The sequence below is a fragment of the Paenibacillus lupini genome, from assembly GCF_011761355.1.
In the GTDB taxonomy this organism is placed as follows: domain Bacteria; phylum Bacillota; class Bacilli; order Paenibacillales; family Paenibacillaceae; genus Pristimantibacillus; species Pristimantibacillus lupini.
Map to the genome: position 1 here is coordinate 563,873 of NZ_JAASRW010000003.1, position 115,343 is coordinate 679,215.

The following is a 115,343-nucleotide window of genomic DNA, read 5'->3' on the forward strand; positions in this document are numbered from 1 at the left end:
CATTATGGCGAGATGTATGGCCTTGAGATTGAGAGCAAGTGGGGAGAAGGCACAACTGTCTATTTAAAACTACCTAGAAGGCAAGGTGACTAGCGATGCTTAGCATTATGATTATTGATGATGAAGATTTGATTCGCCGTGGACTGGAGAAGATTATTTCCAAGCTGAATGAGGATTACCTTGTCGTGGGCAGCTTCTCGAATGGTTTCGAGGCTTCCCAAGAGCTAGATCGTCTGGCGCCGGATGTGGTGATTACCGATATTAAAATGCCCTATATGGACGGGCTGCAGTTTATAGAGGAGCTTAGACGCCGTCTGCCGGATACAAGATGTCTGATCTTAAGCGGCTACAATGATTTCGATTATGCACGGACAGCTTTGCAATATGGGGTAAAGGATTATTTGATCAAGCCCGTCGATAAGGAAGAATTACTTGCCAACTTGTCTCACATTCATGAGGAGCTGAAGGCTGCCAAGCAGGAAAAGGAGAAGGAACAGCTGCTGAGCAAAAAAGCTCAAATTAGCGATCTGCTGTTGAAAGAGCAGCAGCTGCGCAAGCTGTTTGGCGGTGATCTCGAAGCCCCGTTTGCTGGTGAGGCGGGCGGCTTTTCCATGTCCGCTGTGCTGGAGCAGTCTTATGCGGTGCTGACCATCCGTGCATCCAGTCAAGGGATGAAGGAGCAGCTGTTGGAATGGGGAAGAACGATGGTATCTGTTGGTCTAGAGTGTGCAGTAATGGAAGCGCAGATTGTTGCTTTGCTTGTTCCCTGCCAGAAGGAAGAGGATACCGGAAGATTAGCCCATAAAACAGCACTTCGCCTTATTAATGAGCTGCAATTTGCCGCCAAAGGGAAATTTGTGATCGGAATTAGCAGCAGTTATAAGGGGAGCGCATCGGCAGCAACAGCCTATAACGAAGCACTGGTATTATCCTATGCTGGTATTTACAAGCGTGAGCCATTTGCAATTGTGACGGTAAAAGAAGGAGCCAATGCCTCGGTTGACCCTGCCTTTTTCACTGGACTGATGGAAGGGGAATTTACGAAAGCTCTAGAACGGCTGGATGTAGACGGGATCGGAGCAGCTGTTCATGATTTATTTGTGGAAATAGAAAGGGTAAAACCACCTTACGCGGATATTGTTCAATTCATGGCGAATCTGCTGTATACGGCTGTGCAGAAGGTTGATGGACTGCTGGATGAGCTTGTGAAGCTGACGCCGCCGGGTATTGGAGTGTACCAGTCGGTTGCGGACTTTTTCAATTTTGCCGAGCTGAAGGAGCGGATTCTGCATCTGCTTGAGCTGTCATTGTACCGGCTGGCTTCTGTACGCAAAGAAGGCGGCAACCGGGTAATCGAGACGGTAAAGCAGCTTATTCAACAGGATTATGATAAGGATGTGGAGCTGACAGAGCTGTCGGAGAGGGTATTCCTTAATCCAAGCTATCTCAGTACGTTATTCAAGCAGGAGATGGGGCAGACGATTACGCAATACGTGCTGCAGCTTCGGATGATGAAGGCGAAGGAGCTTCTGAAGAAGCGTCTGGACCTGAAGGTGTATGAGGTAGGCGAGCAGGTCGGCTATCCGGACTCTATCTATTTCAATAAGGTGTTCAAGAAGATGGTTGGCGTAACGCCGAAGGAGTATCGGAATAAATAAAACTTTTCTGTGAAAGTACTTTCGGAAGCTTTTCAAATTATCCAAAAAAAAGACCATAAATATAAGCTTACGACATTAAATTATGAAAGCGCATTCCCTATAATTGCTCTTGTAGGTAAGCGCATTCAACACATATTCGAGGGGGCGTCGAGTTTGAAGAAAAAGCAATTGCTTTCCACAGTAGCAGTACTAGGCCTTGCAATGTCAATGGCAGCAGGGTGCGGTTCGAACAATGGTAACAACGAAGGTACACCAGCAAGTAACAACAAGGCGGACAATGCTGCCGCAACAAACACAGCAGACAACGCAGCAGCAACGAATACAGCTACAGAAGAGCCAGCTGCACCGAAGATTGCCGGCAAGGTTGTATTCACAACAAACCGGACTGACCTCGTAGATACAGAGCTTAAAACTTACGCAGATAAATTCCACGAGAAATATCCGGATGCAACAGTTGAGATTGAAGCGATTAAGGATTATGACCAAACGACAAAAATCCGTATGGCGTCCAACGAGCTGGCCGATATTAGCTTGATCCCGGGCACGGTGAAAAACTCGGATCTTCCGAACTTCTACCTGCCGGTTGATGATCTGGGACTGAACGACCGCATTTACTTCAAAGACAATCGCAGCCAAGACGGTAAACTATACGGTATTTCCTCCGGCAGCGCAGCGATGGGCGTAACGTACAACAAAAAAGCATTTGCTGCAGCTGGCATTACAGCTGTACCAAAAACGCTTGATGAGTTTTATGCTGATGCAGAAAAGCTGAAAGCAGCTGGCATTACACCACTCGCGACAAACTTTAAAGACAAATGGCCGCTGTATGGCTGGGATCAAGAGGCGTTTATTTATGCCGGTGACCCAATGCTGCATAACACAATGGCTACACAGGACGAGCCATTCGCCGTTGACGGTCCTCACTGGCAGGCGTTCTCGATCCTGAAGAAAATGGTAGACAGCGGTTATGTGGAGAAGGACCTGATGTCGACGAACTGGGAAGGTTCGAAGAAAGACGTTGCTTCCGGTAAAATTGCGATGTTCCTGCTTGGCAACTGGGTAGTACCGCAAGTTGTAGATAACGGCGCTGCTGCTGAAGATGTAGGCTTCTTCCCATTGCCGCTCGACAACAGTGGTGAAGCGAAGGTTATCCTGGCTTCCGACTACTACTACGGCATTGATAAGAACAGCGAAAATCCGGATACAGCAAAAGCATTCTTGAAGTTCCTAATCGAAGAATCCGGTTATGACGACTATGCTGGCTTCATTCCAGTATTGAAAGACAAACAGCCTAAGCTTGCTCAACTGAACGAGTTTATGGCGACTAATCCAAAAGTAATTGAGATGGCTGCTGAGAACGATGACTACCTGGCGATCGCGAACAAAATGCAATTCGACACAAGCGCATTTGCACAAGACGCTATTATGGGCAAAGACATGAAAGAAGTGTTTGCTTCTTACAACAAGAAGTGGAAAGACGCTAAGGCTGCATTAGTTAAATAAGTACGTCATTGGAAGAGAAGATGATTATCGGTATTCTTCGATAACGTTTTCTCTTCCTCCTTATCACGAAGTAAAGAAGGGCTGCCGATGTTTGCAATGAGTTACAAGGTACAGCGTTATGTCATCTTATTTTCATTCCTGACGGTTCCGCTGCTGCTGCTTGCGGTATTTTCCTTCTATCCAGCAATATATCTGGCTTGGCTGAGCTTTACCTCATGGGACGGCTACAGCCCGGAGAAGGCTTGGGTAGGCTTTAACAACTACAAGGAAATTTTCACGAATGCGGATATTTTTAGTGTATTCTCCCATAACGTTGTTTACTTCATGGGCGGGATTGTCCAGAACATTCTTGCTTTGTTCTTCGCGGTGCTGCTTAATTCACGGTTAAGAGGACGCAATACGTTCCGTGTGCTGCTCTTCCTGCCGTATATTCTGAACAGTGTTGCGATCGCTTATATGTTCACTTATGTCTACGACGCACAGAACGGCTCGCTTAATGCGCTGCTTACTTCCATCGGGTTGGAATCCTGGATTAAGAGCTGGCTCGGAGACGCTGGAATCGTCAACTACTCACTAGCTTTCATCTCGATGTGGAAGTTCATGGGCTTTAATATGGTTATTTATTTAGGTGCTTTACAATCCATTCCGGGTGACCTGTATGAAGCGGCGAAGATTGATGGAGCAGGGCCATTCAAGTCCTTCCTCTACATTACTTGGCCGAGCATTATCAAGATTGTGGAACTAAGCATGCTGCTTACGGTCAGCGGAGCACTTGAAGTATTCGATCTGCCGTTTGTAATGACCAAAGGTGGTCCAGCTGGTGCAAGCCAAACCTTCGTTACGAAAAGCGTAGAGACAGCTTTCAACTTCAGCAACTATGGTCTCGCTTCGGCGATGGGGATGGTGCTGCTGTGTATCGTGGTGTTGGTTATTTTCGTACAGCGGAAGCTGATCTTACGGGGGGAGGAATAAAAAATGTCCCGTACGATTGCTAATGTACTGAAGTACGCGGTGCTGCTGGTGGCTGTATTTGTTATCTTGTTCCCTCCTTATGTCGTCATCTTGAATGCATTCAAGGGCAATGAGGAGTATGCCAAATCCAGTGTTTTTGATTTTCCTAAGTCGTTTGCTTATCTCGAAAACTTCTCGACCGTGTTTCACCGCGGGGATATGCTTCAGGCTTTCTCGAATACAGGTGTAATTCTGGTCCTGTCTGTCCTTGGCAACGTGCTGATGGGTACGATGGTGGCATTTGCGCTGGGTCGCTTTAATTTTAAGCTGAAGTCCTGGATCCTTGGCGCTTATGTAGCGGCTACTCTTATCCCTTCCGTTACAACACAGGTGGCCACCTTCGGCATCATTAAAGAGCTTGGTCTGTTTAATTCCTTGTACGGTCCGGTGCTGCTCTATCTTGGCACGGACGTGGTTCAAATCTACTTGTATCTGCAATTCATACGCCATATTCCTTACGATCTTGATGAGAATGCCATGATTGAAGGTGCTTCTTTATTCCGAATCTATCGCTCGATTATTTTCCCGCTGCTTGCACCGGCGACAGCGACTGCGATTATTCTGAAAAGCATCTCGATCTACAACGATATGTATATCCCTTATTTGTATATGCCATCGCAAAAGCTTCGTGTTGTCTCCACAGGGCTTATGAACTTTGTTGGCGTCAACAGCGCGCAGTGGAACGTGGTGTGTGCGGCATTGCTTATCATTCTTATTCCGACGACTATTCTATATCTCATCATGCAGCGTTTCATCTTCTCGGGAATCGTCAGCGGTTCGGTTAAATAACTTAAAGTCACCATTTCATATGAAGGAGTGGACTTATGTTTATACGCAAGAAGATGCTCTCATTAAGTCTCGCGGTGCTTGTAGCCGCATCTATCTGTATGCCGGGTCTCCAAGGGACGAAGGTATACGCGGAAGAAGAAGTAGTACCTACAGCTTCATCACCTTTTATCACACGCAGCGGCGATAAACTGATGGATGGCGATCAGGAGTTCCGGTTCATCTCAGCGAACGTTCCAACCTTGTCTATGGTAGAGGATATTTATTGGCGGACGCCATCCGAGTGGGAGCAGGCGGACGCATTCCAGACGCTTGTCCAAATGGGCGGTACGGTAACAAGGCCGTATGTTCTGTCCGTGAAGAAAGCGGATGATGCGGCAGATACGGTTCGCCACATTATGGGCGTTGGTTCGGACGGCAAGCTGATCTTTAATGAAGAAGCGTTTGTTGCCTACGATAAAATGATCCAGCTCGCTGGTGAGTACGGTATACACCTCATTCTGCCGTTTGTTGACCAATATCAATGGCAGGGCGGGATAAGTGAATATGCCTCCTTCCGCGGTAAAAACAAAGAAGCTTTCTGGACCGACCCGCAGTTGATCGCGGACTTCAAATCGGTCATTGCATACACGCTTAACCGCGTGAATACGTTCACCCATGTTGCTTATAAGGATGACCCGACGATTCTCGCCTGGGAGACCGGCAATGAGCTGGTACCAGCGACGACAATATGGACGCATGATATCGCTACTTATATTAAGAGCCTGGACAGCAACCATCTCGTTCTGGACGGTAAATACGGGATCGACGATGCTTCTCTTAATGATAATGCGATCGACATCGTATCGAATCACTACTACCCGGATCATTACCCAATTTATGCTTCCCAGGTGAATGTCGACAGGAATAAAGCTTTAGGCAAAAAGCCGTTTATCGTTGGGGAGTTTGGGTTCAAGCCAACGAATGAGGTTACCTCCTTCTTGAATAATGCGATCGAAAATGGTACATCCGGCGCCATGATCTGGAGCCTGCGTTATCACAGCAGAGATGGCGGCTTCTACCCGCATACCGAATCAACGTTTAACGGTGTATTTTACGGCGCATACCGCTATCCGGGCTTCCCGTCCGGCGATGGCTTTGACGAGACAAATATGCTGGAAACGCTGAGGGACAAAGCGTTCGAGATCCGCGGGATTAGTGATCCGCCTGCGATTGAGAAGCCAGCGCCTGCGGTTATGCTGCCTGTTGATTCCGTATCGACAATCAGCTGGCTTGGCTCTGCTGGAGCTTCATCCTACCGGCTTGAACGTTCCGAGCAGCCGGATAGCGGGTGGACAACGATTGGCGAAGACGTCTATGATGCCGTTCCAACGGAATCACAGCTATTCGACGATATGACCGCAGTAACAGGACAGTCTTATTACTACCGTGTCACAGCAAAGAACAGTGCAGGGGAATCCATTTCTTCGGCAGCGGTAGGGCCTGTTGTTGCCAAGCATGTGATTTTAGATGAAATACGAAATTTCAGCAATATGTACAGCTATACATCGGATCTGGAATATGAAAGCCATGACCCAAGCTCGTTTGGCGGGGATGTATCCCGAATGAAAGCATTAGCGGCAGACAATCAGAGCGTGCAATATGCGATTCCGCTTCGTGCAGATGGCACACCAGTGAAGGTGCTGTCGGTGAAGGTGGAAGGTTATGTTGCAGCGGGCCAAAGCGATCAGAACTTCAGCTTGTCAGCCTCCAGCGATGGAACCGAATTTACAGCGGTTGAAGCGGATGTGACGGAGTCGGGCAGTGCTTGGAAGAAGCGTGTCTATACAACCGGAGAAATTGCAGATGGTGTTAAGCTGCTAAAGATTGACTACCCGGCCACTTCTACGGCAGGACAACTCGGCAAGGTAACCATTGAGTATGAGCACGATGGAACTGCTCTGACCTTCCCGGATTCCGTTCAGCAAGGCAGTATTAAGAACGGGATTTTAACAGATGACCTGAACAACTTCCTGAAGATGGATTCGAAGTCAGCGAATCTTACTATTTCATCGGATTCGACGGAATTCTACGGCGGGGATACGAAACGTTTGGCTCGTACGTCTAATGAGCATGAGTGGTTCGCCTATAAGGCGGACGGCGATATGAATTATTTCAAGTTCTTAGAGTATGCTCGTCAGAATCCAGCCGAGTTTGTCTTGCCGGATTTTAAGTTCTACACCTCGGCGAATGGAACAGATTATACCGAGTTTATGAATGTTGTGAAGTCGAGCACGATGGGCGAAGGCTATTGGGCGAGAACCGAATATATCGCTTATCAGCTTCCGGCTGGTACACGTTATGTGAAGTTTGAGTTCCCGGTTCTGCCAAAGGATTTTGCGAGCCAGACCTGGAATCCTGCGGTCAGCAGCCTGCAGATTGGTGTGGGCAGTGCGAAGCTGGATCCTCCGGCGGAGATAACTAAATCAGCGGTTATCGATGATTTTGAAGGCTACACAGGATCAAACAATGTGCTGCGAGCAGCGTACAAAGTGAACCAAGATGGTGGTTCGCCAGTTACATTGACGCTTGATGCAGCAGGCAAAGTTAGCGGCACATACGCGATGAAGCTGTCGACTGATCTCAGCAAAGGCTGGGGTGGGATGGAGAAGGATCTGGCAGGCGCAGATTGGTCAGGCAACAGCGGTATTCAGCTGTGGGTGAACCCAGGTGGCAGGGATGTTGGTCTGACTCTGCAGTTGACCGAAGGGATGACTACGCAGAGCGAAGTGTGGAAATCGGATACACGCATCAGCGGTAACGAGCCAGTACTTGTACAGCTCCCATTCCGCAACTTCTATATACCAGACTGGTGGAAGAAAGACCATGTTGGTCAGGGTAATGGTGTCGTTGATTTAAGCGATGCCGCTTCGTTTGGCTTATATTTCGATGGGACGGCTGGCGATACGAATTTAATTATTGATGATATTAAGCTTTATCGTTTGCCAACGGTTGATAACTTCGAAAGCTACGATGGCGATAATGCCAAGCTGGCAGGAAGCTACACCGTACACCCGGACGGCGGCCCAGTTACGATTTCTCTGGACGCTGGACATAAGAGCGAAGGCGAGCAAGGAATGAAGCTGGCTTATGATTTGACGGCAAAAGGATTTGCTGGTGTGATCAAATCACTTGGCGGAATTGACTGGACTGGTAATACTGGTCTTCAGCTGTGGCTGGAGCCGGATGGTCAGAACAGAGGAGTTACCGTTCAGGTGAAGGAAACAAGCGGCGAGTATTGGGAGGCCAAAGTGGCAACTTCCGGGACGGCTCCGCAGACGGTCAGTCTACCTTTCCATTTGTTCACTATGCCAAGCTTTAGCAGTAAAGATAACGAGAAGCTCGATATTAACTCGATTGCAGAGTTCTCGGTATATGTAGACCGCGGTGCAGGAGAAGCGGGTACCGGTGCTATTTATCTGGATGATATGAAGGCAGCTAAGCTGAAGGATATTGATACATTTGAGTATTATCAAGGGTCCTCCTCGCTTGCAGGTGCTGCGTATAATCGAGATACAAAAGGTGGTGATATCGCTGCCTCTCTTAATTCTACTTGGAAGAAGAGCGGCCGTTATGCTCTTAAGCTAGATTACACGTTAACTGATACTGTTGGTTACGCCGGTGTGAATAAGGCGCTTGGTGCGATGGATTGGTCAGAAGGCGGTAATGCGGTTCAGTTCTGGATGCTGCCTAATGGAGCAAATCAAGGACTGACGTTCCAGTTCAAAGAGACAGACGGCGATATTTGGGAAGCACAGATTATGATGGCAGGCACAGAAGAACAGCTGGTCACCATTCCTCTAGCAGGCTTTAGCCGTACCCGTTGGTCTACGGGGGATGGCGTTCTGGATGTGTCGAGTGTAGCGGAGTATTCATTCTATGTGAATAAAGGAAGCGGTTCAGCAGGAACGTATTCTGTAAGTCTGGACGATGTTACACTGACGACGATTCCGGTCATCGACAACTTCGATTACTACGACGGTTCAGAGCTTATCGGGCAGAAGGCTTATACTCGTAACTCTTGGGGCGGCGAACTGACGATGACGCCTGATGCGGATCATAAGGAAAGCGGCCGCTACGGAGTGAAATATGCCTACAAGTATCCAGATGCGGTAACCTTTGCCGGAGCTACCAAGCTGTTGGGATCAGCAGATTGGAACGGTCAGGATGGTATCCGGTTCTGGTACACGCCGGACGGTACGGGCAACAAACTGGTTGTACAGTTCATAGAATCTGACGGCGAGGCTTGGGAGTATTACGTCACCCTTAACGGTACAGAGCCTAAAGTATTAAAAATGCCGTTTGACCAGTTCGTTCATGCACCTTGGAATACGGCAGGCAACGGGAAGATAGATCTGGATGCAATCTCCCAGTTCTCCTTGTATGTCAATCAAGGAGAAAGTAAGTTAAATGAAGGTGTCTTGTACTTTGACTCCATTGGTCTTTATCAAGAAGAGACGGGGCCATCTCATCCAGGTACGCCTCAAGATAAGACGATCCTTGAGGTATCGGCAGGGCAGCTTAAGCCAACTGGCCAAGGTCCGGTTGAACTGAAGGCGCCAGCAGGTGTAACCACACTCAAGCTGCCTCTGCAGGCAGGAGAGCTGCTTGGACAAAGTGATCTTCACATTTCGTTTGGTGACGTAGTCCTTACGGTTGACGCAGAAGCGCTGAAGGCTACTTCTCAACTGCTCGCTCTAAGCGGACAAAGCGGGACAGCAAGCTTATATATTTCCTTAACTTCTTCGAATGGAACGGTAACCGTTCCTCAAGCAGCAGGTGAGGAATGGAAGGCAGCCGGAACAGTATACGATATCCAGGTCGGCGTCTGGCCTGCAGCTGGCAGCAAGCAAGCCTTAAAAAATTGGGCGTATCCGATTTCGATTCAGCTCCCAGTAGGTGGAAGCGTTAATCCGAAGCTAGCTGGCATCTATATGAGCGGTGCTAATGGCGGGTGGACTTATGCTGGCGGCCGTACCGATGCGAAGGGAACTGTAATCCGTGCGTTCATCACGCAATCCGGAAGCTATGCTGTACTCACAAGAGCGAAGCATTTTGCAGATATCCCGGCAGATTCATGGGCAAGTGACGCGGTGCAGCAGCTTGCAGCTCTGCAAATTATTAAGGGCATTGATGCGGAGCATTTTGCACCAAACCGCTCTATTACAAGAGGTGAATTTGCAGTCATTCTGGCGAAAGTGCTGCAGCTGCCTGCGGCCGAGAAGCTGACGTTCACGGATGTGAAGGCAGAAGCTTATTATGCAGCTTCGATTGCAGCAGCTGCACAGGCCGGTTTAATTAATGGCCGCGATGCAGATACTTTTGCGCCAAATGATAATATCAGTCGTGAAGAAATGGCTGCTCTTATTATCCGCGCTTATGAGTTGAAGCATGGGGTAGTTAACGCTGATGAACATCAATATCACGACATCGCTAATATTTCCAGCTGGGCACTCGAAGCGATTAACAAGGCTTTTGCCTCCGGTCTGATGAATGGTGTCGGTGGCGACAACTTCGCGCCAGGCAAAGAGGTTACACGTGCAGAAGCTGCTGTTGGGCTAGCACGTCTGCTCGATAGACTGCTGTCATAAAGTATTATAAAAAGGCGCCGAAGTATGGCGCCTTTTTATAATAGAGACAGAAGGATGTCTCTTGTATAATGAATCTAGTAACTAACTGGAACTTATAGGATGGAGCTGATTTATTTGCTGAAAGGGTTAACTCGTGCAGGACTTGGAGCAATCGGCGATGACAAAGCTTTTATAGAATTAGCGGCACAGTATGGTTTTCAATCGGTCGATTTAGATCCAGTAAGCTTGATTCAAACGTACGGAGTAGATGGGGCAAAGGATTTGCTTGCTGCCAACAACATATCTATTGGTTCCTTTGGACTTCCAGTAGAATGGCGCGGCTCGGATGAAGCATTCCGGGACGGTCTGCCGCAGCTTGAGGAGCTTGCCAAAGCAGCTTCCGTGCTGGGTTGCACAGCATGCTGTACTTATATTTTGCCGGCTACCGATCTATCACCTGGAACGTTCACGATTAAAGCCGTTCTGCGCTTAAGAGAATGCGCAAACGTGTTAAATACTTACGGCATTAAGCTTGGACTCGAATTTGTTGGTCCGCATCATTTGCGTACGGCATGGAAATATCCGTTTATTTATTCTATGGAGGATACGCTGGCCTTTGCTGATGCAATCGGCACTCCAAACGTTGGCCTTCTGTTGGATGCTTACCACTGGTATACGAATGGGCTTACAACAGAGGATCTCGATCAGCTCACTCCAGAGCAGATTGTCCATGTTCATATTAACGACGCGAAGGATATTCCAGTAGAAGATGTGCTGGATAACGATCGCTTGTATCCGGGCGAAGGCGTCATCGATCTGGCAGGCTTCTTAACCAGCTTGAAACGTATCGGCTATACTGGTGCAGTTACACAGGAAATTCTGACACCGGGCGACAGCGTTACGCCATCTGTAGAAGAGGCGCTCCAGCGCTCGAAAGCCGGCTACGATAAGGTGTTTGCTAATATTTAATAGGGTTTCATCGTGAAAAAGGCTCTCCCGATAGATAGGGAGAGCCTTTTTACGTTTGGATGAAGATTACGACTGATTAAGCGGCTTCGTGAGCAGGCAGTGTGACGTAACTTAGCACCTCGAGTGGTGAACCAAGCGCCGCACAAGCCGCACGAAAAAGTAACTAATCGACTGATCTCTGCTGCCTTATGCAGCTCAATATGAGCCGCAGCAGCTCCTAGTCGTCCAACGTAATGCAAATGTGTAGGTTATTGTGCACGTAACTCATAAACTAGCACATCCTGCTGTAAAAGTGCAGGCCATTTGAGTAAATCGGGCTAGTTATCGGGTACAACGAATAAATGAACTGCACATTTGCATGATGATGGTCCGTCGTGCCGCTGTGGATCAATTTTACCTGTACTTTAGCAGGTTGTTGCAAACTGCCCGCCAATAGAACTCATTCCTGCCATCTTCAAACTAACTATTTCATTATGAACCGCAGCGGCTCATGCGAGTCTAAACATAATGCTAAAATACATGTGATTGAGTACGTAACTCTAAAACTAGCTGAATCCTGCTGTAAAAGTGCAGGTCATTTAAGTGAATTGGGCTAGTTTTGGGGTACATTGAGTAAATGACCTGCACATTTGCATGATGATGGTCCGTCGTGCCGCTGTGTATCAAATTTACCTGTACATTAACAGGTTGTTGCAAACTGCCCGCTAATAGAGCTCATTCCTGCCATCTTCAAGCTAACTACTTAACGTCTCATCAGAGGCTTAACGATGCAACGCATCGTTAAGCCTCCCAAAAAGCAACTCTACCAGCAGCTTAACGATGTCGGATATCGTTAAGCTATCCTTTTCCCGGACGCCTGCTCTGCCCCCTAAGGAAACACCAGCTCCACAGGCACAACGATATGCTGTGGATCATACGTGTGCTTGATCTGATCAGACATTAGCATAACAGCCGAACGGGCGAGCGCCTGCTCGTCCTGTTGGACGTAAGGGACATGCGGGATGTCGGGATTATCGAAGGAGAAGAGCTCGACTTCCGTACGTCGTTCAATTAATTGAAGAGCCTGCCAGGTTAAGCCGGCGATTTCTTCCGTTAGGGTGAAGGCAGCTGTAACTGTTGGGTGCGTCTGCAGGAAATCAGTTATATAGTCGAGCGCCCGCTCGCTCCGCAGTACTTCAAGCGGAACATGGCACCAGAGGCTTTTATCAATGGATTCACCTTGATCGATATAAGCTTTCTCAAAGCCTATCGTCCGGTCTTCAATAGCAGTATTGGAATTCTCAGGAGAGATGAGTGCGATCTGGCGATGTCCCTTGGATAGTAGATGGGTCACCGTCCGGTAGGCCCCGCCGTCATTATCCGATGTAATCGTATAAGTCTCGATATTACGTAAGAAACGGTCTATGAATACAAAAGGGAACTTGTCGAGCGATAAACGGAGCAGAGACTCGTTATATTTCTCATCCTCGGTAGGAAATACAATAAGCCCCTGAACACCCGCCTCTACCAACGTGCTGATCGCACGTGATTCTTCGGCGGCATGCTCACGGGTGATGCTGAGAATCATCTGGTAGCCAGCTTCTTTTAAGTAGAATTCCATATAATCGACGAGCTTCTGTATGACGGTCGTCTTCATAGTAGGAATAATGAAGCCGATGAAAGGTACTTTTGGCGGCTCGGGAGCAGGTGGTTTGACCTCAACAGGCTTGAGATCCGCTGCGACAAATGTTCCTTTACCTTGAATACGAGTAACCAGTCCCTCGTCAGCCAGCTCGGTCAGTGCATTCTTGACGGTAATCTTACTTACCTTGAATTCATCCATTAATTCCTGCTCAGAAGGGATACGATCAAGCGGCCGAAGCTGCCCCGAAGCAATCCTTTCTTTAATCTCAAGTTGGATCTGTTTATACAAAGCTGTCTTTTTCACTATTACACCTACTCTCAATAAATAAATATGCTTTTATAACCAATTGGGTATATAAATAATACTTTACGCCTATTATAATCTAATTGTGAAGCGCTTACAATGACTCAAGCAAGAAAAAAGCTTAACCAATATGTGAGGGGGAATCGTCAAATGAAAAAAGGGATTACGTTAACAGCAACCTTAGCATTGGCACTCATGTTGGTCTTATCCGCTTGCAGCTCCGATAATTCTTCGGGGAAAGCAACAAAGGTGGTCTTCTGGACCTTTAATGAACTGCATCAGAAATTTTTCGAAAGTATGGCGGACAAATGGAATGAAGCTAACCCAGATGAACAAATCAAATTGGTAGCGACAACATTCCCTTATGATGACAACCACAACAAGCTGCAGGTTGCTCTGCAATCCGGCAAAGGCGCTCCTGACATGGCAGACATTGAGATCAGTAAGATCGGTAACTTCCTGAAAGGCGAGCCGCAGCTCGTACCGCTCAACGATATCGTAGAGCCGAATAAAGACAATCTGGTTATGTCCCGCCTCGACAACTATGCGAAAGATGGCCAATACTACGGCATCGACTACCATGTAGGCGCCCAAGTGATTTACTACAATAAAGAGATTCTTGATCAAGCTGGCGTAGATGCGGATAAAATCATCACTTGGGATGACTTTGAAGCAGCCGGCAAGCAAGTACTTGAGAAAACAGGCAAGCCAATGACAACAGTTGAGACAACTGACCAATGGTCGTACTGGCCGCTTGTTGTTGAGCATGGTTCCGACTTCTTGGATAAAGACGGCAATGTTACGTTGAACGATCAAGTGAATGTTGACGTATTGACGTACCTACAAAAACTCGTTAACGAAAAAGTGGCGGTTGTTGCTCCAGGCGGCTTCCATCACTCTGAAGAATACTACGGATTTATGAACGGCGGCGGAGCAGCTTCGGTCTGGATGCCTATGTGGTACATGGGCCGCTTCACGGATTACATGGCTGATTTGAAAGGCAAAATCATCATTAAGCCATTGCCTGTCTTCAAACAAGGTGAAATGCGTTCTTCGGGTATGGGCGGTACAGGTACCGTTATTACGAACCAGTCCAAGAACCAAGAGCTTGTGAAGAAGTTCCTTGAATTCGCTAAAGTATCGAAAGAAGGCAACATTGAGATTTGGAAACAGCTTGGCTTTGATCCAATCCGTACGGATGCTTGGACGGATCCAGCTATGAACGAGTCGAACAAATACACGGATTACTTCGGCAAAGATATTTTTACATTCCTGAGCAGCCTGAAAGACGAAATCGCTCCAACAAACATTAAAGAGAAAACACCTGCAGTATCTGATGTGCTCAAAACAAAAACCATGTTCCAAGCGCTTAATGATCTGAAAGATCCGAAGCAAGTATTGGATGATTCAGCTGCAAGCATCAAGTAATGAGTTCGTTTAGCCAAGTTAAAGGGTAAAAAAATTAAGCTTCACCGCTTTGCTGGAGGGCTCGCAAGCCAGCCCTTCAGCAAAGTTATCCTTATCTGGAGAGGAGCGAGCAAGCGCCTTATGAAGAAACTTTTATACAATCAGCGAATCGCCCCTTATGTCTTCGTGCTGCCGTTCGTGCTTTCATTAGCTATCTTTTTCGTATATCCAGTTTTTTCGACCTTCATTATGAGTTTTCAGGAAGTGCTGCCTGGACAGACCCATTTCATCGGCTTAGACAATTACAGGAATCTATGGGACGATTCCTTTTATACCGCGCTTTGGAACAGCTCGAAATATACGTTCTGGACCATCCTAGTTCTTATTCCGTTGCCGTTAGTGCTGGCGGTGTTCCTTAACTCCAAGCTTATGAGATGGAGCGCGTTCTTCCGTTCGACCCTGTTCTTACCGGCTTTGACCTCAGTGGTAGTGGCGGGGATTGTCTTCCGGCTCGTGTTTGGCTCGCTTGATAATTCCGTCATGAACACATTCCGTCATGCATTTGGTCTTGAAACGATTAATTGGCTTGGCAGCAGTACGACAGGCATGCTTGTACTGGTAATCTTGGCGACATGGCGTTATGCAGGCATTAACATCATTTACTTTATGTCGGCGCTGCAAGCTATCCCAAGTGAGCTTTATGAGTCGGCGAGTATTGACGGTGCGAATACCTGGAACAAATTCTGGCGTATTACGCTTCCGTTGCTCAAACCGATTGCGATCTATGTCATTACAATCAGCATTTATGGCGGCTATTCGATGTTCACGGAAAGCTTCATTCTATGGAGCGGCAACCATTCGCCAAATGACATTGGTCTGACGATGATCGGACTGTTATACCGTAATGGGATTGAGAAAAATGAGCTTGGGCTTGGTTCTGCAATTGGTATGATCCTGCTGATGCTCACGATGATTCTCAATGTTGTACAACTTCGTTTATTCGGTTTGTTTAAGAAGGAGGATTAAACATGAGCGCCAAATGGAATCGTCCTCAAACGTGGCTTTTACTCGCCTTATTCGTTCTATTTGCAGCCTTGTCGGTCTTTCCTTTCTACAGCTTGCTGTTAGCATCCTTTAAGCCGTCAAAGGAACTGTTACGCTTCGGGCTAAACATTAGTCTGCAGCCGGACTTATTATCCTTCCATAACTATTCGTTCATCTTCTCAAGTGGAGCAGAGAAATACCTGATCTGGTATAAGAACAGCTTAGTCATCACCGTTGTTTATACCATCTTCTGTATGCTGCTCTCCTCGATGGTTGGTTATGGATTAGCGATGTACCGCTTCAAAGGCCGTAATATTATCTTCTTGTTCGTCCTTCTGGTCATGATGGTACCGGTAGAGATCATTATGCTGCCACTGTACAAGCAGATGATTGCTATGAACCTGATTAATACGTTCAGCGGTGTCATCTTACCGTTTGTCGTATCGCCGCTGCCTATCTTCTTCTTCAGGCAGTACGCAGCAGGTCTTCCGAAAGACTTCCTCGATGCTGGAAGAATCGATGGCTGCTCGGAGTACGGGATTTTCTTCCGAATCTTCGTGCCGCTCATGACACCGGCCTTCGGGGCGATGATTATCGTACAGGCGCTTGCCAGCTGGAACAGCTTCGTATGGCCGTTAATCGTCCTGAACTCGGGTGAAAAGCTAACACTGCCAATTGGTCTATCGAGTCTCGTGACCCCGTATGGTAACAACTACGATATTCTCATTGCCGGATCAGTGCTCGCCATTGTACCAATTATGATCGTCTTTATCTTTTTCCAACGCTATTTCGTCTCCGGCCTAACCGTGGGTGGCGTTAAAGGCTAAAAGACCAATACTAAAGAAGCAGGTGACAGGATGGGAGTCCACCAATCAGAAATTAACGGAGTTAAACCACTTATTGAGCAAAGAGCGGATCCTTTCATCTATAGACATACGGATGGCTGCTACTACTTTGTTGCTTCTGTTCCAGAGTATGACCGTATTGAAATTCGCAAGGCGAGTACGATACAAGGGCTTTCAGAGGCAGTGCCTGCAGTTGTATGGCGAAAGCATGAAACGGGAATGCTCAGTGCGAACATCTGGGCGCCGGAGCTGCATTTTATCGATGGAAAATGGTACGTTTACTTCGCGGCGGCACATACATCAGAAACAAATGAAGGCTTGTTTGATCACCGGATGTACGCATTGGAATGTGGAGATGCTGACCCGCTGGAAGGCGAGTGGGTAGAGAAGGGGCAGGTCCGTACAGCCTGGGAGAGCTTCGCACTGGATGCGACAACCTTTGAACATAATGGCGATCGTTATTATGTCTGGGCGCAGAAGGATCCTGACATCGAAGGAAACTCCAATCTTTATATCTCCAAAATGAGCAACCCATGGACACTGACCGGCAAACAAACGATGATCGCCATGCCAGATCTGGACTGGGAGAGAATCGGCTTTAAGGTTAATGAAGGTGCAGCGTTTATCCGCAGAGGAGATCGTGTCTTTATTGCCTACTCAGCAAGCGCGACTGACTTCAACTACTGTATGGGGCTGCTCGAAGCATCCGCAGATGCAGATCTGCTTGATGCAGCGTCATGGGACAAATCACCGGTACCGGTACTGACGACTGATGAGCTTCTTGGTATGTATGGTCCCGGCCATAACAACTTTACCGTAGCTGAAGATGGGGAAACCGCTTTATTCGTCTTCCACGCAAGAACGTACAAAGAGATTGTTGGTGATCCGCTGTACGATCCTAACCGTCATACCTTTGTAACGGAACTGTTGTGGACCGAGGACGGAAGACCCGATTTCCGGGCATCCGTAGCGGGATTGCAGCTTCCTCATGAGGAAGCGTCCTCGTAGATAGAGGAGCCTAACAAACAAAATGGCTGTCCTAAAAGTCCATTATAAGACTTTCGGGACAGCCATTTAGCGTAAAAACTGACTTCTCATTGTAGCAAGCTGCACTGGATTTGTTGCAGGATAACGGAGTGCTTTTAACAGACAACTTACTCTACATTGGAGTCTGTGCAGTATAATCAGTCTAATTTGTACGATAGTGGTTCATTGTGGACCTTTGTATTGGAGTGAATCCAACGTAAATTAGTAAACCATCGTTTCACCATGATTTTATTGGACTAAATCCAGTGCGCGCTGAGAAGGAAACGAGGCTGTTCCAAAAGTCGTTTGAAATTGACTTTTGGGACAGCCTCATTCGTATGCCTATCAGGATTGCGTTTGTGATACCGACTTGAACCAGTCGTTAACTTCCTGCGTGATTTGATCGCCTCCGTTGGCTTTCCAACTGGAGATGAAGGTATCAAATGCGTCGATCGGAAGCTTGTTGTAAATGATTTTGTTGAACGTCTCCAGCTCGGATTGACGGAGGAGGTTCCACTTGGAGATCATCGTTGGTGTTGCTGCACCTGTGAAGTAGTTCTGTTTGCGGATGTCGATCTGCGACATAACGACCTTTGCAGCGTACCAGTTCTCCGGCTTACGGAATTCAAACAGTTGTTTCTCATACGGTGTTTCCGGCTGTTTGCCTTCGGCTAGCTTGACAAGCGACTTCATGTACAAGTCCGGGATACGGGCAGGGCCAGTGATGAACTGGAAGTCGTTGTTGAATTCCTTGATTTTAGACTCGTCACTCGTTGGTTCTCCATCGACGACATCCCAGTCGTAGCCTTTGGCAAAGCCATACTCATACTCGCTGCCAACGGCCGGGTTCGCAAGGTTATCCAGCAAGTAGTTGTAGTAGAGAATGATAGCTTCTGGATGCTCAGCATTTTTGTTAATCATGAAGCTGCTGTTGACACCGGAGTTTTGCCACTTCGTGCCGATCTTGCCATCTGGACCTGCTGGAACCGGATAGGCTTTATATTTCGCGCCATTAACGTTCTTAAGCAGGTCAGGTGCCGGCCAGTCCGGAACCCAGTTCGCGCCAGGCAGGACGCCTGCGTTGCCCTTTGTCCAGATTTCGGCAGACTTGCCTTCATCCCAAAGGGCAGCGTCTGCAGCGGACACTCCGCGCATCGCAGATTTTATCGGTGCTCTGCCGATTCTAATTGTATATCCGTTTCTTCAGCGCTTTTTGTCAAGGGTGTTGTCATTGGTGCTGTAAAGGAATAACAATAAAACCCACCTGTCTCTAACGCGGTCGCTCATCTTTGAGAGACCGCGTTAGAGGTTTTTTATTTCTAAAGGAATAGGGTATAATTAATTGTTGACTTTGATAATGAGAATTGTTATCATCACCTTAGTCAAAAAACGAGATTACAACATAATAGTTTGTAGGGGGATGTTTTCGTGTTCGGTAAGAGTAAAAAACTAATTGTAGTTCTTCTAAGTGTAATGGCACTTTCACTTATCCTCGCAGCATGCGGAGGGAATAAAGAGAATAACGCAAATAATACGAATAATGGAGCAGCGGAAAGTGCATCACCTTCGGCAGATGCGACTGAGAATGCAGCAGCACCAACGGAACAAAAGCTGACTGACGGCCTTGGTAACGAAGTTACGATTCCGGCTAATCCGCAAAAAATTATTGCTTCTTACCTGGAAGATTACCTGGTTGCTCTTGGCGTGAAGCCAGTTGCACAATGGAGTGTTCCAAACGGAATTCAAGACTACCTGCAAACGGATCTGAAAGATATCCCAACAATTTCGTATGACCTTCCATTCGAAGCTGTGACAAGCTTTGCTCCTGATCTTCTGATCCTTGGTTCAAACAGCACAGTTGATGGCGGCAAATACGAGCAATATAATAAAATCGCTCCAACCTTCGTACTTGGTGATGAAGTGAACAGCGACTGGCGAAAAGCCCTGCTGAAGATCGGTGAAGTTTTGCAGAAGAGCGACAAGGCTCAAGAAGTGCTGAGCGCTTACGAGACGAAAGCAACTGACGCGAAAGCTAAGCTTCAAGCAGCTATTCCAGACCAATCTGTTGCAGCACTGTGGCTTGTAGGAAACAAATTCTTTGTTGTTAGCGATAAGCTGTCAAGCGGCGCAGTTCTCTATAATGACCTTGGTTTGAAAGTTCCCGCTGTTGTGCAAGAGATCTCCGCTGCTGGAAAAGGCAGCTGGAATGAAATTTCCCTTGAGAAGCTTGCTGATCTGGACGCTGACCATCTGATTCTGATCAATAGCGACAAAGCTACTGGCTCTGAAGCGCTGAAGGATCCGATCTGGCAATCCATTCCGGCCGTTAAGAACAACCATGTCTATGAATACGATGGTGAAGGTTCATCCAGCTGGTTATACTACGGACCAGTAGCTAGCTCCCAAATGATCGATAATGTATTAAAAGATATTGTGAAACAATAAGAAGTAGGAAAGGAGGGAGCTGCTGCTCCCTTTTTTTCCGTTGAATATACCAATCAGGTGGAGTGGAGTTATGGCAGATCATTCTCATATTCAATCTGAATCCGCTTCGGCCGGCTCAGAGGTTGAACGAATTTATTCAAGGCCCGTTACAGCGATTTTTATTATCTTTGGCGGTCTTATTGCGCTAGTGTTCAGTTTGGCATTATCCGTATCCTTTGGTGCGATGGATATTAAATTTACGATGGTATGGGAAGCTATTTTTAATTTCAATCCGGATCTGAAAGAGCATCAGGTTATTTGGGAGCTTCGTTTGCCTAGGGTACTCGGCTGCATGCTCGTCGGCAGTGCTTTTGCCGTTGCAGGTACGGTTATGCAGGGGATGACACGTAACCCGCTTGCCGACTCAGGGCTGCTGGGTCTCAATTCCGGCGCAGGATTTGCGCTTGCTTTATGTTTTGCTTTTGCACCGGGACTTCCTTACCCTTATATTATTTTATTCTCTTTCCTTGGAGCCGCAGTCAGCACTATTGTTGTCGTCGGCTTAAGTGCATCGGTTCGGGGCGGGCTTACCCCAACCCGAATGGTTCTGGCTGGGGTTACTTTATCGGCATTGCTAACTGCGCTTAGTGAAGGGATTGCACTCTACTTCCGTATTGGTCAGGAATTAGCCTTCTGGTATGCGGGCGGCGTGGCCGGCATTCGGTGGGAGCAGCTAAAAATCATGTTCCCTTGGGTGATAGTTGCTCTTATTGGGGCGATGGTATTATCTCGTTCGATTACGATGCTTAGCCTTGGTGAAGAGGTATCAAAAGGGCTTGGTCTTCGAACGGGACCTGTTAAGCTGGCTGGTGTCATTATTGTTATTATGCTGGCAGGGGCGGCCGTGTCTGTAGCGGGTGCTGTATCCTTCATCGGACTGCTTGTCCCGCATTTTGCCCGTAAGCTTGTTGGTGTCGACTACAAATGGATTATTCCAACATCGGCAGTACTTGGTGCTCTGCTCGTTGTATTAGCCGATCTGGCTGCTAGAATGGTCAATCCTCCTTTCGAGACACCGATTGGGACAATGATCGCAGTTATTGGCGTTCCGTTCTTCCTCTATCTTGCAAACAAAGAAAAGAGGGAGCTGTAACAGATGAATAATAGTCTAATTTCCTCCGTGGAACAGAAGAGACGTCGTCGCGCCATTCTCGTTATGTCCGTGTTGTTCGTTGGGATCATTATCGCTTTCCTCATTAGTATGAATACCGGTGTAATCCGGCTTACTCCTCTTGATGTATTAAAAACCTTGTTTGGCTTTGGAACGGCCCAACAGCATATGGTGTTATTCGATTTCCGATTGCCGCGCATTATCATTTCCATTCTGATTGGGATGGGACTTGCCATATCCGGTGCTGTACTTCAAGCCTTGTCCCGTAATGCACTAGCTGATCCTGGCATTATCGGGATTAACTCTGGGGCAGGGATGGTTATCCTGCTGTATGTCGCGTTTTATACAACGCCTGCTGCGGCTCCGGTATACTTACTTCCTATTCTTGCTTGGTTAGGTGGAGGCATTGCGGCATTTCTTGTCTTTGTTATTTCTTATCGCAGGCAAAAGGGATTATCGCCTAATCGACTGATTTTGAATGGGGTAGCGATAAGCTCAGGCTTCTCAGCGGTTACGATTCTGGTCTCTTTGCGCATTAATCCGGAGCAGTATCAATTCGTAGCGACATGGTTAGCGGGAAGTATCTGGAGTAAGGATTGGAATTACGTATATGCCTTGCTGCCGTTTATTATCATTCTGATGCCTTACGTGTTCTTCAAAGCGCAGACCATTAATGTGTTAAACCTTGGTGCGCCAATGGCAACGGGACTTGGAGCGGCTGTTGCAAGACAGCAGATATGGCTCTTGGCAGCTGCGGTTGGTCTAGCCAGCTCCTGTGTTGCCGTCAGCGGCAGTATCGGTTTTGTTGGACTTGTAGCGCCTCACTTGGCCCGCCGGTTAGTAGGCAATCGCTATCAAGTCGTGCTGCCTGCAACGGCGCTTGCAGGAGGATTCCTTGTGCTTGTAGCGGACACACTTGGCAGATGGTTGCTGCAGCCTGCGGAAATACCGACAGGTATTGTTGTCGCTGTGATCGGTGCACCTTACTTCTTATACTTAATGTTCCGGACTAAAGGTTAACCTAATGAACATTGCAGGCCGGTTAGACCTCTGCCGAGGGATGACCGGCTTTACTGTTTTCTCATGAAATCTCATGAATTCGAAGGAGCGTGATCAGATGGCTTTTCCGCATGAAGAGTTGGCGCAAGCATTCGTGAAGATCCCTGTTGAAGTGCATGGTGTGTATCGGACAGAGCTGGAGCCTGGTGTCATTTACGATGGCCATGTGGATCGCCCGACGACAAAGTGTGCCGTTCTTATAAGCCTTCGCGGTCAAGCTGAATTTATCTATAACGAGACGGAACGCTACTTGCTTGAACCGGGGAAAATATTGCTTGGCGGGATGCAGAAGAGGCTAGAGATTCATACAAGCGAGCAAGGATTCGAATATGGGCTTGTTCATTATGTACCTGTTCGTACAATGATGGATGATGCAAAGCAATTAATAGATGTGAATATGCTTCATGCACCGCAAAGCCCAGAGCTGCTGCAGCTGCTGGGTCGAATGCTGCAGGCTTCATCCTCACCAGACAGCATGCTGCTGCTGGAGAAGAAATCGTTATTTTACCATCTGATTAATAAGGTGCTGCAATCGGAACGCACACAACAGAATAAAACGAGTTATCCGCTGATCGAAGAAGCAACCGTGTATATTCATGATCATTTTAACGAACCAATTACCTTGTATCAGCTGGCTGACAGATTTGGGCTCAAGCCTAAATACTTCTCGTCATTATTCCAACGTTACACGGGCATCGGACCTATCGATTATTTGATTCAGTATCGGATCAACAAGGCGTATGAGCTGCTTATGACCGGGCAATTCGAAGTTCTAATCGGATCTGGCAGCCGCCAAAGAAAAACTGGCTGATCTGGACGGCAATGTAGCCTTCGTACAGGTTCGTGAAAATGAAGTCTACCTGCAAGGAACAGCATACTTGAAGCCTTATTACGAAGGTATGGGACTGAAAGCCCCAACTTCTGACGCGATGTCAGAAGGGGAGAAGCTCAGCCTGGAAGGGCTTAGCGCATTGGATCCTGACTATCTGTTCCTTGGCTACTTTAACTACAGTGACAAGACACTTCCTGCTGCAACAGATCAATGGGAAAACAGCGAAGTGTGGAAGAAGCTGAAGGCGGTATCGAATAACCATGTGTACAGCATTAACGGCGAGCTGGCACTAGGTTATGGTCCAATCGGCAACAACTACGGGGTAAAAGCCATTCTTGATTCGCTTCAAAAGTAATAGACGGAGAAAAAAATAGGGCAGTTTCAAAAACCGTTTGGATTTGAAACTGCTCTATTCTCGTCTAAGCTAACGAACCGTCATATTCTTATTTGGCCAATTTCGGCCGTTAGTCATAGCTAACGAATCCTGCCGGAAATAAGCTTTCTACGTTTCGTTAGAAGGAGTCTGGATGTGGAGGAGGCGTTGTTCTGCCTGTAATTTCATCGTAGAAATGAGCTTGTGTTACTTGGAAGTAAGGATAAAGCCACAAAAATCCGATGCCAATGGTAAGGATAGCAAGGATGCCCCAGCCAATAAATGTTAGATGCAGGACAAACAGTTTCCACTTGCGGCCTTTCATTAGTTCTTTACTGCTGCGGATAGCATCAAGAGCACCGATATCTGGGTTGTCTTGCAGAATAAAATAAGCTTGAGAATAGCGATAGATGGCGATAAAGCCCGGAATAATAAGAAGCAATGTCCACAAGAGTGTGAAGAGCATCATTAAAAAATAAAGCCGGAATGCTTTAAGAAAATGAGAGAAACCGTTAAACATTTCGCTGATCGGCGGGCCTTCTTTTCTAGCGATGCCAACAAAGAAGATAATAACTCCTAAAGTAAGCGCCCCGGAAAACAAGAAATTCACAATTGGACCTAAAAAGGGTATTTTGTCGATCAGGTTGAGAGCCAGGCCCAGTGCTGCATAGATGGCAGTAACACCAACTGCTATGCCCCAGTTGCCTTGCAGGCTCTCTCTTGCTCTTGCGCGTAGTTCCGAGTACGTTGCATTCATAATTGTAAAAAACACTCTCCTATTTTTTTGTATAACTTCCATTTCGGTATAAACCAACAGTAAGTTTAGACTAAATACCTAATTAACGTCAATAATTATTCGTAAAGAAAGGCCGGCAGCCCCGATGGGTGGGAGTGCCGGCCTAATCTTGTTATTTCACATTGTCTTCTATTGCCTTAACGAAATGCTCGTTGCCATCCGAAGTGCGAGTTGCCTCGTGGCTTCTTGTTGCTTCTTCAACTTGACCGAAGGCCCAGTTGCTCTTCGCGACATCCGGGAACGATGGTTCAACATCAGTCAGCGGACCTCTGTACAAGAGGCGGTTGATGAGGGTCACCGCTTCAAGACGAACGATGTCTTTGCCCGGTTGGAAAGTACCATCCGGATAACCCGTTGTCAGGCCGTTACGGAACAATGCCTCGATTGCAGAGGAGGACCAGCGTCCTTCGCTGTCACCGAATTGTGGTGTAATCGGCATGGAGGTTTCAATCTGCAAGTAGCGGACCATCACCGTAGCCAATTCCTCACGAGTAACAGGTTGGTTCGGCCGGAAAGTGCCGTCTGCAAAGCCTTTGAAGATACCGCTGTCCGTTACGATACGAATATAACCACTTGCCCATTGCGTGGATGGTACATCCTTGTAATCGGCTTTCAGCGTTGTTGAGCCGCCGTTAAGCAGGCGTGCGATAATCGCTGCGAGCTCACCGCGGGTCAGCTTCTGGCTTGGTTTGAATTTGCCGTCAGGGAAGCCAAGAATGTAGCGCTGGTGCTCAACAGTCTCATCTCCGGTCTTGAACAGCAATACTTTCACAGAAGCTTTTGCTGCCTCTGGGTTAAGAAGCGCTTGGCTTGCCTTACCTTCCACGGAGATCGTCACAAGAAGCTCAGTCTTATCAATCGATGGATACTTCACTTCTACATTACGAGTACCTTTATCTCCGATGTTGAGGTCTAAGGCATTCCAGGTTACTTTATTGCCTTCTACCTTGCCACCGTCGGCATTGGTTACCGTTGTGCCTTCTGGCAGAGTGAGTGTAACAGTAGCGCCGGCTGCTAGTTTAGTACCATTGTTCAGATACTCCACTTTAACCTTGCCCGCTGTTCCTTCTTCCTGTCTATCCTTGTCTACCGATACGTTAACAACGACATTAGGCTTGCCAGTAGAAACGCTTGCCTTGGACATTTGAATATCATGGCGGACAATTGCAAACTCAACAGGGATCGTTGGGCTCGTATAAGTGATATAGCCCGGAGCCGTTGCAACGATGTAGTAATCGGTTGTTGGGTAAACCATGTACGCGTATTTGCCGCCGTCTTTACTTGTCTGCGGGTTCGCGTTGTCGTTTGGAGCAAAGCCAGCGATAGCCGGAAGGGTAACTTCCGTGTCAGGAGTATTGCCGTTTGTAATATTGCGCACTGTGTTAGCGTAATACAGTTTTACGGTTGCTCCGTCAATGGCAGCATGGGTATTGATGTCGGTAATGTCGCCGTACGGGTCAATGAGTTCGTTAAGAATGTTCATTTCGCCGTCGGCTGCCAGCTTGATTGTTGGGAGTGTACCGTTGTTGTCTAATGCGTTAATAATAATGTCTTTGAAGCCGCCGTGTTCTGCATCCGGAACTTTGAAGATAATTGCAATCTGATACTCCGTATCCAGTTCAAGGCCCGGAATATTAAATACGCCATCTTTCAAAGGTGCTGTGTATTCATGATGATCCGGTGCCGGACCAATCAGCTTCACAGTCACTTGGTTCATGAAATCTTCTTCAAGCATGTCATTCTGACCGGTTGGAAGCTTTTGTGTAAGGAGGCCGGTAATCGTTTTAGTTGATTCAAAAACCTCTCCAGCATTTCCGCTAACTGCACCAACCTCAACGGTTTGCTTGAAGGAAACCTCTTTGGTCTCATTGCCTACTTGAACCGTCTTGATTACTTCAATATTGTAGCTTTCGTCACCGCGAGGAACGGCGATGCTGTACTTGCCGTCTGCGTCGGTAATCGCTTCAGCTGCGAAGTCGATGATGCCGTCGCCGTCAAAGTCTTTTGTAATTTTCACAACTGCGCCAGCAACGATTGTGCGTGCGCCGTTATCCGTTGTTGCTACAACACCTGTTACAGAGGCAGGCTCAAACGTAATGATGATCTGCTCCTGCGCATAAATGCTGCGTTCTACGTCATTAGCAGTAGCCGTTACCGGTACGCTTTGCGATAAAATACCCTCGATCTTGGACGATTGGTATTCAATTGTTGCTTTACCCGCTGCATCCGTCACCGCGTTCGGGGAACCTCCAAGGAATGTTCCAAGGGATGCGGAGAAGGTAATATTGACGTCCTTAAGCGGGTTGCCATCAATGTCAGTCAGAATAGCCGTCAATTTCGAAATCGTATGGCCGTCACCTACGATGGAGCTAGGATTAGCGCTTAGCTTCAAGATATATTTCACCAGCGCAAAGTCTTGATGAATAGTAGTCTCAGCTGCTTGTCCAGGTAAGGCGTTAATCACTTGATTACGTGTTGCGTAGCCTTGCTTCTCTACAACTACCAGGTAATGTTCGGTACGTACATTCGGGAAGCTGTAGTAACCGGAAGTGTTTGTTGTTGTGTCTGCTACTTTATTGGTTCCTGTCGGGTCATACAGGGTTACATTTGCCCCTTCAATAGAGGCTTGGGTATTACGGTCTTTAACCGTTCCGTCAATGGAGACAGTACGGATTACCGTAAAGTTATTATTTTGCAGCTTGGAAGCAGGTTCTGCCGGTAATGTTGTTTCACCCTTCGAAGAGGTGAAGGTTACCGCATGTGCGCCGCTTGCAGCTTCTGCTGGAAGACGGTATTGCACATTTTCCCATTTCTTGAATCCGTCTGTTTGGTAGGTCTCGCTGTTAGCCAAAGTCAGAGTAACCGAATCATTCTCTGTTCCGTTGTCCGGACCATCGAAGTCAAAGGTTGCTTTGACTGCAGTTGCGGTTACTTCTGTAATAGCAGAAATCTTAAGCGGTTTGTTAGGCGCTACCGTCCACTCGGATATATCCGTAACGGCACGGTCGCCAACCCAGCCGTCAAGAAGACGAACGGTCAAAGTGATTGCAGCTGTTTTGGAGTCAAGTTCTCCGTCATTAGCTTTGAAGGTAAAGCTGTCTGTGCTGCCATAGCCATCGTCTGGTGTATACGTGTAAGTGCCATCGTTGTTAATAACAACCGTACCATGCGACGGCGGGGTCACAACCGAGATGGTGAGGGTATCGCCATCAACGTCTTGAGCATTAAAGCTGTCCGTCACACTGGAGCCGGAATCAACAACCGCGGAGTCGTCAGATACTGTCGGGGCATCATTCACGGCAGTAACCGTAATGTCCACAGTTGCTGGCGCAGAATCCGCAGTGCCGTCATTAGCTTTGAATGTGAAGCTGTCCGGGCCGTTGTAGTTAGGATCCGGTGTGTACGTATAAGTGCCGTTTGGATTCAATACTACTGTGCCATGCTCAGGCTCCGTCACAAGAACGTAGGTTGGCGTTGTGCCATCCACATCACCGCCGGTTACAGTACCTGTTACCGGTTGATCCTCAAGCGTTGTGTTGGTTCCTGCATTTGCTGTTGGAGCGTCATTAACTGGTGTTACGGTAATGCTGACGGTAGCTTCTGGAGAATCAGCTTGTCCGTCATTGGCTTTAAAAGTGAAGCTGTCCGGACCGTTATAATTCGGGTCAGGTGTATAAGTGAAAGTGCCGTCTTCGTTGAAAGTAAGTGTGCCGTGCTCAGGCTCATTCACAAGCGTATAGGTCAATGAATCTCCATCCACATCGCTTGCTTTCACTTTGTCACTAACCGGCTTATCCTCTGCAGTGCTAACGGTACTGTTCTCCGAACCAGGTGCATCATTCACTGGAGTGACCGTGATGTCGACCTTAGCAGGAGCAGAATCCTTTGTACCGTCGTTTGCTTTAAACGTAAAGCTGTCCGAACCGTTGAAGTTTGGATCCGGCGTATACGTATAAGTACCGTTCGGATTTAAGGTCAACGTACCATGTTCAGGTTCAGTTACTACCGTATACGTCAGTGTATTGCTTTCGACGTCTTGGCCAGTAACCGTACCGTCTACCGGTGTATCTTCGGTTGTTGTTTGATCATCTGCATGAGCAACTGGTGCGTCATTTACTGGATTTACAGTAATCGTAACGGTGCCGGTGGACTTGCCGTTATGGCCGTCATTCGCTTCAAAGGTGAAGGTATCCTCGCCGTTAAAGTTTGGACCTGGTGTGTACGTATAAGTACCGTCTGGATTTAGGGTCAACGTGCCATGTTCAGGTTCAGTTACTACCGTATAAGTAATGGTGTCTTTATCCACGTCGTTAGCGGATACCGAATCCTGAACTGGTGTATCTTCGTTTGTTGTAACACCGCTGTTTACCGCGAAAGGTGCGTCATTCACCGGCGTAACGGTGATTGTCACGGTTGCCGGAACGGAGTTAAGTGACCCGTCATTGGCTTTAAACGTAAAGCTGTCGGAACCATTGAAATCCGAATCAGGTGTATACGTATAAGTGCCGTCCGGATTGAACACGAGCGTACCATGCTCAGGTTCAGTGACAAGAGCATAAGTCAGCGAACTGCTGTCAATATCCTGGCCAGTTACGCTGCCGCTTACCTCAGTATCTTCAGCAGTTGTCTTGCTGGAAGCATCAGCGGTTGGGGCATCGTTCACCGGTGTTACAGTAATACTTACGGATGCCGTATTCGAGTCTTTCGAGCCGTCATTGGCTTTGAACGTAAAGCTGTCCGGACCATTGTAGTCAGCATCAGGCGTGTAGGTGAACGTACCGTTTGTGTTCATGGATACATCACCATGGGAAGGCTGGCCAACTACCGAATATTGCAGGTTATCGCCGTCATTGTCTGTTGCATGAACGCTGCCATCAAGAGGTCTGTCTTCCTCGGTTTGCAGGGTGTCGTTCTGTGCAGCAGGAGCTTCGTTTACTTCATTAATGGTGATGCTTACAGTAGCGGGATCGGAGTCTAGTGCCCCGTCATTAGCTACAAAAGTAAAGCTGTCAGATCCGGAGTAATTCCGATTTGGTGTGTACGTATAATTGCCGTCACTGTTCAAGACGACTGTACCATTAATAGGAGCTGTATCAAGACTATAAGTAAGCGAGTTGCTATCAATATCCTGTCCAGTCACAGTTCCACTTACCGGCTGGTTCTCGTCTGTTGTCTTGCTCGAATTGTTTGCAGTAGGCGCGTCATTGACTGCATTAATCGTCAGACTAACGGTTGCTACATTGGAGTCAGCTTTGCCGTCATTTGCTTTATAGGTAAAGCTGTCCACTCCGTTGAAGTTAGCATTTGGCGTATACGTAAAGGTACCGTCTTGGTTCAGTGTTACTGTGCCGCTAACCGACGATGTAACAACGGAATAAGTCAATGGATTGTTATCGCCATCTGTTGCGGTTACCGAACCGTTAACTGGAGTATCTTCATTTGTGCTTTCACTGCCATCCTGTGCCACTGGTGCAGCATTAGGTGCTTCCGTTACAGTGATGGTGACGGTAGCCGTGTTAGACTCGTCAGTGCCATCGTTGGCTGTGAAGGTAAAGCTGTCTGTTCCGATAAAACCGTCGTCAGGCGTGTAGGTGTATGTGCCTAGCACCTCATCGAATTTAACTGTGCCGTGTTGCGATTCATCAGCTTTTTCGAAATATAATAAATCGCCATCTAGATCCGTACCCGTTACCGTACCATCTACTGGGGTACTTTCCATCGTACTTGTACTGGAATCATTGGCAACAGGTACATCATTAACTGAATTAACCGTAAGGTCTACCGTAGCTATACCTGAGTCAAGCGAACCGTCGTTCACTTTGTAAGTGAAGCTGTCCGGACCGTTGTAATTCGCACTTGGTGTGTATGTAAAAGATCCATTCGGATTCAGGGTCAAAGTGCCATGCGATGTTCCCGAGACAAGAGTATAGGTGATCGAATCACCGTTAATGTCGCTGCCTTTATCGCTCAGGGATTTATTGAAGGTCGTATCTTCATCACCTTCAAAAGTAGCACTCGCCGCGGTTGGCGCCGTATTTACTTTATTTGTTGTATCCGTTGCCGTCTTGGCCGGATTGCCCTGGGCATTGACGATATCTGCGGCTACGGTGATCGTACCGTACTTAAGAGCAGAGAAGTCAAGCTGGACGGAATAGGTTCCGCCTGCCACAACGGTTGTTGCATAGTTCCGCTCAGTGTTCGAGGAATCCTTCACCGTCAGGGTGACAGGCTGTCCAACACCTGCAGTTGTAGATCCAGAAATTTTAACCGAGCCCATATTATCTTGGCCAGCTGTCAGTTTGCCGTCACCGCCGTCATCAATGGTAACGTCGATGGTTGGGGCAGAGCTGTTGTCATGTTGTACCGGATTAGTAAACGTTCCACCCGCAGCACCAAAGTTGATGGAGAATTGCCGTTGATTCAGGCTGGCGGTATTGCCGATTACTAGATCCAGTGCGCTAATAGGCGCGGTATAGTTAACAATAGCTGATGCCGTGTTGTCGAAGGTAGTTCCATTTAGGGAAGAGTCTCTTCCTGCAAACTGAGTTCTGCCATTCGTTCCATTGCCAATAGCAAGCTGTGTAGGATTATTCACAGAATAGCTTGCAAAGCCGGACATTTCGATAAATTCCTTAGCTGAAGCGCTGCTGCCGTCAATATCGATTAGCGTCACAAAGAAGTTCTTGATGGAAACCGGGTTGCCGGTTGCCTGGTCAATAAAATCAAAGTGGAAAGTCAGATAACCGCTTCCGGAGGTAGTTGTTACCCATGGATTAAAGCGGCTATCGAAGCCTGTTCCGGGATTGTCCAGAACATTGCTTGCAAGTGAGGCTCCGCTCGTTAATTCCTTGATGGTAACTTTGGCATCAATCGTAACACCGTCTCTAGTAATGACGTTCGTATACTTGTAGACGGCGTCTTTTTTTCCGGCAGTGCCGGTAAGTAGGGTAGGGGTACCCAAATTCATCGCGTTACTCTTAATGTCCACGACATTCACGGCTGCTTTAGTGGCAGTTGGATGCGTGACAGCGAGCATGACGCCTAGTACAAGAAGCAACAAAGCAATTCTTGTAAAGACAGATGATCGAGCCAACATAGACTCACATCCTTTCTTCATTTATAGTAGGTTCTCGATGTGTCAAATTTTAGGTTAATAGTCCCTACTATTCGACACCAATCTAGTACTAAATAACTATAAATGACGGAAGATGACAGCGTCAACAAGAGTTTTGCTAATTATATCCAATTTTTCGACAGGGATGTTTAATCCATAATTTGGAATTATGTGAGAGTTGGAGAGATTAAAAAGAATAGTACAACCTCTGATGGAATTATAAGGTATAACTGATTTTGAGAGTTTTTGGTAAAGCTCGTTAATGGTAAAGGCCATCGAATATTTAGATTAGAAATAATCTATTAAATGGTGTATTTAATCGTTATATTTCAAGTCAATAATTCTATAAAAATATTATAGAAGAACTGCAGGACCACAGACTACTTATCGTTTGAAAAGGGGCGGTCACTTTTTTTAATTGGATGTATTTACAATTTCAGGATATCGGCATATTATATAAATAAACGTTTATATATTTAATGGCAGGGAGGTTGCTCTACGAATGGCTAGAACCGTCAATGCTCAGGCAAGACAAGAGAAAAGGGATCTTATCATACAAACAGCTGTCACTGTATTCCCGGAGCATGGCTTTTCTGGAACGACATTTGCTTTGTTAGCGAAAAAGATAGGGATCAGTCCGGCAACCATTCTGCTCTACTTCGAGAGCAAAGAGGAGTTGTTCCGTTGTACCGTCATCGAGCCGCTGGAACGATTCAGGGAGCCATTCCTTGCTTTCTCCACTTATGAAGGGACGCCTCTGGAGAAAATTCTGGCGATGATCGATTGGCATGTTCAGATGGTGGCGAGCACCTCATCTTATTTGCGCTTGGTTCAGTATGTATTAGGTCAGCATCAACGTTTTCCACAAGAAGCCGAAGCGCTATACCATTTCGCTGAAGAAAGCATGAATAGACTGACTTCCGTCATTGAAGACGGTCAGGCTGCTGGGCAGCTTCAGAAGCTGGATGCACGAGAGGTGGCATGGGGCTACATCTGCTTTATTCAAGGTGTGGGGCTAGTGAACACCGATGAAGCTACCTCACCAATCTGGGACTCCATGCGCAGAGTAGGCATTCATATGTTTGCACCTGTACCTGTAACGAATCCATAATCTTGAGAGCCAAGAGGTGAGGTTTCAGTGGAATTGATCGAGATTGACCAGGTGAACAAGGTGTATAAGAAAGGGAAAAAGCAGGCGAATATCGATATCAGCTTTTCGATCAGAGAGGGTGAAATTCTAGGTCTGCTTGGTCCTAATGGCGCGGGTAAAAGCACTTTGATAAAGCAGATCGTTGGGCTGCTTGCTCCAACCTCCGGTGAAGTCCGGTACAAAGGGACTAATGTGCTGAAGCAGGCGAAAAAGGTGGCTTCCGAGTTTGGTTACTATGCGCAGGAGCCTCATGCTCTAGGCGCACTGACTGCTAAGGAAGCTCTATTATTCACAGGGATACTACGAGGGCTCGCTAAGAAGGAAGCAGAGAAGCAAACGATGGGGCTGCTCGAGCGGTTCAGTATGGCTGATTTGGCAGGACGACCACTTAAGAAGCTTTCCGGCGGGCAAAAACGGATGATTGGCATTGGCACAACGATTATTGGAGATTCCCGAGTGCTTGTCCTTGATGAGCCTACGAATGAACTCGATCCTCTAAACCGGCGGCTGGTATGGGATATTATCGTGGAGCAGAACCGAAAAGGTGCGACGATTATTCTCGTTACGCATAATGTGCTGGAAGCGGAGCGGGTTGTCGACCGTGTTGCTTTTATTAATCACGCCCGGCTGCTGGAAATTGACAGCGTTCCTCACCTGAAGCAGCGGGTGGATGGCCGGCTGAAGCTGGAATTGACGGCTGTTGAAGGAGAAGCGGGTTATTTAATGAGGCGCTTTGAAGAATGGGGCGATATCCAGCAGACAGGCGAGAACCGGCTGCGGCTGCTTATAGACAAGAACCGGGCGAGCAGTCTGCTTGACTGGATGGTGCATACCAGTGATCTGCCTATTGATGAGTATGCCATGCTTCCTCCAAATCTCGAGGATGTCTATCTCTATATAGATGGCCAGAAAGAGAAGTTTGCGGAAGAGCGAGCGGCGAATGCAATAGAAGATGCGGAGAAGGTAGGGAGTTACGTTGGATAATGCGCTGGCTTTTGTAAAAGGCAGGATGTGGACGGAGCTTTACATTCTATTCCGGATTCAAGTCGCCATTGTACGTGAGCAGTGGATGTGGATTTTCGTTATGGCAACAATCTTCCCGCTGACGACACTGCTATCGATGAAGTTTATGTATGGCGTGACATCCGAACAGATCATGGTGAATGTCATTGTCGGCAACATCGTATTTGCAATTATTATGATGGGATTTAATGCACTAGGCACGGAAATCTCGTGGCAGAAGCATGCCGGCTATTTTACTTTCTACTCCTCTCTTCCGATCTCGAAAGCGGTCTTTGTTGTTACTCAGCTCGCACGAGGGCTTATGACCACACTTCCTTCGGTGATTATTATGGCGTTTATCGGGCAGTTCGCTTATGGCATCCATCTTCATTACGAATGGGGACTTATTCCGGTGTTCCTTCTGGCTGTTCTTAGTATGGTTGGGGTCGGGGCGGGGATTGGCTTCTGGTCTCCGGATCATCAAATGACCAATATGCTCGTGCAGGGACTGATGATGTTCGTAGGGTTTCTGTCGCCAGTAATGATGGAAGCGAGTCAGCTTCCGCCGGTTCTAAGATATATCGGTTATATATTCCCAACCACTTATTCGGCTTCTGCTCTAAGAGAGTTGTTGACCAAAGGGTGGACGGAAGCGGTGACGATTGATGTGATAATATTGATCGCTTTTCTCATCTTTTCGTTTGCGGTCATCTCCAGAATGATCAGCTGGCGGGCGGCGGAGTAGGAATGAAAGGCCGGATCTTGCTCTATGTAGGATTCGGCTTTTTGCATGTGGGAATGTTACAATAGGCTATTGTAAAAGGGAACTAGGAGGATTCAGCAGCATGTCAACGATTGTAATAAGAGAAGCACGTTTAACGGATTTAGATGATTTAGTCACGCTCTTCGAGGAACTGATGGAGGTTCCTTCTAATAAGGAAGCTATGAGCCGGCAGCTTGCGAAAATCACAAGCGACAGTCATTATTTTCTCGCCGCGGCATGTGATGGGGATAAAGTGATTGGAACAGCAATGGGCATTGAATGTTATGACCTCGTAGGAAACTGTTATCCATTCCTGGTCATCGAGAATGTTATTGTCAGCTCAGACTATAGAGGACAAGGCGTGGGCAAACAGTTGATGCTCCACCTTGAGCAAGTTGCAAGTGAACGCGACTGCAGCTATATTATCTTCGTATCAAGCGGGTATCGGGAGAGTGCTCATCAATTTTATCGTGCGCTTGGCTATTCGAGTGATAATCAAGGGTTTAAGAAAACATTACGGGAACTGGTTTAAAAGGATAACTAAAAAGTGGATGTCAATTTAATTTGACAGTCACTTTCATTTTATATAGACTCTCACTATGAACATTATTCAAGGGAGGGTCATCTTTGACACGCACTAATAACAAAGCGTTAATCGTCACAGGCCTTATTATCGGACTTGTATTTTCTGAGCTCGATGAAACGGTAGTCAACACGGCTTTGCCGACCATTATCCGGGATTTGAATGGATTGTCCTTATACGGCTGGGTAGCCGGTATCTATATGCTGACGATGACAGCCTTCATGCCGATTCTCGGTAAGCTGGCCGATCTATACGGACGCAAGAAAATTTATATTCTCAGCATGAGCTTGTTTGTTGCTGGGTCAATCATCAGCGGATTTGCTGATACGATGCAGGTACTGCTTCTCGGACGCGGCCTGCAAGGGGTTGGCGCTGGTGGATTAATGCCACTTGCCATGGTTATCTTCGGGGATATCTTCACCGTAGAGCAGCGCGCCAAGACGCAAGGTATCTTCGGAGCTATTATGTTTGTTCCGCAACTGCTTGGGCCACTGATCGGAGGATATTTTACACAGCATATTTCATGGCATTGGATCTTCTGGGTGAACATTCCTGTTGGTGTCTTAGCGGCTATCGTCTTGTCTGCGGGACTGCGTGAATCGAAAGGCAATAAGAACGTAAGTATCGACTGGGCTGGAGCATTATTGCTTGTAGGTGCGATTATTTCGCTGCTTATCACGCCGGTGCTTCACGAAACGGAAAGCTACGCCTGGAGCTCGCCGGTATTGATCAGCTTGTGGGTGCTTGGCGCCGTGCTTCTTGTAGCCTTCGTGCTTGTTGAACGAAAGGTGAAAGAGCCGATTCTGCCGATGCATCTATTCAAAAATCGCACGTTTGTCGTCATTTCGTTAATCATCTTTGTAATGGCGATTGGTTTGATGGGCTCATTCTCATCCTTCCCTTTCTTCGCTCAAAACGTGCTTGGCATGACACCAATCGCATCCGGCTACATCACCTTGCCGCTAATGGTCGGGGCTATTCTGTCCAGCATTATTTCTGGTAGAATGATGACAAAGCTTCCTTACCGGAATATTTTTATCGTTTCAATGGTGTTGCCTGCGATCGCTTTCTACCTGATGACAAGCTTAACGATGCATTCCAGCCTGATTGAGATCATTGTCTTCTTCCTTATTCTTGGTCTTGGCTTCGGGGTTATATTCAATAACAATCTGATTGTGCAGGAGTCTGTTGACAAGGAAAATAGCGGGATTGCGATTACGTCCGTCAGCTTGTTCCAATCCTTTGGATTTACTATTGGCGTCAGTGTATTTGGCAGCTTGCTTGCTTCCAGCATTACTTCGGGAATGGGCAAGCTTGCTGGCTCGGTGCCGGCTGACAGTCTCGAAGAGCTGAGTCATGCCGCTCAAGGTGGTATTCCGAAGGGGCTTGATGCCGGTCTTGTTGAACAGATTAAAGGGGTCTTCTCAGACGCCTTCCAGCATCTTTATTGGATATCCTTCTTCTTCATACTAATCGTTATCGTCATCTGCTTCTTCTTGAAGAAAGAAGTACTGACTATATCTGAGAATAAAGAAAGTAACCCTTCTGAAGAGGGTGCAGCAACAGTTGAAGCTTAATTTTGCTAGAGATAAGGAGCTACTGCCATGTCCCCGGGTCATTCAGAATCAGAACCGGTGAAAATCGGACTTCGCGAGAAGAAAAAACAAAAGACGCGTTTGACGCTGCAGCAGCAGGCTTTGCGCTTGTTCCGCGAGCAAGGCTATCAGGCGACGACAATTGAGCAGATTGCGGAGGCATGTGAGATTTCGCCAAGTACCTTCTTCCGGTATTTCCCGACGAAAGAAGCGCTTGTGCTTGAGGATGATTATGATCCGATCCTCATTCGTGCTTTTCAGAATCAGCCTCCTGAACTAACCTTAATTCAAGCGTTTCGAGCGGCTTTGCGTGACGGGTTTGAAGAGATTCCAGCAGATGACAGGGAGGCCATGCAGGGACGGATGAGGTTGATGGTATCCGTTCCTGAGCTGCGTGCGGCTTCACTGCTTCAAATGAATGATACGCTGATGTTGTTAGCGACGATTGCGTCTGAACGAACGGGACGTTCCAAAGATGATTTCGAGGTTCTTACATTCTCCGGTGCAATAATGGGAGCGGTGATGTCCGTTCAAATGTATTGCCTCGAACATGAGGAAGCCGATTTTATGGTCAAGGTTGACGAGGCATTGGCACATTTGGAGGCGGGATTATCGCTGGGTAATAAATAATATTTGATAAAAAAGAAGAACTGGCTGCTGCTGCAACCGGTTCTTTCTGTTTTCGTAGTAAAAACGTATGATTTTTACCAAATTCGGCATTCTAGATGAATCACGGATAACAGAACATTCCTATAATGAGAAGATGGCTGTAATCCCGCTGGGAGGTGTTGATGGTTGCCTGCGTACCGCAAGTGGGTGCCTACGGTGCTAAAGATCGCTGTACTCGCCGTTGTTGTTGTATTTATTGCCCGTAACATTCCACTTAAGCTGGAGGACATTACTTCGTTTATGGTGAATGCGAACGGCCGATTCTATTTGTCACTGATCTTATTTGCGATTTTTCTGATGCTTCAAGCTGGAATCTGGGTGCTTATCGTTAATGCCTCCTTATCCGATTCCGGCAGGCTGGCGGGTGGAACAACAGGGCTGCCTATGCTGCAAGGGCTTCGTATATTTATTGAGACACAATTCGGCAAATACATACCCGGAGGCTTCTGGAACGTGGCAGGCCGGATCGTTATGGCGACCAAAGCAGGGATACCGCTTGATGCACAATTTGCGGCTATCATATACGAGAATATTTTGCTTATTGCGGCGGCACTTGTATATGCGATGATGCTGATTGTTAGTCTGCATATCGTACCGTTGTGGGTAGGCCTGCTGCTGGTTGTTATATTTGTGGTCATTTACTTGTTCTATACCCCGCTGACAGCGCTCTTCAAAAACTTGTTTGTCCGTGCTTCACGCTGGAGATTTCTGCAGCGGATGATCGGGAAGATGACGAAGTCGTTCGGCGGCGTGGAGATGACTGGTTCGGAGGTAAGCCTCACTCGCAATCAGTTTTTCGTTTACTTGAGCTGCTTTCTTGGCAGCCATTTTATAATGGGGATTGCTTTCTGGATGCTGACGAACAGCTTTGATAAAGGGAAAGTAGGCTTGTTTTATGCCGCAGGGACGTTCGCAACCTCTTGGCTTCTTGGTCTTGTTAGTCCACTGCCGGGCGGGCTTGGGGTACGCGAAGGCTTTCTCGTCTATTTCTTGTCTCTCAAGCTTGGAACGGAAACAGCGCTTCAAATTTCAGTGATTGCAAGGCTGTGGAACATTATGGCTGAGGTACTGTTCTGGGTGATTATTCGGGCTGTCAGCATGCTGATTAGGAGGGAGAAGGTTTATGAAACGTAGGAAGATCGTGCTCGTTGCGGGGGTTTTTCCGCCAGGTGTCGGAGGTATGCAGAATTATTATTATAATCTGTCCAAACATACGAAGCATGATCTGACCGTTATCGCTCCGGAATATCCAGGCAGCGAAGCATTCGACGAGGGGCAGCCGTACCGGATTGTTAGAGGCTCCTTCATGCGTGGGGAAAAAGTAGATGTAACGAGCTGGGGGAGACTGTTCCGTCAGGTAAAGAAAACACTCCGCAAGGAAGAACCGGATGTAACCGTATATGGTTATGTCCTAATTGGCTTTATAGGTTTGTTATTTAAAATAGTTGGCCGGCGTCGCTATATGATCTCGGTTCATGGTATGGATATGCTCATGTTCCGCAGATTTATAGGCCTTAATCAACTCGTAAAGCTGATCCTGCGCAAGGCTGATGGCGTGCTTGCAAACAGCGAGTTTACACGAAGATTGGTAGAGGAATATGGCGTTGATGCTGGGAGGATCGGGATTGTTCACCCTGGCGTAGAAAGCTTATTCGAGCAAAAGCCAATGGATGAAGAGTTAAGAAGGCAGCATGATCTGGAGGGCAAGTATGTTCTGTTATCCGTAGGGCGGCTTGTTACCCGAAAGGGACATGATCGAGTTATTGAAGCACTGCCAGCTATTATTCGTCATATTCCTAACGCAGTCTATGTGATCGTTGGAGATGGACCGGAGCTTGGCCGGCTGGAGAAGCTGGCGGAGACGGTTGGTGTTACGAGCAAGGTTCGTTTCGTAGGAGGAGTCAGCGGCTCGGAGCGGCTGAATGATTATTATAATCTGACGAATCAGTTCATTATGGTTAGCCGACAGCTTGAGAAAGGGGATGCGGAAGGTTTCGGTATCGTCTATCTTGAGGCGGCATCCGCCCGTGTGCCCGTTATTGCAGGACGTTCCGGAGGAGCCTCGGAGGCGGTGCTGGACGGTGTGACGGGACTGCTTGTAGAACCCGAATCGCTTCTTGGCATTACGGATGCCATTGTGCGTCTTGCCAGCGATACACCGCTGAGGGAGAGACTGGTACGCGAAGGTTATAAACGCGCCAAGCTGCAATTCCAGCATGAGGTGCTGGTGGAGGTGTTTGATCAATACGCCGGGCGTATATGCTCCCGTCCATCCGCGAGTTATAAGCGGGCTGAGAAAAGCGCGTTCGAGCGGATGCGCCCGTAAATATAAGAAGCGCTGAATAGCCGGGAGGGCTATTCAGCGCTTTTTTTAATACGGCAGGTTAATTTTTTATACGATGAATTAGCCATACGGAGAAGCTGAGTAATCCAACGATTCCACCCGCAAAGCACACTCCAGTCCAGCCCGCTATATGCCAGGCATAACTTCCGACGGAGGAGCCGATCGCTCCACCAAGGAAGGTGGTTACCATCTGGACCGTATTCAGACGGCTTCGAGCTGGAGGCTCAAGCGCATATATGCGGGTTTGGTTGGCGACTTGTGTGCCCTGCACTCCAAGGTCTAATAATATGACGCCTAGAATGAGCGCCCATAACATGCTTCCAAACAGGCCAAACAGTAGATAAGCGATAATGTTGAGCGAGATTAAGGCACCGATCATCCACTTGGTAGGGATACGGTCAGCCATTCTTCCGACGAATGGAGCGCCTAATGCTCCGGCAGCACCAATGAGGCCAAATAATCCGGCGATTTGGCTGCTGTAGTGATAAGGTTCACCCTCCACGTAAAATGATAAAGCAGTCCAAAAGATGCTGAAGGCCGCAAAATTAGCAGCTCCAATTAATGCGGATTCCCGCAATGTCGCATATCGTTTTACAAGCTGTCCCATGGAGGAGAGCAGCTGTCCATATTTGAGGCTAGCAGCGGCTCGGCTGACGGGCAGCTTCATTCGGAGCAGAATAAGCAGGGCGAGCATCGCTGCAGCGGCAAGTCCATACATAAAGCGCCAGCCCCAGGTTCCACCGATTAGACCGGACACCGTTCGTGTGAGCAGGATGCCAAGCAGCAGTCCGCTTGTGACAGTACCAACGGCTTTTCCCTGCTGGCCTGGGGAAGCTAGTGTCGCCGCGAGCGGAATAAGAATTTGCGGCACGATTGTCGTTATGCCAATGGCGAAGCTGGCGATATACAGCCAGGCAAGACTTTGTGCGGCGGCTGCCCCAACAAGGGAGAGACAGACAAGAGATAGCAGGACAGTAATAAGTCCTTTGCGTTCCTTAATGTCGCCAAGCGGAACGAAGAGGAACATCCCAAGCGCGTAACCAATCTGGGTGCAGGTTGAGACAAGGCCAATCTCATCGGGTTGTACCCCAAATGAGCGCCCAATATCTGCAAGCAGCGGTTGGTTGTAATACAAATTGGCAACGGACATACCAGCGGCAAATGCCATCAGGAGCAGCAGTCCCTTGGATAAAGAGGCATTCGTTGCTGGTGCCGCCGGGGTGTGAAGGGTATGAGAAGATGACATGGAGACGAGTTCCTTTCGCTGCTTCGGCTGTTTCGGTCCTTGCGGTTTGTTTCTTGATCAATTGAATAATGGTTGAAACAAACGCGCAAAAGCCACACTCGACTCGAGACAACCTTCGCTAACATTAAAGTATATAAGACAGCTCCTATTATATCATGGTACTATTTGGGTACAACTGGAAAAGGTAATGAGTGATAGGAGGCAGTAAATATGATGTATTTTGGTTTCACCGCAATGGCTTTTACGTTTCTACTGCTTATCTTCCGGCTCATCAAGTATAAACTAACCAAGTACAATAGAGAGCATTTCGGATTAAGTGCTATTTTTATCTGGCTTAATATATCATTTCACAGAGAGTTTGATTATTCTACTCTTTTCTTCGGCTTGATTTTAGCCGTGGGTCTAATCCTCCTGCTCCTATTTATATACGGTTTGTACTTAAACAAAAGATATTCAAATAATAGACCAAGTCGTCATTAGTCATCCTGCACAGCCCAAGTTGCGAATCCTTAGCGCTGTGGCACATCGTATAGAAGCCTCTAGCGTGACTTTTTAACGACCTTAACGATGCCGCACATCGTTAAGGTTGTTCCTTTTGCGTGAATTCGTCCAAAAATGGGAGTTTGGAGGTGTCTTAACGATGTGGCACATCGTATAGAGGCCTCTAGTGCGACTTTTTAACGACCTTAACGATGCTGCGCATCGTTAAGGGTGGCTGGACTCACAGCAGGCGAAGCATAAAAAGACAGTTCCGATGCCATAGCATTGGGACTGCTCTTTTTCGGTTACGCGTTGTAGTGGGTAACCCGATTTCTCCCGTTATTTTTCGAGAGATATAGGGCTTGGTCTGCTTGCTGGAGTAAGGATTGATCGGTTTCCTCTGGTGAATAGGTCGCAGCGCCAATGCTGATGGTAATATGCAAATCACCAAGTAGTGTAGACTCCGTGGCGAAGCGGTACTTTTCTGCAGCCAGCAGTGCTTGCTCCTGCTCAAGCTCCGGCAGCAAAATAACGAACTCCTCGCCGCCGAACCGGGCAACGACGGAATCCGCCGCCGACTGCTCCTGCAGCAGTTCCGCCAGTTGGGAGAGTACGAGATCGCCAACAGGGTGACCGTATGTATCGTTAATGGATTTGAATCGGTCAATATCAATGATGCAAAGGGAGAAGGCTTCCCCGGTTTCTTGAGACGTAGCCATACATTTCTGTAATTGTTCCTGGAAGAACCTGCGGTTCTTGAGGCCAGTTAATGGATCTGTTGAGGCTAACGTCTCCAGCTTTTCGTTTAATTCCAGTAATTCCTGCTGCTTCTTCTCGTATTGGGTATGCAGCAGTTCTAGTCTTTGATTCGCTTCATTCGTTTCCTGGTACAAAGCTTCGAGCCGCTGCTTCGTCTGCATGATATCCTTCTCGTGCTCGATCCGCTTGCGCATTTGGAGAGCGACACAGTCGATAACGGTTACGCCGTCACGCTCCCTGCGAATCCCATTTAGTAGAACGGGCATCTCTTTACCATCCTTGGTTCGGAATGAAAAATACATCTCATTGACCTGGCCATAAAGCTGGATATAGGGTTAGAAGTAGGTGTGGAAAAACATTTTATTCGTCACCGACATGGTTGACTCAATATGCCGTTCCAGCAGCTCCTCACGTTCATATCCAAGCATCGTTAACAGTGTCTGATTGACCGCTTGAACTTGTCCCTTCGCCGTAATGGAGAAATAACCGCAAGGGGCTTCATTTAATAAGGAATCCATTCAAATAACTGCCTTTCATCACAGATTAGGAGATCGCCAAATAGTCTTTGATGTATTTCGTTGTCTCTTCCGGATGACTGAGATGCGGATAATGACCTGTTGCTTGCATCTGCCTTAAGGTGCTGTTCCTCAGATGAGTATGCAAGTAATCTCCGACCTCTGGTGGAGAAATGCTGTCATCCGTGCATTGCAGAATAAGTGTAGGAATAGACGAGTACTCAAGCTCTTCCCGGCAGTCGGATAAGAAGGTTACTTCGGCAAATTGCCTTGCAATATGCGGATCTCTGGAGCAGAAGCTTTTCTCAAGCTCGGTAGACAGCTCCTTACGGTCCTCGTTCTGCATGACAATTGGAGCAAGATAGCTTGCCCAGCCAATAAAGTTCATTTGCATCATTTGCAGCAATTCATTAATCTCATCACGGTTAAAGCCGCCATAATAGTCAGGCAGATCGTTTACATAACGTGGGGAAGCCCCAAGCATGATGATCCGCTCAAAATATTTGGATTCCCGGATTGAAGCAAGCATGCCGATCATACCGCTTACGGAGTGTCCTACGAAGATGGCATCTTCCATTTGCAGCGTAGCCATAATATCAAGCACATCTTCGGCATAGCCTTCCAGACGGTTATATTTATCTGAGTTGTAATAGTTGATTTGCGAGGATCCTGAACCGACGTAATCAAACAAGACGACTCGGTAGTCCTTTTCGAAAAAGGGAACCATGTAACGCCACATATCTTGGTCACAGCCAAATCCATGGGCGAATACGATGGACTGTTTGCCCTGGCCAAATATTTTAACATTATTGCGGGTGAGTATATCTGTATTCATAGATACTACTCTCCTCTCACAGAGAAGTCAGACGCTATGAACATTATATCGGATAATAATGGATTAGGGATGATTATTTGTAGATATCTGTCGATTTCCCGGGGAATTAGGAGGGCGATTTTTGATATTTTCGCAACTGAATTGGCGTGAGTTGACTGAAGGATTTGAACTCTTTCATGAAATGAGATTGATCAAAGTAGCTGCCTTCCATGGCCACATCGGTAAGGGTGGAGCCTCCACGGACAATGGCGCCAAGCGTGCGTTGAAATCGAATAATATGGCCGTACAGCTTAGGGGAAATACCCAGTGATTGTTCGAATTTGGTGCGGATATAACGTTCGGAATGAATGGGAAGCAATAATACGATGAATAGCGGCGGGCTCCACTCTATGAGAGTGGGGTTTGCTGTGTTTCTAGTTCATTGGCTAAAATAAGAGAAAAGACAGCATAAGCAGAAATGGAGAGAGTGGGATGAAACGGACAATTGAGCAAGTGCAGCATGACAATGTACATTTACATGAGCTGATCCGCAAGCTGGATGAGGACTTGGGACAGCGATATTCGTCGCCTGATGAGATTTTCACAGTCGACTTTAATGATCCGGCTGTAATGGCGATGACTTTTATCGTAGCCTATGTGGACGGTGAGCCGGCTGGATGTGGTGGTATTAAGCCGCATGGAAGCGAATTTGTAGAGCTGAAACGGTTCTACGTGGACCCGGCTTTTCGCAGACTTGGGCTTGCAGCCGAGGTGCTTGGACAGCTGGAGAATCGGGCGAAGGAGCTTGGCTATTCGGTCATCCGATTAGAAGCAGGTGCTCCTCAGCCGGAGGCGCTTGCTTTTTATAGAAAACACGGGTATTACGCGATCGATCGTTTTGATGAGTATGTGGATTGTGAGTCTAGCTTATGTTATGAAAAGCAGTTATAAGGAAAAAGAAAGGCTGGAGCTCCGAATGAGAGCACCGGCCTTTCTCGCGTTTTATTCGAATGAGAGCTGCCGAATGACCTCGTACTCTGTCTGGTTAATCTCCGTAAAGCCTAATGAGGCATATAATTGCGCTGCCCGCTCATTATTGGGGCGATGTCCTAATCGAATAACCTCGCATTGATGCTCGTTATGGATATGCTTGACCAGCTCCTGCATGCCAAAACGTCCATATCCTTTACTCTGGTATCTCCGGTCTATCATAAAAGCCATAATCCAGTAATGTTCGTCCTCGGGATCAATGGCGTAGACAGCAAATCCTACGATATTCTTCTCCGCATATAGAGCTAGCGCGTTCATCCCGCAATAAGCGGCTTCTGCCAGCCAGAATACAGCAGGAGCGGGGAACAACACTCTCTGCTCCTCGGTTGGTTCAAGCAATGTACAGGCATACCAGTTGTCTGCCGTTATCTTTTTTATAGTAATCAAGCTGCAGCCACCTCCACTATCATCATCTCGAATTCCATCATGGTCTACAAGGGAAGAGACGGGTATAATCATTTTAGGTGGTATACAAATATTTACAGTAGGAGGGAGCGTAGTGAAAATGTTGGATTATCTATTTGAGAAGGTTAATCCTTTTTATCATGTAGGTGGGATGTTGGTTGTATCGTAGGATATGCGATTGCAAAGATCTATCAGATCTGGGCTATAGCCTATAGGAAGAGCGGGTTTGATCCGAACATGGCGAATTCTTGGAGTACGGATTCACCTCCCCAATGGTTCTGGGTTACCGAGCATCCTAATGCTTTTACTTTCTGGACAGTTATTGTTTATATAGGGATAGGCTTATTATTGGTAAAGCTTTGTTTGGCAGGTGCAGCTATCTCTAGAGCGAAGAATGCCACAAATTCATTAACACAAGAGGTGTAACGATGGGAATTACGAATACGGAACAAGAGGAAATCATTCGTGCGGCGGAGTTGTTCAGTCGTACCGAAATGGAAAAGGATGCTAGCGGCCATGATTGGTGGCATATCCACCGGGTCGTTCAGATGGCTAAACGTATAGCCCAGGAGGAAGGGGCGGATGCTTTCATCTGTACGATTGCGGCGCTGCTGCATGATGTGGCGGACGAGAAGCTTAATCCGTCGAAGGAAGCTGGATTTCAAAAGGTTCTTTCATGGCTTGAAGAGAATATGCCTGATGAAGAACAGCGGGGCCATGTCATGGACATCATCTCGAATATGTCCTATAACGCGGGGGCTAATCCACCAATGTGTACACTAGAAGGACAGGTTGTGCAGGATGCCGACCGCCTTGATGCTATTGGCGCCATCGCTATAGCGAGAGCATTCCTATACGCCGGCTGGAAAGGGCATCCAATTCATGATCCGGCTATTCCACCCCGCAGCGAGATGACCACGGAGGAATACCGGAACGGGAAAAGCACGGCTATTAATCATTTTCACGAGAAGCTGCTAAAGCTTAAAGATTTGGTCAACACGGACGCAGCCAAACGGATAGCGGAGGAGCGTCACCGTTATATGGAGCAGTATGTGGAGCAGTTTTACGAGGAGTGGGACGGGAACCGTTAGAGCCTACATAAGCTGCATTGTATTTTGTGCAACGTATTTCATCAGAATCTCCTTATATAGAAGCTGCGTTGTATTTCGTACAGTATTTTAGGCGTGTGCAATCTTGAATAGCCCGAGCAAGGGGTATTATGTTGCACAAAATACAACGCAGCATCCCCTACAGACGAAAGTCCTCTCATATCCTGTACAAACTACAACTTACGCAGCCGGTCCGAGACTCAATAGTTGATGTGACCGTCAATCCAAGAAAAAAAGACCCGACGGGGGTCTTTTTTACGTCAGCGTATTTTTGATCTTATTCCATTCACTTAAGTGAGGAACATAGTCCAAATTGTGCGGCTCATCGTCCAGCCAAGCCATGAACTCCAGCTCGTTACCGTCATGGTCGTTGAAATAGATGCTGGCCGCCGGCATCCACGCATGGACGAATGGCTCAGATGCATCTTTCCCAAAGCCCGGAAGCGGGTAAAGCCCCCGTTCAATCAGCCAGTCGGAGGCCTGCAGCAGCTGGTTGAGCTCAACGCCAAACGCGAAGTGGCGAGGCTGCAGCTTTTGCCCATTTTGCACCTCTTTTAATGCCAGCAGGTCTCTACGTTCTCCTACATAGAAGAAAGCTGATCTCCGCTCGGGTTTATGTAACGCAAGAGTCAGCCCCAGACGAGTATAAAATCGAATGGAACGGTCCAGATCTGTCACTTGCAGATGGGTTTCGAAGATGGAATCAATCATGTCGGTGAGCTCCTTTTGTTTGTATGTACGGCTTTTATTGTAACTTATCATGTTCACAATATGACATTTGTCATCTGAAAGAGATTACGTTCATGCGTAGGATCACAGATCCGGAAACGGTAAGATGAATACATAAGCAAGGGCAACAACAACTTCAAATGCCGATAACATCATGCAAATTATAGATAGTGGGAGTGAACAAAACAATGAGTTTTGCAATCGAACTAAATAATGTCTCGAAAATCTACCAAGGCAAAAAGGCTGTAGACAATTTATCGTTGAAGGTGGAAAAAGGAACGGTTATCGCGTTGCTCGGGCCAAATGGTGCTGGTAAGACGACGACGATCTCCATGATTCTGGGACTGAAGCAGCCTACCTCCGGGACGATTAAGCTGCTGGGCGGAAGTCCAAAAGATATATCGGTACGCAATCGGATTGGTGCGATGCTGCAGGAAGTTAGTGTCATCGATAACCTGAAAGTGGCGGAGACGATAGAACTGTTCCGCAACTACTACAGCAATCCTCTTTCCCTGCAGGAGCTGCTTCGCATCTCCGGCCTTGAGAAGGAGAAAGACAAAATGGCTGCCTCACTGTCCGGCGGACAGCAGCGCCGATTGGGATTTGCACTTGCAGCGTCAGGCGATCCCGAGATTATTTTCCTCGATGAGCCAACGGTTGGTATGGACGTAACATCCCGCCAGATGTTCTGGGATACGATCCGTTCCATGGCTGACAAAGGACGTACGGTTGTCCTGACGACGCACTACTTGGAAGAAGCAGACAGCCTAGCAGACCGCATCGTTGTTATTAATCAAGGCAAAGTTGTGGCGGATGGCTCGCCAAGTCAGATTAAAGCAGAAACAACAGGCCGCGTCATTTCGTTTACAGCTGGTACTTCCGTTACTTCGGAACAGCTGCTGGCGCTGCCAGGCGTGATTGATGTGGAATGGAACGGTAGACGCGTGAAGCTGCAAAGCCGGGATACGGACCGATTGATTGTGACGTTGATTGAACAGCGTATCGATATGAAAGATATTGAAATCCAAAGTGGCGGTCTGGAAGATGCCTTCCAGGCAATCGTCCACTCCACGAACTAAAGGGGGATATTTTCTAATGAGTCAATCTACAAATATGAAAGCAACGCTTGCCCAATGTAAAGCGGAGCTGCTCCGCACGGTGCGTAACCGCCGATTCGTTATTTTCTCGTTTATTATGCCGGTTGTGTTTTACTTTATATTCACCAATACTGTAGGCGGGAATACGCAAGTTGGCAATGTGGATTGGAAATCCTATTATCTGATGTCAATGACGGTATATGGAGTTGTAGGGGCGAGCATTACATCCTATGCTCAGCGTTTGTCGAGAGAGCGTAGCCAAGGGTGGTTATCTTTGCTGAAAATCACACCTCTTCCATCATGGTCTTACGTATTGTCTAAAGTGCTGTCGCAAGCCGTTATTAACCTTGCCATTATTATTGTTATGTTCCTTGTTGGTGGGCTGTTCAAAGGTGTGGACTTAAGTGTATCGACGTGGATTACATGCGGCTTGTTTATCTTTATCGGCGGGTTCTCCTTTATGGGTCTCGGTACACTGATTGGTTCGATCAAAAATGCGGATTTTGTACAGGTGCTTTCCATGATATGCTATATGGGCCTTTCTATTTTGGGCGGTTTGTGGTTCCCAACGGATACGATGTCTAGCACCATGAAGACAATTGCCCATCTTACACCAACCTATCGTCTTGGCCAAGGGGCATGGGATGCGGTTGCCGGTGTGTCGATCGATTGGGGCGGTGTTGGGATACTAGTTGCTTATGTGGTTGTATTCCTTGCAATCTCGTCTTATATCATGAAAAAACAGGAAGCGGTGTAATGCAAAACTTACTGCATGCTTTACGTCGATTTATAACAAAGCGGCCCCCTGACGGGGGGCCGCCAATTTTCTTTATGTTGTTATGGCTTGTCTACATCCTGTTTCCGATCTTTTCCATCGGAGAGCAGTCGCTGGTGGAACAATGGGTTGGATTTCCGCTTATTATCTTGTTCATTGTCAGCTATGTTGTTGGTCATTTGAGCAGAAAATGGCGGTTATGGGCTGTCCTGCTCCACCTCTGTATCATTGCTTATTTCAGTTGGCGATATGATGAGGATTTTATGTATATGGGTTTCTTTACCGCGTCGATGATTGGTCTGCTGCCCAAACTGCGTCAGGTAGGAATTGCGCTGACGGGGGTACTTCTGTTATTTGGGTTCGAGGTGTGGCACTATGAGGCACTTGATCGGATGGATGCGCTGCTTGATTTGATTCCCGCTATGCTTGCGGTACTGTTATTGCCGTTTGTTATGTTTATTGGACGTCGTTCCAAGCTGCTCCGTACACAGTTACAACTGGCCAATGATGAGATTTCCCGTTTATCCAAGCAGGAGGAAAGGCAGCGGATTTCCCGCGAGCTGCATGATACACTTGGTCACACGCTGACAATGATTACGCTGAAGAGTGAATTAGCCGAGAAGCTTATTGTTCAACATCCGGAGCGGGCCAAACAGGAAATTCGAGATGTTCAGCTTACCTCCCGGGCGGCACTGAAGCAGGTTCGCGAGCTGGTGTCCGGCATGAATACGGTAACTTTGCAGGATGAATTGTCAAATGCCAAAAGGATTCTTGCAGCGGCGTATATCACGATTAAGGTGCAAGGTGATCCAGCTTCTGCATCGCTAAGTCCGCTTATCGATAATATGCTTGGCATGTGTCTGCGTGAAGCGGTAACGAATGTGGTTAAGCATAGCGATGCACGCCAGTGCGTGATTGAGTGGGCCATGACACCTGATCAGTATCGTCTTGCAATCCGGGATAACGGAGTCGGCTGTAATTTGGCAGACAAGGGTCCTGCTCATACTGGACTTAGAGGAATGCAGGAACGGTTAAACCTGGTGGATGGCAAGCTGGTTTTCCAATCCACGAAAGGTACAGGAAGTATTTTGACCATGATTGTACCTAGAGTACGCTCGTCATCGAAGAAGGGAGAGTCCACATAAATGAGAGTACTTGTAGCCGAAGATCAGGGCATGCTGCGCGGCGCGCTTAGCGCCTTACTGGATATGGAAGAAGATATTGAGGTCGTGGGACAAGCGGAAGATGGCGAGCAGGCGCTTGAGATGATCCGAAGCTTGAAGCCCGACATATGCGTGATGGATATCGAGATGCCAAAGCTGACTGGACTCGACGCAGCAGAGCGTCTTCGTTCAGATAAACATCCATGCCTTGTTGTTATATTAACGACGTTCTCGCGGTCAGGGTATTTCCAGCGGGCGATGAAGGCTGGGGTAAAAGGGTTCCTGCTCAAGGATTCCCCGATTGACGAGCTGTCTGCGGCACTTCGTAATGTCTATGCTGGGAAACGGGCAGTCAGCCCGGAGCTTGCTTTATCCTTCTGGGAAGCGGAGAATCCGCTCACCGAGCGGGAGCGGGAAGTGCTTCGACTGGCACGGGAAGGTAAGCCGGCTGGTGAGATTGCATCAATGCTATTTCTCTCAGCGGGTACGGTTCGCAATTACTTGTCAGAAGCGATTCAGAAGCTGGACGCCAAGAATCGGATCGATGCGATTGGAATCGCGGAGAAGAACGGCTGGCTGGATTGAAGTGTAGAGATGAGCGTGACGATGCGTCTTTTACGGTGTTAGAATAAAAAGAAAAATGATTGGTGGAGGGCCATATGGAGGTAGTTATCCGGTTGGCAGGTTTAGAAGAAATACCAGCTGTGCATGAGGTCATGTTGATGGCCTTCGAGGAATATAGAGGGAAATTGACTCCTCCAGCTGGTGCACTTTCGGAGACGGTTGAGGATATAACAAAAAAGATTACAGAACGTGGCGGAGCAATTCTGGCACTTGTGAACGGGACAATAGCAGGCTCCGGGCAATTTGTACTTCATGATCAGCATGTTTATATCGGCAGAGTTTCCGTCCTTCCCTCATATCGGGGGCAAGGAATTGGCAAACGGCTTGTGAGATTTATTGAATCGTATGCAAAAGAAAAAGGGCTTAGGGAATCGAGACTTGGTGTACGCTTATCCATTCCGGACAATATTGCCTTCTATAGCAAGCTGAATTATGAAGCCATTGAGAAACATGCTTATCCTGATGAGACAGATTACTGGTACATTATGAAGAACACGGCCTTATAAGGCCAAGCTTAAGTAAACAAAAATGAGCTTCAACGAGTTCTCGTTGAAGCTCATTTTTATGTCCATTATTTGCTGCGTTTGATGAGAAAGGCATTTTCCGCTTTGGCAAAGCCGATCTGAGGGTAATAGTCCATGGCAGAAGGTGCGGATAGAAGTAAAAGTGCAACCTCTTCGCCAATATGCTCACGAACCCGATTAACGAGCTCTTTGCCAATTCCAAGTCGTTGATGGGTTTGGCTGACTGCTAGATCGGATAGGTAGCAGCAATAAGAAAAGTCGGTAACCGCTCTTGCGATGCCGACCAACTGCTCGCCATCCCATGCCGATACGATGAGATCAGCGTTGTCGATCATCTTTTGAATGCGGGCAAGATCATCTACAGGACGTTTGATGCCGGAGCTTCGGAATACTTCTGCAACTTGAACTGCTGTAACTGGAGCTTCAATGCGGTATTCAATAGACATGGCGACTACACCTCACAAGGATTGATTGATCTATCATAAATGGAATTAGTAATGAGTGGCAATGACTTCTTTTATCCGTTTCTTTAATTGCTCACAAGCTATAGAGGGATAAATCGTTTCGCGTTTTTGAAGAAGACCAACAGGAATAGACGCCGGATCCCAATCGACAGGGACGGGGATAACACCCTTCGGTAGCGGAGTGGTGGCGAGCACGGCGCCAACGGAAGGAACCTGCGCTACGAAGCCTGGAATAGCAGATATTTGGCTGACAGAATACAGCTGCGGCACTTTTTCATGTCTCGCGAATTGCTTCGTTAAGCTTATGTAATAAAGGCAAGTTGGGCCACCAACGAACATGAGGTGCTGAAGCAAGTCCTCGAATTTCACAGGATGATTGTGGTCGTGTATGGGATGGTTCTCAGCAGCTACGAATACAATCTTCTCCTCATACAAAGGTTCAAAGCGTAATTCAGACATGTCACTTGGCTCACCACAAATGGCAAAATCGATCTGCTGATGGCGAAGCTCCGTTGACAGCTGATCGGTATTTCCGATAACAAAGCTGCAGGTCACACCGGGCTTTGTTTCACGAAACAGCTGCAAAGCTTCCGGCATGATCTGCCTGGCGTGAGTCTCCAGCATACCAACATGAATGGTGCCGGTTTCTTCCTGCAGTACTGCTTTTGCCTGGTCGGCGACATAATGCCAGTGTTGAATCAGCCGATCAACCTCAGCGGCATAGATTCGGCCGGCAGGTGTCAGCTCTGCTTCCCAGCCCCGATTGAAAAGCTGAAAGCCAAGCTCCTTCTCCAACCGCTGAATCTGGTTCGTAATTGTAGACTGTGCATAATTGAGCTTTGCGGCTGCTTTGGCGAAGCTGCCTTCTTTTAAGATCGTTTGAAAGGCGGTTAGTTCCTTTAAATCCATGGCTTCATCTCCATCTATATAACTGAATGAGTTGTTTAATTAATTCAATTATATAGATTTAGACGAGGGAGATACAATAAAAGCATCTCAACCAAGGAGTGATGCTTATGCCTTTTATTCGGGTCAGTTATAGAGAGGATCAGTATGCAGGAGGGGAACTGCCGCTCATCAGCCGTGAGATTCATGCTGCGTTGATGGAGCATTTTCGCGTGCCGGAGGATGATTATTTCCAGCTATTCCATGCTCATAAACCAAGTGAGTTTTTCTACAGCCCAAATTACTTGAATGTCGAGAGGACGGATCGGCTGCTATATATCCAGATTACACTCAAGTCCGGACGAACCGTGGAGCAGAAGAAAAGCTTCTATTCAGAGCTTGCGCAGCGTCTGAGTAAGATCGGCATTCGTGCGGAGGACGTCTTTGTTGTGCTGGTTGGCACGGAGTTTGAGGATTGGACCTTTGGCAACGGAATCGCTCAGATGCTCGAAACCGTAAGGGAGGTACAGCCTCATGCATCCGAAGATTGATACGACTAGTGTAAAAGAGAACTATGGCGACTTCGCACCTGCGTTTGCCCGATATTCCGATGAAATCCTGTTCGGAGATTTATGGCGCAGAGAAGAGCTGCCACTTAGAGAGCGGAGCTTAATTACGGTCGCAGCACTTGTGGCAGGGGGACATACCGAGCAGCTTCCTTATCATCTTCGTCTTGCGCAAGAGAATGGCCTAACCAAGGAAGAGCTTATTGAGGCCGTTACTCACTTAGCTTTTTATGTAGGCTGGCCAAGGGCGGCCTCCGCTTTAGAACGGATTAGGTCCGATAGCTAGTAGAAATGAAAACGAAGGCATCTTGTGATGCTTTCGTTTTTTGTTTGTCCTTTACGACATTAAGGAGAAGACGATATGATAGTAATATAGAAAAATATGGATAATAAAGAGGGTGTGAGGTCGATGGGTTTTACTGAACTGGAAGGCCATCGGGTCAAGCTGCTGCCGCTGGAGCCGCAGCATGCCAAGGCTTTGTACGAATGCTCCCGCTCAGATGAACTGTGGAAGTATCTTCCTGTTAAAGTGCAAACGGAGCAGGAGATGGAGAGCTTTGTTCTTAACGCGATAAAAGGCCGAGAACGGGGCGATGAATTCCCTTTTGCCGTCTTCGACAAACAGCATAATCGAATTATTGGAACAACAAGATTTCTGCGGATTGCCCCTTCTCATCGTAACTTGAATATCGGCTGGACCTGGTATTCACCAGAGGTGTGGCGGACGGAAGTAAATACCGAGTGCAAATACTTACTCTTGAAATATGCCTTTGAACAATGGGAAGCGGTTAGAGTGGAGCTCATTACAACAACGACACATCACTGAAGGAACATCTTGTAAGGCTTTTAAGCAGGGAGGTGTAGAGGATGGCATTTGCTCCAAAAATAGATTGGTGGCTTTCTTTGATCATATGGAGCTGTATTGTCTTATTGTTCCTGGCAGCAATATCTCCTTTTGTTATAGGTGGAGCCGGAACTCTTGTAACGATCTTTATTGTTGCCTTATGCTTGCCCTGTGCGTTGCTTATACTATGGCTATGGGTGGACGTATCTTATGATCTATATTTCACCACTTCATCAAGATGCTTTCATAGCGGAGCTTCAGCGCAAATGCCCGCAATTAAAGCTTGATTGAGCATACTGAGAAGCAGCTTGCCGCCGCAGGCAAATGTATTAAGCCCCATATATGAGGGCTTTCTTTTTTTTAGTGATTTTGTGTATAGTAGTGGCTACAGATAGTAGGGCGGGAGGGCTCGAGTTGTTCCAGTTCAATCGGATAAACACATTACGGAATCAGATTTTCTTAGGCTTTATGCTCGTTATGCTGCTGGTACTTGTGTCTGTAGGCTTTTTCACGTATGGACAAGTCTCGGAGCTGCTGCGCAATAATGCTGAGAAGCATATTCAGCAGACAGCGGTGCAGGCTACAGGGAAGATGGACGTTCTGCTGCATCAAATGGATACGTTTACAATGCAGGTGGCAACTAATGCATCCATTCAAACTCTGATGGCCAAGGAAGTTGGCGGTACGCAGCTCACATTCGAGGAGCGGCAGGTCCTGCAGCATGAAATCCGGAAGCAGCAGGCTTATGTAAGTGGGGTGCAGTCCATTGAGCTGTATACGAACGGCTTTCGGGTGCTGTTTCCTCTGACAGACATCAGCCTGTTCAACCGGGTGCCAAATGAATGGATCCGCCAGGTAGATCATGCCGCGGGGCAACTGGTGTGGTTCGGGATTGATCCAAAAAATCCAAATCAGATTACAGCGATCCGCCGCGTTCGATTGATTGACCAGTCTTTTTCGAATGCAGGGTATTTATTGGTTCGTATTGATAAAAAATATTTTGAGCTGATTGATAATGAAACGTCCAGCAAAGAAGAGATGGGGCTGATCGATGGCTCTGGCCAGATTATTGCTGCTAATTTCTCGGATGATATTCCGCAGGATGTCCTTCAGCAAACGGACCGCGAGAAAATTACGATGAACGGCAAAGCGTTTATTCCGGTGCAAAAGCAGCTTGATGCGGCGGCAGGCTGGAAGGTGCTTATTCTGACGCCGGTTGATTATGCGACAGAGGGAATCTCGGTCCTTCGAACAGCTATTGAGATATCTGTTATGGTTGGGGGATTGTTGTTCCTGATCTTAACGTTTATCCTGTCGACGATGATTACGAGTCCAATCCTTAATCTGATTAAAGCAATGCGTGGGGCAAAATATGGCTCACTGAAGCCGATTCCTGTTACCTCCTCGACCCTGGAGATTAATGAACTTAATAATACGTACAATCAAATGGTCGCCTCGTTAAATGAATTAATTGAGGTCGTTTATCAGAAGGAGATTATACAGAGCCGGACAGAGCTGAAGGCACTGCAGGCACAGATTAACCCCCATTTCCTATTCAATACTCTTGAGGCTCTCTATTGGGCGCTTGAAGACAAAGAGGAAGAAGAGCTTTCGCAGGTCGTTGTTGCGATGTCAGGCTTATTCCGTTATGTCATAAACCCTGCTGACGATGACGAATGGGTAACGGTGGCGGATGAGCTGGAGCATGCTGAGCGTTATCTCAAAATTATGGAGATGCGCCTGATTGATCGCCTCACTTGGCAGATTGAAGCAGAGGAAAGCTGCCGCCGTGTTCCTATTCCGAAGCTGCTTATCCAGCCGCTTGTGGAGAACGCAATCTCACATGGAGTAGAGCAGCAGCTTGGACAAGGCGCAGTTGTAATTACCGTGGAGCCTTCGGACCGCACAGGCTATATTCGCGTATCTGTCTTCGATAATGGTCCGGGAATGAGCTTTGATAAGGTGCAGTCGCTGTATGCCGCAATGAAGCTTGGGCATGTACATGATGCCAAAGGCACTGGAGTTGGGATATCGAATGTGGATCGCAGGTTAAGGCTTTACTACGGGGAAGAGGCAGAAGGACTGCAGATACAGAGCGAGCAAGGAGTGGGCACAAAGATGTCCTTTGAAATACCGATTGAGCATGGGGGCGAGTTGAAATGAAGACAATACTAATCGTGGATGATGAACCAAGAACAAGAGAAGGTGTACGTAAAGTGCTGGAGTCCTGGTCTGCAGGACGTTACCGTATAACGACGTCAACCAGCGCAGTTGAGGCATTAAAGTGGCTGGATGAGAATGAAGCTAATCTTGTCATCACCGATATCCGGATGCCGGAGATTAATGGGCTGGAGCTAGTGGAGAAGCTGAGAGAAAGGCCTCATTCTCCTGTTATTATCGTGATTTCCGGCCATCCACAGTTTGATTACGCGCACAAAGCGCTGCAGTTTGGCGTTATCGAATATTTACTTAAGCCTTTAGATAAAACCAAGCTTGTTGAGGCAGTGGAGCTTGCTTTCCGCCGTGAAGAAGAAATGAATCGGGTTGAACGAATGGAGCGGATCGTTGATACGAAGCTGCTGGAGACAACGGAGCAGGAAACCCAATACGGTACGCAGGTGAAAGAAGCGATTCAATATCTGGATGAACATCTAGGTGAGTCGATCACGATGAAGGATACTGCGGACTACTTGCATATGAATGCGAGTTATTTCAGTGTGCTTTTCAAAGAGCAGTCCGGGCTTACATTCAGTGATTATTTAACAAGACGAAGAATGCAAAGAGCCAAGGAATTGCTGATGAATACACGTCTTTCTATAAATGAAATTGCCGAGAAGGTCGGGTACCAAACAGCCAAATATTTCGTGAAAGTATTCCGTTCACATGAAGGAGTCAGCCCCGGGCAATACCGGAAGGGCGTTTCTCATGCAGAAGAGACAATCCAATAAAAGTAGTACTTTTCCCAATTCATATGACCTTATGCTGCTGTGAAAGCGCTGTTACAATTTATTTAGCAACACAAACACATCAGTCAAAAGGGGTTGTAAACGTGTTCAAACAAACAAAGTGGATGACAGTGGCACTTATTCTAAGCCTGGCAGTTGTGACTGCGGCATGCGGCAATAACAACAACAGCAGCTCAAATGGCGGCAACACAGCGTCTAACGGGGGCTCTTCTGAAAGCGGTTCCGATAAGAAAGTGACGATTAACTTCATGCATCTGTGGCCGGAAGGCGTATCCGCAGGTCAGAATAAAATTGTGAATCAAATCATCGACGATTATCAAAAAGAACATCCAAACGTTACAGTCAAGCAAGAGGTTCTGGATAACGAGCAATACAAGAACAAATTGAAAGTCCTCTCTGCTTCCAATCAACTTCCTGATGTAGGTGTAACTTGGGCAGCAGGCTTCCTGAAGCCTTATGTTGACGGTAATTTATTCACACCAGTTGACGATCTGCTGAGCGGCGAACTGAACGGTAAATTCGTAGCAGGTACAACAGAAGCTTATGCAATTGAAGACAAAACGTATGCGCTTCCACTGGAGTTCAACATTGCTCCAATCTACTACAACAAAGAAATTTTCAAAAAATATAACCTTGAAATCCCTACAACCTACGATCAATTCAAAACGGTTGTAAAAACACTTTCGGATAACGGCGTTGCTCCAATCGCTCTTGGTAACAAAGACCGCTGGACAGGTTCCCTGTGGTATATGTACCTGGCTGACCGCATCGCTGGTCAAGAAACAGTAGCTAATGCGATTACAGGCAAAGCAAAATTCACAGATCCAGGCCTGCAGCAAGCAGCAACTGAAGTGCAGTCACTTGTTGATGCTAACGCATTCGTGAAAGGCTTTAACGGCCTGTCCAATGAAGAAGCAAAATCCGAATTTACGAACGGCAATGCGGCTATGTACCTGATGGGTACTTGGGACCTGCCTAACTTCACAACGAATGAAGATATTCCACAATCGTTCCGCGACAACGTTGGATTCTTCAAATTCCCAACGGTTGAAGGCGGTAAAGGCAACGCGGACAGCTGGGTTGGCGGACCTGGTGTAGGCCTCTTCGTATCGGAAAACTCGAAAGTGAAAGATGAAGCAAAAGCTTTCGTTCAATACTTCGTAACGAAGTGGGGCGAGAAATCCGTAACTGGCGCAGGTGTTATCCCAGCTACAAAGATCGATACATCAACACTTGAGCTGCCGCAACTGTACATCGACCTGTTCAACGAACTGAACAAAGCAAGCAGCATCACCTTGTTCGCAGACGTTCAATTGCCGGCTAATGCGGCTGAAACTCATCTGAACATGATCCAATCGCTCTTTGGCAAAGCGGTTAAGCCAGACAAATTCGCAGCTGAGCAAGACGCTGCGATTGCGAAAGGCAACTAAGTCAGACATCTAGAATAGAGGAGGCCTATCCGGCCAGATGCAACTGACCGGATAGGAACTCTCCCCTTTTGCAGAAAGGAGTCGGCCAATTTGGATAAAGTACTATCGAACAAGAAAGTTATTGCACTGTATATCCTGCCTTCTTTGCTGCTTATTCTAGCTATCGTATATATTCCTATCGTTTTGACGGGCTATTACGGGCTAAATGAGTGGAACGGAATTGGAGCAATGAAGTGGGTTGGCTTGGATAACTACGCAACACTGATTAAAGATGAAGATTTCTGGAAAAGTGCAGGACATTCGCTTTTGCTAGCTGTATTTTCAATGGTCAGTCTTATCGTTTATCTTGTGGTAGCAATGGTATTAGCGGCAAAAATTAAAGGAGCAAATCTGTTCCGTAAAATTTACTTAATTCCGATGCTGCTGTCCTCAGTAGCAATTGCACAGCTTTGGCTCAAAATCTATCATCCTACTAACGGTATTATGAATAGTTTGCTGGAATCCCTTGGCGTTGCAAATCCCCCCGCTTGGCTTGCAGAAACGGATCTTGTTCTGTTCGCATTGTTTATTCCGATTCTGTGGCAATACGCGGGCTTCTATATTCTGATTTATTACGCAGCACTGAAGAACATCCCGTCTTCACTTGAAGAAGCAGCTAAGATCGATGGAGCGAACTCCTTCCAAATTGCTTGGAGAATCAAATTCCCGCTCGTGATGGAAGTTGTTAAAGTAACGATTGTCCTTGCTGTGGTTGGTTCCTTGAAGTATTTCGACTTGATCTATGTAATGACTGACGGTGGTCCTAACGGCTCTAGTGAAGTAATGGCATCCTATATGTACCACAAAGCATTCAAAGCTTATGACTTCGGCTATGGCAGTGCAATTGGATTCTTCCTGCTCCTTATCTGTCTCATTGCGACTTATATCATCCGTAAGGCAACGGCAAGTAAGGATACGATTCAATATTCTTAAGTTTTTCATTCTGTAGGATTTTGCTTACGAAGCAAAGAATCATATGCTTACGAAGTAAGAATCATCACGAACAGCCCTTGTAGGCTGTTTGTGTGATCATTCTTTTTAGGAGGGTACGCTTCATGTCATCTACAACTATGAAACTGGGCGGCGAAGCGAAATCCGGTTCGAGAATAGGAATGAAGGTCGGCTATGCTGTACTGTACATTGTTCTCATTGCCGTTGCAGTGTTCCAGGTTTATCCGCTTGTCTGGTTAATGTTCTTCTCACTTAAGAATAACCAGGAAGTTTTTAATCTCTCGCCCTTTGCCTTGCCTTCCCCTCCACATTGGGAAAACTACAGCAAAGTGTGGAGTGCTGGCAATATTGATACTTACTTCTTGAACAGTGTATGGATTACTGTTGCGGCTACCGTATTGACGATTGTCTTTGGCAGCTTGGTTACCTTCGCAATAACTCGTATGAAATGGAAGCTCAGCTCGCTTGTCCTTGGTCTCTTCATGGTAGCGATGATGATCCCCGTTCATTCGACGCTTATTCCACTGTTCAGCATGTTTAACAAAGTACACCTGATCGACAATCCGTTGTCTCTGATCCTGTCATATGTGGCTTTTAATATGCCAATCACGATCATGATCCTTCTTGGCTTCTACTACGCGCTGCCGAAGGAAGTAGAAGAAGCGGCTGTTATTGACGGAGCAAGTATTCATACCGTCTTCTTCCGGATCATTTTCCCAATGACAAGCTCGGTGCTCGCTACTACGGGAATCATCAACATGATCTACAACTGGAATGAATTTATTTTCGTCAACACGTTTATCAGCTCGGATAAGTTTAAAACATTGACCGTTGGTGTCCAGAACTTTATCGGTCAATACACAACCGACTGGGGCGCAATTGGTGCGACACTGATGATCAGTATTCTGCCAATCCTCATTACGTTCCTGTTCCTCAGCGACCGTATTGTAGAAGGTATTGCTGCAGGCTCGGTAAAAGGTTAACTCTCTAAGTAAAGTAAAAAAGGAGCTATCCCATAAGTCATTAAAATGACGATGGGATGGCTCCTTTTTTTTTGGGAGTTAAGTGACAACCTCCCTATTCGAATGGAGAGTTAAGGTCCCCAGGGGACCTTAACTCTCCACTAACCAAGCTTTTGGAGTTGGTTAAGAGCCCTAAGGTACCTTATGTCTGCGTGATCAGGCTGTTTTAGTACTTTTTATGCCTAATGAAGCGAAGTTAAGGTCCCCAAGGGACCTTAACTCACCGCTAACCAAGCTTATGGAGTTGGTTAAGAGCCCTTTGGGACCTTAAGTTTGCGTGATCAGGCTGTTTTAGTGCTTTTTATGCCTAACGAAGCGAAGTAAGGTCCCCAAGAGACCTTAACTCTCCGCTAACTAAGCTTTCGGAGCTGGTTAAGAGTCCTCAGGGACCTTAAGCTACCCTGCAACATGTGATCCGGTTCTATGGCGAGCAGTACTCTTTTGAGACAGCCACTTTTTGTTCTTAATGCAATTCAGTTTTATGATTCCCCTGTAGCGGAGTAGCCTGACAAAGCCGTTCGGTGAAGACGGATCCCCGGATCGAAACCGCAATAAGCGTAACCGTTGCAAAGAACGATAAGAGCAGGGGAGACAGGATACTGTAAAAAGGGAATAGAACAACCAGCATAATGATTCCGGCTGTATAAGGAGCAGAGATGACACCTGCGGCAATTCGCATAAACAGCATATTACCGAGTAAATACAGGGCAGGGCCTGCCAATATAACGACAGCGGTCTTTATCTCCAAATGACCGGTTGGATGCGCGAGCACGAGCTCATCGGCAACGGCAGATAAGATAATACCTCCAACCAAGAGCAGATGCGTATACGTATATGCGGAGCGGGCAACTCGGCCGGGATCATTGGAATGAGCAATAAAGTGATGTCCTGTTTTGGCCGTCATATTAAAGTAGATCCACCACATGGTAACTGTACTAAGGAAAGCTGTGGCAAATGAACTAAGGGCAAGGATATCCCATTCATGTTCGGCGAAGGTCGCCCCTGTAACGAGAATGGACTCACCTAAAGCAATAATAATGAACAATCCGCATCGCTCCGCCATATGGGAACCTTCGACATCCCACACGGTTGTAGGGGTTTTGCCGATCTTGGGAACCCAGAAGCCAAGGGAAGGGGAAAGATATTCGATGAATAGCGCAATGCACCATAGAGTCAGCCGGGTTTCCTCATGGGCAATTCCTCCAGCAATCCAGAAGATTCCGGATAAAGTCAGCCAGCTAAGAATGCGGATAAAGTTGATGCGGAGCTCTGTTGAGCCCTTTTGAAGAACCCAGACGGTATAAGCGGTTCTTCCAACCTGGAACAACGTGTAGGCACAGGCGAAATAAATGCCTGACTTCTCAAATGCTTCCGGCAATGAGGCCGACATAATAAGTCCAACGAGCATAAGTCCTATCAGCATAAATCGTACACGAGAGGTTTCTGGATTAAGCCAGTTCATCACCCAAGCGGTGAAAATCCAGACCCACCAGACGGCCATCGTGAGAATTCCTAACTGAAAGGCGCCTTCCCACGTAAAATTTTTCAGAAAAGAATGGGATAACTGGGTAACAGCAAAAACAAAAATTAAATCAAAAAATAATTCAATAAAGGATACTTTCCCTGATTCGCTGTTGCCTCTGCTGCGAAATAGGACGGCATCTGAAGTCAACCTCTTCATTCTTTCTCTCCTTTTGTTTCCACGGATTTTGTAGATTGTATCACGTGATAATTGAAAAGTCATCGTTTCAGGAGAAGGTAACGTATATATAGAAAGTTAGAGACTTCAAGCTAAGGTGGGCTGTTATGAAGGTTGAGATAAAGGCTGTCGAGTTACCCGGAAAGCAAATACCCCGTACGATGAAAGCTATGGTCTATGAAACGTATGGATCACCTGATGTTCTACAGATAAAAGAGATAGAGGTTCCTGCACCAAAAGATCATGAAGTGCTGATTGAAGTCCATGCTGCTTCTGTTAATTCATGGGATTGGGATCTCCTCCGCGGCAAACCGTACATAAACCGTATTGGCGGACTTAGTAAACCACGGTTTCCGATTCTTGGTGCAGATATTGCCGGGAAGATCATCGCTGTTGGTGACTCCGTCAAACGCTTTCAGCCAGGGGAGGAGGTGTTTGGGGATCTGTCTGGCTGCGGCTGGGGCGGATTTGCTGAGTATGTATGTGCAAGTGAGGAAGTGTTGACTCCAAAGCCTACGGGGATAAGCTTCGAGCAAGCGGCGGCGATTCCTCAAGCGGCCGTTCTAGCCTTACAAGGGCTGCGGGATAAAGGGGATTTCCAACAGGGTCAGCGTGTCCTCATTAATGGGGCTGGCGGAGGAGTGGGTACATTTGCTCTCCAATATGCCAAGTGTTTTGGGGCAGAAGTAACCGCTGTAGACAGTACAGCCAAACGCGATATGCTGCTTTCCATTGGGGCTGATCATTTCCTGGATTATACAAAAGAAGACTTTACGGCTGGCGGACAGCAATACGATCTTATTCTCGATGTTGTTGGTACCCGCTCTGTCTTCGAAATAAAACGCGCACTTCGATCAGGTGGTGCCTATGTCATGATTGGCGGGCTAATGCCACGTCTTCTTCAGGCTTTGCTTGCAGCACCTCTGATCGCCAGGCTCGAAAAGAAGAAAATAACGATACTGATACATAAGCCAAGCCATGACGATCAGATGGTAGGAAGTCGCTTATCGAGGCAGGTCAGGTCATTCCTGTTATTGATCGGCAGTATGAGCTGAGCGATGCGGTCGAAGCGTTCCGATATTTCGGAACAGGCGAAGTGAAGGGTAAACTTATCGTCCGGATGAAGAGCTAAAAACCGTTAGTCCAGATCTTACTCCGCTGCTTTTTCATCAAGATTTTCATTATAGGCCAATATCCCACGTTTAAAATAATGGAGCTTTTCGTCAGTGGTAGTCTCCATTAAATTAGTAATCAGCAGTTCAACACTTTCTTTGTAGCTTTCGCTATTGTATAGAGCCATAGCTAGAAATACTTGGATGGCGCGGTTCTCGGGAAATTCCTTCATCCCTCTGCTTAAAGTCTCAACTGCTTTCTCGTAATGCCCCCAGTAGCGGTATGTACTTCCGAGGCCCATTAAGCATCTTTCCAGATCAGCACCACTTAAGCCGAGCTCAATAGCCCGCTCATAATAAGGGATAGCCAAATTTCCAAGACCGGTATTATCATAAGCTATCCCTGTCTGGTAATTAATCTCCGTATCATCCGGGTATTCCGACAGCAGCTCTAACAACTGCTCACGTACTTCACTCAACATCTCTTGATCTTGCTTCGCTCGTCCTTCTTCACGCCGTTTAATTAATTCACTCAATATGTCTCTTGTCATCATGTCACCATCCTCGAATTTACAAGTGTTTATCTACTTCTTGAATCATATAACAAACAAAGAACGGAAGTAACCCACAAGCATGGGTTACTTCCGTTCTTTTTCTACCTGTTCCCCCACCCCAATAGAAGACTTCGGCGAGGAATAGAGGGAAAAGTTTCTCCTGGAAGAGCGTAGCGCTTGCCTTTGCATACACTTTGCAACCTTTGAATATTGTTCAGGCAAAGTGTATGCAACAGCAACTGGAAGGAGAACTTTTCCTGTCATGACGAGTTCCGTATCTCGAGATTAGTTCTCTCGATAGGCAAAGTAATCGAAGTCTGCATATTCACTCCGCCCCGATGTATCCTGACACTGCATACCAACAAATGCACCGGTGAAGAAGCCGCCGCCTTGGATATAATCATCCGACAGTTTGTGAGATTCGAATGTAACAGGCAGTGTCGTCCAGTGATCGCCATCGAAGGAATACGAATAGCGGTATGTCAATTCCGTTACATCAACGCGAATATAGACATATTCCACGTTGTCCGGGATAACAACCTCCGCTCCCTGAAGTGGCTGCGAGAACGAGAAATTATCGCAGGCAACGAGCTCAAGAATGCGGCCTTTCTCTTCATGCCAAGTGATCTGGCAAGACGTCCAGTTCTGCGTATTGTAGTAATTCACAAGACCAGCCGACTGTTGGAATGTCGTTGGGTTGAAAGCAACCTTCGTCTCTGCCGTAAAGTTGAAATGCTGCCAGCGGCGGGCAACAAAGGCTTGCGTGAACTTCGATGTCAGCGACTCTTTACCGTAGATACGCAGATGGCCCGGGTTGTCTTTCAAGGAAACGATCTTTTCGCCAAGTGGAATACGCAGGGTCTGGAAATGAAGGTTCAGCGTCTCGGAATCAAATTCATCCTTCTCCGGGAAATCAGGCCCCCATACGACTTCTTCGATGTTAGGCCCTTCAATAGTCAGTGATGGCTTGTTGCCGCCAACGACATAGGGCCAGTCGTTGTTCCACTCGAGACGCTGGATTGCAGTCTCGCGTCCAAGCGGACAGAAGCCGCGTGGATCAAGCAGTGGTTGACCTTCCCGAGACAGCGGACGTCCAACCAGGTGAACAAGGAACCACTCATCTGTATGCGTTTGGACGATCGAAGCATGTCCCGCTTTTTGCAGTGGAATACGCGGATGGGCATGCGACGAGATCAGCGGATTTTCCGGATGAACCTCATAAGGTCCACGAAGCTCCTTCGAACGGGCGATCGTCGCCTGATGATCGTATTTTGTTCCGCCTTCAGCAGTCAGCAGGTAATAGTATCCGTTGATCTTGTACAAATGAGGGGCTTCTGTCAGCTTAATATCCGTTCCTTTGAAGATGACCTCTGCTTTGCCAACAAGCTTTTGCGCGGCAGCGTCATATTCCTGCAGAACAATGCCGTAGAACGGATGATTACCGACTCTTTGATCCCACAGCATGTTAACAAAATACTTTTTGCCATCCTCATCATGGAAGAGGGAAGGGTCAAAGCCGGAGCTGTTCATATGGATTGGTTCGGACCACTCACCGTCAATCGTGTTGCAAGTCACAAGGTAGTTATGGCAGTCCTTCCAATTTCCTTCCACCACTTTCACATCGGTGTAAATGAGCCAGAATTGGTTGTCACTATAGGACAATTGAGGTGCCCAGACGCCACCGGAATCCGGGTTACCCATCATATTCAGTTGGCTGAGGCGATTCAGCGGGCGAGACGCAAGCCGCCAATTTTTCAAATCTTTTGAATGATAAATCCCAACGCCAGGGAACCATTCGAAGGTAGACACTGCAATATAATAATCTTCGCCTACACGGCAAATGCATGGATCAGGGTTAAAGCCGGGCAAGATCGGGTTCTGAATAACGGCCATATCGATAAAATTCTCCTCTCAACGTTCACGAAATAAGCTAATGGAAAGACTGGAAATAGAAAGAAATTACCCTTCTTCGTCACCTGAATCGATTAGCTGTTATGTTATGATAACAATATATTATCAAGGTATTAACGGATATCCCATATCCATAGTGAGAAGATATTTACCCAAATCAAGCAATATGATGCATCATGCGGGAGGCGTTTGGAATGGAGCAAAAAGAACGACAAAAAAGAGAGTTTATACTTCCTGATATGGACTCTACTTTCCGCGTCTTTGGTGCTCATTGGAGAACCGTTGACAAGGATTGGAGCTATCCGCTGCATAAGCATCCTATATTCGAAATTAACCTGGTTCTATCCGGAATGCAGGAGTTTATTGTTGATCGAACGCGGTATGAACAAAAGCCAGGTGACCTGCTGCTGTTTAGACCTGGAGACCGGCATGAAAGCAGAGTGATTGGCGAAGAGGAGATGACGTATTACTGTCTCCATTTTGATGTGGATGAGCCTTCTTTTCGCGAGCTGCTTTGCCGCAGTCCTAGATGCTTTTATCCTTCAGATAGTGAACTTGCGATGGCGATCCGTCCTGCATTGGACAAGCTGATCGAGTTAACCTCGGAGGAATCGGTTGTGCGGACGGAAGCCCGTATGCATATATTGTCGGCTTTATTTGAGTTGTTTGCCGTTATCAGCGGTACTTTGTCCAAGCTCAATCAGGATCCGGCAGGAGCCCGAAGCTCGGAAGTTGCTTCTCAAGTTGCAGCTCTGCTGGAGCAAGCAGTGGAGGATGTAGAACTGGATGATAAGGATACGATAACAGCTATTGCGGTTACGTTAGGTTACAGCACCTCTTCGGTGAACCGTATGTTTACCCGCGCGTTTGGCGTATCGCCAAGGCAATATTTATCGACGTTAATGCTGAAGAAATCTAAGCTTCTGCTTATGGATCCTGAGCTTACTGTGGAAGAGATCTCTACAAAGCTTGGGTACAACAATATTGCACATTTCAGCAGACAGTTCAAACGGTGGACGGGGGAGTCACCAAGCCGTTATCGCTACCGATTTCATGAATGATGGATAAGATAGACAATAATGTTTAGAATGGTAAACTATAGGTTAGGTATTTTTAAGCGGCTGGGAATAAGAGGAGTGATAAGTAATGCGAAGCCATACCCGAAGGCGCTACCTATTAAGTCTGTTGACCGGCTTATTACTTATCCTTTCGTCATGCGGGATTGCAGAGATGACCTTTCATCCAACTGCTGATACAAAAACGATAAATATTGGAGTAACCTTCTCGCCTAATTCCTTAAACCCTCTGTCACCGGCTGGACAAGTCTCTTCCTATATAGCGGGTTTAATGTATTTGCCACTTGTAGAGCTGGATGACGATCTGACGTTCAAGTCGATGCTGGCGGATTCCATTACGACAACGGATCAATCTGTATTTACAATTCATCTGAATCAGGATGCCACATGGAGTGACGGTACGCCAATCACTGCAGATGATGTTATCTATACGCTGAAGCTTATGACGAATCGAGATATTGCGTCTAACTATGCCTATATGTTCGGGATTATTGAGGGTGTAGATTCAGAGGGATATATGCCTAAGGGACAGTCGGAATTAGCCGGAGTTCAGAAGGTCGATGAACATACCTTGACGATCAAGACAAAAGCACCAACAACGTTAATTATTTTCCAGGATACGATTGGCCGTGATTTGCTGACGCTTTCGAAAGCTGAGCTTGAGGACGAGTCTCTGGAAATGATTAAACAGGGTGATTTTGTGCAAAAATCAGCCGTCACAAGCGGCCCGTATAAGCTGGATAGTTACGAAAAGGATAAGCTAGTTCAGATGACAGCGAATAAAGCTTATTTCAAAGGCGAGCCGCATATTACCCGGTTAAATGTGAAGGTGCTGCCTAGCTCAATCATCGCGGCGCAGCTTCAAAATGGGAAGATCGATATGAACATTCCGTCATTTGGCGTGATTCCTATTCAAGATCATGGGATGGTCAAATCACTGTCTGATGTAACGACAATCGACGGGCCATCGATCGCAACTCAATTGATGTACATCAATGAACAAGTGCTGCCAAGTGCGAAGCAAAGAAAAGCGATATCCTGCGCGATTAACCGCGAGAGGATTGTAAATAATCTGCTGCGTGGAGCAGGGGAAACGGTGGATGGATTTTTTACAAGCTACAGCCCTTATGTAGATCCTAGTGTTATGCAGGTGGAATATAATCCGGATAAAGCAAAAAGCCTGCTCGCGGAGTCAGGCTGGCAATCCGGTACAAAATTGACGTTATCCGTCTTGTCCGGAGACAGCACGCTGGAGCAGGCGGCTCGTATGATGGGCGATGATTTGAAGGCAGTTGGGATCGACGTTAATATTCAGATGCTCGATTTTGCTTCCTTGGTGGATAGGCTCGTCAAGAAAGACTACGATCTTGGCATCATGACAGTTGCGATGTCACTTGTAAATCCACTGCCGGATATTGCTTATTTTCTGCAAAAAGGGAATCCTAACGGTTATGCAAATCCCGAGGTGAATAAGGTGCTGTCATCCCTTCAGTCGGAGACGGAGGAAACGGCGATTAAGCAAGCCTATAGCAGGCTGCAGCAGATTACGGCAGAAGATGTGCCCATGCCGTCCATCTATGCCACTCGTGCCCTTGGCGCAGTTAATCATAAGGTGATCGGCGCAACGCCAAAGGATTACGGTATGTTCATCAATGTGGAGAATTGGGATATTAAGCGTTAAATTTATTCGAATCGAGAGTTAGAACAACCGGACAATGATCGCTGCCGAGTATCAGGCTGTCGATGCCAGAATCGACGATGCTTGGAGCGAGTCTTGCTGACGCCAGAAAATAGTCAATACGCCAGCCGACATTCCGTTCCCGGATCTTCGGCATATAGGACCACCAGGAGTAAGCATCAGTTTGCTCCGGATACAAATAACGGAACGTATCGATAAACCCGGAGTCCAGAATCCGCGTCATTTTCTCCCGTTCTTCATCAGTGAAGCCGGAGTTGCCGCGGTTGGATTTCGGGTTTTTCAGATCGATTTCCTGATGGGCCACATTCAAATCCCCGCAAACAATAACAGGTTTATGCTCGTCCAGCTGCGAGAGATAGCTTCTAAACTTGTCTTCCCATTCAAGCCGGAGCTCCAGCCTCGACAGATCACGTCTTGCATTTGGCGTATACACATTCACGAGAAAGAAGTCTTCAAGCTCCAGTGTAATGACTCGTCCCTCGTTGTCATCATCTTCTTCGCCTAGCCCATAGCTTACCGAAAGAGGCTTATGCTTTGTGAAAATCGCCGTACCGGAGTATCCCTTTTTCTCGGCATAATTCCAGAACAAATGATACTGTTCGCCTAGCTCCATCGTAATTTGACCCTCTTGAAGCTTTGTCTCCTGCAAGCAGAAAAAGTCTGCATCCATGTCATTAAAATACGTCATAAATCCTTTATTTACACAGGCTCTAAGGCCATTTACATTCCAAGATACAAGCTTCATATAGCGGTATTCTCCTTCTCTATCATCTCTAGTACTACTAGTGTAACACATGGCATCATCCTCGAAGTCCCTAAAAATTTGCCTTTGCGGCATACGTCTGCCAAGTGATTCTGCTACAATAAAGGGACAGATTATGAGAAAGAGGAGATCACATGAAGTTCAGACCATGTATCGACCTGCACAGCGGGAAAGTTAAGCAAATTGTTGGGGAGACGCTGGATGCCAATCCACAGCGTGTCGTTGAAAATTTTGTATCCGAGCATGACTCGGCTTATTATGCTTCGATGTTCAAGCGGGACGGCCTGACAGGTGGTCATGTCATTATGCTTGGCGGAGGTAATGAAGAAGCTGCATTAGCAGCGCTGCGTGAATACCCTGGCGGCCTGCAAATTGGCGGCGGCATCACAGCAGACAATGCGGCTCAATACCTGGAAGCAGGCGCTTCGCAGGTTATTGTCACTTCGTATATTTTCCGTGATGGCGAGCTCAACATGGACAACTTGAACAAGATTGTATCCGAGGTTGGTAAGGACAAGCTCGTGATCGATCTGAGCTGTAAGCAAAAGGATGGAAGCTGGCATGTCGTCACGAATCAATGGCGGACGTTCAGCAACTTTGAGGTCAATGAAGCGAATCTTCGCGAGTTGGAATCGTATTGCAGCGAGTTTCTTGTTCATGCGGTAGATGTAGAGGGGAAACGGACAGGCATTTTAGAAAGCTTGGTCGAGCAGTTGGCGGCTTGGGTGAAAATCCCGACTACATATGCGGGCGGCGCCCGGTCTTTCGAGGATTTGGAGCTGTTCCGCCGTCTGACTAACGGCAAGCTGGATATTACGATCGGCAGCGCGCTGGATATCTTCGGCGGCAACTTGTCCTATGATGAGGTAGTGGCATACTGCCGGCGGTAGAGAGGTCGAAGTTAATCCCTAGAATTGGAACGCAAAAAATGTATCTCCTACACCGAATCTGCAAACATAAATAGCTGTCTGCAGATTCGGTGTTACGGTTGCTGTTGCCATTGTGAAAATTTGAATTTACTCGTTTTACGAGATTTCACAATGGCAAAGGCAAGCGCTTCGCTCCTCCAGGAGATACATTTCTCGCTTATCCTCTCTTGGCGATTAAAAACGACCTCTCTTTTTTTATGCCTTTAACAGTAAAAATGTAAACTTCAACTATTCTTTGCCATGGCGCATAAACAGCCACACCCCGAACAGAATTACGATGCCTGCGCTAAGCTGCCAGGCGGTCAATGCCTCTTTCAGCAACGCCCACGCCAGGATCGATGCGATAACCGGTTCGCCTAGTACGGACATTGAGACGGCTGTGGCGTTCATATATTTCAGCAGCCAGTTGAATAAATAATGACCAAACAAGGTTGGTACAATCGCGAGAAGAAGGAAGATGCCCCATTCATGCGAGCTGTAGCCGGTAAAACGATAATCTTGGATGAGGTTATAGATCGCAAGGGTTGTGGCGGCAATCGCAAACACAAGGAAGTTGTAGGCGAATGCGCTTATATTGTTCCGCAGCTGTTTACCGATCAGCATATGAATGGCAACCGCAATCGTACCCAGAATCGACAACACATCTCCGTACAGCGCTTCCTGCGATAACGCGAGGTCGCTTGAGCCTATAATGACAGTTCCGATCATTGCAATGCCCATGCCAAGCAGCATAATCCGGTTTGTCTTGGTCTTGAAAAGCAGGTAGGAGCCAAGCATAACAAGAACTGGCTCGAGCGCCAGGAAGATGGTTGAGCTGGCGACGGTTGTATAGTTCAGGGATGACATCCACAGAAGAAAATGCAAAGCAAGCATGACGCCGGAGGCAAATAACAGCAATATCTGGCGGGCGCTGTGCTGGGTAAGCTCGCGCCGGTATTTCCAAGCGAGCGGCAGCATAATCAGAATGGTTAGATACAAGCGGTACATACCGATTACCGATGGCTCGGCACTCGACCACTTTATGAAGATTGATGAGAACGAGATGGCAATAATGCCAACGACATAGAGCAGCTCGTAGGCGTAGTTTGATGCGCGATTCATGAATGATACTTCTCCCATGCAATAAATTAGAATAAAAAACCCAACATGTAATACTACTACAGGAGGGCAAACGGGAGCAATTTGTAACTCCTGCCTTTCCTTGCGAGCCTCTTGAAAAAACGATTGACAGTTGTTTCCTTTCTCGTTATGATCAGTACCAATAGAGATGGATTGACGAAAATGTCAGTCTGTCAGAATGAGATCGAATCGACTGGACGAACCAGAGATTCAATGGAAGACGGCTTCGGCTGAGTCCATTGGATCTTTTTTTTATTCCTAAATCCTACTATTCCAATGAGGAAAAGATGGAACGAGTAAGACAAACCAAATAGAGGAGGTGCCGGCTATGTCGACGGCATTATTGGAAATTGTAGATGTGAGCAAAACGTTCCGCTCCGCAGGAGATGCGGTCCCGGTTCTGGATCGGCTGAAGCTGACAGTTAATCAAGGGGAGATTGTATCGATTATAGGACCAAGCGGCTGCGGCAAGAGCACACTGCTCAAGATTGTTGCAGGGCTTGATATCGATATCGAAGGCCGTGTTCTGCTTGAAGGGGAGCCGGTGAAGAAGCCTTCTCAGGAAAAAGGATTTATTTTTCAAGAGCATCGTTTATTCCCTTGGCTGACGGTCGAGCGGAACATTGCCGCAGATCTGTCTCTTCGGAAGCCTGATGTCAGAAGGAAGGTTGATGAGCTGATCAAGCTGGTCAAATTGCAAGGTTTTGAAAAAGCCTATCCGAAGCAGCTGTCAGGCGGTATGTCCCAGCGTGTTGCGATTGCAAGAGCCTTGCTCCGCAATCCGAAGGTACTGCTGCTCGATGAGCCATTTGGCGCTCTTGATGCCTTCACCCGCAGTCATATGCAGGAGGCTCTGCTCGATATATGGCGGGAGAACCGTACAACAATGCTGTTTGTGACCCATGATATCGATGAAGCGGTCTTTCTCTCTCATCGGGTTATCGTGCTCGACGCACGTCCCGGCCGAATCAAAACGATCGTACCCATCGATCTTCCGTTTCCTCGAAAAAGAACAGGCGCTGCGTTCCAGGAGCTTCGCACTCTGATATTGCGGGCTTTGGAGCATGAGGAGCCAGAGAACGGCTCCGTCAGTTACACAATCTAGCGGCAGCGGAGATTGTCATTGTATCTAGCGGTTAGCGGAGGTTGTTTCGGTCGAGTGTGACTATTGCGTGTTTGTTTTTAACCGAAGAAACCGTTTAATCAAAAAAACAAACCGCAAGGAACAATCGATTGAAACAACCGGAGCGCCCAAGGAGCAATCGACTGAAATAACTGAAGCGCTGAAAGGAGTAACAGAAATGTCTAACCCAACAACAGAAGCTTTAAAAGGGGTTGCACCTTCCCAAGTTACAGCAAAGCCGATTGCGTCCAATCACACGACAAGGAAGAAGGGGGATTTCAAGGGGAGAAAATTTTTGCTTGGCAGCCTGCTGCCTCTAATCATTCTGGGGAGTTGGCAATATGTAAGCGGGACAGGAATCGTGGATCCAATGTTGTTCCCAGCACCTTCATCGATTATAAAAGAGTTCTATGAGATGGTTGTGTCCGGCGAACTATTCCGGCACCTGGAGATTAGTGTGCTCAGGGCATTGCTTGGCTTCCTGCTTGGCGGCAGCCTTGGGCTGCTCTTTGGTCTTGCGGTGGGGATGTTCAGCAAGTTCGAAGAGCTTGTGGACCCTACCGTGCAAATGATTCGTACCGTACCGCTGCTTGCGATTACGCCGCTGTTTATTTTATGGTTCGGCTTTGGGGAGACGTCGAAAATATTACTTATTGCGCTAGGGTCGTTCTTTCCGCTGTACGTCAATACGTTTCTTGGCGTGCGGAATGTGGATTCAAAGCTGTTTGATGTGGCGCGTGTCCTGGAGTTCAAGCGGGTGAATCAAATGCTGCGACTCGTTCTACCGGCAGCGATGCCTAATGTTCTCCTTGGTCTGCGGTTATCAATCAGTATTGCATGGCTGGTGCTGGTTGTAGCGGAGCTGATGGGAGCCGATCGGGGCATTGGCTACTTGATCCAGGATGCCCGGTCGTTTATGCGTACGGAGGTTGTATTTATTGGGATTATCCTGTTCGCTGCCGTAGGCAAATTAACAGACTCGCTCGTACGGGTGCTGGAACGTCGTCTGCTCAAATGGCGCGACAGCTACAGAGGATAATTACATTTGAGGTGGATTGACGCTTGGCGGCAGCTTGGCAGCTTCCGCTTCGAAATATTGCTTAAGCTCGGCTTCTTTACGTGGGTCCGTCATCGTTACTTTGCCTTCCAAATGCTTGGTCACAAACAGCTCCCATGATGGTGCTGTCTTATGAGAGCGCATGGAACGGACCGCATTTTTGACGAGTCTGCGTTCTTTGGCATTTGTGTATTGATCCTTGTATTTCTGCTTGTAGCCGTCAAAATCAAGATGATCAAATACCGCCCGGAACACATCTGCCGTCATGATCGCATCGTCGAGTGCGCGATGGGCATTGCCTGCAGAGGTCAGATTCAGATCGGCTATAGCGCCTTCTACGCTGACGTCGTTCGTAACATTTTTATAACGAAGATAGCCTTTAAGCAGATCAAAAGAATCAACGGAAAGCCAGAAGGCATCATCCATCTTGTGCATCCGCGTATCAAAGACAATTCGCTTCATGTCTTCGCCGCCCCAGGTCATGATGATAAACGATTCACCTCGGTCCAGCCACTTGATAAACTCCTCTATGACACGAGGGAATCTTGGTGCTATATCAATCTCTTCCTGCGGAATACCTGTTTTTTTCTTAATAAAGGAATTCAGCTTGGAGAAGTAGACCGGTCTGATTAAGGAAGAAAAGATATCTGTCTGCTGCAAGTCAGCATTCAGCCGTACAGCGCCAATCTCGATGACTTCCATCGGAAGGTCACTCGCGAATTTGCGTCCGTTAAATTCAATGTCCAGAATTATATAATCCATATATTAACCCCCGATTAATTGCTCATGCCTATCCATTCTAACAGAAATCAGGAGTGAACAGGAGTGAGCGTATGAGAACCTCATGAGAGGATCATGGTAGAAGGAGCAAAATCTATGGCCCGGAATGTCATCAAGGATCAGCAGCAAAGGGAGCTGCGCCGCAATCAGATCTTAACGGCAGCAGCCTCGGTCTTTACCAAACGCGGTGTAGCTGTGGCGAAAATATCGGATATTGCGACCGAAGCGGGATTAAGCTACGGTCATGTTTATAATTTTTTTGAATCCAAGGAAGAGATTCTACTTGTGCTCGTACAGTCCTCGCAAGAGAGGTATACGGAGCTATTGCAGGAGGCGCGGAGCGGCAGTGGAACGGTCATTGATAAGCTGAAGCGGCTGATCAGCCAATATATGCACAGCAGCAGGACCGGAACGATGTATTGGGTTGTGCTGCAAGCACAGGCAACCGAAGTGTTAAGCTCGGACGAGAAGGAGATCATTCACCAGAATGTGCATCGTAACCGCGATCTTCTGGCGGATATTTTGCTTGACGGTCAGGTAGAGGGTACGATTGCTGATGGTGATCCTCTTGAACTGGCAACACTCTTACTTACGCTGTTCCATAATACGGCGATGTGGGCGTATCGCGGGTTTGGCGAGCCTTCTGATCATGTCATAGACATTATGTTGAGGCTGGTTGTGAAGTAATCTTAGTAAATAGATTGGAATTATATGAAAAATGGTTGACAGGAATTGGGTCAGCTGTTAATATCAAAATCACCAAATGACAAATTGATCATTTTATCAGTTTGTCGCAAACAGGAGAATAATGAATCGACTGGTTCACCGGAGATTCGATTTTATAACCGTCCACCTGATCACAGGGGCGTTTATGGAATCGAATCTTTTTTATTCTCTAAATCCGATTAAATAGATGAGTAAACTAAGGTTAAGGGGATGGAGCTTATGAAGAGAAACAAGTTACGAGCACTTACAATTACGGCCATGTCGGTTATTGCACTGGTATCGGTGCTGGCTGGCTGCGGTAATAACAGCAAGGCTTCGAATGAGAAGCCCGAATCAGATTCGGCAGCGGCACCAGCGAGTGAAGCAACTGAACGTCCGCACGTTACCGTAAACGTTGCAATTAACGGCGGATTGTCGCCGCTGCTTCTGGCCAAGCAAAAAGGCTGGCTGGAGGAAGAACTCAAGCCGCTGAATGCAGAGGTAAGCTGGAGTGAATTCCAAAGCGGACCTCCACTGCTGGAGTCGCTCGCCTCGAAGCGAGTAGATCTCTCCTTCCTTGGCGATGGGGCAACGATCTCTGGTTTGTCGGCGAACCTGCCATTCGAAGTTATTGGGCTGGTCAGTGATGGCAAGCTTGCGAATTCGATTATCGTGCCGAAGGATAAAGGAGTTTCAAAGGTTGAGGATTTGAAAGGCAAGTCCGTTGCGGTTGCGAAAGGAACAACGGCACATGTTTTTCTGCTGAAGGTACTTGAGAAGCATGGGCTGAGCGATAAGGACGTTAATCTTATTGCGCTGCAGCCAGAGGATGCATTACCTGCGTTCGAGACTGGCAAGGTGGATGCGTGGGTAACCTGGGATCCTTATACGACAAAGGAAACGGCATCTGGCAAGGCGACCGTTATTGCGGGAGCGGAGGAAGGAATCGCGGCACCGGTATCCGCCATTGCAAGATCGGAGTTTGCGGAGAAGAATCCGGAACTGGTCACCGCATTTTTGAAAGTATATAAACAAGCCATTGACTGGCAGAACGCTAATAACGACGAAGCGGTTCAGATCTATGCCGATCTGAAGAAGATTGATGCAGGTGTAGTGAAGGCGCTGCTTGCAAGCTCGGCCCCTAATCTTCGAGTGTATACCCAAGAAGAGCTGGATGCGCAGCAGAAGTCGGCGGAGCTCTTGCTCAGCAACGGCTTCATTAAAAATAAGGTTAGCTTCCAGGACCATGTAGCGTTTAGTTATCTTGAGAAGCTGTCCCAATAAATATTACAAATTAAAGGAGCGATTATCCATGACTCAATCAACAGTCGACACATCCCGTCAATTTGATCTTTTCTCGAAGCGCCAAATCCAAGGCGGTCCACGTTTCTTGCAGCGTTTGGCTGATGGCCTTGAAGAGCGTCCCTACGAATTATTCACATTGAAGCCGCTTGGCCCGGTGATCGGTGCTGAGATTGAAGGAGTGGACCTTAGAGAGCAGGTATCGCCGGAGGTGAAGGCTGAGCTGCATCGTGCATTACTGGAGTGGAAAGTGCTCTTCTTCCGCGATCAGGATATTACGAGCCAGCAGCAGCTGGATTTTGCAAGACAATGGGGTGAGCTTGAGAATCATCCGTTCCTGCCAAAAGGTGCAGCCGCTGAAATTACTCGTTTCGAGAAAGACGCAAACATGAAGGGCCAAGAGAATAATTGGCATACGGATGTGTCTTGGCGACTGGAACCATCCTTTGGCGCGGTGCTCCGTTTATCCGAAGTGCCTCCACAAGGCGGGGATACCCTTTGGGCGGACATGGGCGCCGCTTATGATAACCTCCCAGAAGAAGTGAAAGAGCGTATTAATGGTCTGACAGCGATTCATGACTTTACGCCAACTTTCGGACGGAATATGCCGCCAGAGCTGCTCGCTCAGAAACAAGCGGAGTTCCCTGCTGCAGAACATCCGGTTGTCCGGACGCATCCGGAGACAGGGCGCAAGACGCTGTTCGTCAATCGGGTATTCACCACACGAATCGTTGGTCTTAATGAGGAAGAAGGGGAAGAGCTGCTCCAGTACTTGTTCAGACAAGCGGAGATTCCGGAATATCAAGTGCGTTTCAATTGGGAAAAGAATTCGATAGCGCTATGGGATAACCGTTCGACACAGCATTATGCCTCATCCGATTATTATCCAAACCGCCGTGTTGCCGAACGGATTTCCATTATTGGCGACCGTCCTTATTAATTATATACTTAAGGCAGGCTTGGCCTTAACAAAGCGTTGAAGGAGAGGAAGCAATTGTCCACATCTTGGATCCAGCATTCCGTTATTTTTACATTAAAGCATGAAGAAGGTTCTGAGCAGGAGCGCAAGTTTCTGGAGGATGGCAAGGCGATTCTCAGCTCCATTCCTGTTGTTTCGCAGTTCCGGGTATTCCGGCAAGTAAGCCCAAAGAATGATTATAAGTTTGGATTCTCGATGGAGTTCTCCGATCAGGCGGCTTACGAGGCATATAATGCACATCCGTTGCATGTAAGCTTTGTAGCTGAGCGCTGGGAGAAGGAAGTAGAAGCATTCCTCGAGATCGATTATTCGGAAATATAGACAATAGGAGGGTGTCTCACGGGGTCTGAACAGACCGCTTGGGACACCCTCTTTTTGCATTTAGTAGGCCGGTTCAAAGGAAAAGGAAGCAATGTTCATGACCAGCACGTATCTGGTTTGATTCGTATCGGTAACAAGTGTCAAATATGAGGGATCAAATGCCGTCAGGATGCCTTGCTCCATACCAGCAGTTGTCGATATGGTCATCAGGCTGCCTTTATGACGGGTCATGAGGGAGAAAAGGGTTGATCCTGGCGTAATGAGGTGGGAAACAGATGGCGTTGTCATTAGAATCATTCCTTTCTTTAAATAACTGAGGGGAAATATAAGAAAGTATAAATTTTCATTTTTACTATGCTTATATTTCATCCGCGAAACGTAGGCTGCTTCTCCTAAGGACGGCACAGCCGTTTACGCTAGACTATATTATAAGTATCCGCTTACAAGCGAAAATGGAACCAGATTTTTAAGAGGGTTGTCCGAATAGTGGATATGTGCCTATAATGGAGCGGGAATGTTCAATCTTTTTGCGTTTATTTCACCTATGACTATGGGAGGTCATTATTCATGAAGAAGCTGAAAGTACTTGGGCAATTAGCAGAGGCAGGTGTTGTTGCCGTTCTGCGTGCGGATTCACCAGAGGAAGTAGCAGAGATGGCACGCCGTGCTATTAAAGGCGGAATTAAAGCGATTGAAATTACGATGACAGTGCCGTTCGCACTTCGTGCGATTGAACAGCTGTCCAATGAGTATTCCAGCACGGCTTCGCCGGACTCGGAAAACTTTGCAATTATTGGTGTTGGTACGGTACTAGATCCGGAGACAGCTCGTGCTGCTATTCTGGCCGGTGCGGAATTTGTTGTGGCACCTGCTTTTAACCCGGATACGATTAAGCTTTGCAACCGTTATGCGATTCCGGTAATGCCGGGCACGATGACGATTCATGAAATTCAAAGCGCGCTTGAGCTTGGTGTTGATGTGGTCAAGCTGTTCCCTGGCAATCTGTATTCACCTAGCATCATCCCTTCGATCAAAGGTCCGTTGCCGCAAGCAAACATTATGCCAACAGGCGGCGTATCGCTTTCCAATCTGAAGGATTGGATCAAAGCAGGCGCAGTAGCGGTTGGTATCGGTTCTGACCTGACGAAGGATGCAGTAGCAACTGGGGACTTCTCACTGATCGAGCAAAAAGCAAGCGCATATATGGAAGCTTATCGCAGCGCGAAAGGCTTGTAAGACTCGAAACGTCCTGAGTGAGGAGGGTATGTTCCCCGCTCAGGGCTTTTTTATGTATGCTGAATTTGTGAATTATGCCGTCCCGGCATCGATATGAGGCGGTAATCGTATTGAAATGACTAGGTGATTTTGTATAAAGTAGTACTATGTGCATGTAATAACGAAGGAGGCCGTTAAAGAGCATGGAATTCCGGATTGAGAAAGACACAATGGGTGAGATTAAGGTTGCTGCAGACAAGCTGTGGGGAGCTCAAACCCAGCGCAGCCTGCAAAACTTCAAAATTAGCGGCGAACGGATGCCGATTCAAGTTGTATACGGTATGGCGATCATTAAGAAAGCTGCAGCAATTGCGAACCAAAAGCTTGGCATGATCGATGCGGAGAAATCCGGTGTGATCGGCGAAGCGGTGGACGAGATTCTGGCTGGCAAATGGGATGAGCAGTTCCCGCTTGTTGTATGGCAGACAGGCAGCGGTACACAAACAAACATGAACGTGAACGAAGTTGTTGCTTTCCGTGCTAATCAGCTGCTCGCTGAACGCGGCAGTGCAGCGCGCATCCATCCTAATGATGATGTGAACCGTTCGCAAAGCTCGAATGATACATTCCCGGCAGCTCTGCATATCGCAGGTGTTGTTGAGGTAGAAGATAAATTGATTCCAGCCATTGATGTGCTTGCGGGTACGTTCGCAGAGAAAATGGAGAAATTCGATAACATTGTGAAAATCGGCAGAACGCATCTGCAGGATGCAACTCCGATTACACTTGGCCAAGAAATCAGCGGCTGGCACATGATGCTTGAGAAAACACGCGCTATGCTGATTCAAAGTGTAGACACGATGCGCGAACTGGCGCTTGGCGGTACAGCGGTTGGTACAGGCCTGAACGCTCATCCTGATTTTGCTGTTCAAGTGGCAACAGAAGTTACTGCTCTGACAGGTAAAACATTTATTACTGCTCCAAACAAATTCCACTCGCTGACAAGCCATGACCAAATCGTGTACGCACACGGTGCAGTTAAGGCGCTTGCGGCGGATCTGATGAAGATTGCCAACGACGTTCGCTGGCTGGCAAGCGGCCCGCGCTGCGGCATCGGCGAGATTTCGATTCCAGAGAACGAGCCAGGCAGCTCGATTATGCCAGGTAAAGTAAACCCTACACAAAGCGAAGCGCTGACGATGGCTGCTTGCCAAGTGTTTGGCAACGACGCAACAATCGGCTTTGCAGCAAGCCAAGGTAACTTCGAGCTTAACGTGTTTAAGCCAGTTATTATTTACAACTTCCTGCAATCCGTTGCTCTCATGGCAGACGGTATGATCTCGTTCAACGATAACTGTGCGGTTGGCATCGAGCCAAACGAAGCGGTAATCAAACGTAACCTGGATCAATCGTTGATGCTTGTTACTGCGCTGAACCCGTACATCGGTTACGAGAACGCAGCAGCAATTGCAAAAAACGCACACAAAAAAGGACTGACGCTGAAAGAATCCGCGATCGCAAGCGGCCTCCTTACTTCGGAGCAGTTCGACGAATACGTGAAACCGGAAGCTATGGTCGGCAAACGTTAATTTTAGATGTGGCAGGCTCCGAGAATTCGGAGCCTGTTTTTTTTGTGTGTTAGGATCTTGTAGGTTTGTGGAGACCTAGCTCTCAAATCAACCGTTCCTCTCGGCGCTCAACATTGCTCCCCGGCTGTGTTAAGGTCCCTCAGGGACCTTAACTAGTCGACTAGCTACTTTTTCTTTAACTTAAGGTCCCTGAGGGACCTTAAGTTCCACTTGAACAGTGGAAACAAGCGGATTGGGATTGGTGTTTGGAGGGTTAAGATCCCTGAGGGATCTTAACCAGCCGAGTAGCTACCTCTTTCTTTGACTTAAGGTCCGTGAGGGACCTTAAGTTCCGCTTGAACAGTGGGAATATGCGAATTGAGACCGGTGTTTGGAGGTTTAAGGTCCCTGAGGGACCTTAAGTTCTGCTTGAATAGTGGAGTTGGGTGGGCGAGGGCGAGGTTTGGTGTGCCCAGAGCGCAGATTTTGGTGACTTAAGGTCCCAGGGAACCTTAAGTGGTCGTCGAGGCAGTTTTGGAATAAGGAGTGCAGCCTGGACGGCTCGGGTGCCAGCGAGCGGTGGAATATGGTATGATACGGATGGCAGATGCCCTTGCGGGATGCTGCACATTTTGGATGTAAAGTAGGGTTCCCTCATGCATTTATTATCGGTTGAACATATAACGAAAAGCTATGGCGAGAAAATGCTCTTCGAAGACGTGACCTTTGGCGTCGAGGATGGAGATAAGATCGGCATTATTGGTGTGAATGGTACAGGTAAATCAACGTTTCTGAAGGTTATCGCAGGGCTTGAGCCTGCGGATGCTGGCGGAATCTCGATCGGCAATCGTGTGGTTGTCCGGATGCTTGCGCAGGACCCGGTATTTGCACCCGGCGAAACAGCATTGGAGCATGTGCTTGGCGGCAACTCGCCTCAACTGCGCGCAGTTCGCGAATATGCGGCTGCCCTTGAGGCTCTTGAGCTTAAGCCAAGTGATGAGTCACTGCAGGATCGGCTTATTAAAGCGAATCAGAAGATGGATGAGTTTGATGCCTGGACGCTCGAAAGCGAAGCAAAGACGGCACTGGGCCGGCTGGGTATCTTGAATTTTGACGATAAAGTAGATACCTTCTCAGGTGGTCAGCGGAAGCGTGTCGCGATGGCGGCGGCGCTGCTGCAGCCATCTGATATTCTTATTTTGGACGAGCCTACCAACCATATTGATAATGAGTCCGTTGCATGGCTCGAAGGTATGCTGCAGAAACGCAAAGGCGCTTTGCTCATGATTACGCATGATCGTTACTTCCTGGATCGGGTCAGCAACCGCGTAATTGAGCTGGACAAAGGGCGTGCGTATTTCTATCAAGCCAATTACAGCCGTTTTCTTGAGCTGAAGGTGGAGCGGGAAGAGCGGGAAGCGGCTTCGGAAGATAAGCGTCAGAACCTGCTTCGTAATGAGCTGGCTTGGATTCGGCGTGGAGCGAAAGCCCGGTCTACCAAGCAGAAAGCCCGGATCGATCGGTTTGAAGATCTGAAAGCGCAGGCTCCTAAGCAATCTTCTGGAAAAATGGATGTATCGGTTGCCTCGACGCGGCTGGGTAAAAAAATCGTAGAGATGGAGTCGGTCTCCAAACAGTTTGGTGATCGTACCCTCATTAAGGACTTCAGCTATATCGCAGTACCCGAGGATCGTGTCGGTATTGTTGGCCGTAACGGCAGTGGTAAATCGACTTTGCTTAACCTCATTACAGGCAAGCTGCAGCCCGATGAAGGAACAATTGAGCTGGGTATGACCGTTAAGATTGGCTGGTTCTCGCAAGAGCATGAAGAGATGGATGAGTCGCTTCGTGTGATCGAGTATATTCGCGAAGATGCGGAGCAGGTGCGCACGGCAGATGGTACAACGATCTCAGCGGGCCAAATGCTGGAGCGGTTTCTTTTCCCGCCTGCGATGCAATGGTCAATTATTAGCAAACTATCTGGTGGTGAGAAGCGCCGTTTGCAGTTGCTTCGTGTCTTGATGAATGCACCAAACGTGCTGCTGCTGGACGAACCAACCAATGATTTGGATATCGCAACATTATCTGTTTTGGAAGATTATCTTGATGACTTCCCAGGCGTCGTGTTCGTCGTATCCCATGACCGTTACTTCCTGGACCGCACGGTAGATAAGATCTTTGCGTTCGAAGGAGAAGGTGTCATTACGCAGCATGTGGGCAACTATACCGAATACCAAGAATACGTTGAAAAGTTTGGCAGCGGTAGCAGCTCATCTAGCCAGTCGGCAGGAAACGGCAAACTAGCGCAGGCGGCAGCCAAACCAGCTGCTGGGACAAATGCTCCTTCCACAGACAGCGGCAGCAAGCCTGCCGGTGAACGTGTAACGCGTATGTCCTACAAGGATCAGAAGGATTACGAGCAAATTGATGAATGGATCGCGAAAGCAGAGGAGCAGCTGGCTTCTGTTACAGATAAGATGAATAACGCAGGCAGTGATTCTGTTTTGCTGCAGCAATTAATTGAAGAGCAGCAGCAGTTAGAGCAGAAGCTGGAGCAGTTGATGGACCGGTGGACGGAGCTTAATGAGCTCGCCGAAATGATTGCTGCCCAGAAGAAGGGCTAGCAGGAGGAGGATTTCATAATGGCAAATGATATTCGAAACATATATTGCATCGGACGGAACTACCGTCTGCATGCGCTTGAGCTGGGTAATGAAGTGCCTGAGGAGCCGCTCGTCTTTACGAAGCCTTCCCATGCGGTTGTTCCGATGAACGGTAATGTCGTTGGAATTCCAGGTGGTCGTGGGGAAGTTCACTTTGAGCTGGAGCTCGTGCTGCGTATCTCCCGCTCCCTTGAGCCTGGCATGGAGCCGGACGAAATTATTGATGGACTTGCGCTTGGACTTGATCTGACGCTTCGTGATGTACAAAGCAAGCTGAAGGCAAAAGGACAGCCTTGGCTGGATGCTAAAGGCTTCAAAGCTTCCGCGCCGCTTGGCGAATGGATGGCGTATCCGGGTGAAGAGGCATTGAAGGCGCAGGATTTTGCCTTGCTTCGCAACGGCGAGCAAGCGCAAATGGGTAACTCGCGTGACATGCTGTTTAGCATCTCCGAGTTAGTGCGGCATATCGATTCGCGTTATGGCCTTGGCGCTGGCGATATTATTTTCACCGGCACACCTGCAGGCGTAGCCGCCTTGCATGACGGCGACGTGCTTGAAGCGCTGTGGAGCGGTGAAAAAGCAGCCAGCTGCACGATTAAATTGGTTTAGTTCATATAGAAAGCGGCATGCCGAATCGGGCATGCCGCTTTTATTTTTGCAGGGTGTATGTATGTTTGAGTAATGCTGTCTAAGTCTTTAAATAACGATCAATAAAATTCAGAACTTGCTTAATATTATCTGCGCTCTCGAATTCCTTGCCGCCATGGCCGGCTCCTTCGAGCAGATCCAGCTTCACTTTATCTGCACCAATTACAGCAGCTAGCTTCTCGTAAAAGATAACGGATTGCTCCGTGGGAATAAGTGGATCATGTGTGCCGTGTTGGATGAGAAACGGAGGTGTTTGCTCCGTAATATAGGTTTCAGGATTGGCCGCCTTCACTTTCTCCGGAGCCTCCGTAATGGTCTGTCCGATAAGCAGAGATTCTGGGGAGTCAGAAGCAATGTGTACCTGATGTGGTGCAACGACGCTATGAATGAACAACTCGTCCATTGTGAGGAAGTTGGTTGGGCCAAACCAGTCAACAACCGCCTGCACTTCAGAGGAGTAATCAGAGTTGCCCATACTGAGATCCTCAAGCTCGGAGTTAAACGCAGAAGTACCTGCAAGAGAAGATAGATGACCTCCGGCTGAACCGCCCCAAAGAGCGATTTTTTCAGCATTCAGATGGTACTTATCTGCGTTTGCTTTCACCCAACGGATGGCCGCTTTTACATCATAAATTTGGGCAGGGAAGATAGCTTCACCGCTTAGACGGTAATTGATAGAGACAACCGCGTATTGTCGTTTCAAGCCTTTCAGCATAGGTTTCAGCTGCATATCGGCTTTATCGCCAAATTTAAACGCTCCACCATGGATGGACATAATGACCGGGAATGGCCCGTCTCCAGTCTCTGGTAAATAAATATCAAGCTGTTGAGCAGGGGATTCGGTGTAATAAGGAAGGTTAAGCCATTTTCGTTCAATATTATTCGTATTGATTTTGTCCATCGGCATGCTGTTCATTCCTCCTTTAATGTATACAATAGTATACGATTCAAGAGGGAATTGGCAAATGTTTCAAGTTTATCATCCGGCCGCTGTGCTACGTCCAACTACGTCATCCAATAAGACCCTCGCAGGGTCTTAACTCAGCCTCAGCCAGCGTTTTTACCACATCCAATCGCCATCCATCGATGAATAAGACCCTAGCAGGGTCTTATTGGAGTAAAAGTTGCTACTCCGGTACTTAATAAGACCCTCGCAGGGACTTAACTCAGCCAAAGCTAGCTGTTTTGCCCCATCCAACCGCCATCCATCAATGAATAAGACCCTAGCAGGGTCTTATTGGATCAAATCAGGCTAGTCCGGTACTCAATAAGACCCCGGCAGGGGCTTAACTCAGCCCCGGCCAGCGGTTTCGCCTCAGCGGCAAAACAAAACCCCGCCAAAGCTCAGCTTCGGCGGGGTTACAAGCAAGTATGTCTAAGCGTTAAATGCGGTCAGCATCCATACATGCTTCTCGAGTGTGGTGTGAATCGCAAGCAGCATGTCGGCGGTCGTCTCATCGCCGGCCCCTTGGGCAATCTCCATGCCTTGCTTTAATTCAGTGATAACAGTGGTGAAGTCGCTGATCAACGTCTCGACCATCTGGGTGGCTGATTCACTGCCTTTTGCTTCCTTAATGCTGGCGATCTTTAAGTATTCTGCCATTGTAGCAACTGGTGCACCTTTTAAGGCAAGCAGCCGCTCGGCAAGCTCATCAACATGCAGGGCAGCTTCCTCATAGAACTCTTGAAACTTTACGTGCAGGGTGAAAAACTGAGTTCCTTTTACATACCAATGATAATTATGCAGCTTAATATACAGGACGCTCCAGTTGGCAATTTGTTTGTTCAAGACGTCATTTGTTTGAGTCATAGGTTCCTCATTCCTTTCCTAGACAATAGTGTGTACGCAGGAAAGGAATTACATACGCCTTAGAGAGGGCGATTGGCTGCCAAATGAACGGATGATTCCCGTACAATCAGCCGGTGTGGAATCGTGACATGAGACTGATGAACAGGCTCGTCCAAAATAAGACGGATCAGCATTTGGGATGCTGTATAGCCAAGCTGGTACGTGCCGATATCAACCGAACTGATAGGTGGTGTCGCAAGCTCAGACAGTGCAATATTGTTGAAGCTGACAAGGCTGATATCATCCGGAACCTTATAGCCGATTTCGGTCAATCCACGTAATACGCCAAACGCCACAACATCATCAATAACGACAAGTCCGGTAGGACGCTCCGGCAGCCCCATAATAAAGGACATCGCACGGAAGCCGCTTTCCTGCAGGAATTCGCCTTCCACAATCCATTCTGACTGCATAGGCAATCCAGCCTCGCGCATCGCTTTTTTATAACCTTCCATCCGATCATGTGAAACGGTCAAATTCGTTGGTCCGCTCACAAAGCCGATACGTGAATGGCCTTGCTTGATCAGATGTTGTGTCGCATCATAAGCAGCCTGTACGTTATCGTTATTGACCGTCATCATGTGGCTGCTTTCTTCATCGCTTCGGCCTATCAGAATGCTGGGGAAGTCCTGTTGATTCAAATGACGGATGAGCGGATCATTTACCCTTGCAGAGAGCAGAATCACACCGTCAACTCTTCGGCCGAATACGAGTCTCGAGATGGTCTCAGTCTCATCATGTGCACTTGTTGCTGTTGTTAACAGCATATCGTAACCCGCTCTCGTAGAGTGGGTTAATATTCCTCTTAATAATTCGCCAAAGAAGAAGTCCTGGAACAGCTCTTCTGCCGGACGTGGGAGCATAATGGCTAACGTCTTCGTTGTTTTTGATACGAGGCTCTTAGCCATGACATTAGGGTGATAGCCCATCTCCTCCATAATCTTTTTAACTTTGGCGGTAGTCTCCTTACTGATGCGGGGATGATTGGACACCACCCGCGACACTGTCGAAGGGGAGACTCCTGCTGCTCTTGCAATATCTTTAATGGTTACCATCGTTATCGTGATCCCCTTACCTGTTATGCAATCGTTTGAACTCTATGCATTTATGTTACTTGAACGGCTGTTTAAAGTAAACGGTATGAACGGAAGTTTGTTAAACAAAAGATGAAATATTGGGGAAATATGAGAAAAACGAAGGAATCTCGAGATAACGTCAAGAATGCTTGCGCAGATCATCTGTGCAAACGTTTTAACAAACGATATTGGCTGTTGTATGATGAATCCGTGGATATAACGCTTTCATGACGGTAATTGGCGTGATATAGGCTGATTAATAGTGAAAACGATGCGTTCCTTTATTTTTCTGTGGCCTATTAGACAAACGTTTGCACAAACAAACTAAAGGCGGCAACGATAGCCGCAGGCGTAGAAAAAGGAGCAAAATCGGTGCACAAAGCGTTTTTTTCCAAGTCGTACATTACGGAAGGGGATCTTTAAGAATGAGAAAATGGTTTGTATCGACGATGATCACAGCTTTGTTCATTGTGTCTGCCTGTGGTGGCGGCAACAATAACAACACTAATGCAGCAACGAATGCTCCAGCAGCAACGGAAGAGGCAGCTAACAATGCAGGTAATGCAAGTGCTGCACCGGCTGAAGAAGAAATCGCAGCAGAAGACGGCGCAACGCTGACTGTATGGGATTCAAAGAACGAGCGCAGTTTTGTAGAAGAGATGGCGAAGGAATTTACAGCAAAATACAACATCCCAGTTAAGATCGAAGAAGTTGAGTCTCCGGATCAAGTGAAGAAGCTGACAACTGACGGTCCTGCCGGCATCGGCGCGGACGTTGTAACTTTCCCGCATGACAACCTTGGTCAAGCGGTAGCAGCGGGCCTTGTTCTTCCTAACGATTACTTCGAAGACGAGACAAAAACAGCTAACGCTGAAGCAGCTGTGAGTGCAGTAACGTCCGATGGTATCCTGTACGGCTACCCTCGCTCGGTAGAAACTTATGCTTTGTTCTATAACAAAGATCTGGTGCAAACACCACCGGCATCATTCGATGGTATCAAAACATTCGCAAAAACCTTCAATGATCCTGCAAGCAATAAATATGCGTTCATGTGGGAAACAGGCAACCTGTACTTCAACTACATCTGGTTCGCTTCGACTGGCGGTTATGTGTTTGGTGAGAACGGTACAAACCCTGCTGATATCGGCATGAACAATGATGGTGCAGTAGAAGGTCTGAAATACTTCCAATCCTTGAAAGAAATTCTGCCGATCAAATCCGGCGATGCTTCTGCTGATATTATCCAAGGTAAATTCGCAGACAAATCGGTTGCGATGACGATTACAGGTCCTTGGAAAGTAGCGGACTTCAAAAACCTTGGCATTAACTTTGGCGTAGCTCCAATCCCAACTATTAACGGTAAGCCGGCTGTATCGTTCTCCGGTGTTAAAGCTTGGTACGTCAACTCGTTCACGAAGTATCCGAATGCAGCTCGTCTGTTCGCAAACTTCATCTCTTCCAAAGAAGGCCAACTGAAAGACTACTCGCTGACTGGTGCTATTCCAGCGAACAACGAAGCGGTGGAAGATCCAACGTTTAAAGCGGATGAAATTTCCAGCGGCTTCGCAGCTCAATTCGTGAACTCACAAGCTATGCCTTCCATTCCAGAAATGGGCAGTGTATGGGATCCGATGGGTGCAGCGCTTGCTGACATCTGGAACGAGAGCAAAGATCCGAAGGCTGCTGCTGATAACGCAGTAACACAAGTACAAGAGGCAGTTAAAGGCGCGACTAAATAATCGGTTTTCTTGATAAAAAGAGATAGACGGCTCGCCCGCCGAAGCAACTACGCCTTCGGCGGGCGCAAGCTATGGAAAGGAGTGCACGGATATGAATCGCCGCCGCAATACTGCTGCTATACTGTCAGCTTTATCACTGGGGCTTGGCCAGCTGTACAACAGGCAATTGATTAAAGGTCTTCTGCTGCTTATTACTGAAGCAATAGCACTTTTCTATTTCATTCCGCGTTTGGCACAAGATATTTGGGGCATTTGGACGCTTGGGGATACACCATCCAAGATGATGAAGGTTGGGAAGCTTTATAAGACGGTCCAAGGAGATCATTCGATCTTCCTCATGATTAACGGCCTTATTACGATTTTGCTGCTTGCACTTTTTATTGTCATTTACATTACGAATATTCGCGATGCGTATCGTACGGGTGAGAAGACGGATCAAGGTGGAAAGGCTGCGACCTTCCGAGAATCCATCAGCTATGTATGGGACCGCAAGTTCCCGCATTTGCTGCTGACTATACCGGGACTCGGCGTATTATTCTTAACCATTATGCCGATTATCTTCATGATCCTGCTGTCTTTCACGAACTACTCATTGCCTCAACATATCCCGCCAGCTAAGTTGGTCGATTGGGTTGGTTTTAAGACGTTTAGTGATCTGCTGACGCTCAAGTCGTGGAGCAGAACATTCTTTGGCGTATTTACCTGGACGATTATCTGGGCCATACTGGCGACGGTAACCTGCTATTTTGGCGGACTGCTCGTAGCTCTCTTGATTGAACAGAAGGATGTTAAGTTTAAAAAGCTATGGCGGACGATCTTCATTCTGCCTTACGCCATTCCTCAGATGATCTCTCTGCTTGTCATGCGTAATCTGTTCAACGGCCAATTTGGTCCAATCAACCAATACCTATCTTACTTTGGTTTTGGCAAGCTGCCTTGGCTGACGGACCCGACTATGGCGAAGGTAACTGCGATTCTCGTTAATATGTGGGTCGGCATTCCCGTATCCATGGTCCTCATTCTTGGTGTCCTTACTGCGATTCCGAAAGATTTATATGAAGCGGCTGAAGTGGATGGCGCTTCAGGTTATCAGAAATTCCGTATCATAACGCTGCCGTTTGTTCTGTTTACGACAGCGCCGATTCTCATTACTCAATTCGCAGGTAACATCAATAACTTTAACCTGATCTTCCTGCTGACGAACGGCGAGCCGCTCAACGGCAAGTATCAATATGCGGGCAGTACAGATCTGCTTGTGACGTGGCTCTACAAACTGACGCTGAACAACAGCCAATTCAACATGGCTTCGGCGATCGGCATTATTATTTTCATCATTATCGCTACGTTCTCTATCATTAACTATCGCCGTACGAAGTCGTTCAAAGAGGAGGACATGATCCAATGAAGTCTAGAGGCAGATATATTCGTCTGGCGCTCAGCTATGTGGTGCTTGCCTGTCTGGCAATCTGCTGCATTTATCCTGCGCTTTGGGTGCTGCTGTCATCACTCCGTCCAGGCACTTCGCTGTACAGCGATTCGTTTATTCCGAAGTCCTTCACCTTATCACATTACACGGAACTGTTTCATTCCAAGGTGTTTCTCTATGGCAGATGGTATTTGAACACGCTGAAAATCGCGATCCTGTCGATGATCTTCTCGACGATCCTAGCGACGATTAGTATGTACGCACTGTCGCGCTTCCGGTTCAAGGGGCGGAAAACACTGCTGACAACGTTGCTCGTCCTTGGTATGTTCCCTGGCTTTATGAGCCTTGTACCGGTCTATATTTTCCTGCTTCAGCTTAACCTGCTTGATACACATACCGCGATTATCATCGTATACTCCGCAGGTTCTGTACTCGGTAACGGTTTTGTTATTAAAGGCTTCTTCGATACCATTCCACGCAGCCTTGATGAGTCGGCACGGATTGATGGAGCGAATCATTTGCAGATTTTTTACCGGATTATGCTGCCGCTTGCCCGACCGATTCTGATCTACGTGGCGCTGACGACTTTTGCCGGAGCATGGGTAGACTTTATTTTCGCCCGGCTGGTGCTGCGTTCCAAAGAGAATTGGACACTTGCTGTCGGCATGTGGGATCTGGTCAGCTCGTATCAGAACTCGAATTTTACGATGTTCGCCGCAGGTGCCGTGTTAATTGCGGTTCCGATCACGCTGCTGTTTGTCTTCCTGCAGAAATTCCTAGTTCAGGGGCTTACCGCAGGCGCTTCGAAAGGATAAGGATAACCGGAGTAAGAGCTTCATATTGAAGTAGTTACTGACCAGCCCTCTTAGAGGGCTGGTTTTTTAGTTTGAGGAGAACTCCCTAAAGATCGAACTGAGTGGGGGGAAGCCTCGGGAGGTTGGATTACATCCAATCTAAATTTAATTGAATGCAGAACATGTGGGCTATGTTGGATTCCCTCCAGTAACTAACGCCAACTTTGGCTTCTTCGCCTCCAATGAGCTGATTCTGCTGGATGATATCCAATGTAGCTTTTAGTTAGTAGGCCTGGCGCATCATTACGTTGTACAAAATACAGTTTGTGAGGGGAAGGGGACTTGGAGATGAGGTAGTGTGGACTAGTATAGACATGTGAGATTTATATAGATTGGTGAAATTCAATCAGTGTGCAGAGATTGAATAGTGAAAAAATGCGGTAAACTAATTATCTATGGCATAATAAAAACATTGATATATTTGGTTGATGGGAGGGGGAGATACGATGAATACAAAATCACTCAGGATTGCAACACTGGCTGTTCTGTTCATCAACCTGATTCTCATCTTTCTCGTGAATTTGTTTACGATTGAAATGGAGCCAGGCAAAGGCATCTCGGGCAATGGGAATCCCGCGATTATTTTGTGGTTTATTGAGTTACCGGCGTATCTGCTTCTATTAATAGGAATTGCTCTTATCGTACACCGTGAGCGATATCTGGAGCGCCGAAAAGGGATAGGGATTCCTCTCATGCTGCTCGCATTTTTGGCGGTATCGATCTTGCTTCAAATAGATAATGCCTCACGAATCAAGGAACAAATTGACGGCCAAATTAATGAATTCGGTTGGTTAAATCAGTATACAAATACGATCTATATTAACTTCTACTCATTTCTTAGCGGCATTCTGCTAATGCTGTTTATTCAATCGGTTATCACCCTGATACGAATCCGGTCAAAAGAACGGATTTGAATACTTACGATTCAAATCCGGTACGCCGACGGACTAACGCCTGTTACTTTTTTGAACACGTTGCAGAAGTAGCCTTGATCCTCGTAACCAACTAGCTGCGAAATACGAGCGATCTTTAGTGTCGTCGTCCGGAGCAGCTCCTTCGACCGTTCGATACGCACCCGCGTGACATAATCGTTGTAGCTGACGCCAACAATGTTCTTAAACCGCTTCGAGAAATAGTTGGGATGGATATAGTATTTTTCGCTGACCCATTGCAGGGACAGGTCTTCGTTGTAATGCTGCTGCACATACAGCTGTACACTTTCGATAATATCATCACAGGAGCGCTCGGCGCCGCTGTCGAGTACGCTGCTCAGCCGCTCAAGCTGCTGCTCGATAATCGCAATAATTTCGCGCCAGTCTGTAAAGCTTTCAAAGCTCGCGATTGGCGTACCGAGATTCCAGTTCGGCAGCTCGAAGGCCGTCTTGGCGGCATGTTTGCGGAGGATATGAATGATCTCGGTGTATAGATATTCCACGTGCTCATACCGTGCATCAGGCGACTCTGCGAGGGTATGGAACAGCTGGGCGGCATAATCGAGAAACTCGCGGTGCTGCCCAGCTTCCAGTAAGGCGGTTAAACCACGCTCCGCTTGGTTAAGCAGTGGAAATACCACCCCTGCGGGTGAATGGTTGACCGTATCCGTGTAGACGTTGCCGCCCCCGAATAGCAGCCGGTTCTGAAGCGCCTTTCTCGCCTCCATACAGGAGAGTCTAAGCAGTGTCAATTCTTCCTTCACACCACCGACACCAATGGATACGATAAGCCCGAGATGCTGGCGAATCCAGCTGACTGTCTGCGTTAACGTTTCTATAATGATACCGAGATCGAGAGTGCTCTTTCGAGAAGCGAGGAATACAACAATCTCCTCCGAGTGGTAAGCATGCTTGAACGCAATGACTTCAATCGGGAGCGCAGCGAGCGCATTCTCAATACTATTCTGGACAGCGAACCGGGCAAGCGGCTCCTCGTTCTCCTTAAAGCGGGAAGTCTCATTACGATAGACGATCCGTACGGATACTCCTGCGAAGGAGCAGCTTCGAACGAGCTCGAAGGGGAGTCCGTCGAGGTGAGAGTCCTGCTCCGAGATTAGATGCGTAAGCTGAAAATCGAGCGGCTGCAAATGGCTCTGGCGGATCATTTCGTCCAGTGCATTCAGCTTGGAAAGATCCGCTTCCTGCTGCCGCTCTGCCCGCAGTTCATCCACCAAGCCGATAAGCAGCACATGCAGCTTCTCTTTGTCGATTGGCTTCAGCAAGTAGTCTTTCACATGATACAGCAGTGCTTCGCGTACATATTCGAATTCATTGAAGCCGCTAATGATCACGAATTTCACATTCGGGAAGAGGATCCGGCCCTGGTTAATGAACTGGAGTCCATCCATACCGGGCATTCTCACATCCGTAAGGACGATATCTGGCTGGCAGTGGACCAGCTGAGACATCGCTTCAAACCCGTCGCCAGCTTCTCCGGCAAGCGTAAGGCCAAGCGTCTTCCAATCGATTTTGCGTATTAAACCTTCCCGCAGCAGCGGTTCGTCTTCCACAATAAGTACCTTCAACCGATTCATCCCCTCATGCAGTCCGCTTCGGCAGCTCGAAATAAATCTTTGTGCCTGCACCTGGCTGACTGTAGATTTCTACCCGCGGGTCGCTTTCATAGTACAATTGAATGCGTTTGAATACATTCGCTAATCCGATCATGGTTCTGGGCGATGATTGCCTGGACACGATATCGTTCGGATTGCTCAATTTGCGGTGAAAAAGCTCAATCATGGCAGGGTCCATACCAACCCCGTTATCCTCAATCATGAATTTCAAAGTAAATTCATCCACACTGCCAAGCGTGACACGAACTGTCTTTTTACCGACTTTTTGCTCCAAGCCATGAATGATGGCATTCTCGACCAAAGGCTGAATGAGAAACTTCGGAATAATGATGTCCTCAATGCCGGGTTCCACTTCAATCTCGTATGCGAACTGATTGGCAAACCTGATCTGGTAGATGGACAAATATTGATTAAGGTGCGTAATCTCTTCCTGGACCGTTGCAAGACTGCCGCCGTTTAAGTTGTAGCGGAGCATGCTTCCGAGCGCGATACAAATAAAAGAGACTCGCTCGTCCCCGTCAATCGATGAAATGCTGTCGATCGTGCTTAACGTATTGTAGAGGAAATGCGGATTTATCTGCGTTTGCAGCGCTTTAATCTCGGCTTCTTTCTTCAACAGCTCTGTCTCATACACTTTGGAGATCAGAGAGCTGATCTCAGCGGTCATCTTATTGAAGCTATGCTGGATGGTAGACAGCTCGTCTTTGCCTTTTACCTCGATCGTAGCCCCAAAATCACCCATTTCAACCTGCTTCATCTTTTTGTTCAGCTCTTTCAGCGGGCGGGTAACGCCTGCGGCAATCAGAGAAGCGAGCAGCATTGCGGTAAGAAAGCTGATCATGGCGATGAAGATGAGCGTATGTCGGAAGGAGTTCACTTTCTTCAGCACCTGATCGAGCGGAATGCTGCCGATCACGATCCAGTCGCCGGCATTTACCGGTTCGTAAAAGCCAATATAAGTTTTATTCTGGTTTTCGTAGCGGAAGTTAACGTAATCATTGGATTTTGTGGTCTGCTTGTAAGCTGCGAACAAAGGGCTTCCCGCAATGGACTTACCGATATCCTCTTTATTCTGCGTATAGATAATATGGCCGGAGCGGTCTGCGATGTAATACCTGCTGGCATCGCCCTTTTGCAGTCCAGGAAATATTTTATCCAGCACGCCGGGGTCGATATCAATCTTGATATAGCCGATTGGATGCTGGGCATTCATCGTAATGCGCTTGAGCAGCTGAATATAGCTGATTGATTTGACAGGCGTAACCGTTGTACTGATGGTCGTGTGCGAGACAGTCCAGAAGGGAAAGCCGTCCATCTGGAGCGCTTTATCAAACAGATTTGCCTGCTCCTCATCCAGAAGTGATTTGACGTTCCTATTGTAATAGTAGTAACTGGATATTTGCTGACTGTCCAAACCTAAACGGGTTATGGAAATAAACGAAATGAGAGGGTTTTGCAGCTTCTGAGAGGTAAGCCGGTTGCGATAATACTGTTCATTGTCGGTATTGGGAGGACCATCTAGAAACTTCTGCAGGGATGTATCGCTGAAATAGCTGTAGCCAATATTGGAGATCGTCTTGAAATGGAGATCGAGCGTATCGACTGACTGCGTGGTCATCTTTTCAAGACCCTGCAGCGTGGAAGCTTCGAGCTCGCGGCTCATCATGCGGTAATAGGAGTAGCCCATAATGAGCGCTGTAAGGCTGATGACGATGAAGAAGGAGAGAATCATTTTATTGCGGAACTGCATATTCAGGTTGAGGAATCGAGACCACATGGAGCAAGCAACCCCCTGCAATGAATTATCACCGCAATGGCCTCTTAAGGGCATCATGATGATTCATACTTCGAAAGCAACCTGCAATGAATTATCACTACAATGTCCTCTTAAAGGACATTGTAGTGATAATTCATACTTCGAAAGCACCCGCTTATGTAACCGCTAACTACGATTGTATTCGAGATCCTCGGCCGTTTTCCTTTTTAAAATGAATGCTTTCGATATCCTGATTCTAAAGTTGCTTAAAATATTCCTAATAGGAGGTTAAGATATTACATAGAAAGCGCTGTCATTTTAGAACTATACTGGATTTGTAAATGCGATATCCATTCGAGGAGGGCATTCAATTGAAGAACAAGCAGCGGTTTAGGACTTGGTCAAATTTGGCAATTGTTCTTGTCTTAATGCTAATGGCATCAGCTTGCAGTGGGGGTAATACCAACACGACAAACACTTCTGAACCGACGAATGAATCTTCCAGCACGAATGCAGCAAACAACGGGGCAGATAATGCGGAGGCAACGGCAGATAATACAGCCTCAAGCGGTGGTACCGTTGAAATTACAGTATGGGATCAGCCGAATCCGGACGACACGATGAAATCGATTAAAGAAGAGGTTTATGCAGATTTCGAAACCGCAAATCCAAACATTAAAGTAAAGCACGAATTGATGCCGCAAGGTACAAATGACCGTGAAGTATTCGTAACCGCGATGGCAGGCGGCAATGGCCCGGATGCTTACCATTCGGCTCACTTTCCAATCATTGCGGACTGGGTAGGCCAAGGTCTTGCGCTTGACCTGTCGCCTTACTGGGACAGCTATGCAGACAAAGACAAATTCATTCCTTCCTCAATGGAAGCAGGCACAATTGATGGCAAAGTATACGGCATTCCCCACGATATGTATGTAACAGGTCTGTTCTGGAACAAGAAGATGTTCGAAGAAGCAGGACTTGATCGTGATACGCCTCCAGCGAACTGGGATCAGCTGGTTGAATTCGGCAAAAAGCTGACGGATACAGGTAAGAAGCAATATGGAATTACGCTGCTTGGCATGGAATGGGCTGACTGGTGGTTTGAGTATTATGTATGGCAGGCAGGCGGCGATCTGACGCATGTCAATGCGGACGGTACGGTTCAATTGGCATTTACGGAAGAGCCTTCTGTGACCGCGCTGCAATTCTATAAAGATCTGAAATGGGTGCACAAAATTGTACAAAACAACGTTCTCCAAAGCTACCAGGATAACATGAATGATATTTTCCAGAGCCGCGCAGCGATGTCTAATGCAGCTTCCGGCGGGTTCGGCGATTATGTAGCACAAGGGATGGATTTGAACGACGTTGGTTTTGCACCATATCCGGTAGGTCCAGGCGGCAAAGGCCCAGGACAAATCGGCGGCTCTTACTGGATCATTAATCCGAAGACATCCAAAGAGAAGCAAGACGCAGCTTGGCAATACATCACCTACATTAACTCCAAAGAAGTGGCTGAGAAGTACCTTCAGTTCCAGCAAGACAATGGAATCTTCCCGAACCTGCTGTCTGTTCGCTCCGACGTCGATCCTTCTCAGTTTGCAAAAGACATTTCACCTGAGCTTGTAGAGGCCGTGAACAAAGCAGCTTCCGACACGCATCTGGAGTACTTCTTGAAGGAACGTCTCACTCCATATGTCGTTAAAGCGGTTCAAAAGGCGCTTACAGACGAGAAATCCGATCCGAAGCAGCTACTCCAGGAAGCGCAGGATGCAGCGCAAAAAGAAGTTATCGATGCGTATAACGCAGCTGTGAAGAAATAAGAGGGCTTGAAGGAAGGCGGAGTTGATTAACGGGCATAAAGACGCCGTGTGCTGCTCCGCCTGCTATTTGGAAAGGAGGCGTCACAACGTTGAAAGCAGCTATAGAAGGCCAGAAGCCTCAGGTGCAAGTGCGGGTTAAACCTCGGTTTAAGATCTCTTGGACAGCAGTCCTTTTCTTGACTCCTGCTATTGTATGTTTCCTGTTGTTCAAGTACTACCCGCTTCTTCAAGCCGTATATATGAGCTTCTTCGATTACAAGGTCATCAACCCGCCGGGCAATTTCGTCTGGCTGGATAACTATAAGTATTTAATCCATTCGACCGAGTTCTGGAATGCACTCCGAAATACATTTGTGTTCTTCTTTATCTATTTCATTCTCACGTTCTGGGTGCCAATTGTACAGGCGGTGCTCCTCAATGAGATCAAGTTCGCGAGCAAGACGCTGCGGTCCTTGTATCTGCTGCCAACGGCGGTTCCCGCAGTTGCCGGCTACCTGCTGTGGAAGTGGCTCTATAATCCGGATTACGGCTTATTGAACTACCTGCTTCATTTCATCGGACTTGGCCCGTATGGCTGGCTGAATGATCCTTCCATGGCCAAGTGGTCGATCGTGCTGCCAGGCGTATTTGCAACGGGAATGGGGATGCTGATCTACTATTCCGCGCTGCAGGGCATTCCGAGCGAGAACATCGAAGCGGCGAAAATCGACGGTGCCGGACCTTGGCGCCGGATGCGCTCCATCGTGTTCCCAAGCCTCAAATTCGTTATCGGCATACAATTTATTTCGTTTATTTGCGGCGTCTTCTTAACCTTCGACCCTATGTATATCATGACGGGCGGCGGCCCGGCCAGCAGCACAAAAACACTCTCCATGCTTGTTTTTAACAGCTCCTTTAAGGAGTTCCGCTTTGGGGTGGCAGGCTCGATCTCGTTTGTCATGTTTGTCATTATTGCAATCATTACTTATTTGCAAATCAAATTATCGAACAAGGATTAATCGCTCTGGAATTTTGCTAAGCAGGAAGGAGCATTTCATGGCTGGACGCGGACGTATTAAGGAGAAAGGTTCATTGTCGGTCAAAATCGTTTCTTATTCGGTTGCCATATTTTTTATCCTGGCTTCAATCGTGCCGCTGTTCTGGATGGTCAGCTCATCTATGAAAGACAACATCACCATCTACAAGTTTCCGCCGACATGGGTTCCGGAGGTGCCAAAGTCGGTCAGTGTAACGCTAAATTATGACGGTACGGATTTGAAGAAGGAAGATTACGAGCTTGATGCGATGGAAGCGATCTGGTTCACATGGAAACGAATGCAAAATGAAGCGGTTGGTGCGATGAAGGTTACCGGTGTTAAAGACGGCGTCGTGGTCTATAAAGCATCCATGCCTTCCTACAAGTTTACGGTGGGACGCTCCGAGATTGTCCCTACGATGGTCGCAACCCATGCCACGATGAAAAATAAGCTGCAGAAGATTCGAGACAACAAATATACGACCTTTGACTTCAAGGGCGAAGGCGGAAAGTACAGCGGCGAAATGGCGATTCCTGCAGAGCTGCCGGAACAGGCGGCTAATGCACTCAAATGGCTGTCCGAGTCCAAAGTGGTTAAGGGCAAGGTACAAACCATCGATGAAGTAAACGACTGGAAGCGTCTGTTCGATAACTACATCGTGCTGTGGGAAATGTCCGGCAGTTCGGACAGCAAGTCGAGTACCGCATCGTTCGGCTTCCCTCACTTCTTGCTCAACAGCGTCCTTGTCACTGGTGCAACGATTATCCTTCAGCTTATTATCGGAGGCACGGCGGGTTATGCGCTGGCGCATCTGCTGCGAAGCAGAACCAGCGGTTGGCTGACGCTTTTCTTCGTCGCAACAATTATGATTCCCGAGATTGCCATTCTCGTACCGCTTTATCTAACGATGGATAAGCTGCATCTGGTCAACACGCTTTGGGGGATTATTTTACCGCATACCGCTTGGGGGATTGTTATCTTCTTATTCAAAGGATTTTTTGAGCAGCTGCCAAACGAGCTTCTGCAGGCGGGCCGAATTGACGGGGCGAGTGAAATGAGGATCTTCTATCGTATTGTTGTGCCGATGTCAGCGCCGATCTTCACTGTTGTTGCCGTTATGACGTTTATCGCGGTATGGAACGAATTTCTATGGCCGCTTGTCATTGCGCGGACACAGAATGTATGGACCTTTACCGTTGCACTGAATGACTTCCAGCAGCGGCGAAGCTTAGGCTCCAACGTCATTATGTCAAGTCTCGTCATCGCTACAATACCACTTATGCTCATTATTACGTCCTGTCAGAAACTGATTGAGAAAGGTGTTTCTTTCACAGGGCTGAAAGGGTAGGGGATCGCTTGGAACGTAAAGTTGCTTTAGTAACAGGCTCCGGACGTGGGATAGGTACAGGGATTGCACATGAATTTGCTAAAGCAGGATATGATGTGTGCGTCAATTACAACAAAAGCGCCGAGCAGGCGGAGGAAGTCGTCCGGCAGCTGCTGACCTATGGCGTGAGGGCAGAAGCGGTTCAAGCGAACATCGCCGATCTGGATCAGATCGCTTCGCTGATTGAACAGGTGGAGAGCAGGTTTGGTGGGCTCGACGTGCTCGTGAACAACTCGGGTATTACGCGAATGCTGCCTTTCCTGGAGACCACACCCGAGCTATTTGAAGAGGTTATGCATACCGATCTGCGTGGTTTATATTTCTGTTCGCAGTATGCGGCGCGCCTGATGGTCAAACAGGGCAAACGTGGTGTCATTATTCATATTAGTTCGAATCATGCAGAAGGCAATTGGTCAAATTCAACGGTGTACGCAGCGGCGAAGGCTGGAGTGAACAAGCTGGCGAAAAATATGGCACTTGATCTCGCTCCGCACGGTATTCGGGTTGTTGGGATCGCTCCGGGCTACACGAGGAACAGCAGGACTGAAGGCAACGAACGCATCCAAAAGGCGATCGAGAATATTTCTTCCCGCATTCCTATGGGACGATTCTGCACGCCGGAAGAGGTTGGAGCAGCGGCAGTATTCCTCGCTTCAGACAACGCGGGTTATATTACGGGAACGACACTTTATATGGATGGCGGTGCTCTTCTCCCGGTATGGGCGGAGAAAGGATAGCGCACTAATCGGCTGAAGCCAAGTATAGCGAAGTAAAGGAGTCCTAATCGTGAAAATAACGGATATGAAGCTCTACCATGTTAAGCCTCGCTGGCTGTTCCTGAAGATTGAGACCGACGAAGGGATCGCCGGATGGGGTGAGCCAATCGTCGAGGGCCGCGCTTTGACAGTTGCGACGGCTATTGAGGAGCTAAAGCGGTATCTAATCGGCGAAGATCCGCTGCGTATCGAGCATCACTGGCAAATCATGTACCGCGGCACGTTCTACCGCGGCGGCCCGGTTCTCGTCAGTGCGATTAGCGGCATTGAGCAGGCGCTCTGGGATATTAAGGGCAAGTTCTACAACATGCCTGTATATGAAATGCTGGGCGGGCGTGTCCGCGACAAGATTCGTATGTATTGCCACTGTGGCGGTGCAACGCCGGAGGAATTTGCTGCGATAGCGAAGCAGAGAGTGGCTGCAGGCTTTGACGCCATAAAGACTGGTGTAGACGCACCTGTCCGCAATGTTGATTCGCTGGCTTTCGTAGAGAGCCAGGTGAACAAGTTCGCGGCCGCACGCGAAGCGGTTGGCAGCGGCGTCGATATCGCAATCGACTTCCATGGGCGCGTCAGCCCAACGATGGCTATCCGTTTGGCCGCCGCATTGGAGCCTTTTTATCCGATGTTTATCGAGGAGCCGTGTCTGCCGGAAAACGTGGACCAGCTGCTGCGAGTCGCTCAATCGACGAGTATTCCGATTGCAACCGGTGAGCGTCTGTTCACGCGCTGGGGCTTCCGCGAGGCACTTGAGAAAGGTGCTGTTGCTATCGTGCAGCCCGACCTATGCCATGCCGGCGGTATCTTCGAAGGCCGCAAAATCGCGGCAATGGCGGAAACTCACTATGCTTCCATCGCTCCACATAATCCGCTTGGACCGATCTCGCTTGCAGCCTGCTTGCAGCTTGATGCATGTACGCCGAACTTCCTCATTCAAGAGCATCCGTCCATGGCGGAGAAGTGGGACCTAGGTGAAGGTTACTTAAAGAAGTCGTTTGAGGTGATCGACGGTCATGTTGCGATTCCACAAGGACCGGGACTTGGTATTGAGATTAACGAGGAAGCGTTAATCGAACGCAGCTTTGGAGGCGATTGGGATACACCGCGGCTTGCTTATGATGACGGCTCATTCGCGGAATGGTGATTGGCTAGGTGTAGGATTAAAATGCAAAAAGACGGAGCAGCCACGCTGCATCCGTCTTTTTGCATTAATTAAGCTGCTTCCAAATCCCATAGCCGTAGCCTTTGAGCTGCAGCAGCAGCTTCCCGGCCACCGGCTCAAGCTGCCGCTGCTCCTCCAGCAGCGACACCCAAACGCCGCCGGCTGGCACGGCGGCAACAGCCTCGCGTCCTCGCGTATTCATCGCGACAAGGATGCGCTCAGCCTCATCGCGGCGTTCGTACACGATCACGCCGCCATCTTCACCATCCGCTGCCTGCAGGAAGCGGATGTCGCTGCTCCGCAAAGCGGCGTGCTCGCGCCGAAGCGCAAGCGCCTGCTTGTAGAACGCGAGCAGCTCGAGGTTCTGCTGCTCTGGCTCCCACACCATACATTTCCGGCAGTCGGGATCCCCCTCGCCGTTCATGCCCACTTCATCGCCATAATAAATACACGGCGCTCCCGGATACGTCAGCTGGAACAGAACCGCCAGCTTCATCGCATCTACCTCATCACCGCAGATCGTAAGAAGCCGCGGCGTATCATGGCTGTCCAGCAGGTTAAACGCCGTTTCCGTCACCTGCTGCGGATAAGCGGCAAGCTGCCGGCCGATCGCATCGGCGAACGCCTTCGCATCAATCGATTGATGTCCAAAGAAGTCGAGTACCGCATTCGTGAATGGATTGTTCATCACGGAGTCGAATTGATCGCCCTCCAGCCACATCATTGCATCATGCCAGATCTCTCCCAAAATATAAGCCTCAGGGTTCACTTGTTTCACAGCTTTGCGGAATTCGCGCCAGAACTGGTGATCTACCTCATTAGCTACGTCCAGCCGCCAGCCATCGACGCCGATTTTTTCAATCCAATACCGCGCGACATTGAATAAATAGGCTTTTACATCAGGGTTCTCCGTATTCAGCTTTGGCATCATAGGCTCGAAGGCGAAGGTTTCATAAGTCGGAATACCGTCGATGACCTGAAGCGGCCATTCTCGCACATGGAACCAGTTTGCGTATACGGACTTTTCACCATTTTTCAGCGCATCTACAAAAGGTGGGAACGTTCGGCCTGCATGATTAAATACTGCATCCAGCAGCACGCGGATCCCGCGCTTATGACAAGCCTCCACAAGCTCCTTCAGCTTCTCGTTCGTGCCAAAATGACGGTCCACACGCATATAGTTCTCGGTATCATATTTATGATTGGTTGTCGCTTCGAACAGCGGTGTGAAGTAGACAGCATTAATGCCAAGCTCGACCAGATGGTCAAGATGATCAAGCACACCTTGTAGATCACCGCCAAAGAAATTAGTTGGAGTTGGCTTACCGCCCCAAGCTTCCGTTTTCTCCGGATTAAGCGATGGGTCGCCATTAGCAAACCGTTCCGGGAAGATCTGATAAAAGACAGCATCCTTCACCCAAGCTGGGGGAGCGAACACATCCACCTTATTGATATAGGGAAAATCAAAAAATGTATTTGGGTTATCCGGCAGCGCCGCTGGGAAGCCATTTTCCGTAAAATAAACCTCTCCCTCGCTGCCAGTCAGGCGGAAGGCATAACGCAGGCGGCGGAATGGAGGTTCTATGGATGCCTCCCAATAGTCGAACAATGCATCGGATGAGAGAACCGTCATCTCTACGGTCGTCATCGTCCCGCTCCAGTCATATTTGTCCCCGGCAATGAGTTCCACACGCTCTGCATCATGACGTTTTGTGCGAATCCGGATATGCAGGGTAGTTTCGTTATAAGCATAAGCCCAGTTTTGTTTTGGTCTGTGATAGATCGCTTCCAGCAGCATAAATGAGGATCACTCCAATCGAATAATGGGTAAAAAACAGAAAAAGGCACAACCTGCTAATAAATCAGCGAGGTTGTACCTTTGTAGGTAGCATTGCCTTTAAATTATTGTTTAATCAAACTTCTCCCATTATACTATGGGCGGCTTTAATCTACCACAAGCAATTAAAATTATTTCTTAAGCATGTACCGCGTCATGGCTTTGCGCTTCAAGGAAACGCTCGGCATCAAGAGCTGCCATACAGCCGCTGCCTGCTGCTGTAATCGCTTGACGGTATTGACGGTCTTGCACGTCGCCGCAAGCGAATACGCCTGGAATGTTTGTCTCCGAAGTGCCTGGCTTCACGATAATGTAGCCTTGCTCATCAGTGTCAATTTGGCCGCCGAGGAATTTCGTGTTAGGTGTGTGGCCGATCGTTACGAACAAGCCGTCTGCTTCCACGAATTCTTCTTCACCAGTTGCATTGTTGCGTACTTTCAGGCCTTTCAGACCCATTTCGCCTGGAACAACTTCAAGTGGAGTTTTGTTCAGGTTCCAGTTGATTTTCTCATTCGCACGAGCACGGTCCTGCATGATTTTCGATGCACGAAGCTCGTCACGACGGTTAACGATCGTTACTTCAGAAGCGAAGCGAGTCAGGAACACCGCTTCTTCCATGGCAGAGTCACCGCCGCCAACGATAATGAGTTTTTTATTACGGAAGAAGAAGCCATCGCAAGTTGCGCAAGTGCTGACGCCACGTCCGATGTTTTCTTGCTCGCCTGGAATACCAAGATATTTAGCAGATGCGCCAGTCGAAATAATAACGGATTCGGCTAGAATCTCGCCAATGCCTTCTACATCAAGTGTGTAAGGGCGTTTGCTGAAGTCGACGCTCTTAACCGAGCCATTGCGGAAGGTTGCACCGAAGCGCTGCGCTTGTTTGCGCATGTTGGACATCAATTCGCTGCCAAGAATACCCTCAGGGAAGCCTGGGAAGTTCTCGATTTCTGTTGTTGTAGTAAGCTGACCACCTGGCTGCCAGCCTTCAATAACGAGTGGTTCCATATTAGCGCGCGCCAGATAGATCGCCGCCGTTAAGCCGGCAGGGCCGGTACCGATAATTACTGTTTTATGCATAATGATTTCCTCCGTCCTATATGGTGAATCATATTTCTAGTTTAAAATTATTATAATCTGTAAACTTTGTCAACACAGTTCATCTTATTTTCATCTAGATGTATTATTGTAGAAAGAGAGTGTACGGGAGGTGCTTCAAATGCCGAAAATACTAGTCGTAGATGACGATCCGAATATAAGGGAATTGGTTAGCTTATTTTTACGCAGGGAAGGTTATGAAGTTATTGAAGCGATTAATGGGGAAGACGCGCTTACCCGTCTGGAGGCAGTGAAGCCGGATCTTGCCGTTATTGATGTGATGATGCCCAAGATGGATGGCTGGGCGCTATGCTCCGTCCTGCGCGAGTCCTTCGACATGCCGCTGCTCATGCTGACGGCCAAGGGGGAGACGGCTCATAAGGTGAAAGGATTCGAGCTTGGTGCCGATGATTATGTCGTCAAGCCGTTTGATCCGCCGGAGCTGATCGTTCGGGTAAAAGCGCTGCTTAAGCGCTACCGCATCGCTTCTTCTCAAATCGTTGAGCTTGGCGGCTTGTTGATGAACCGCTCAGACTTCCAGCTGGTGGCGAACGGAGAGAAGATTTTGCTGCCGCCGAGGGAATTCGAACTGTTGTTTAAGCTCGCAAGCTATCCGGGTAAAACCTTCACAAGGGAGCATTTAATCGAGCAATTGTGGGGGATGAACTACGAAGGGGACGAGCGTACAGTTGATGTACATATTAAACGGCTTCGTGAACGGTTCCCAGAAGAAGCTTTCGGCTTCCGCATCGTGACGATTCGCGGTCTGGGCTACCGATTGGAGGAGCATGCATGATTCGCAGCTTGTATGTGCGAATAGCGGTGACGTTTCTGGTCATCGTATTAGTAAGTATAAGTATTGCCTATTTTACGGCTAATCAGTTTTTTCGGCGTGACCTTCAGGGGCAGTTCGGAATGGAAGAGATGATGATTACCCGGCTGGAGAAGCTGTACAATGGTTCGCCGCCGCGCTCACTGCCTGCCTTTCTAGAACAGGTGTCGAGCCTTCAAGAGATGTCTATTGTAGCGGTGAATAAGAATGGAATGGTCATTCAAGTCGGCCGGACAAGCCGGTCCATTGTGAATCATTTGAGCTGGAAGACGCTAACCAGTGTGTTCGACGGTCAGACACAGAAGGTCGACTTTGCGGACGAGCATCGAACCGGGCCATCATCGCCGCCGGCGTATGGACGTCTTGCACAGTTTGGGAATACGGAATGGGCGGTGTTTATTGCACCCGACCATGTGCGGCAGTTTAAGAGCTTTCAGCGGAATACATTTACGATCTTAATTACACTGCTTGTAGTTGGCTGTATCTTAATTCTGTTAGCTGCCCGTTACCTTGTGAAGCCGCTCAAAATGATGACGGCTGCAACTACCCGCATTGCCAAAGGTGACTTTAGTGTACAACTCCCTATGTCTCACCGTAATGAGCTGGGAGAGTTGGCGGACAGTATTAACAAGATGGCCTACAGCTTGTCGCAGCTGGAGACGATGCGTCGTGACTTTGTATCCAATGTATCGCATGAAATCCAATCACCGCTCACCTCGATCGGAGGATTTGCCGAAGCGCTTCGCAGCGAAGAGTTGACCGAATCAGACCGGAATCGGTATGTTGGTATTATTAAACAGGAGAGCAGCCGTTTATCCCGTCTTAGTGAGAACCTGCTCAAGCTTGCTTCTCTTGATTCCGAGCAGCATCCGTATGAACCGGCTTCCTACCGGCTGGACCGACAGCTCCAAGACGTTGTACTGTCCTCCGAACCTGCCTGGCTTGCGAAACGTCTGACCGTTGAGCTCTTAATGGAGGAAACGGTTATTAAGGCGGATGAGGATCAGCTCAATCAGGTGTGGATTAATCTGCTTACCAACAGCATCAAATTTACGCCGGAGGAAGGCAAGATTTCGTTCCAGCTGTCAGAGGAGAATGGTCATGCCGTCGTCCGAATCGCTGATTCTGGCAGCGGTATTCCAGAGGAGGAGCGGGAACGTGTCTTCGAGAGGTTCTATAAGGTTGATCCGTCACGGGATCGCACAGAGGGTGGAAGCGGGCTAGGCTTGTCTATTGTGAAAAAGATTATCGACATCCACGGCGGAACGATCGACATAGAGGATGTGGAGCAGGGGACGGTATTTGTAGTACGTCTGCCTCTTCAGCCAGAGGTACAAGTAGGTTAAACTGCTTATATAGAGAGGGTGATCAGGATGGTACAACAGAAGGCCACGCAGCAGGTACGAAAAGCAATCATTCCTGCGGGCGGTCTAGGTACGCGGTTCCTGCCCGCAACGAAGGCACAGCCGAAGGAAATGCTGCCGATTATCGATAAGCCGGCTATTCAATATATCGTTGAAGAAGCGGTCCAGTCTGGCATAGACAGCATCATTATCGTAAGCGGCCGTCATAAGCGCGCGATCGAGGATCATTTTGACAAATCCTATGAGCTGGAGAAGGAGCTGGAGGAGCGCGGCAATGAAGAGATGCTTACCATTGTCCGGGATATCTCCCATCTGGCTGATATTTATTATGTCCGTCAGAAGGAGCCGCTGGGACTTGGACATGCTGTTCTTTGTGCGCGGCGTTTCATAGGAGATGAGCCGTTTGCGGTGCTGCTTGGTGATGACATCCTGCGTTCCGAACCTCCTTGCCTGCAGCAAATGATTGCTCAATATGAAGATACGGGTTCTTCCGTTGTTGCGATGATGGAAGTGCCATGGGATCAGACACATAAATACGGGATTGCTGCATTTGACGAGGCGGATCCATCAAGAATTCGTGATCTGATCGAAAAACCAGCACCGGGACAGGCACCTTCCAATTGGGCTGTAGTCGGGCGGTACGTGCTGGATCCGGCAATCTTCGAACTTCTGGAGCATGCAAAGCCTGGTAAAGCAGGTGAAATACAGCTGACAGACAGTTTGCAGCGGCTTAATCATATTTCTCCTATTCTGGCACATCGCTTTACCGGCAAGCGTCATGATGTGGGGGATAAGCTTGGCTTCGTGAAGGCTACTATCGATTTCGCATTGGAGCGGGAAGATCTAGCTGATGAGATTAAGAAGTTTTTGCGTGAGCGGCTTTTCTAGTCTAATGGGCAATAGTAAAAGTGAAAAAGCACGGTGGGAGATCCCATCGTGCTTTTTTTTGCTTCTATAGATAAATTATTGCGCTGCTGATTCATCTAATGTTATGGATCGAGGTCGCCATTCATAAGGATGAGCGTACAGGCATGTATATGGTACCAATTGGGGTAGAGAGTAAAATAGAATAAGTGGTTATAAGCCGAATTCTGCGTAAACGGGACCGGCTTTTTTTGTGCTGAAAAGTGTTGGAGAAACTTTTTTTATTTTCCAGAAAGGAAAAATGGAGATCATTTATTATTTCATATAGAATAGATAAGAGATATATGAGATGAATCTGGAGGAGAATGAAATTGTATTGCCATCATTGCGTTAGGGAGCATGATGCGGATGCCGTATACTGCAGCAGATGCGGCAGGCTGCTCGAGCCTGAAAAACGAAATATACAGCATGGTACTGAGGCGCAGGCAGCGGCACTTGATGAATGGGATATGGCGAAGGATCAGGCCGGTCCTGCTCTCGAAACTAAGCTGCTGCCTGAACGACCTGCAGGTAAACTAGTTGGACTTATTCCCCTCGTCTTATTCATTGGTATTGCAGCGTTGCTGTTGTCCTATTATTTATATGAAGCAAAATTAAATGACCGTGTACTGAAATGGCAGGAATCAGCAAGGCAGGAGGCGCTTGCAGGCAAGTATGAAGATGCGTTCAAACAGCTGAATAAAGCAGCCGATGCAAGGCCTGATTTTAAGCCGGTACAGGCGGATCTGAAGATTGTGGAAGAGGCTTTATCGCTGAACCGTTCGATTACGGAAGTCGAGCAGAGGCTGAATAGCGATGATTTAGATGAGGCATCTACCTTGCTTGAGCAAGTGAAGTCAAAGCTGCGCAGCCGGGAAGAAGCGGTTTTTGGCAACGTGCGGGAACAAGTGGATAATTTGACTACTCGGGTAACGGTTCTTCAGGTATCTGCCGAGTTCGAGACTATGGAGAACATTGATGACCTTGCAAGGGAATACAATCAGGTGAAAAGTTTGACTGGTGATGAGGCGCTGGCGTTGCGGAAAAAGATTGTGGCAAAGATTGCCGATCTTAGCTATGCAGAAGCGGATTCACTGCGGAAGAAAAAGAATTTCACGGCTGCGATCACAGCAGCGCAAAAAGGCTTGATCTACGCGTCCGACAATGAGAAGCTCACAAAGCTGTATGACCAAATTGTTGTAGAGAAGAAAAACTTCGAGCAGGCGGAGCAGCAACGGATTGAACAGGCGATGCAGATGGCGGCGGAAGAGGATCTGCTAAATCAGACGGCAGCTGTAAAAGTGAAGCATGTTAATGCGGAGCTTGATGCTTTAGGCGACTTTAATGTGACAGGGGAGCTGCTGAATGCGGCAACTCGGCCGATTTACTCCGTTTCGATCGAATATACAGTTCATGATTCAAAAGGAAATGTGATTACAACCGGTAAGGTGGATGCGACTCCATCCTATATTGAAGCTGGAGAGACGTTCAGCTTTACCTTCGTTGTACATCATGTGCAGGATGAGAATGCAACAGTGGCCATTGATCATATGACATGGTATTTGGATTAGGTAGGGGAATTAATCATGAAAAAAGGAACATGGATTAGCCTCATCACGTCGTTGGTAGTTCTATGTGTGGGAGCGGGAGCAGCTGTTTTCATCCATACCGAGGTGCCTAAGCAGTTAAGTGGATTGCCTCTGCTTGCAGATGCCAATGCAGGAGCGCCAAAATCACTGAAGGATATTATTTACGCAACACAAAAGCTGGTTGTAATGATTGAAACAAAGGACGGAACGCAAGGCTCAGGCTTTGTCTATAACGATAAAGGTGACCTTATTACGAATGCTCATGTTGTCGCGGGAGAGAGTAAGGTTACGGTAAAGACGGCAGATGCACGGGAGCTTGAGGGGGATGTCATTGGCATCAGCACGGAAACGGATGTAGCGGTAGTTCGTGTGCCTGGATTAGCTGGCGTAGAGCCGCTTGTTATGGTGAGGAAGGAAAAGGCTGAGATTGGTGATGAAGTTATTGCGATAGGCAGTCCACTAGGCTTTCAGAATACCGTTACCACGGGAATGGTAAGTGGTTTGGGCAGGAGCTTTGAGATCAAGCCATACACGTATAACGACTTGTACCAGATCTCAGCGCCAATTGCGCCGGGCAATAGCGGTGGACCACTCGTCGACAAGAAGACTGGGGAAGTGCTTGGTATCAACTCAGCTGGAATTGAAGAAAGCTCAATTGGATTTAGTATTCCGATCGTAAACGTACTTGATCTAGCTGAGGCATGGTCACAAAATCCGATGAAGACGCTGCCCGAATGGAAGCCGGAAGAAGACGATAGTGCGGTCAAACAGGATGCTTCGATTACGGAGTATGCGGAATATTTGGTTACCCACTTCTACGACAGTCTAAATAACGCCGACTATGTATATGCTTACTCCTTGCTCGGCGGCAATTGGAAGCTTGGTACGAGCTACGAGTCATTCCGTCAAGGGTACATGGTGACTCGGAATGTGGTCATTGACAACATTCACGTCACCAAAGAAGGTGATGATGAAGCGATTGTAACAGCAATTATATCCGTTGATGAACGTTTAGACGGGGAATACAGGCTGAGCAAATATCAAGTAACCTACGATGTTGGTTACGAGAACGATCAGCTTAAGCTGATCAGCGGTAAAGGGAAAGCGATCAAGCAGGAAGAGGAAAAGGAAAAGAAATAACCCTGATCCAGAGCTGCGCAAGCGAAAAGAAGGTCATTCCGATTTAACGGAATGGCCTTCTTTTGTTTCTGTTACTGACGTGCTGCTGCCTTGCGCCACTATCTCGGTTGTAAGGCTGTTTTCCGCCTTACGGGCTAGAAAGCAGCGGAGAGAATGAGCTGTAAGGCTGAAAACAGCCTAACAGCTTGATGAAACCGGGTGAAACGCCTCCCGCGAGTGGTTGAAAGGCCGTTTTCAGCCCTACAACTGGGATTGTGGTGAGAAACACAAGCTGTAAGGCCGAAAATGACCTTACAGCTCGAGTTGGGTTACTCAATATAGTGATCAGCAATGTTCAAATGTGCAATGTCGGTCAGGTCTTGCGAAAGCTCATCCTCGGAGCGGCCTGTTAAATTAAAAATCAGCTCGAGAGAGACGGTATCAAACCTCTGTACTTGGGCATTCAGGAAGTTCTGCGGGATCACACGGCCATTCAAGCGCAATAAAGCCTGAATTGGTCCACCAAGTGGAATGCCGCTGACAGAAGCGATTTGGCCATTAAACCCGAAACGTACGACGCCGGTTGCTTGAAGGGCATTTCGAATCGTCATTCCAAACCGGAAAGGTACTCTGTAGGAATTAGTTACATTCGGGAAAAAACGTCCGCCGTTAATAACTACCGTTACAAAAGCTGGCCCTGGGCCAGGAGGGAACGGAGGGAATGGCGGAAATGGCGGGAATGGCCCCGGTCCTGGCGGGAACGGCCCTGGCGGGAATGGCCCCGGCCCTGGCGGGAACGGCCCCGGCCCTGGCGGGAATGGCCCCGGCCCTGGCGGGAACGGCCCCGGTCCTGGTCCTGGCCCTGGTCCCGGCCCTGGTCCTGGCCCTGGCCCTGGCCCTGGCCCTGGCCCTGGTGGAAACGGTCCTGGTGGTGGCATAAACATGCGAGTGCCTCCGCAGCCGCAGTTACTGACAACGTTGTTGCTGCCTTTCCCTTCGATATACCTATAAGTATAGCTGCTCATGCGCTTTTGTCAGACTCCTTCGTATGACAGATTAGGCATTCATCCTCATCCATCTTATGCGGCGGATGCCTATTCGTGTGCACGATGCGGCTGGAGCTGACGATACTTTGCGACAAATTTCATCCTAAATAAAACAAGGCTGCCCCATTAGGGACAGCCTTGTTGATTAAGCAGTAATTATTTAACTGCTGCTTCGTAACGTTTGCCAACTTCAGCCCAGTTTACAACGTTCCAGAACGCTGCAATGTAATCAGGGCGTTTGTTTTGGTAGTTCAGGTAGTAAGCATGCTCCCAAACGTCCAGACCTAGTACAGGCGTTTCGCCTTCGAAGATCGGGCTGTCTTGGTTAGGCAGGCTCGAAACTTTCAGTTTGCCGTCTTTAACAGACAGCCAAGCCCAGCCGCTGCCGAAGCGAGTTGTAGCTGCTTTAGCGAATTCAGCTTTGAATGCGTCGAAGCCGCCCAGTTCGCTTTCGATTGCTGCAGCAAGTGCGCCAGTAGGGGCGCCGCCGCCGTTTGGTCCAATTACTTCCCAGAACAGGGAGTGGTTAGCGTGTCCACCACCATTGTTGCGAACAGCTGTTTTGATTGCGTCAGGAACGATTGCCAGGTTGTTAGCCAGCAGTTCTTCCAGCGATTTGTCTTGCAGCTCAGGAGCGGATTCCAGAGCAGCATTCAGGTTTGTTACATAAGCGTTGTGATGACGGCCGTGGTGAATTTCCATTGTCAGCGCGTCGATATGTGGTTCCAGTGCGTTTTTCTCGTAAGGCAATGCAGGTAATTGATGAGCCATAATTAACAGCCTCCCATAAATAGGTTATGTAAAACTCTTCTCATATTATCCCTTATCCGAGTGCATAAATCAACATTAAGGTTTCAAAAGTCGACTGTTTGAGGACAAAGACATACGAACCCTATCATTTCACGAAAGAGGAGGAAATATGCAAAAACATTAGAAAACGAGCCGTATTTTAAGAAAATGGTTAAAAAGTCCTTGTAAGCGCTTAAAATAAAGCGTTTTCAACGTTATTTCGCAAATTTCTTTAAAATTTTTAAGTTTTTTTTAAGATGAAAGAAGGATTTCGTTACAAAATGTCGTAAAATATATTAATGCAGCACTATGACAAGGTATAGAAGGTGTATAAATAATGAACGTTCGTTCCTTCCAGTTGTCTGACTACAGACCGCTTACTACACTCCTCGAGGATGTATTGTCTGAAGAGTGTTACGAACAAACGATGGAAGCTTTTGCTCGTCAATTGTCATGGGACAGTGAGCTCGTACTAGTCGCTGTCGAAGAGTCGGAAGTTGTTGGTATGATCATCGGTACGATCGATAATAACAAAGGTTATTATTATCGCATCGCTGTTCATGCAGAGTATCAACGTCAAGGAATTGGAAAAGCGCTTATACAAGCCTTACGGCAGCGCTTTGAACAACGCAACGTTTCCAAAATATTAATCACCGCCGACGAGCATAATGAACCGGTATTGCCGTTATATGAAGCGATGGGATATGCTTCGAACGACTTTTTCCGTTCATTCCAGAAATTAAGTATTGTAGCAGGCTAAGCAGCTCCGCCTCCACAGGACGGCGCAGCCATTACACTTGGCCGGCATTTTAGCACATATTGTGCAGGGCATATCTGCATCGCCATTGCTTTTGGCGGTCAGATATGCTTTTCTATTTAAAAGGACTATTGTTTGGAACATACGAATGCGGGCTGAAGGCAGACCGCGACCGTTTCACAATAAGTAAGGAGAGGCGTCATGGACATCTATAGGCACTGTGTTATCAAAAGCTTCAAGCACGATGGTCATATTCATCGAACATGGCTGCGCAACTACCTTGTGCCCACGGAACGGCTTGCACAGGTACATCGGGATCACAATATCATTGTGCTTATTAATCGTCAGACGCCTATCTTGGAATCTGACGGCAAGCAATGGATCAGCCGTGTACCAGCGGTGTCGTTTTTTATTCCCGGTGAATGGTTTAATGTTGTAGCTCTGCTTGAAGACAGTGGCATTCGTTACTATTGTAATATCGCATCTCCTCCTTATATGCAGGGGGATGTGCTTACCTATATCGATTATGATCTGGATGTGATTCGAACAACTGATGGTAACCGTTATGTTGTCGATCAAGATGAGTATCAGATGCACAAACTAGCTTACCATTATCCGCAGATGGTGGAGGACAAGGTGCAGCAAGGCTTGTCCGCTCTTCTGAAACGAATGGACGAGGGAGCAGTTCCGTTTCAGGATGAGATTGTCCAGGGCTACTATACGGACTGGCACAACAGCTGTGGGGAAAGTGAGGGGTAAGCCTGTGAGTGTATCCCCTTCGGAAATAAACGATAAGGTCGAGCAGAATGCTCTTGATAACAAGTCCCGCTGGATAAAAGAACTGCTGGAGTGGGGCAAGACCATTACGATTTCATTTCTTATCGTTATGGTACTTCATCTGTTCGTCTTTAACCTGTCGACGGTAGAGGGCCATTCGATGGAGCCAACGCTTCAGGACAAGGAATGGCTGTTCGTGAATAAGTTCGCCTATCTCGTTGGAAATCCGAAGGTAGGAGATGTCGTGATCCTTGAGGATCCTTCTGATTTTGGAGGGGACAAGGATTACTTGGTGAAGCGGGTTGTTGGCGTAGCTGGTGATCGTATCGAGATTTACAATAAAGAGCTGTATCGCAATGGGGAAAAAATAACGGAGAAGTATACCGATGTTGAGATCGAGGATCTGGATTTCATGCCAGTAAACGTTCAGAAAGGTCAATACTTCGTTATGGGAGATAACCGTCACGCCAGAGCAAGCAAGGACAGCCGGATTTTTGGTACGGTGCCGCGGTCGATGATCCATGGGAGAGCGGATTTTATTCTTTGGCCGTTTAAGCAGGCGAGCACGTTGTAGGAGTTGGATCATGAAAGATGTAACGGTATATACGGACGGCGCCTGTTCCGGTAATCCGGGGCCAGGAGGTTGGGGAGCTGTACTGTTCTATGGAGCTCATCGGAAAGAAATATCCGGGGGAGAGAAGCACTCCACGAACAACCGGATGGAGATTCAAGCGGTTATTGAAGCGCTGAGCCTGTTGAAGGAGCCTTGCAAAGCCAAGGTTTATAGTGACTCTGCCTATGTCGTGAATTGCTTCCAGAAGGGCTGGATTCATGGCTGGCTGCGCAATGGGTGGAAGAATAGCAAAAAGGAGCCGGTTGAGAATCAGGATTTATGGCAAGTATTATGGGATCTGATGAAACGCCACCAGGTGGAGTACATCAAGGTGAAGGGGCATAGCGACAACGAATGGAATAACCGCTGTGATGAGCTTGCCCGTGAAGCGATCAAACGACTGTAATAGGAATAAATAGGATGGGAGCACGATATTGATGGAGTGGGCGAAGTTAAAAGAAGACATTCGTGAAGCGGCGCCAATCCTTGGTATCGATAAGATCGGCTTCGCTTCCGCAGATCCGTTTACAGAATTAAAAACGAGGCTGATCCGGCACCGGGAGCTTGGCCGGGAATCAGGTTTCGAAGAGCCGGATTTGGACAAACGGACAAATCCGGCTTTGCTGTTTGAAAATCCTCAATCGATTATCGCGATTGCAGTTGCGTATCCTGCGAAGTTGCATAATCCGCCAAAGTCGGAACCAGGAGCACGGCGCGGTATTTTGTCGCGTTCTGCTTGGGGAGAGGACTATCATAAGGTGCTGCGGGACAGGCTGGCGCGTCTGGAAGCCTGGCTGAAGGAACATGTACCAGGAGTACGTGTGGAGAGTATGGTGGACACGGGAGCGTTATCGGATCGTGCTGTTGCCGAGCGTGCAGGGATTGGGTGGAGTGCTAAGAACTGCTCGATCTTAAGTGAGGATCTTGGTTCGTGGATTTATCTCGGCGAGATGATAACGAATATTCCATTCCCGCCGGATACACCGGTAACAGAAGGCTGCGGCGAGTGTACGAAGTGTATCGACGCTTGCCCGACAGATGCGCTAGTTGGCCCAGGTCAGCTGGATTCACAGAAATGTATTTCTTTTGTTACGCAGACCAAAGGGTTCGTATCTGATGAGCTTATGCGTAAAATCGGCAATCGGTTATATGGCTGCGATACATGCCAGACGGTCTGCCCCGTGAACCGGGGTAAGAACTGGACGCATCAGCCCGAGCTTCAGCCGGATCCTGAGCTTGTGAAGCCATTGCTTGTCCCGCTGCTAACGATTGGTAATCGAGAGTTCAAGGAGCGCTATGCTTCTAGTTCCTCTGCCTGGCGGGGCAAGAAGCCGATTCAGCGGAATGCGGTTATTGGACTAGGTAACTTCAAGGAGAAAAGCGCCGTACCCGATCTGATCGGCGTCATGAAGGAAGATACAAGGCCGGTACTGCGTGGTACGGCAGCTTGGGCACTTAGCCGAATTGGCGGCGAAGAGGCGTTGGACGCTTTGCGTGAAGTCCTGCAGAGTGAGTCTGATGAAGAAGCGAGAGTTTATATGGAACGAGCAATTGCTAGTCTTGAGGCGGTACAGATTGGGACTGACGATGCGCCTTCTATCCCGCGTGAAAGCTAGGAAAATTTACTTCTGCGGGACGTTTGCGAATGCCCGCTTTACATGCTATTATAGTGGTCATTATAGACTATAGGCAGCAATGATAGAAAGGGTCGGGTGAGTTATAATAATGTCGGCATGGAGCATCATTATTCCGATTGTAACGTTAATCGTAGGAGCTGTAGGCGGCTTCTTTATCGGGGTATTCTACCTGCGCAAGCAGCTTGAGAAAATGCAGAATGACCCAGAAATGA

103 protein-coding genes and 1 pseudogene (2 of these 104 running past the window's edge) are annotated in these 115,343 nt (G+C 47.8%); 75 read left to right on the top strand and 29 right to left on the bottom strand.

Annotation, left to right across the window (positions count from 1 at the left end):
- The 7 genes from FHS17_RS12190 to FHS17_RS12220 form a co-directional block, all read left to right on the top strand.
- Window positions 1-93: the 3' portion of a cache domain-containing sensor histidine kinase gene (locus FHS17_RS12190; protein WP_167278667.1), read on the top strand. Its footprint begins 1,698 nt before the window's first position; 93 of the gene's 1,791 nt are visible here — the last part of the coding sequence; its start codon lies beyond the left edge, outside the window; the stop codon is at window positions 91-93.
- 2 nt (window positions 94-95) lie between these two features.
- Complete coding sequence (locus FHS17_RS12195) at window positions 96-1,658, top strand: response regulator (RefSeq protein ID WP_167278668.1); 1,563 nt, start codon at window positions 96-98, stop codon at window positions 1,656-1,658.
- 153 nt (window positions 1,659-1,811) lie between these two features.
- The gene (locus FHS17_RS12200) at window positions 1,812-3,161 is read left to right on the top strand and encodes an ABC transporter substrate-binding protein (protein ID WP_167278669.1); all 1,350 of its coding nucleotides are present in this window, start codon (window positions 1,812-1,814) and stop codon (window positions 3,159-3,161) included.
- Window positions 3,162-3,248: 87 nt separating this feature from the next.
- Window positions 3,249-4,133 (top strand): carbohydrate ABC transporter permease, encoded by an 885-nt coding sequence (locus FHS17_RS12205; RefSeq protein ID WP_167278670.1) that lies wholly within the window; start codon window positions 3,249-3,251, stop codon window positions 4,131-4,133.
- Between the two features lie 3 nt (window positions 4,134-4,136).
- On the top strand, window positions 4,137-4,961 hold the full coding sequence (locus FHS17_RS12210; RefSeq protein WP_167278671.1) for a carbohydrate ABC transporter permease: 825 nt from the start codon (window positions 4,137-4,139) through the stop codon (window positions 4,959-4,961).
- Between the two features lie 35 nt (window positions 4,962-4,996).
- Entirely contained in the window at window positions 4,997-10,588 is a 5,592-nt protein-coding gene (locus FHS17_RS12215) for an S-layer homology domain-containing protein (RefSeq protein WP_167278672.1), read from the top strand.
- A gap of 114 nt (window positions 10,589-10,702) precedes the next feature.
- Window positions 10,703-11,536: a sugar phosphate isomerase/epimerase family protein gene (locus FHS17_RS12220; RefSeq protein WP_167278673.1), complete on the top strand. Its 834-nt coding sequence runs from the start codon at window positions 10,703-10,705 to the stop codon at window positions 11,534-11,536.
- Between the two features lie 868 nt (window positions 11,537-12,404).
- On the opposite strand, the gene FHS17_RS12225 is transcribed toward FHS17_RS12220, so the two are convergent.
- Window positions 12,405-13,463, bottom strand: a complete 1,059-nt coding sequence (locus tag FHS17_RS12225; protein ID WP_167278674.1) for a GntR family transcriptional regulator — start codon at window positions 13,461-13,463, stop codon at window positions 12,405-12,407.
- Between the two features lie 150 nt (window positions 13,464-13,613).
- Between FHS17_RS12225 and FHS17_RS12230 the strand changes: the two genes are divergently transcribed.
- The 4 genes from FHS17_RS12230 (at window position 13,614) to FHS17_RS12245 (ending at window position 17,767) form a co-directional block, all read left to right on the top strand.
- On the top strand, window positions 13,614-14,891 hold the full coding sequence (locus FHS17_RS12230) for an ABC transporter substrate-binding protein (RefSeq protein ID WP_167278675.1): 1,278 nt from the start codon (window positions 13,614-13,616) through the stop codon (window positions 14,889-14,891).
- A gap of 120 nt (window positions 14,892-15,011) precedes the next feature.
- Window positions 15,012-15,896, top strand: a complete 885-nt coding sequence (locus FHS17_RS12235; protein WP_167278676.1) for a carbohydrate ABC transporter permease — start codon at window positions 15,012-15,014, stop codon at window positions 15,894-15,896.
- A 2-nt stretch (window positions 15,897-15,898) separates the two neighbouring features.
- Complete coding sequence (locus tag FHS17_RS12240; protein WP_167278677.1) at window positions 15,899-16,741, top strand: carbohydrate ABC transporter permease; 843 nt, start codon at window positions 15,899-15,901, stop codon at window positions 16,739-16,741.
- A gap of 30 nt (window positions 16,742-16,771) precedes the next feature.
- Window positions 16,772-17,767: a glycoside hydrolase family 43 protein gene (locus FHS17_RS12245; protein WP_167278678.1), complete on the top strand. Its 996-nt coding sequence runs from the start codon at window positions 16,772-16,774 to the stop codon at window positions 17,765-17,767.
- Window positions 17,768-18,130: 363 nt separating this feature from the next.
- Here FHS17_RS12245 and FHS17_RS12250 read toward each other — a convergent pair whose 3' ends face one another.
- The gene (locus FHS17_RS12250; RefSeq protein WP_243865310.1) at window positions 18,131-18,940 is read right to left on the bottom strand and encodes a type 2 periplasmic-binding domain-containing protein; all 810 of its coding nucleotides are present in this window, start codon (window positions 18,938-18,940) and stop codon (window positions 18,131-18,133) included.
- Between FHS17_RS12250 and FHS17_RS31100 the strand changes: the two are divergent.
- From FHS17_RS31100 to FHS17_RS12280, 6 genes and pseudogenes are all read left to right on the top strand, one after another.
- Window positions 18,922-19,036 (top strand): annotated as a pseudogene (locus FHS17_RS31100) (carbohydrate ABC transporter permease); the annotation flags it as partial. The gene FHS17_RS12250 and the pseudogene FHS17_RS31100 overlap by 19 nt on opposite strands.
- Window positions 19,037-19,213: 177 nt before the next feature.
- The gene (locus FHS17_RS12260; protein ID WP_341805820.1) at window positions 19,214-20,230 is read left to right on the top strand and encodes an iron-hydroxamate ABC transporter substrate-binding protein; all 1,017 of its coding nucleotides are present in this window, start codon (window positions 19,214-19,216) and stop codon (window positions 20,228-20,230) included.
- Window positions 20,231-20,300: 70 nt separating this feature from the next.
- Window positions 20,301-21,362, top strand: a complete 1,062-nt coding sequence (locus FHS17_RS12265; RefSeq protein ID WP_167278679.1) for a FecCD family ABC transporter permease — start codon at window positions 20,301-20,303, stop codon at window positions 21,360-21,362.
- 3 nt (window positions 21,363-21,365) lie between these two features.
- Window positions 21,366-22,400: a FecCD family ABC transporter permease gene (locus FHS17_RS12270; RefSeq protein ID WP_167278680.1), complete on the top strand. Its 1,035-nt coding sequence runs from the start codon at window positions 21,366-21,368 to the stop codon at window positions 22,398-22,400.
- Window positions 22,401-22,497: 97 nt separating this feature from the next.
- On the top strand, window positions 22,498-23,250 hold the full coding sequence (locus tag FHS17_RS12275; protein ID WP_167278681.1) for an AraC family transcriptional regulator: 753 nt from the start codon (window positions 22,498-22,500) through the stop codon (window positions 23,248-23,250).
- 1 nt (window position 23,251) lies between these two features.
- Window positions 23,252-23,626, top strand: coding sequence for an ABC transporter substrate-binding protein (locus FHS17_RS12280; RefSeq protein WP_243865344.1), 375 nt, complete (start codon window positions 23,252-23,254; stop codon window positions 23,624-23,626).
- Between the two features lie 157 nt (window positions 23,627-23,783).
- Here the strand turns inward: FHS17_RS12280 and FHS17_RS12285 are convergent, their stop codons facing one another.
- Complete coding sequence (locus tag FHS17_RS12285; protein ID WP_341805821.1) at window positions 23,784-24,416, bottom strand: DUF975 family protein; 633 nt, start codon at window positions 24,414-24,416, stop codon at window positions 23,784-23,786.
- Window positions 24,417-24,552: 136 nt separating this feature from the next.
- Window positions 24,553-31,536, bottom strand: a complete 6,984-nt coding sequence (locus tag FHS17_RS12290) for an Ig-like domain-containing protein (RefSeq protein WP_167278682.1) — start codon at window positions 31,534-31,536, stop codon at window positions 24,553-24,555.
- Window positions 31,537-32,056: 520 nt separating this feature from the next.
- Here FHS17_RS12290 and FHS17_RS12295 point away from each other — a divergent pair.
- The 8 genes from FHS17_RS12295 to FHS17_RS12330 all read left to right on the top strand — a co-directional run bounded on the left by FHS17_RS12295 (window position 32,057) and on the right by FHS17_RS12330 (window position 39,642).
- Complete coding sequence (locus FHS17_RS12295; protein WP_167278683.1) at window positions 32,057-32,665, top strand: TetR/AcrR family transcriptional regulator; 609 nt, start codon at window positions 32,057-32,059, stop codon at window positions 32,663-32,665.
- 27 nt (window positions 32,666-32,692) lie between these two features.
- The gene (locus tag FHS17_RS12300; RefSeq protein ID WP_167278684.1) at window positions 32,693-33,688 is read left to right on the top strand and encodes an ATP-binding cassette domain-containing protein; all 996 of its coding nucleotides are present in this window, start codon (window positions 32,693-32,695) and stop codon (window positions 33,686-33,688) included.
- The gene (locus tag FHS17_RS12305; RefSeq protein ID WP_208420336.1) at window positions 33,681-34,451 is read left to right on the top strand and encodes an ABC transporter permease; all 771 of its coding nucleotides are present in this window, start codon (window positions 33,681-33,683) and stop codon (window positions 34,449-34,451) included. The genes FHS17_RS12300 and FHS17_RS12305 overlap by 8 nt, the downstream gene beginning before the upstream one ends.
- A 100-nt stretch (window positions 34,452-34,551) precedes the next feature.
- Window positions 34,552-35,001, top strand: coding sequence for a GNAT family N-acetyltransferase (locus FHS17_RS12310; protein ID WP_167278685.1), 450 nt, complete (start codon window positions 34,552-34,554; stop codon window positions 34,999-35,001).
- Window positions 35,002-35,096: 95 nt separating this feature from the next.
- Window positions 35,097-36,629 carry an MDR family MFS transporter gene (locus FHS17_RS12315; protein ID WP_167278686.1) on the top strand — a complete coding sequence of 511 codons (1,533 nt, stop codon included), beginning with the start codon at window positions 35,097-35,099 and terminating at the stop codon, window positions 36,627-36,629.
- Between the two features lie 27 nt (window positions 36,630-36,656).
- On the top strand, window positions 36,657-37,277 hold the full coding sequence (locus FHS17_RS12320) for an acyl-CoA-like ligand-binding transcription factor (RefSeq protein WP_167278687.1): 621 nt from the start codon (window positions 36,657-36,659) through the stop codon (window positions 37,275-37,277).
- A gap of 165 nt (window positions 37,278-37,442) precedes the next feature.
- Complete coding sequence (locus FHS17_RS12325) at window positions 37,443-38,450, top strand: lysylphosphatidylglycerol synthase transmembrane domain-containing protein (protein WP_167278688.1); 1,008 nt, start codon at window positions 37,443-37,445, stop codon at window positions 38,448-38,450.
- On the top strand, window positions 38,440-39,642 hold the full coding sequence (locus FHS17_RS12330) for a glycosyltransferase family 4 protein (protein WP_167278689.1): 1,203 nt from the start codon (window positions 38,440-38,442) through the stop codon (window positions 39,640-39,642). The genes FHS17_RS12325 and FHS17_RS12330 overlap by 11 nt, the downstream gene beginning before the upstream one ends.
- Before the next feature lie 58 nt (window positions 39,643-39,700).
- On the opposite strand, the gene FHS17_RS12335 is transcribed toward FHS17_RS12330, so the two are convergent.
- From FHS17_RS12335 to FHS17_RS31235, 5 genes are all read right to left on the bottom strand, one after another.
- Entirely contained in the window at window positions 39,701-40,906 is a 1,206-nt protein-coding gene (locus tag FHS17_RS12335; RefSeq protein ID WP_167278690.1) for an MFS transporter, read from the bottom strand.
- Window positions 40,907-41,691: 785 nt separating this feature from the next.
- Window positions 41,692-42,411 carry a GGDEF domain-containing protein gene (locus FHS17_RS12340; RefSeq protein WP_415639845.1) on the bottom strand — a complete coding sequence of 240 codons (720 nt, stop codon included), beginning with the start codon at window positions 42,409-42,411 and terminating at the stop codon, window positions 41,692-41,694.
- A 69-nt stretch (window positions 42,412-42,480) separates the two neighbouring features.
- Window positions 42,481-42,663 carry a PAS domain-containing protein gene (locus FHS17_RS31230; protein WP_415639844.1) on the bottom strand — a complete coding sequence of 61 codons (183 nt, stop codon included), beginning with the start codon at window positions 42,661-42,663 and terminating at the stop codon, window positions 42,481-42,483.
- A gap of 25 nt (window positions 42,664-42,688) precedes the next feature.
- Window positions 42,689-43,495: an alpha/beta fold hydrolase gene (locus FHS17_RS12345; protein ID WP_167278691.1), complete on the bottom strand. Its 807-nt coding sequence runs from the start codon at window positions 43,493-43,495 to the stop codon at window positions 42,689-42,691.
- Window positions 43,496-43,601: 106 nt separating this feature from the next.
- On the bottom strand, window positions 43,602-43,853 hold the full coding sequence (locus tag FHS17_RS31235) for a helix-turn-helix domain-containing protein (RefSeq protein ID WP_167278692.1): 252 nt from the start codon (window positions 43,851-43,853) through the stop codon (window positions 43,602-43,604).
- A 113-nt stretch (window positions 43,854-43,966) separates the two neighbouring features.
- Here FHS17_RS31235 and FHS17_RS12355 point away from each other — a divergent pair, with 113 nt between their 5' ends.
- A complete protein-coding gene (locus FHS17_RS12355; protein ID WP_167278693.1) occupies window positions 43,967-44,425 on the top strand; it encodes a GNAT family N-acetyltransferase in 459 nt (152 codons plus the stop codon).
- A 51-nt stretch (window positions 44,426-44,476) separates the two neighbouring features.
- On the opposite strand, the gene FHS17_RS12360 is transcribed toward FHS17_RS12355, so the two are convergent.
- Complete coding sequence (locus FHS17_RS12360; RefSeq protein ID WP_167278694.1) at window positions 44,477-44,911, bottom strand: GNAT family N-acetyltransferase; 435 nt, start codon at window positions 44,909-44,911, stop codon at window positions 44,477-44,479.
- 446 nt (window positions 44,912-45,357) lie between these two features.
- On the opposite strand from FHS17_RS12360, the gene FHS17_RS12365 reads away from it, so the two are divergent.
- Entirely contained in the window at window positions 45,358-46,020 is a 663-nt protein-coding gene (locus FHS17_RS12365; protein WP_167278695.1) for an HD domain-containing protein, read from the top strand.
- Between the two features lie 273 nt (window positions 46,021-46,293).
- Here FHS17_RS12365 and FHS17_RS12370 read toward each other — a convergent pair whose 3' ends face one another.
- Window positions 46,294-46,749, bottom strand: a complete 456-nt coding sequence (locus FHS17_RS12370; protein WP_167278696.1) for a VOC family protein — start codon at window positions 46,747-46,749, stop codon at window positions 46,294-46,296.
- A 206-nt stretch (window positions 46,750-46,955) separates the two neighbouring features.
- On the opposite strand from FHS17_RS12370, the gene FHS17_RS12375 reads away from it, so the two are divergent.
- The 5 genes from FHS17_RS12375 to FHS17_RS12395 all read left to right on the top strand — a co-directional run bounded on the left by FHS17_RS12375 (window position 46,956) and on the right by FHS17_RS12395 (window position 50,932).
- Window positions 46,956-47,846, top strand: a complete 891-nt coding sequence (locus tag FHS17_RS12375) for an ABC transporter ATP-binding protein (protein WP_167278697.1) — start codon at window positions 46,956-46,958, stop codon at window positions 47,844-47,846.
- A 16-nt stretch (window positions 47,847-47,862) separates the two neighbouring features.
- Window positions 47,863-48,621, top strand: coding sequence for an ABC transporter permease (locus FHS17_RS12380; RefSeq protein WP_167278698.1), 759 nt, complete (start codon window positions 47,863-47,865; stop codon window positions 48,619-48,621).
- Entirely contained in the window at window positions 48,621-49,784 is a 1,164-nt protein-coding gene (locus tag FHS17_RS12385) for a sensor histidine kinase (protein WP_167278699.1), read from the top strand. Before FHS17_RS12380 ends, FHS17_RS12385 begins: the two co-directional genes overlap by 1 nt.
- Window positions 49,785-50,387: a response regulator transcription factor gene (locus tag FHS17_RS12390; RefSeq protein WP_167278700.1), complete on the top strand. Its 603-nt coding sequence runs from the start codon at window positions 49,785-49,787 to the stop codon at window positions 50,385-50,387.
- 74 nt (window positions 50,388-50,461) lie between these two features.
- The gene (locus FHS17_RS12395) at window positions 50,462-50,932 is read left to right on the top strand and encodes a GNAT family N-acetyltransferase (protein ID WP_167278701.1); all 471 of its coding nucleotides are present in this window, start codon (window positions 50,462-50,464) and stop codon (window positions 50,930-50,932) included.
- A gap of 65 nt (window positions 50,933-50,997) precedes the next feature.
- Here FHS17_RS12395 and FHS17_RS12400 read toward each other — a convergent pair whose 3' ends face one another.
- The gene (locus FHS17_RS12400) at window positions 50,998-51,396 is read right to left on the bottom strand and encodes a GNAT family N-acetyltransferase (RefSeq protein WP_167278702.1); all 399 of its coding nucleotides are present in this window, start codon (window positions 51,394-51,396) and stop codon (window positions 50,998-51,000) included.
- A 45-nt stretch (window positions 51,397-51,441) separates the two neighbouring features.
- Window positions 51,442-52,323 carry a LysR family transcriptional regulator gene (locus FHS17_RS12405; protein WP_167278703.1) on the bottom strand — a complete coding sequence of 294 codons (882 nt, stop codon included), beginning with the start codon at window positions 52,321-52,323 and terminating at the stop codon, window positions 51,442-51,444.
- A 107-nt stretch (window positions 52,324-52,430) separates the two neighbouring features.
- Between FHS17_RS12405 and FHS17_RS12410 the strand changes: the two genes are divergently transcribed.
- From FHS17_RS12410 to FHS17_RS12445, 8 genes are all read left to right on the top strand, one after another.
- The gene (locus FHS17_RS12410; RefSeq protein ID WP_167278704.1) at window positions 52,431-52,850 is read left to right on the top strand and encodes a tautomerase family protein; all 420 of its coding nucleotides are present in this window, start codon (window positions 52,431-52,433) and stop codon (window positions 52,848-52,850) included.
- On the top strand, window positions 52,834-53,151 hold the full coding sequence (locus tag FHS17_RS12415) for a carboxymuconolactone decarboxylase family protein (protein WP_167278705.1): 318 nt from the start codon (window positions 52,834-52,836) through the stop codon (window positions 53,149-53,151). The genes FHS17_RS12410 and FHS17_RS12415 overlap by 17 nt, the downstream gene beginning before the upstream one ends.
- Before the next feature lie 123 nt (window positions 53,152-53,274).
- Window positions 53,275-53,691, top strand: a complete 417-nt coding sequence (locus tag FHS17_RS12420; RefSeq protein WP_167278706.1) for a GNAT family N-acetyltransferase — start codon at window positions 53,275-53,277, stop codon at window positions 53,689-53,691.
- Window positions 53,692-54,123: 432 nt separating this feature from the next.
- Window positions 54,124-55,872 (top strand): sensor histidine kinase, encoded by a 1,749-nt coding sequence (locus FHS17_RS12425; RefSeq protein ID WP_167278707.1) that lies wholly within the window; start codon window positions 54,124-54,126, stop codon window positions 55,870-55,872.
- A complete protein-coding gene (locus FHS17_RS12430; protein ID WP_167278708.1) occupies window positions 55,869-56,657 on the top strand; it encodes a response regulator transcription factor in 789 nt (262 codons plus the stop codon). The genes FHS17_RS12425 and FHS17_RS12430 overlap by 4 nt, the downstream gene beginning before the upstream one ends.
- A 122-nt stretch (window positions 56,658-56,779) precedes the next feature.
- Window positions 56,780-58,105, top strand: coding sequence for an extracellular solute-binding protein (locus tag FHS17_RS12435; RefSeq protein ID WP_208420376.1), 1,326 nt, complete (start codon window positions 56,780-56,782; stop codon window positions 58,103-58,105).
- A 90-nt stretch (window positions 58,106-58,195) separates the two neighbouring features.
- Window positions 58,196-59,077, top strand: coding sequence for a carbohydrate ABC transporter permease (locus FHS17_RS12440; RefSeq protein WP_167278710.1), 882 nt, complete (start codon window positions 58,196-58,198; stop codon window positions 59,075-59,077).
- Between the two features lie 122 nt (window positions 59,078-59,199).
- Window positions 59,200-60,078 carry a carbohydrate ABC transporter permease gene (locus FHS17_RS12445; protein ID WP_167278711.1) on the top strand — a complete coding sequence of 293 codons (879 nt, stop codon included), beginning with the start codon at window positions 59,200-59,202 and terminating at the stop codon, window positions 60,076-60,078.
- Between the two features lie 502 nt (window positions 60,079-60,580).
- Here FHS17_RS12445 and FHS17_RS12450 read toward each other — a convergent pair.
- A complete protein-coding gene (locus FHS17_RS12450; RefSeq protein WP_167278712.1) occupies window positions 60,581-61,798 on the bottom strand; it encodes a low temperature requirement protein A in 1,218 nt (405 codons plus the stop codon).
- Window positions 61,799-61,923: 125 nt separating this feature from the next.
- Between FHS17_RS12450 and FHS17_RS12455 the strand changes: the two genes are divergently transcribed.
- Both FHS17_RS12455 and FHS17_RS31105 read left to right on the top strand, forming a co-directional pair.
- Entirely contained in the window at window positions 61,924-62,871 is a 948-nt protein-coding gene (locus FHS17_RS12455; protein ID WP_341805822.1) for an NAD(P)-dependent alcohol dehydrogenase, read from the top strand.
- A complete protein-coding gene (locus FHS17_RS31105) occupies window positions 62,868-62,948 on the top strand; it encodes a hypothetical protein (protein WP_341805829.1) in 81 nt (26 codons plus the stop codon). The genes FHS17_RS12455 and FHS17_RS31105 overlap by 4 nt, the downstream gene beginning before the upstream one ends.
- 18 nt (window positions 62,949-62,966) lie before the next feature.
- On the opposite strand, the gene FHS17_RS12460 is transcribed toward FHS17_RS31105, so the two are convergent.
- Together FHS17_RS12460 and FHS17_RS12465 are read right to left on the bottom strand one after the other, a co-directional pair.
- Complete coding sequence (locus FHS17_RS12460) at window positions 62,967-63,482, bottom strand: tetratricopeptide repeat protein (RefSeq protein ID WP_243865312.1); 516 nt, start codon at window positions 63,480-63,482, stop codon at window positions 62,967-62,969.
- A 285-nt stretch (window positions 63,483-63,767) separates the two neighbouring features.
- Window positions 63,768-65,375, bottom strand: coding sequence for a glycoside hydrolase family 43 protein (locus FHS17_RS12465; RefSeq protein WP_167278713.1), 1,608 nt, complete (start codon window positions 65,373-65,375; stop codon window positions 63,768-63,770).
- 212 nt (window positions 65,376-65,587) lie between these two features.
- Between FHS17_RS12465 and FHS17_RS12470 the strand changes: the two genes are divergently transcribed.
- Together FHS17_RS12470 and FHS17_RS12475 are read left to right on the top strand one after the other, a co-directional pair.
- Window positions 65,588-66,454: an AraC family transcriptional regulator gene (locus FHS17_RS12470; RefSeq protein ID WP_167278714.1), complete on the top strand. Its 867-nt coding sequence runs from the start codon at window positions 65,588-65,590 to the stop codon at window positions 66,452-66,454.
- Window positions 66,455-66,539: 85 nt separating this feature from the next.
- Window positions 66,540-68,150, top strand: coding sequence for an ABC transporter substrate-binding protein (locus FHS17_RS12475; protein ID WP_167278715.1), 1,611 nt, complete (start codon window positions 66,540-66,542; stop codon window positions 68,148-68,150).
- On the opposite strand, the gene FHS17_RS12480 is transcribed toward FHS17_RS12475, so the two are convergent.
- Window positions 68,140-68,913 carry an exodeoxyribonuclease III gene (locus tag FHS17_RS12480; RefSeq protein WP_167278716.1) on the bottom strand — a complete coding sequence of 258 codons (774 nt, stop codon included), beginning with the start codon at window positions 68,911-68,913 and terminating at the stop codon, window positions 68,140-68,142. The two genes, FHS17_RS12475 and FHS17_RS12480, sit on opposite strands and share 11 nt — an antisense overlap.
- 152 nt (window positions 68,914-69,065) lie before the next feature.
- Between FHS17_RS12480 and hisA the strand changes: the two genes are divergently transcribed.
- Window positions 69,066-69,821, top strand: a complete 756-nt coding sequence (gene hisA, locus FHS17_RS12485; RefSeq protein ID WP_167278717.1) for a phosphoribosylformimino-5-aminoimidazole carboxamide ribotide isomerase — start codon at window positions 69,066-69,068, stop codon at window positions 69,819-69,821.
- A 267-nt stretch (window positions 69,822-70,088) separates the two neighbouring features.
- Here hisA and FHS17_RS12490 read toward each other — a convergent pair whose 3' ends face one another.
- Complete coding sequence (locus FHS17_RS12490; RefSeq protein WP_167278718.1) at window positions 70,089-70,961, bottom strand: DMT family transporter; 873 nt, start codon at window positions 70,959-70,961, stop codon at window positions 70,089-70,091.
- Window positions 70,962-71,307: 346 nt separating this feature from the next.
- Here FHS17_RS12490 and FHS17_RS12495 point away from each other — a divergent pair, with 346 nt between their 5' ends.
- Together FHS17_RS12495 and FHS17_RS12500 are read left to right on the top strand one after the other, a co-directional pair.
- Entirely contained in the window at window positions 71,308-72,084 is a 777-nt protein-coding gene (locus tag FHS17_RS12495; RefSeq protein ID WP_167278719.1) for an ABC transporter ATP-binding protein, read from the top strand.
- A 196-nt stretch (window positions 72,085-72,280) separates the two neighbouring features.
- Complete coding sequence (locus tag FHS17_RS12500; RefSeq protein ID WP_167278720.1) at window positions 72,281-73,141, top strand: ABC transporter permease; 861 nt, start codon at window positions 72,281-72,283, stop codon at window positions 73,139-73,141.
- Here the strand turns inward: FHS17_RS12500 and FHS17_RS12505 are convergent, their stop codons facing one another.
- Window positions 73,142-73,921, bottom strand: coding sequence for a 3'-5' exonuclease (locus FHS17_RS12505; RefSeq protein ID WP_167278721.1), 780 nt, complete (start codon window positions 73,919-73,921; stop codon window positions 73,142-73,144). It abuts the gene before it with no gap.
- A 114-nt stretch (window positions 73,922-74,035) separates the two neighbouring features.
- Here FHS17_RS12505 and FHS17_RS12510 point away from each other — a divergent pair, with 114 nt between their 5' ends.
- The 4 genes from FHS17_RS12510 to FHS17_RS12525 all read left to right on the top strand — a co-directional run bounded on the left by FHS17_RS12510 (window position 74,036) and on the right by FHS17_RS12525 (window position 77,246).
- A complete protein-coding gene (locus FHS17_RS12510; protein ID WP_167278722.1) occupies window positions 74,036-74,626 on the top strand; it encodes a TetR/AcrR family transcriptional regulator in 591 nt (196 codons plus the stop codon).
- Between the two features lie 258 nt (window positions 74,627-74,884).
- The gene (locus FHS17_RS12515) at window positions 74,885-75,928 is read left to right on the top strand and encodes an aliphatic sulfonate ABC transporter substrate-binding protein (RefSeq protein ID WP_167278723.1); all 1,044 of its coding nucleotides are present in this window, start codon (window positions 74,885-74,887) and stop codon (window positions 75,926-75,928) included.
- A 28-nt stretch (window positions 75,929-75,956) separates the two neighbouring features.
- A complete protein-coding gene (locus FHS17_RS12520; RefSeq protein WP_167278724.1) occupies window positions 75,957-76,886 on the top strand; it encodes a TauD/TfdA dioxygenase family protein in 930 nt (309 codons plus the stop codon).
- 54 nt (window positions 76,887-76,940) lie between these two features.
- Entirely contained in the window at window positions 76,941-77,246 is a 306-nt protein-coding gene (locus FHS17_RS12525; protein ID WP_167278725.1) for a Dabb family protein, read from the top strand.
- A gap of 60 nt (window positions 77,247-77,306) precedes the next feature.
- Here FHS17_RS12525 and FHS17_RS12530 read toward each other — a convergent pair whose 3' ends face one another.
- Window positions 77,307-77,534 (bottom strand): hypothetical protein, encoded by a 228-nt coding sequence (locus FHS17_RS12530; RefSeq protein WP_167278726.1) that lies wholly within the window; start codon window positions 77,532-77,534, stop codon window positions 77,307-77,309.
- A 279-nt stretch (window positions 77,535-77,813) separates the two neighbouring features.
- Between FHS17_RS12530 and FHS17_RS12535 the strand changes: the two genes are divergently transcribed.
- The 4 genes from FHS17_RS12535 (at window position 77,814) to FHS17_RS12550 (ending at window position 83,301) form a co-directional block, all read left to right on the top strand.
- A complete protein-coding gene (locus tag FHS17_RS12535) occupies window positions 77,814-78,482 on the top strand; it encodes a bifunctional 2-keto-4-hydroxyglutarate aldolase/2-keto-3-deoxy-6-phosphogluconate aldolase (RefSeq protein WP_167278727.1) in 669 nt (222 codons plus the stop codon).
- Between the two features lie 182 nt (window positions 78,483-78,664).
- Window positions 78,665-80,050 carry a class II fumarate hydratase gene (gene fumC / locus FHS17_RS12540; RefSeq protein ID WP_167278728.1) on the top strand — a complete coding sequence of 462 codons (1,386 nt, stop codon included), beginning with the start codon at window positions 78,665-78,667 and terminating at the stop codon, window positions 80,048-80,050.
- Between the two features lie 635 nt (window positions 80,051-80,685).
- A complete protein-coding gene (locus FHS17_RS12545; RefSeq protein ID WP_167278729.1) occupies window positions 80,686-82,653 on the top strand; it encodes an ABC-F family ATP-binding cassette domain-containing protein in 1,968 nt (655 codons plus the stop codon).
- Between the two features lie 18 nt (window positions 82,654-82,671).
- Window positions 82,672-83,301: a fumarylacetoacetate hydrolase family protein gene (locus tag FHS17_RS12550; protein WP_167278730.1), complete on the top strand. Its 630-nt coding sequence runs from the start codon at window positions 82,672-82,674 to the stop codon at window positions 83,299-83,301.
- 79 nt (window positions 83,302-83,380) lie between these two features.
- Here the strand turns inward: FHS17_RS12550 and FHS17_RS12555 are convergent, their stop codons facing one another.
- The 3 genes from FHS17_RS12555 to FHS17_RS12565 form a co-directional block, all read right to left on the bottom strand.
- Window positions 83,381-84,247: an alpha/beta hydrolase gene (locus FHS17_RS12555; RefSeq protein WP_167278731.1), complete on the bottom strand. Its 867-nt coding sequence runs from the start codon at window positions 84,245-84,247 to the stop codon at window positions 83,381-83,383.
- A 468-nt stretch (window positions 84,248-84,715) separates the two neighbouring features.
- Complete coding sequence (locus FHS17_RS12560) at window positions 84,716-85,150, bottom strand: Dps family protein (protein ID WP_167278732.1); 435 nt, start codon at window positions 85,148-85,150, stop codon at window positions 84,716-84,718.
- 59 nt (window positions 85,151-85,209) lie between these two features.
- Window positions 85,210-86,244: a LacI family DNA-binding transcriptional regulator gene (locus FHS17_RS12565; protein ID WP_167278733.1), complete on the bottom strand. Its 1,035-nt coding sequence runs from the start codon at window positions 86,242-86,244 to the stop codon at window positions 85,210-85,212.
- A gap of 446 nt (window positions 86,245-86,690) precedes the next feature.
- Here FHS17_RS12565 and FHS17_RS12570 point away from each other — a divergent pair, with 446 nt between their 5' ends.
- The 4 genes from FHS17_RS12570 (at window position 86,691) to FHS17_RS12585 (ending at window position 91,198) form a co-directional block, all read left to right on the top strand.
- Window positions 86,691-88,004, top strand: coding sequence for a sugar ABC transporter substrate-binding protein (locus tag FHS17_RS12570; RefSeq protein ID WP_167278734.1), 1,314 nt, complete (start codon window positions 86,691-86,693; stop codon window positions 88,002-88,004).
- A 91-nt stretch (window positions 88,005-88,095) separates the two neighbouring features.
- The gene (locus tag FHS17_RS12575; protein ID WP_167278735.1) at window positions 88,096-89,409 is read left to right on the top strand and encodes a carbohydrate ABC transporter permease; all 1,314 of its coding nucleotides are present in this window, start codon (window positions 88,096-88,098) and stop codon (window positions 89,407-89,409) included.
- Window positions 89,406-90,245, top strand: coding sequence for a sugar ABC transporter permease (locus FHS17_RS12580; RefSeq protein ID WP_167278736.1), 840 nt, complete (start codon window positions 89,406-89,408; stop codon window positions 90,243-90,245). Before FHS17_RS12575 ends, FHS17_RS12580 begins: the two co-directional genes overlap by 4 nt.
- Before the next feature lie 485 nt (window positions 90,246-90,730).
- Window positions 90,731-91,198: a hypothetical protein gene (locus tag FHS17_RS12585; RefSeq protein WP_167278737.1), complete on the top strand. Its 468-nt coding sequence runs from the start codon at window positions 90,731-90,733 to the stop codon at window positions 91,196-91,198.
- Between the two features lie 11 nt (window positions 91,199-91,209).
- Here FHS17_RS12585 and FHS17_RS12590 read toward each other — a convergent pair whose 3' ends face one another.
- Window positions 91,210-92,802 carry a response regulator gene (locus FHS17_RS12590; protein ID WP_167278738.1) on the bottom strand — a complete coding sequence of 531 codons (1,593 nt, stop codon included), beginning with the start codon at window positions 92,800-92,802 and terminating at the stop codon, window positions 91,210-91,212.
- Window positions 92,803-92,815: 13 nt separating this feature from the next.
- Complete coding sequence (locus FHS17_RS12595; protein ID WP_167278739.1) at window positions 92,816-94,627, bottom strand: cache domain-containing sensor histidine kinase; 1,812 nt, start codon at window positions 94,625-94,627, stop codon at window positions 92,816-92,818.
- 350 nt (window positions 94,628-94,977) lie between these two features.
- Between FHS17_RS12595 and FHS17_RS12600 the strand changes: the two genes are divergently transcribed.
- The 5 genes from FHS17_RS12600 (at window position 94,978) to dgoD (ending at window position 100,752) form a co-directional block, all read left to right on the top strand.
- Window positions 94,978-96,429 carry an extracellular solute-binding protein gene (locus FHS17_RS12600; protein ID WP_167278740.1) on the top strand — a complete coding sequence of 484 codons (1,452 nt, stop codon included), beginning with the start codon at window positions 94,978-94,980 and terminating at the stop codon, window positions 96,427-96,429.
- 89 nt (window positions 96,430-96,518) lie between these two features.
- Window positions 96,519-97,427, top strand: a complete 909-nt coding sequence (locus tag FHS17_RS12605; protein ID WP_167278741.1) for a carbohydrate ABC transporter permease — start codon at window positions 96,519-96,521, stop codon at window positions 97,425-97,427.
- A gap of 37 nt (window positions 97,428-97,464) precedes the next feature.
- Window positions 97,465-98,793 (top strand): carbohydrate ABC transporter permease, encoded by a 1,329-nt coding sequence (locus tag FHS17_RS12610; RefSeq protein WP_167278742.1) that lies wholly within the window; start codon window positions 97,465-97,467, stop codon window positions 98,791-98,793.
- Window positions 98,794-98,801: 8 nt separating this feature from the next.
- The gene (locus FHS17_RS12615; protein WP_167278743.1) at window positions 98,802-99,569 is read left to right on the top strand and encodes an SDR family NAD(P)-dependent oxidoreductase; all 768 of its coding nucleotides are present in this window, start codon (window positions 98,802-98,804) and stop codon (window positions 99,567-99,569) included.
- Window positions 99,570-99,618: 49 nt separating this feature from the next.
- Complete coding sequence (gene dgoD, locus FHS17_RS12620) at window positions 99,619-100,752, top strand: galactonate dehydratase (protein WP_167278744.1); 1,134 nt, start codon at window positions 99,619-99,621, stop codon at window positions 100,750-100,752.
- Window positions 100,753-100,816: 64 nt separating this feature from the next.
- Here dgoD and FHS17_RS12625 read toward each other — a convergent pair whose 3' ends face one another.
- Both FHS17_RS12625 and trxB read right to left on the bottom strand, forming a co-directional pair.
- On the bottom strand, window positions 100,817-102,568 hold the full coding sequence (locus FHS17_RS12625; protein WP_167278745.1) for an alpha-glycosidase: 1,752 nt from the start codon (window positions 102,566-102,568) through the stop codon (window positions 100,817-100,819).
- Window positions 102,569-102,745: 177 nt separating this feature from the next.
- Window positions 102,746-103,687 carry a thioredoxin-disulfide reductase gene (gene trxB / locus FHS17_RS12630; RefSeq protein WP_167278746.1) on the bottom strand — a complete coding sequence of 314 codons (942 nt, stop codon included), beginning with the start codon at window positions 103,685-103,687 and terminating at the stop codon, window positions 102,746-102,748.
- 139 nt (window positions 103,688-103,826) lie between these two features.
- On the opposite strand from trxB, the gene FHS17_RS12635 reads away from it, so the two are divergent.
- From FHS17_RS12635 to FHS17_RS12655, 5 genes are all read left to right on the top strand, one after another.
- Window positions 103,827-104,501, top strand: a complete 675-nt coding sequence (locus FHS17_RS12635) for a response regulator transcription factor (RefSeq protein ID WP_167278747.1) — start codon at window positions 103,827-103,829, stop codon at window positions 104,499-104,501.
- A complete protein-coding gene (locus FHS17_RS12640; RefSeq protein WP_167278748.1) occupies window positions 104,498-105,883 on the top strand; it encodes a HAMP domain-containing sensor histidine kinase in 1,386 nt (461 codons plus the stop codon). The genes FHS17_RS12635 and FHS17_RS12640 overlap by 4 nt, the downstream gene beginning before the upstream one ends.
- A gap of 27 nt (window positions 105,884-105,910) precedes the next feature.
- A complete protein-coding gene (galU, locus tag FHS17_RS12645; RefSeq protein WP_167278749.1) occupies window positions 105,911-106,789 on the top strand; it encodes a UTP--glucose-1-phosphate uridylyltransferase GalU in 879 nt (292 codons plus the stop codon).
- A gap of 347 nt (window positions 106,790-107,136) precedes the next feature.
- Window positions 107,137-108,375, top strand: a complete 1,239-nt coding sequence (locus FHS17_RS12650) for an FxLYD domain-containing protein (protein ID WP_167278750.1) — start codon at window positions 107,137-107,139, stop codon at window positions 108,373-108,375.
- A 15-nt stretch (window positions 108,376-108,390) separates the two neighbouring features.
- Window positions 108,391-109,533: a S1C family serine protease gene (locus FHS17_RS12655; RefSeq protein ID WP_167278751.1), complete on the top strand. Its 1,143-nt coding sequence runs from the start codon at window positions 108,391-108,393 to the stop codon at window positions 109,531-109,533.
- Between the two features lie 308 nt (window positions 109,534-109,841).
- Here the strand turns inward: FHS17_RS12655 and FHS17_RS30300 are convergent, their stop codons facing one another.
- A complete protein-coding gene (locus tag FHS17_RS30300) occupies window positions 109,842-110,537 on the bottom strand; it encodes a hypothetical protein (RefSeq protein ID WP_208420337.1) in 696 nt (231 codons plus the stop codon).
- Between the two features lie 177 nt (window positions 110,538-110,714).
- Window positions 110,715-111,329: a superoxide dismutase gene (locus FHS17_RS12665; RefSeq protein ID WP_167278752.1), complete on the bottom strand. Its 615-nt coding sequence runs from the start codon at window positions 111,327-111,329 to the stop codon at window positions 110,715-110,717.
- Between the two features lie 355 nt (window positions 111,330-111,684).
- On the opposite strand from FHS17_RS12665, the gene FHS17_RS12670 reads away from it, so the two are divergent.
- From FHS17_RS12670 to FHS17_RS12695, 6 genes are all read left to right on the top strand, one after another.
- Complete coding sequence (locus tag FHS17_RS12670; protein ID WP_167278753.1) at window positions 111,685-112,107, top strand: GNAT family N-acetyltransferase; 423 nt, start codon at window positions 111,685-111,687, stop codon at window positions 112,105-112,107.
- Window positions 112,108-112,305: 198 nt separating this feature from the next.
- Complete coding sequence (locus FHS17_RS12675) at window positions 112,306-112,863, top strand: DUF402 domain-containing protein (protein ID WP_167278754.1); 558 nt, start codon at window positions 112,306-112,308, stop codon at window positions 112,861-112,863.
- A gap of 4 nt (window positions 112,864-112,867) precedes the next feature.
- Window positions 112,868-113,455, top strand: a complete 588-nt coding sequence (gene lepB / locus FHS17_RS12680) for a signal peptidase I (RefSeq protein ID WP_167278755.1) — start codon at window positions 112,868-112,870, stop codon at window positions 113,453-113,455.
- A gap of 10 nt (window positions 113,456-113,465) precedes the next feature.
- A complete protein-coding gene (gene rnhA, locus FHS17_RS12685) occupies window positions 113,466-113,900 on the top strand; it encodes a ribonuclease HI (protein ID WP_167278756.1) in 435 nt (144 codons plus the stop codon).
- A gap of 31 nt (window positions 113,901-113,931) precedes the next feature.
- Entirely contained in the window at window positions 113,932-115,110 is a 1,179-nt protein-coding gene (gene queG, locus FHS17_RS12690; protein ID WP_167278757.1) for a tRNA epoxyqueuosine(34) reductase QueG, read from the top strand.
- 109 nt (window positions 115,111-115,219) lie between these two features.
- Window positions 115,220-115,343 carry the 5' portion of a YneF family protein gene (locus tag FHS17_RS12695; protein ID WP_167278758.1) on the top strand. 98 nt of this gene lie beyond the right edge of the window, so the window shows 124 of its 222 coding nt (coding positions 1-124); the start codon lies at window positions 115,220-115,222; the stop codon falls past the right edge of the window.

Bases quoted from the DNA above. Each gene is read 5' to 3' on its own strand.
- queG (WP_167278757.1), top strand. From the start codon at position 113,932: ATGGAGTGGGCGAAGTTAAAAGAAGACATTCGTGAAGCGGCGCCAATC.
- FHS17_RS12250 (WP_243865310.1), bottom strand. From the start codon at position 18,940: ATGCGCGGAGTGTCCGCTGCAGACGCTGCCCTTTGGGATGAAGGCAAG.
- FHS17_RS12530 (WP_167278726.1), bottom strand. From the start codon at position 77,534: ATGACAACGCCATCTGTTTCCCACCTCATTACGCCAGGATCAACCCTT.
- FHS17_RS12230 (WP_167278675.1), top strand. From the start codon at position 13,614: ATGAAAAAAGGGATTACGTTAACAGCAACCTTAGCATTGGCACTCATG.
- FHS17_RS12550 (WP_167278730.1), top strand. From the start codon at position 82,672: ATGGCAAATGATATTCGAAACATATATTGCATCGGACGGAACTACCGT.
- FHS17_RS12500 (WP_167278720.1), top strand. From the start codon at position 72,281: ATGTCTAACCCAACAACAGAAGCTTTAAAAGGGGTTGCACCTTCCCAA.
- FHS17_RS12235 (WP_167278676.1), top strand. From the start codon at position 15,012: ATGAAGAAACTTTTATACAATCAGCGAATCGCCCCTTATGTCTTCGTG.
- FHS17_RS12505 (WP_167278721.1), bottom strand. From the start codon at position 73,921: ATGGATTATATAATTCTGGACATTGAATTTAACGGACGCAAATTCGCG.
- FHS17_RS12640 (WP_167278748.1), top strand. From the start codon at position 104,498: ATGATTCGCAGCTTGTATGTGCGAATAGCGGTGACGTTTCTGGTCATC.
- FHS17_RS12460 (WP_243865312.1), bottom strand. From the start codon at position 63,482: ATGATGACAAGAGACATATTGAGTGAATTAATTAAACGGCGTGAAGAA.
- FHS17_RS12585 (WP_167278737.1), top strand. From the start codon at position 90,731: ATGAATACAAAATCACTCAGGATTGCAACACTGGCTGTTCTGTTCATC.
- galU (WP_167278749.1), top strand. From the start codon at position 105,911: ATGGTACAACAGAAGGCCACGCAGCAGGTACGAAAAGCAATCATTCCT.
- FHS17_RS12655 (WP_167278751.1), top strand. From the start codon at position 108,391: ATGAAAAAAGGAACATGGATTAGCCTCATCACGTCGTTGGTAGTTCTA.
- FHS17_RS12365 (WP_167278695.1), top strand. From the start codon at position 45,358: ATGGGAATTACGAATACGGAACAAGAGGAAATCATTCGTGCGGCGGAG.
- FHS17_RS12310 (WP_167278685.1), top strand. From the start codon at position 34,552: ATGTCAACGATTGTAATAAGAGAAGCACGTTTAACGGATTTAGATGAT.
- FHS17_RS12410 (WP_167278704.1), top strand. From the start codon at position 52,431: ATGCCTTTTATTCGGGTCAGTTATAGAGAGGATCAGTATGCAGGAGGG.
- FHS17_RS12195 (WP_167278668.1), top strand. From the start codon at position 96: ATGCTTAGCATTATGATTATTGATGATGAAGATTTGATTCGCCGTGGA.
- FHS17_RS12205 (WP_167278670.1), top strand. From the start codon at position 3,249: ATGTTTGCAATGAGTTACAAGGTACAGCGTTATGTCATCTTATTTTCA.
- trxB (WP_167278746.1), bottom strand. From the start codon at position 103,687: ATGCATAAAACAGTAATTATCGGTACCGGCCCTGCCGGCTTAACGGCG.
- FHS17_RS12450 (WP_167278712.1), bottom strand. From the start codon at position 61,798: ATGAAGAGGTTGACTTCAGATGCCGTCCTATTTCGCAGCAGAGGCAAC.
- FHS17_RS12415 (WP_167278705.1), top strand. From the start codon at position 52,834: ATGCATCCGAAGATTGATACGACTAGTGTAAAAGAGAACTATGGCGAC.
- FHS17_RS12375 (WP_167278697.1), top strand. From the start codon at position 46,956: ATGAGTTTTGCAATCGAACTAAATAATGTCTCGAAAATCTACCAAGGC.
- FHS17_RS12565 (WP_167278733.1), bottom strand. From the start codon at position 86,244: ATGGTAACCATTAAAGATATTGCAAGAGCAGCAGGAGTCTCCCCTTCG.
- FHS17_RS12395 (WP_167278701.1), top strand. From the start codon at position 50,462: ATGGAGGTAGTTATCCGGTTGGCAGGTTTAGAAGAAATACCAGCTGTG.
- FHS17_RS12445 (WP_167278711.1), top strand. From the start codon at position 59,200: ATGTCATCTACAACTATGAAACTGGGCGGCGAAGCGAAATCCGGTTCG.
- FHS17_RS12330 (WP_167278689.1), top strand. From the start codon at position 38,440: ATGAAACGTAGGAAGATCGTGCTCGTTGCGGGGGTTTTTCCGCCAGGT.
- FHS17_RS12490 (WP_167278718.1), bottom strand. From the start codon at position 70,961: ATGAATCGCGCATCAAACTACGCCTACGAGCTGCTCTATGTCGTTGGC.
- FHS17_RS12370 (WP_167278696.1), bottom strand. From the start codon at position 46,749: ATGATTGATTCCATCTTCGAAACCCATCTGCAAGTGACAGATCTGGAC.
- FHS17_RS12480 (WP_167278716.1), bottom strand. From the start codon at position 68,913: ATGAAGCTTGTATCTTGGAATGTAAATGGCCTTAGAGCCTGTGTAAAT.
- FHS17_RS12340 (WP_415639845.1), bottom strand. From the start codon at position 42,411: ATGCCCGTTCTACTAAATGGGATTCGCAGGGAGCGTGACGGCGTAACC.
- FHS17_RS30300 (WP_208420337.1), bottom strand. From the start codon at position 110,537: ATGAGCAGCTATACTTATAGGTATATCGAAGGGAAAGGCAGCAACAAC.
- hisA (WP_167278717.1), top strand. From the start codon at position 69,066: ATGAAGTTCAGACCATGTATCGACCTGCACAGCGGGAAAGTTAAGCAA.
- FHS17_RS12275 (WP_167278681.1), top strand. From the start codon at position 22,498: ATGGCTTTTCCGCATGAAGAGTTGGCGCAAGCATTCGTGAAGATCCCT.
- FHS17_RS12510 (WP_167278722.1), top strand. From the start codon at position 74,036: ATGGCCCGGAATGTCATCAAGGATCAGCAGCAAAGGGAGCTGCGCCGC.
- FHS17_RS12265 (WP_167278679.1), top strand. From the start codon at position 20,301: ATGGCAGATCATTCTCATATTCAATCTGAATCCGCTTCGGCCGGCTCA.
- FHS17_RS12475 (WP_167278715.1), top strand. From the start codon at position 66,540: ATGCGAAGCCATACCCGAAGGCGCTACCTATTAAGTCTGTTGACCGGC.
- FHS17_RS12665 (WP_167278752.1), bottom strand. From the start codon at position 111,329: ATGGCTCATCAATTACCTGCATTGCCTTACGAGAAAAACGCACTGGAA.
- FHS17_RS12380 (WP_167278698.1), top strand. From the start codon at position 47,863: ATGAGTCAATCTACAAATATGAAAGCAACGCTTGCCCAATGTAAAGCG.
- FHS17_RS12670 (WP_167278753.1), top strand. From the start codon at position 111,685: ATGAACGTTCGTTCCTTCCAGTTGTCTGACTACAGACCGCTTACTACA.
- FHS17_RS12295 (WP_167278683.1), top strand. From the start codon at position 32,057: ATGGCTAGAACCGTCAATGCTCAGGCAAGACAAGAGAAAAGGGATCTT.
- FHS17_RS12245 (WP_167278678.1), top strand. From the start codon at position 16,772: ATGGGAGTCCACCAATCAGAAATTAACGGAGTTAAACCACTTATTGAG.
- FHS17_RS12570 (WP_167278734.1), top strand. From the start codon at position 86,691: ATGAGAAAATGGTTTGTATCGACGATGATCACAGCTTTGTTCATTGTG.
- rnhA (WP_167278756.1), top strand. From the start codon at position 113,466: ATGAAAGATGTAACGGTATATACGGACGGCGCCTGTTCCGGTAATCCG.
- FHS17_RS12240 (WP_167278677.1), top strand. From the start codon at position 15,899: ATGAGCGCCAAATGGAATCGTCCTCAAACGTGGCTTTTACTCGCCTTA.
- FHS17_RS12335 (WP_167278690.1), bottom strand. From the start codon at position 40,906: ATGTCATCTTCTCATACCCTTCACACCCCGGCGGCACCAGCAACGAAT.
- FHS17_RS12610 (WP_167278742.1), top strand. From the start codon at position 97,465: ATGGCTGGACGCGGACGTATTAAGGAGAAAGGTTCATTGTCGGTCAAA.
- FHS17_RS12290 (WP_167278682.1), bottom strand. From the start codon at position 31,536: ATGTTGGCTCGATCATCTGTCTTTACAAGAATTGCTTTGTTGCTTCTT.
- FHS17_RS12270 (WP_167278680.1), top strand. From the start codon at position 21,366: ATGAATAATAGTCTAATTTCCTCCGTGGAACAGAAGAGACGTCGTCGC.
- FHS17_RS12560 (WP_167278732.1), bottom strand. From the start codon at position 85,150: ATGACTCAAACAAATGACGTCTTGAACAAACAAATTGCCAACTGGAGC.
- fumC (WP_167278728.1), top strand. From the start codon at position 78,665: ATGGAATTCCGGATTGAGAAAGACACAATGGGTGAGATTAAGGTTGCT.
- FHS17_RS12580 (WP_167278736.1), top strand. From the start codon at position 89,406: ATGAAGTCTAGAGGCAGATATATTCGTCTGGCGCTCAGCTATGTGGTG.
- FHS17_RS31230 (WP_415639844.1), bottom strand. From the start codon at position 42,663: ATGGATTCCTTATTAAATGAAGCCCCTTGCGGTTATTTCTCCATTACG.
- FHS17_RS12420 (WP_167278706.1), top strand. From the start codon at position 53,275: ATGGGTTTTACTGAACTGGAAGGCCATCGGGTCAAGCTGCTGCCGCTG.
- FHS17_RS12635 (WP_167278747.1), top strand. From the start codon at position 103,827: ATGCCGAAAATACTAGTCGTAGATGACGATCCGAATATAAGGGAATTG.
- FHS17_RS12435 (WP_208420376.1), top strand. From the start codon at position 56,780: ATGACAGTGGCACTTATTCTAAGCCTGGCAGTTGTGACTGCGGCATGC.
- FHS17_RS12535 (WP_167278727.1), top strand. From the start codon at position 77,814: ATGAAGAAGCTGAAAGTACTTGGGCAATTAGCAGAGGCAGGTGTTGTT.
- FHS17_RS12355 (WP_167278693.1), top strand. From the start codon at position 43,967: ATGAAACGGACAATTGAGCAAGTGCAGCATGACAATGTACATTTACAT.
- FHS17_RS12495 (WP_167278719.1), top strand. From the start codon at position 71,308: ATGTCGACGGCATTATTGGAAATTGTAGATGTGAGCAAAACGTTCCGC.
- FHS17_RS12520 (WP_167278724.1), top strand. From the start codon at position 75,957: ATGACTCAATCAACAGTCGACACATCCCGTCAATTTGATCTTTTCTCG.
- FHS17_RS12595 (WP_167278739.1), bottom strand. From the start codon at position 94,627: ATGTGGTCTCGATTCCTCAACCTGAATATGCAGTTCCGCAATAAAATG.
- FHS17_RS12470 (WP_167278714.1), top strand. From the start codon at position 65,588: ATGGAGCAAAAAGAACGACAAAAAAGAGAGTTTATACTTCCTGATATG.
- FHS17_RS12400 (WP_167278702.1), bottom strand. From the start codon at position 51,396: ATGTCTATTGAATACCGCATTGAAGCTCCAGTTACAGCAGTTCAAGTT.
- FHS17_RS12405 (WP_167278703.1), bottom strand. From the start codon at position 52,323: ATGGATTTAAAGGAACTAACCGCCTTTCAAACGATCTTAAAAGAAGGC.
- FHS17_RS12675 (WP_167278754.1), top strand. From the start codon at position 112,306: ATGGACATCTATAGGCACTGTGTTATCAAAAGCTTCAAGCACGATGGT.
- FHS17_RS12210 (WP_167278671.1), top strand. From the start codon at position 4,137: ATGTCCCGTACGATTGCTAATGTACTGAAGTACGCGGTGCTGCTGGTG.
- FHS17_RS12385 (WP_167278699.1), top strand. From the start codon at position 48,621: ATGCAAAACTTACTGCATGCTTTACGTCGATTTATAACAAAGCGGCCC.
- FHS17_RS12555 (WP_167278731.1), bottom strand. From the start codon at position 84,247: ATGCCGATGGACAAAATCAATACGAATAATATTGAACGAAAATGGCTT.
- FHS17_RS12430 (WP_167278708.1), top strand. From the start codon at position 55,869: ATGAAGACAATACTAATCGTGGATGATGAACCAAGAACAAGAGAAGGT.
- FHS17_RS12625 (WP_167278745.1), bottom strand. From the start codon at position 102,568: ATGCTGCTGGAAGCGATCTATCACAGACCAAAACAAAACTGGGCTTAT.
- FHS17_RS12575 (WP_167278735.1), top strand. From the start codon at position 88,096: ATGAATCGCCGCCGCAATACTGCTGCTATACTGTCAGCTTTATCACTG.
- FHS17_RS12320 (WP_167278687.1), top strand. From the start codon at position 36,657: ATGTCCCCGGGTCATTCAGAATCAGAACCGGTGAAAATCGGACTTCGC.
- FHS17_RS12345 (WP_167278691.1), bottom strand. From the start codon at position 43,495: ATGAATACAGATATACTCACCCGCAATAATGTTAAAATATTTGGCCAG.
- FHS17_RS12465 (WP_167278713.1), bottom strand. From the start codon at position 65,375: ATGGCCGTTATTCAGAACCCGATCTTGCCCGGCTTTAACCCTGATCCA.
- FHS17_RS12390 (WP_167278700.1), top strand. From the start codon at position 49,785: ATGAGAGTACTTGTAGCCGAAGATCAGGGCATGCTGCGCGGCGCGCTT.
- FHS17_RS12515 (WP_167278723.1), top strand. From the start codon at position 74,885: ATGAAGAGAAACAAGTTACGAGCACTTACAATTACGGCCATGTCGGTT.
- FHS17_RS12215 (WP_167278672.1), top strand. From the start codon at position 4,997: ATGTTTATACGCAAGAAGATGCTCTCATTAAGTCTCGCGGTGCTTGTA.
- FHS17_RS12455 (WP_341805822.1), top strand. From the start codon at position 61,924: ATGAAGGTTGAGATAAAGGCTGTCGAGTTACCCGGAAAGCAAATACCC.
- FHS17_RS12545 (WP_167278729.1), top strand. From the start codon at position 80,686: ATGCATTTATTATCGGTTGAACATATAACGAAAAGCTATGGCGAGAAA.